Source organism: Chelativorans sp. ZYF759 (genome assembly GCF_012911015.1).
In the GTDB taxonomy this organism is placed as follows: domain Bacteria; phylum Pseudomonadota; class Alphaproteobacteria; order Rhizobiales; family Rhizobiaceae; genus ZYF759.
Genome location: NZ_WVVV01000018.1, coordinates 1 through 82,361 on the forward strand (window position 1 = coordinate 1; position 82,361 = coordinate 82,361).

Below are 82,361 nucleotides of genomic sequence, written 5' to 3' on the forward strand. Positions count from 1 at the left end.
CGCGCGCCAGAGCAGGCGGGGGAGGGTCGCGCGGAGCTCTACCTCCCCCTTGTGGGGAGGTCGACGCGAAGCGTCGGGTGGGGGTTGCGACCTCAAGGTCACCCCCTCCCGCGACTGCGTCGCGACCTCCCCCATCAAGGGGGAGGTGAGAGGTTGCGCCAGCCCGGCCATCTCGACCAGCATGGCGACGATGCGGATGAGTGCCTGCCGGTTCGCCTCGATTGCCGCAGTTCCGTCCATTGCCGCCTCCGTTGGTTGGGCGGGTGGAGTATGGGGGCGATGGTTGGGGGTGTGGATAGATGGCGTCAAAAAAAAGAGGGGGCGGAGAAATAGCTGGCTTGGCTGGCCCTCGCCCTTCGAGGCTCCGCTGCGCTCTGCACCTCAGGATGAGGGTTGGAGGTTGCGCACCTCAGGATGAGGGCGGAGATGTGGGCGCCGGGCTTTTGGGCTCGCTCAGACGCTAGCCAGGGGAGCTACAGCCGAAGCGGGCCGCGCCGGCAGCCCTCATGGTGAGGTGCGAAGCCGCAGCGAAGCGGAGGCGCAGCCTCGAACCACGAGGGCGGAATGGATGGCGCAGACCCCTCATCCGACCTCCTGCCTCGCCGTTCGCCATGCTCACGGCTCGTTGTCGGCCACCTTCTCCCACAAGGGGAGAAGGGAGTCGCGCTGCGTCAGCGCCTGTTGAAAATCGCCGATGTCGGCGATTGGCGGAACTGTCGATGCGGGCGTCCCCTTCTCCCCTTGTGGGAGAAGGTGGATCGGTGCGTCAGCGCCGAGACGGATGAGGGGTAAGCCGCGCGCGGCATGTGCCGTTCAGGCATGGATCCCAGGGTCTGCGCGACGGCCTTCGGCCTGCTTCGCCCTAGGATGACGAAGACGGGGGGCGCGCGATCCATCGACCATCCGGGTCCGGATCCCGGGTTCGCTTCGCGCCCCGGGATTGTTTGAGCCGAACAGGGTACTGTTGACCGAGGCGGCGGGCGACAACCGCCGAGCGATCGAATTCCCCAACCCATGGAAACGCCCCCGGGCAGCCTCCCTTCCTTGACTCTCCCGCCTTTCCCGGCTATGTGCCCGACCGTGCCGGCGTGGGGAGGACTCCGCGCCGGCTCGTCTTTGGCCGCCATGCGCGCCGGGACATGAGCTGACAACCGCAACGACTGACAAGAAGACGACCCCGGCGCAGCTGCGCCAAGAGGTCGGACGAACAGCGAAAGGCAAAAAAATGTTCGCAGTCATCAAGACCGGAGGCAAGCAGTACCGCGTTGCCGCCGAAGACGTTCTGAAGATCGACCGCATCGCGGGCGAAGTGGGCGACATCGTGCAGCTCGGCGAAGTGCTGGCGCATGGCGAAGGCGACAAGGTGTCGATCGGCGCCCCGCTGGTCGATGGCGCATCGGTCGCCGTCGAGGTGGTGGAACAGGGCCGTGGCCCCAAGGTCATCGCCTTCAAGAAGCGCCGCCGCCAGAATTCGCGCCGCAAGCGCGGCCACCGGCAGCTTTTGACCACGGTGCGGATCTCCGAGATCCTGCTCGACGGTGCCAAGCCTTCCAAGAAGGCCGCCGCCAAGCCGGCGCCGAAGAAGAAGGCCAAGGACGAGGCCGCCGAGACCAAGGGCGCCGATACCGAGAGCAAGGCGACCGAGGCCAAGAGCGAGGCCAAGGCAGCGCCGAAGAAGGCCGACAAGAAGGCCGGCGACGACCTGACCGCGATCAAGGGCATCGGCCCGAAGGCCGCCGAGCAGCTCGCCGAACAGGGCATCGGCTCCTATGCCGACATGGCAAAGCTGACCGACAAGAAGATCGGCGAACTGGCCGAGGCCATCCCCTTCTCGGCCGAGCAGATCACCGAGTGGCGCGACCAGGCCAAGGAACTGAAGTAAACGGGATCGTCGGCGGGCCCAGGCCCGCCGCCTCAGGGGCTTGACCCGAAGCCTCTGGCAGGAGTTGGCGACAGGATTCGCTTTTCGGGTGGAAGTCGGGCGCGACAGCACCCATAATAGCTGAGATTCGAGCGCCAGAAGAGCGCAAAGGAGTTTTGAGATGGCACACAAGAAAGCAGGCGGTTCTTCGCGCAACGGTCGCGATTCCGAATCCAAGCGCCTTGGCGTCAAGAAGTTCGGCGGCGAGCAGGTCATCGCCGGCAACATCATTATTCGTCAGCGCGGGACCAAATGGCACCCGGGCGCCAATGTCGGCATGGGCAAGGATCATACCCTGTTCGCGCTCGGCAATGGCACCGTGTCCTTCGCCCGCAAGGCGAACGGCCGAACCTACGTATCGGTCGCGGCCATGGCCGAAGCAGCGGAGTAGCCGGTTCCGCGAGACAACACCGGCGACCCATCTCGGGGACCGGTGTCTGGCAAGCCAGGAAAAACATCAGGGGAGATGGGCCGCCATCTCCCCTTTTTCGTTTGCCTGGAGAGGAAGACACCATGGTTCTGGAGAGTGAAGACACGGAGGAGGACTGTCGGCTCCTCATCGATTGTCCGGTGCTGGTCACCGAAAGGCTGGTGCTGCGCCCGCCACATGTGGACGACAAATCCGACCTGATTGAACTGGCCGGCAACCGCCGGGTGGCCGAGATGCTGGCGCGCATGCCGCATCCCTATGGCGAGGCGGAAGCCGATGCCTTCATCTCCGGCAAGGTCGCCCAGAACGGCGAATGCCAATATGCGGTGACGCTGGCCGACAATGGCGCATTCGTGGGCGCCGCCGGCCTGATGCCCTCGCGCGCCGGTGCCGGCACGCTGGAGGTCGGATACTGGATCGGCGAGCCGCATTGGGGCAACGGATACGCCACCGAGGCGGCCCATGCGCTGGTCGACCTCGCCTTCCGCGCCACGGAGATCGACGTGCTGCATGCGGGCTGCCGGCCCATCAATGCCGCCTCGCGCCGCGTCATCCAGAAATGCGGCTTCCAGCATTCGGGACAGGGCCTGCTGGATACGCTGATCGCAGGACGGGTCGCCGTGGAGCGCTACACGCTCGACCGGCGCACCTGGGTCAGCCTCAAGAGCTGGGCGCGCAGCGCCTGAGCCGCCAAGAGCCCACGGCGCGCTGCCCAAAAGGCAGCGCGCCGTGCCCAATTTGGTGCTTTTCGCAGAGCGCGGCCGTGACCTAACTGGCGGGACGATACCGCAATGAAGGGCACGAGATGGGCAAGCCGTTTTTCTGGAACGAGATGAACACCTACGATTTCGAGGACATCTCGCCCGACACCACCATCGCCATCCTGCCCATCGCCTCCACCGAACAGCACGGACCGCATCTGCCGCTCGCCACCGACGTGGCGATCGCCAATGGCATGATGGCGGAGGTGCGGCGACAACTGCCCGACGAACTCTCGGTGCTGGTGCTGCCGACGCAGGAGATCGGCAAGGCCAACGAGCATGTCTTCGGGCCGGGGACGCTGTCGTTCGAGGCCGATATGCTGATCCGCGCCTGGACGGCGATCGGCGCCAAGGTGGCCGAGGCCGGCCTGCGCAAGATGGTGATCGTCAATTCGCATGGCGGCAATGTCGACATCATGAGCATCGTGGCGCGCGAATTGCGCGTCCGCCACGCCATGATGGTGGTCTCCACGCAGTGGGGCCGCTTCGGCGTCCCCGACGGCCTGCTGGACGAGCGCGAGCGCATGTTCGGCATCCATGGCGGCGACGGCGAGACCTCGCTGATGCTGCATTTCCGCCCCGAGCTGGTGCGCATGGACAAGGCGCGCGACTTCACCTCGCATGCCGAATGCATCAAGGGCGAATACCGCCACATCTTCCCCACCGGGCCGCATGCGCTGGCCTGGATCGCGCACGACCTCAACCCGCATGGGGTGATGGGCGACGCCAGCCGGGCGACCGCGGCGAAGGGCCGGCTCATGGCCGAGCACAATGCCTGGGGCTTCATCGAGCTCCTGCGCGAGGTCGAACGCTACCCGCTCGCCAACCTCTATACCGGCTGAAGCCCGGCCGGCTCCGGCACGGGCCGGATCTGCCAGCCGGCCGCGCTCAACTCCTCGATCGTCTCGTTGAGACGGGCAAGCAGATATTCCACGAACTGGCTGGTCGCCGTGTCGAGCGCCGAGGTGACGCGCGAGACCAGCTTCAGCGGCTGGTTGCGCACATGGGTGTCCGACAAGGGCAGGAAGGCGAGGTCGCCCTCCTGCATGTCGGTCAGGATGTCGAGCGGGTTCATGAAGGAGATGCCGGTGCCGTTCCTGACCAGCTTCTTCAACATCTCCATCGAATTGGTCTCCACCAGCGGCTCGATGGGCAGGCCGAGCGGCGCCAGCGCCAGATCGATCATGTCGCGCAGGCTGCTGCCGCTTTGCGCCAGCACCAGCGGCGCGCCCATCAGGTCGGCGAGCTTGGCCGTCTTCTGGCGCGCCAGGGGATGCCGGGCCGCCACCACCGCGCCGAGCGGCAGTTCGAAACTCGCCATGGTGCGCAGGCCGGGCGTGGCCGGCAGGTTGAAGCCGAGGCCGATATCCACCTCGCCCGATTGCAGCGCCGCCGGCACGGTGGCCGGCCCGTCATTGCGAAGCCGGACATGGATGCGCGGATGCTCGTCGACGAAACGTGACAGGATGCCCGCCAGCGGCCCGGCCGCAAGCCCGACCGTCGTCACCAGCGTGACCTTGCCGGCCTGCGGCGTCTTCAGGCCGCGCAGGCGCGCTTCCAGCTTGCCATAGGCCTTCAGCACCTCGCGTATGTGCTCGACATAGAGCTCGCCGGCCGCCGTCAGCCTCAGCCCGCGCGGCAGGCGCTCGAAGATCGGCGCGCCGATCTCCTCCTCCAGCGCGATGATCTGCCGGTTGACGGCCGAGGAGGCGACGTTGAGCCGCGCGGCGGCTTTGCGGATCGAGCCGCAGCGCGCGATCTCGTCGATGTAGCGAAGTTTCCGGGAATGCAGCATGGCGCTCGCTTGATGAAATTGCGTGCATGGGAAGCAGGTGCACATAAAACATACATCGATGCCTTGAAGGCAGCAATACGTGCGAAATTTGGTGCTTTTCGGGACGCGTCCGCAAGGCTCAATATCAGGGCCAAGGCAGCTCCGGCATCCCGGCTGCGACCTTCAAGGGGAACGTCAAATGAGCCAACAGCTACGCATCCACGCAACCATCGCCGCCCTGGCCTTGTCGGCCACCGCGCTGTCCAGCCTGCCCGCCCTGGCACTCGACGCAGTCACCTACGGCACGAACTGGCGCGCCCAGGCCGAGCATGGCGGTTTCTATCAGGCCGTCGCCGACGGCACCTATGAGGAATACGGCCTCGACGTGACAATCGTGCAGGGCGGGCCGCAATCGCCCAACCGCCAGCTGCTGGCCACCGGCCGCATCGATTTCTACATGGGCGGCACGATGGACGCCTTCGACGCCGTCAAGCAGGGCATCCCGACCATTAATGTCGCGGCCATCTTCCAGAAGAACCCGCAGATCCTGCTTGCCCATCCCGACCAGGGCATCGAGGAGTTCGACGATCTCGCCGAGCTCGAGACCATCTTCATGGGCGCCGACGGCTTCATCACCTATTTCGAGTGGATGAAGGCGCGCGACGTCGGCTTCCGCGACGAGCAGTACAAGCCCTACCAGTTCAACCCCGGCCCCTTCCTGGCCGACACCAACTCAGCCCAGCAGGGCTACCTGACGTCGGAACCCTATGCGATCGAGCAGCAGACGGGCTGGGCGCCGACCGTCTTCCTGCTCGATGACGAGGGCTATTCCTCCTATTCGACGATGATCACCACCCAGGTCTCGCTGGTCGAGGAGAATCCCGACCTCGTGCAGCGTTTCGTCGATGCTTCGATCGTGGGCTGGTACAATTATCTCTATGGCGACAATGCCGCCGCCAACGAGCTGATCAAGGCCGACAATCCCGAAATGACCGATGGCCAGCTGGCCTACTCGCTGGAGAAGCTGAAGGAATTCGGCATCATCGAATCCGGCGAGGCGCTGGAAGCGGGCATCGGCTGCCAGGTCGACGAGCGCTACAAGCAGTTCTTCGACACCATGGTCGGGATCGGCGTGCTCGAAGCCTCTCTCGACTACACCCAGGCCTTCACCACCGATTTTGTGTGCAAGGGCGTCGGCATGGATCTGAAGCCGGAGCAAGGCTGAGCCGCTGGCCTCGCGCACCGAAAGGGCGGGGGACACACCCAGAAGGTTCCGGCGGCCTCCGCCGGAACCGCCACATGAAGGAAGCCACATGACCGCCGCCATGGCCACGGTCCGCGAGCAGGACCCGATCTACGACCAGCAACCGGGCAAGGGCCGCCTCGTCGTCAAGATGCGCTCGGTCACCAAGGTCTTCTCCAACGGCACGCTGGCGCTCTCCAACATGTCGATGGACATCGGCGCGGGCGAATTCGTCAGCCTGCTCGGGCCGTCGGGCTGCGGCAAGTCCACCGCATTGCGCATCATCGCGGGGCTCGGCCGCCCGTCCTCCGGAACGATCGACTGGCCGAGTTCACGCATCAATTCGCGCGGCCTGCCGGAAGGCGATGTCGGCTTCGTCTTCCAGGAACCGACGCTGATGCCGTGGCAGACCGTGTTCGGCAACGTGTTCCTGCCGCTCAGGCTTCAGGGCAAGACCAAGGCAGGCTCGCGCGAGCGGATCATGGAGACGCTGGCCATGGTCGGCCTGGCCGATTTCGCCAATGCCTATCCGCGCGAACTGTCGGGTGGCATGAAGATGCGCGTCTCCATAGCCCGCGCGCTCATCACCGGCCCCAAACTGCTCCTGATGGACGAGCCTTTCGCCGCCCTCGACGAGATCACCCGCCAGAAGCTCAATGACGATGTGCGCCGCCTGTGGCAGCGTTCCGGCGTCACGGTCATCTTCGTCACGCACTCGGTCTACGAGGCCACCTATCTGTCGAATCGCATCGTCGTCATGCGTGCCCGCCCGGGCGAGGTCTACCGCGATCTCGCCATGCCGGAAGCCGAGGAACGCGACGTGCACTTTCGCTCGTCGGAGGAATTCCAGGCCTCAAGTGCGCTGGTCTCGCGCACGCTTCTCGAGGCCATCTCTGTCGGAGGCGCGGACCATGAATGACCTCAGCCGCATCGAAAAGGGAACGCCGGTCGCCTCGAGTGAAGCCGGCACCGACAGCGCGGTCGCCGTGCTCATCCCGCGCACCAGCCTGTCCGAGAAGCTCCTGCGCATCGTGATGCCATTCGCCGTGCTCGGCACGGTGGTCGCCATCTGGCACGCCATCGTGGTGATCAACAACCTGCCCCCCTACATCCTGCCCAGCCCGCCAAGGGTGATCCAGGCGCTCATCGAGGACTGGGGCACTTTGTGGCCGGCCATGATGATCACGACCAAGATCACCTTCATGGCGCTCGCTTTGGCGCTGATCGGCGGGGTCGGCTTCGCGATCTTCCTTGTCCAGTCGAAATGGGTGGAGCTCGCCTTCTATCCGATCGCGGTCATCCTGCAGGTCACCCCGATCATCGCCATTGCGCCGCTGATCCTGATCTACGCACCCAGCACGCAGGCCGCGCTTCTCATCTGCGCTTTCCTGGTCGCGTTTTTCCCGATCCTGTCCAACATGGTTCAGGGGCTGAAGAGCGTCGACCACAATCTGCTCAACCTGTTCGAGCTCTACGGCGCGTCGCGCTGGCAGACCCTGCTCTATCTCAAGCTGCCCGCCTCCCAGCCCTATTTCATGGCCGGCCTCCGCATCGGCGGCGGTCTCGCGCTGATCGCTGCCGTGGTGGCGGAGTTCGCCGCAGGGTCGGCCGGTGCCGAATCCGGCCTTGCCTTCCGCCTGCTGGAATCCCAGTTCCGGCTCAACATTCCGCGCCTCTTCGCCGCGCTCATCCTGTTGTCTCTGCTCGGCATTGCGATCTTCGCGGTCACCACCCTGATTTCCTGGCTCGCGCTGCATCGCTGGCACGAGAGCAGCGTGCGCCGAGAGAACTAGACCGGACAACCATGATCGCCTCATTCATCGACCCGCCGCAGACCGAGACATTCTGCCTGCGTAATGCAACCCTGCCGGCGATCTGCGTGCCGGGCATTTCCGGGCCCTCCCGTGAAGGGCTGGTGCGGGCCGACATCGTCATCTCGGACGGGCGGATCGCGATGGTGGCGACACCCGGCGCGGCCTCGCCCGAGATCGAGGCCGTCGACCTGAAGGGCGCGCAGGTCTGGCCCGCTTTCACCGACATGCACACCCATCTCGACAAGGGTCATATCTGGGGCCGCCGCCCCAACCCCGATGGCAGTTTCGAGGGCGCGCTGGAGGCGGTGCGGGGCGACCGCGACAGGCACTGGAGCGCCGAGGACGTGCGCGCGCGCATGGATTTCTCGCTGCGCTGCGCCTATGCGCACGGCACGCGGCTGATCCGCACGCATCTCGATTCGCTTGGGCCCCAGCACCGCATCTCCTGGCCCGTTTTCGCCGAGATGCGGGAAGCGTGGAAGGGCCGTATCGACCTGCAGGCGGCTGCCCTCATTCCGTTGGATGCCACCGCAGACAAGGCCTGGTTCGACGAGCTGGTGGGCCTCATCGTGGAATGTGGCGGCTTGCTCGGCGGCCTGACGCGCATGGGCCCGAACCTCGAGGCCGAGCTCGACCTGCTGTTTAGGACGGCAATCGACAACGGGCTCGACATCGACCTGCATGTCGACGAGACAGCGGATGCCGAAGTGCGCACGCTTGCCGCCATTGCCGAGGCGGCTCTGCGCCACAAATACGAAGGGCAGGTGGTTGTGGGCCATTGCTGCTCGCTGGCGCGCCAGGATGCCGATACCGCTGCCCGCACCATCGACAAGGTGGCGGAAGCCGGCCTCGCCGTCGTCTCGCTGCCGATGTGCAACATGTATCTGCAGGACCGAAATGGCGGCACGCCATCCTGGCGGGGGGTGACCCTGTTCAAGGAACTGGCGGCGGCGGGTGTCGCCACGGCGGTTTCCTCCGACAATACCCGCGATCCCTTCTACGCCTATGGCGACCTCGACCCGGCGGAAGTCTTCCGCGAGGCGGTGCGCATCCTGCATCTCGACCATCCGCTCGACGAGGCCGCGCGCGTCGTCACCCGCACGCCGGCATTGATCCTGCGGCGCCCCGAACTGGGCGTGATCGAGGCGGATGGGCCAGCCGACCTCGTCATCTTCCGCGCGCGCGACTGGTCCGAACTCCTGTCGCGGCCGCAATCCGACCGCGTCGTGCTGCGCGACGGACGCGCCATCGACCGCACGCTGCCCGACTACTCAGAACTCGACCACCTGCTGGAGTGCCCGAAATGACCGACTATGCGCAGATCAAGAAGGAACTCGACGGCATCTCGGTCGAGGACAACCCGAAGCTGGTGCAGGCCAAGAGCCGGGATTTCTACTGGTATTCGCCGATCCTGAAGGCGCAGCTCGACCAGGTGACGGGCGATCTCATCGTCTCGCCCACGAGCGAGGAGCAGGTGATCCGGACGCTGAAGGTGGCCTTCGCCCATGGCGTGCCGGTGACGGCGCGCGGTGCCGGTACCGGCAATTACGGGCAGGCCATGCCGCTTTCGGGCGGCATCGTGCTCAACATGGCGCGCATGAACAAGGTCAAGGAAATCCATCCCGGCCGTGTCGTGAGCGAGCCGGGCGCCATCATTGCAGAACTCGACCGCGAGACACGGGCCCATTCCGGCCAGGAGCTGCGCTTCCACCCCTCCACAGCCAACACCGCCACCATCGGCGGCTTTGTGGCCGGCGGGTCGGGCGGCGTCGGCTCGATCCACTGGGGCGGCCTGCGCGACATCGGCAACATATTGCGCCTGCGGGTCGTCACCATGGAGGCCGAGCCGCGCGTCATCGACCTGACCGGCTACGAGCTGCAGAAGGTCAACCACGCCTATGGCACCAACGGCATCATCACCGAGGTGGAGATGCCGCTGACGGCCGCCTATGACTGGGTCGACGTGCTGGTCGGCTATGACGACTACATGGACGCGGTGCGCTTCGCCGACGATCTCGCCCATGCCGGCGGCATCCTGACCAAGGAGATCGCCCCCATCGCAGCCCCCGTTCCCTACGAGTATTTCACCCGCCACAAGCCCTTCATCCGCGATGTCGGCCAGTCGGTCGTGGTGGTGATGGTGGCGCCGCACTCGATGGATCATTTCGCAGCCCTTGTGGCGCAGAAGAAGGGCCAGATGCTGTTCCGCTCCGACAAGGTGGAGAGCATGAAGGGCATTCCGCAGGCCTTCGAGCTGTGCTGGAACCACACCACGCTGCGCGCGCTGAAGATCGATCCGTCCTTCACCTATCTCCAGGTGCAGTATCCCGGCCCCGACCATGTCGAGCGCGTGCGCCAGATGACCGAGATCTTCGGCGACGAGGTGCCCGGACATCTGGAGTTCATCCGCTTTTCCGGCAAGGTACAGTGCTCCGGCCTGCCTTTGGTGCGCTACACGACGGCGGAACGGCTGGAAGAGATCATCCGCATTCACGAGGATCATGGCTGCCCGGTCTTCAACCCGCACCGCTACACGCTGGAAGAAGGCGGCATGAAGCAGACCGATGCCGTGCAGCTCGCCTTCAAGAAGGAAACCGATCCCAAGGGTCTCCTCAATCCTGGCAAGATGATCGCCTGGGACAACCCGGATTTCGATTTCCGCTCGGGCAAGAGCTACCTCTTCCCCGGCCTCGAAGCGCTGATGGACGCGTGATGCGCGTCCTCGTCCTTTTCTCCCACCCGGTCGAATCGAGCTACGGGGCGGCTCTTCACGCGAAGGTGCTGGAAAGCCTGGCGGCGGCCGGCCACGAGGTCGACGATTGCGATCTCTATGCCGAGGGGTTCGACCCTGTGCTCAGCCGCCACGACCGGCTGACCTATCACGACGTTCCCGACAACCGCACACTGGTGGAGCCCTATGTGCAGCGGCTCCTGAACGCGGAGGCGCTGGTCATCGTCTCGCCGGTGTGGAATTTCGGTTTCCCGGCCATGCTCAAGGGCTATTTCGACCGGGTCTGGCTGCCGGGCGTCACCTTCAAGATGGATGACGGCATTCTCACGCCCTCGCTCAACCACATCCGCAAGGTCGGCGCGGTGCTCACCTATGGCGCGATGCGCCACCGCGCCTGGATATTGGGCGACCCGCCACGGCGCATCGTCAAGCGCGTGATCCGCGGCCAGATACGGCCGCTGGCGCCGGTGATGTTCATGGCGCATTACGACATGAACCGTTCCACGGACAAGACGCGCACGCGTTTCCTCGACAAGGTCGGCACGGCGATGGCGCGCTTCTGAAGCCGGCTAATCGGGCAGGCGGGCCGCCGTCACCTCCACCTCTACCTCGAATTCCGGCCGCGTGAAGCCCGACACGATGATCAGCGTGGAGACCGGCAGCGGATCGCCGACATATCGGTCGCGCACGGCCATGTAGGGCGCGAAATGCTCGCGCTTCGTCACGAAGGCCGAGATGCGGATGATGTCGGAGAAATCCATGCCGCCTTCGGCCAGGATCGCGCCGATCGCCTCGAAACAGAGTTCGGCCTGCGCGCTCACATCCTGCGGGATCGTGTCGTCGGGGCGGATGCCGAGCTGGCCCGAGGTGACCAGCAGCCGCGCGCCTTCCGGCACCGCGAGCCCGTGGCTGTAATTGCCGAAGGGCGGTCGAAGCGAGGCGGGGGTGAGGGCGCGTTTCGTCATGGGCGGCTTCCAATCGGAGGGGGAGGAAGCCCGATGCTCGCACCCGGAATCGAGGCGGGCAAGCCGTGTATCCCGCCCATCCAGCGTTTTTGCCCCGGATAGTCGGATGGGGACCGCGATCACGATGTCGCGTTCAGCACCGATTTCGGCGGAACGACACACGCGAATTGGTGATTAGCGTGTGAACTTTTGCGCTTGATGGTCTTGGGCACGATGTATACATTATGTGTCCATTGTGGAGGTATCATTGATGTCGCTTCTTGGATTCCTGGACCGGTCCCGCCCTGCCGAAGAGGCAACGTCAGCAACGCTTTCGGATGCGCTGGAGGGCTTCTCCATCGAGGTTATGCCGCGCACCGCTGCCAAGATCGAATCCTTCGCCGATCTGCTGCCTCGCGGAACTCGTGTATACATAGCCCATATCGAGGGCACGTCGCTCGACGACATGGTGGCGACCGCCCGGCGGCTGACCGACGAGGGAATGGCGGTCATGCCGCATTTTCCCGCCCGCGGCATCAAGGACGCGGCCGAGCTCGAGGAGTGGATCCTGCGCTACCGCAACGAGGCGGGCGCCGAGCAGGCGCTGCTTCTGGCCGGCGGCATCGCCAAGACGGCCGGCACTTTGACCAGTTCCATGGACATGATGGAAACCGGGCTTTTCGACAAGCACGGTTTCAAGCGCCTGCATGTGGCCGGCCATCCGGAAGGCAACAAGGACATCGACGCCGACGGCTCGACCCGCCTGGTCGACGAGGCGCTGATCTGGAAGCAGGGCTTCTCCGAGAAGACCGATGCCGAAATGGCGATCGCCACCCAGTTCGTCTTCGAGGCGCAGCCGATCATCGACTGGGCCAACCGCATCCGCGCCGCCGGTGTCGAACTGCCGATCCATGTCGGCATCGCCGGCCCCGCCAAGCTGCAGACCATGATCAAGTTCGCCATGGCCTGCGGCGTCGGCCCCTCGCTCAAGGTGCTGCAGAAGCGCGCCATGGACCTGACCAAGCTGATGCTGCCCTATGAGCCGACCGAGGTCGCGCAAGGCCTGGCCGACCACATGGCGGCCAATCCCGACAGCCTCATCCAGAAGCTCCACATCTTCCCGCTGGGCGGCATCAAGGCCAGCGTCGACTGGGTCGACCGCCACACCGAGTGAGGCGAGACGCATCGATGGAACGAACGAAGCGGCCCGGAGGGCCGCTTTTTCGTTGGGGGGATGAACCGCCGGACGGCCCCGTCTGACTGGCGCCTGGCCTGAGAACGCGTCGGGTTCTCGGGTGCTTCCCGCACGGCAGCGCGAAGCGCTCGGGCATCGCGCCCCCTCCACCATGCTTCGCATGGTCCCCCTCCCCCGCTTCGCAGGGGAGGATTTACCGTCGCGGCCGGCCTCCACCGATGCGCTCGCTTCGCAGGGGAGGATACGGCGTCGCGGCCGCCTGCGCCCTCAATCCTCCCCCGTTTACGGGGGAGGGGGACCGCCGAAGGCGGTGGRGGGGGCGCGAGCTGTGGCCGGGCCGCTCGTGATGATCGCCTTGCGTCTCAGCCGGCGTAGTGGATCGTCTTGGTCTCGACATAGTTGTCGAGGCCTTCCGGGCCGCCCTCGCGGCCCATGCCCGACTGCTTGAAGCCGCCGAAAGGATGCTTGGGGTCGACGATCATGCCGTTGATGGTCATGCTGCCGGTGCGCACCTTGCGCGCCATCTGGTAGCCGCGCTCGGGGTCCTTCGTGTAGACCGCACCCGACAGCCCGAAGTCCGAATTGTTGGCCTTGCGCGCCGCCTCCTCCTCGTCGCGATAGGTGAGCACGGACACCACGGGGCCGAAGATTTCCTCCTGCACGATCTTCATGTGCGGGGTCACGTCGGTGAAGACGGTGGGTTCGATGAAGTAACCCTGGTTCATGCCCTGGGGGCGCCCGCCGCCGCAGGCAACCGTCGCGCCTTCGGCACGTCCGGCGGCTATATAGCCCTGCACGCGCTCCAGCTGCCTGGCCATGGTGAGCGGGCCCATCTGGGTCGCGGGATCGAACGGATCACCCACCTTGATGTTCTTCACTGCGCCGAGATACGCGTCGAGGAATTCCTTCTCGCGCGATTCCGGCACCAGGATGCGGGTCAGCGAGAAGCAGACCTGGCCGGTAATCGGCATGGAATAGACCATCAGGCTGGGCAGCGCGGCCGAAATGTCGGCATCGTCGAGCAGGATCGCCGCCGACTTGCCGCCGAGTTCGAGCGACACGCGCGCGAGACGGTCCGCGCAGGCCTTGGCGATGTGCTTGCCGGCCGCCGTCGAGCCGGTGAAGGCGACCTTGTCGATCTCCTTGTGGCGGATCAGGTAGTCGCCGCCCTCGCGCCCCGCCGGCACCAGGTTGAACACGCCTTCCGGCAGCCCCGCCTTCTCGATGCATTCGGCCAGGATATAGGCCTCGAGCGGGGTTTCGGGCGAGGGCTTGGAGACCATGGTGCAGCCCGCGGCGAGCGCCGCCGACACCTTGTAGGCCAGAAGCACCAGGGGCGCGTTCCACGGCGTGATCGCCGCGCAGACGCCGACCGGCTCCTTGACCACCCGCACCCGGCCGCCATCGTCGCGCTTGCGCTCGTCGACGAAGGGGTAGGTCTCGATCAGGTCGGCATAATAGTTGAAGAGCGTCGGGTTCTGCCCGACCAGCTTCTTGGTCAGCGAGATCGGCGCGCCGACCTGCAGCGTCCAGGCCTCGGCGATGTCGTCCAGACGTTCGGTCAGGAGGTCGGCCACCTTGCGCAGATATTTCGCGCGCTCGGCAGGCTCCATGCGCGGCCAGGGGCCGTTGTCGAAGGCGTCCCGCGCGGCGGCCACCGCCAGATCGATATCGGCGCGCCCTGCCTCGGGATAGGACAGGATCTCCTCCTCGGTGACGGGCGAGAAGATCTTCAGCCGGTCCTTCGAGATGGGCTCGCGCCACTTGCCGCCGATGAAGAACTTCTCCGGCGCCTTGGGCGCCGCCACGTTGCGTGCCACCATGTTCATCTGCTCACTCCCTGAACGCGCGCGACCCCGGCGAGGGGAAGCGACATGACCGCACCGCGCACCCTTGCGGACCCGCCGTGCATTTCCTCCGATTGGCCGTCAATATAGGCAGGCCAGGGCACCGCGTCACTTTCGTTTCCCGGCCCGCTTCATAATCGACACGGTCAGCCGGCGAGGCGCTCGGCCGCGAGCACACGGCCGCGTCGCCGCAGCAGTGTGATGAAGCCGATCGCGCCGATGCCGAGGCTGGCGATGAAGAGCGCGGCCACCGGCCAGCCGGCGCGCTCGGCGATGAAGGCCATGACGGGCGGGCCGGTGAACTGGCCAAGGGTGGAGCCCTGCATGAAGAGCCCGATCATCGCGCCGACATGGCCCATGTCGCGGGCGATGGTGGGCGCGCTCGACATGACGCTGGCGGGCACCAGGCCGGATATGCCCATGGCGATGCAGGCCACGATCATCACCGGCACCGCGCCGCCCAGCCCCACGAAGATCAGCGTCGAGGCGACGACGGCCGCCCCGAACGCCCAGGCGATGATGCGGTCGAAGGCAAACCCGCGCCGCAGAAGATAGCCGGCCGTCAGATTGCCGGCGCCGTTGCAGAAGATGACGGCCGCCGTCAATGGCGCGATCGCGGCGGTGGAAAGCCCGTACTGGTCGATCAGGAACACCGGCAGCAGGCCCGTCACCGCGAAATAGAGATTGCCGTAGAGAAAGAAGGTGCCGGCCACCAGGAACGGGCGGCCGTCCTCGGCGAAGGTGCGGATCGTGGCGGCAAATCCGTACTGGTGCAGCGTGGACTTCTCGACCCTGGGATCGGCGGGCAGCAGGAAGAACGTGGCCGCCATCCAACCGAACGCGATGGCTGCGTTCACGAGCCAGATCGCCCGCCAGCCCGTGGCGTCGATGAAGATGCCGGCCAGGATCATCGCGCCCATGCCGATCGGCATGTATACGCCCCACAGCGCGAAGGCAGGTGCCCGGTTCTCGTCCGATGTCAGTCGGGTCAGGAGTGCCGGCGCCGAAGTCGCCACAAGGATGAAGCCCATGCCCTCGATGGTGCGCGTGGCCAGCAGCAGCGGAAAGGACCCGGCCATCGCGCCGGCAAGGCTTCCAAGACCCAGAAGCATCAGGCCAAACGCGAGGCAGCGTCGCGCCCCGAAACGCGGGGCGGCCAGTCCCGCCGGCATGGCCATCAGCGCCCCGAATATCGCAAAAAGCGACAGAAGCATGCTCGTCTGGACCAGCGTCAGCCCGAGTTCCTGCTGGATCAGCGGAATGGCGATGACGGCCTTGCCGATCTGAAGCGCAGCCACGATGCCTGCGCCGATGGTGAAGGCAACGCGGATCATGCGCGCAATTCCCGTTCGGACGCCGCAGAGCCGGGGTGGGGATGGGTGTAGACAAGCATCATGGGAAGCATCGAGATTACTGGGGCAAGAAGAAACCGGGAAGGGACAGAAGCCCGGATGGTGCTTCTACACCGACGACCGGGCGGTCGATACGGGCCGATCCTCCAGATTATGCCCCGGCACCGATTTCGAAAGTGACATTGCGATGCCGCAGCCGTCAATGTACAGACTGTATACATCTTCATTGCGCAGGAAAAGGACGTTGTTCGTCGCTCCTGCGTTTCATCGCGCCGGCGCCTGCCGGCCGGTTTGTATTGTCAGGGAGGTCAAGACATGGCGCCGAGGAATCTCGAGGAACTGTTGAAGGAAAAGGGCGACACGGTCTCCCATCTGCGCAACTCCAAGATCGGGATGTATGTCTATCCCGTGGTGGCGCCGGAATTCACGAACTGGCGCGACGAGCAGCGCGCCTGGCGCCACTCGGCGGTCCTCTTCGACCAGACCCACCACATGGACGAACTCATCGTCGAGGGTCCGCAGGCGGCCGAATTCCTGAGCCATGTCGGCATCAATTCCTTCGCCAATTTCGACCAGAACCGGGCCAAGCACTTCGTTCCGGTGACGCCGTCCGGCCATGTCATCGGCGACATGATCATCTTCCGCGAGCGCGAGGACAAATTCGTGCTCGTCGGCCGCGCCCCGACCGCCAACTGGGTCCAGTTCCAGCAGGCCTTCGGCAAGTGGAACGTACGCACCCACCGCGACCCGCGCTCCGACTCGCGTCCCGACGGCAAGGCCATCTACCGCACCCATTACCGCTTCCAGATCCAGGGCCCCGATGCCGACAAGGTGCTGGCAAAGATGAATGGCGGGCCGGTGCAGGAGATCAAGTTCTTCCATGTCGACTGGATCAATGTGGGCTCCAAGAAGGTGCGGGCGCTGCGCCACGGCATGGCCGGCGCGCCGGGCCTCGAGATCTGGGGTCCCTATGAGGACAAGGCCTATATCCAGTCGGTCATCCTGCAGGCCGGTCTCGACGCCGGTGTCGATCTGCGCCGGGTGGGCAGCCGCGCCTATTCCACCAACACGCTGGAATCGGGCTGGATTCCCTCGCCGCTGCCGGCGATCTATTCCGGCGACGGGATGATGTCGGAATACCGCCAATGGCTCGGCACCGATTCCTACGAGGCCGGTGGCTCGATCGGCGGCAGCTTCGTGTCCCGCAATATCGAGGACTATTACACCACCCCGTTCGAGCTCGGTTACGGCTTCTATATCGGCTGGAAGAAAGACGGCTTCATCGGCAAGGACGCGCTCGTCGCCATGAAGGACAAGCCGGCCCGCAAGAAGGTCACCTTCGAGTGGAACGACGAGGATCTGATGAAGATCATCCACTCCTCCTTCAAGCCCGGCGGCGAGAACTACAAGTGGATCGACCTGCCGCAGCCCAACTACGCCTCGTCGAGCTTCGACAAGGTGATGATGGGCGACAAGCATGTCGGCCTGTCCATGTTCAACGGCTATTCCTTCAACGAACGCTGCATGCTGTCGCTGGGCGTGGTCGATGCCGACGTGAACGAGGGTGACGTGCTGACGCTCGTCTGGGGCGAGCCGGATGGCGGCACGGAGAAGACCTCCACGGAGCGTCACAAGCAGGCGGAGATCAGGGTCCGCGTCTCGCCGACGCCCTATGCGAGCGAAGCACGCGAGAACTACGCCGACAGCTGGCGCACCCGCAAGAGCTGACCTGGCGCCGGGATGTCCCGTCCGGCCATCATCTGCCGGACGGGCGACCTGCCACGGGGCATCGCGCCCCCGCGGCCATTGATCTTTGCACTTCACCCTGCCCGGCGTAGAAGGAAGGCATGACCGCCTATCCCAATTTGCGCCATATCCGGCTTCTCAAGCACGCGATCGCGCTCAACTCCCTGTCCAAGGCAGCGGAAATGGTCGGCATTTCGCAACCGGCCGCTTCCCAGGCCATCGCGGGGCTGGAGGAACAGTTCGGCGGCCAGCTCTTCGAGCGCCGGCCGGGGGGGATATTCGTCACGCCGCGCGGTCACATCACGGCCGCCCGCGCCGACCGGGTGCTCGACCTCCTGCGCGAGGCAGCGGCCGGGCTTGCCGCCCAGCGGCGGCCGGGCAAGGGAGGCGGGCCCGAACTTCTGGAAACCCACGCGACCATCGCCCATCTGCGCGCGCTGACGGCCTTCGCCCGCACCGGCAGCTTCGCGGCCGCCGCACGCGTGCTGGACCAGGCGGAGCCTTCGGTCCAGAGGGCGGCGCGCGAGATCGAGCGCATTGCGGGCATGAGCCTCTTCGAGGGGCGGCCGCGCACCGTGCGCCTGACCCAGGCCGGCCTCGGCCTGGCCGCATCCGCCAGCCTGGCGCTGAAGGAACTCGAGAGCGCGCACCAGGAAGTCGCCGAACTCGACGGCCGCTTCGACGGTCATGTCGCGATCGGCATCCTGCCGCTGGTGCGGACCCGCGTCATCCCGGCGACGCTTGCCACCTGGTGCCGGCGCCGGCCGCAGGCCTCGATCGAGATGATCGACGGCTCCTACGACGTGCTCATCCATGCGCTGGCGCTGGGCGAGATCGACATGCTGGTGGGCGCCCTGCGCGAGAGCCCCGGTCCGCGCGGCTTCGAGCAGGAGACGCTGTTCGAGGACGGACTGGCGATCGTCGCGCGGTCGGGCCATCCGCTGCTTGCCAAGGGCGACGTGAGGCCGGCCGATCTGGCCGGCTATCCCTGGGTCCTGCCGCGCAAGGGTACGCCGACACGCACCATCTTCGACAGCTTCGCCGCAGAGGTCGGGCTGGCGCAGCCCTTCGGCCTGATCGAGACCGGATCGCTCGTGGCCATTCGCGGCATCCTGATGGAGAGCGACCGGCTGACGGTGCTCTCCCCCGGCCAGATCGCCTATGAGCGCGGCGCCGGTCATCTCGACATGCTGCCGGTCGCCCTGCCGGGTGCAAGACGCCCGATCGGCGTGACCACGCGCCAGGGATGGAAGCCGACCGCGCTGCAGGCCGAATTCCTGGACGACCTGCGCGCCGCCTGCCGGGCCGTCGGCGGCAGCCTCCGCTAGCGCCCCATCATCGTCTGCGGCAGCAGCAGCGCGATGTCCGGGAACATGATCAAGAGCAGCACGCAGACCGCCATGGCCAGCCAGAACGGCATGATGCCGGCATAGATGCGCCCGAGCGGCACGTGCTGCGCCACGCCCTTGACGATGAACACGTTGATGCCGACGGGCGGGCTGATCAGGCCCATCTCCAGCACGATCACCATGATGATGCCGAACCAGATCGGATCGTAGCCGAGCGTCATGATGATGGGCAGCACGATCGGCACGGTCAGCACCATCATGGCGAAGCCTTCCATGAAGGTGCCGAGCACGATGTAGCCCGCCAGGATCACAAGCAGGATGACGAGGGCCGGAACCGCCATGTCGCCCACCATCGCCGCGAGTTCCACCGGGATGCGCGTCAGCGCCAGGAACGGGGCGAAGAAATGCGCCCCGATCAGGATGAGGAACACCATGGAGGTGGTCCGCACCGTGTCGAGCAGCGCTCCGAAGAGCGTATGCGCATTGAGCCGCCCGCGACGCAGCGCGTCGAGGAAGGTCAGGAAGGCGCCGACCGCTGCCGCCTCGGTGACGGTGAAGACGCCGAGATAGATGCCGCCGAGCACGATCGTGACGATGAAGAGCAGGGCGCCTGAATGAAGCAGCACCTTGAAGCGTTCGGCCAGCGGCGGCTTTTCTCCGGGCGGGCCGGCATCCGGCCGCAGGATGGCGATGATGAAGACGGTGATGACGAAGAGCAGCGTCAGAAGAACGCCCGGCAGGAAGCCGGCGAGAAACAGCCGGCCGACCGACTGCTCGGTCAGAAGCGCATAGACGATCAGCACGGTCGAGGGCGGGATGAGGATGCCGAGCGTGCCGCCGGCGGCGATCGAGCCGGTGGCCAGCCTGTCGTCGTATTTGTAGCGCTCCATCTCCGGCAGGGCGACCTTGCCCATGGTCGCGGCGGCGGCGATGGAGGAGCCCGACAGCGCGGCAAAGCCCGCGCAGGCCAGGATGGTGGCCGCCGCCAGCCCGCCTCGTCGATGCCCGATCCAGGTATAGGCGGTGCGGTAGAGATCCGTGCCCATGCCCGAGATGCTGGCGAAGGAGCCCATCAGGACGAAGAGCGGGATGACGCTGAGCGTGAAGACGGCGGAATAGGAATAGGGGAACTGCCCCATCACGTTCATCGCCGCGGCGGGGGAATTCAGCACCGCGATGCCGGCCGCGCCCACGGCCATCATGGCAAGCCCGATGGGCATGCGCAGCGCAAGCAGCACGAAGAGGGCCACGAGGCCGACCAGCCCCGCCATGGTCGGTGTCATTGGCTTTCCTGCTCGGTTTCAAGCTTGGGGCGCAGTGCCTTGGCCGCCTCGAGCAGCAGCACGAGCGCGAAAAGACCCGCCGAGATGGCGACGGCGAACTGGAAGGGATATTTCGGGATGCGCATCATGTTGGTCATGTCGCCGAAGCGCATGCCGGCGAGCGCATGCAACCCGCTCCGCCAGGCCACGAAGGCCAGCAGACCCGCGCCCAGAAGATGGATCAGCACGGTGAGCCAGCGCCAGGCCGGCCGGTCCAGCCACCGCGACAGGAGGTCGACCGAGACATGGCCGCCCGAGATGGCCGTGTAGGGCAGGCCGAAGGCCACGATGGTGGCCATGATCAATTCCGTGATTTCGAAGCCGCCCCGGAAGGGGCGGCCGTAGAAATAGCGCATGAACACTTCGTAGACGATGAGGAACATGAGCCCGATGAGCACCAGGCCACCCGCATAAGCGAGGTAGCGCAGTGCCCGTTCGAACCAGAATTCGATGCGCTCGAGCATCAGGTCCTACTCGTCGGGATTGAAGCCGGCAACGGCGAGCAATTCGCGCCCGTCGATGCCCTGGGCCTCCATCTCGGCCAGCCACTCGTCGTAGATGGGACGCAGCGCCTCGGCGATCCGGTCCTGCTCTTCCTGGGACAGCTCGATGACTTCCTTGCCGTCCATGTTGCGCACATACTCGATCGCCTCGTCGGCGCGGTCGAGATAGGCCTGCGTGGCGCGGTTGCTCATCTCGATGCCGGTGGTGTTGTCGATCACCGCCTGAAGCTCGGGCGACAGGTTGTCGTAGCTCGCCTGGTTCATCACGACCGTGAACTGCGAGCGGCCGAAGACCGGACCGGACACCGTGAAATAGTTGGCGACCTCGTACATCGAGAAGTCGAGGATGGTCGTGAACGGCACCATGGCACCGTCGATGACGCCACGCTCCAGCTGCGGGTAGAGCTCCGTGATGGCCATGGCGACGGGCGTCGCGCCCATCTTCTCGAGCTGGGCTGCCTGGCCGGCCGAAGGCGAGCGCAGGATCATGCCCTGAACGTCGTCGAGGCCGCGGATCGGCGTGTCGCGCGTGTAGAGACCGGCGTCGTCGGCCGCCCACAGAGCCAGGATCTTGAGGTTGTCGTATTCGGGCTCGAGATGCCCGCCTTCGATGAGGTCCCACATCACGCGGGTAGCCGCGATGCCGTCTTCGGCAAGGCCGGGCAGTTCGAGCATCTGGGTGCGCGGGAACTGGGCCGAGGTGTAGCCCGGCAGCGAGAACGCCATGTCCCACGTGCCGGCCTGTGTGCCACGGATGAGTTCCGGCGCGCCGCCGCCCAACTGCATCGAGGGGTAGAGCGTGATCGTCAGTTCGCCGCCGCTCTCTTCTTCAACCTGCGCCTTCCAGGGCTCCAGGATCTCGCGGAAGATGATGTGGCCGGGACCGACGAATGTGTGCAGGCGCAGTTCGGTCTGCGCGTCGGCCGTGGCCGGCATGAACACCGAACCCGCGAGCGCACCGATGGCGGCGGCAAGCACGCCCTTCTTCCAAGCTGAATTCTTAGACATGTAACTTCCTCCCTGAAGCGTTGCCCTTGTCGAGCAGGTCGCACCTCACCGAAACCTAGAGCACGGGACGGATGGGTGCAACGGATTGCATAGACCAGCGCTCCGAAAGCGCCCTTATTCGAAATTCGCGACCCGACATAAGAAATCTCGCGCCTCAGGCGGGAAATGTCCTGTTGCCCCGTTGCGTGGCGCACGGGTCTGTTGCTATGAGAAGCGCATCGACAGGGGTGCTCCGAATTGCCGGGGCTGAGATGCGAGGCGCCATGCCTCCGGACCCTAAAGCTGATCTGGGTAATGCCAGCGGAGCGAGGTGACGATGTTTTCAGGCGCACAGATTTCCCTATATCCGATGTCCGATCGGTTCGTGGACATCATCCTTGGCTCGCTCTCGGCGCTCGATCCCTACCGGGACGAGTTCCGCATCGAGACCGACGATGTCTCGACGCTGATCGTCGGGCCTCCCGAGAAGCTCTTTCCGGCCATGCGCGACCTCTTCGTCGCGGCCGCCGCCAGCGGCGCCCACTGCGTCCTGTCGGCCGCCGTCTCGCGCGGCTGTCCCGGTGAGCCCGACGATCCCATCTGTACGCCGATCGCCGGCAGCGTCCATTCAGGCAGCCTTCAAGACAGGATCGCGGCGGCAAGAGACGCCGTCGCCAAGGCGCAGTCGACGGGCCAGGAAGTGGTCGCCCAGTTCTCGCTCTATCCGCTGGGCGCGGACCATCACATGGACGAGATCTACGGCTGCATCGACTTCCTGAAATCCTCGGGCGTCTTCGACAAATCGAAGAATTTCTGCACCAAGCTCAGGGGCGATGCCGGTCCGGTCTTCGCCACGCTGGGCGAGGCCTTCCTGCGTTTCGGCGCGCCCCAGGGGCACGTCGCTCTCGACCTCACGGTCTCGGCCAACAGCCCGACCCCGCGCAGCTAATGCGTTTCTCAGGCGGCGCCGCTGGGCGACCGTCCCCTTCATCTCCGGGAAAGCCATCATGGACATTCAATACAAGTGGACTCTGCGTGAAATTCTCATCTGCGCGGTTCTGGGCGCCGTCTTCGGCGTGCTCTACCTGGCCTGGGTGCAGGTCTGGCTGATCGCCCAGGCGATCTTCGGCGCCGTCACGATGGACGTGGTGATGGGCTTCTGGTTCATCGTCTCCATCATCGCCGCCGCCATCATCCGCAAGCCGGGCGCCGCGCTCTTTTCGGAGGTGCTGGCCGCCGCGATCCAAGTCATGCTGGGCAGTCCGGCGGGACTGCTTCTGCTGGTCAGCGGCCTCGTCCAGGGCGCCGGCGCGGAGGCCGTGTTCGCGGCGCGCAAATGGCGCGATTACCGCCTGCCGGTTCTCATGGCGGCAGGAGTCGGGGCGGCTGTCTTCTCCTTCATCTACACCTGGATCCGCTTCGACTACGGCGCGCTCGCGCCCGGTCTGCTGATCGCGATGTTCGTCCTGCGCTGCCTGAGCGGCGCGCTGCTGGGCGGACTGCTCGGCCACTGGGTGACGGAAGCGCTCTACAAGACCGGCGTCCTGTCCGGCCTGCCCATCGACCGGGCGCGGCGCGGCGCCCATGCCTGAGGGGAAGGCCGCCGCCGCCTGGCAGGACACAAGCATAAAATACCCCTACCAGGACAAGGCGGCGGCCGGGCCTCTTTCGCTGGCGCTGGAGGCGGGCGAGCGCCTGCTTCTGCTCGGACCATCGGGCTGCGGCAAGTCGACCCTGCTCAACACGCTGACCGGGCTGATTCCCGGCACGATTCCGGCGGAGGTGACCGGCGAGGTCCAGCTTTTCGGCGAGAAGGTCAAAAGCCGGCCGCCGGCCGAATGGTCGCGCCAGGTGGCGCAGCTCTTCCAGGATGCCGACCAGACATTGTGCGGCATGACGGTGGCCGACGAGGTCGCCTTCGCGCTCGAGAATCTCGGCCTGCCGGAGGGAGAGATCCTCCAGCGCACGGCGGCGGCGATCGACAGGGTCGGGCTCGAACCGGCATTCGGCGTCAGGCGCACGATGCGGCTTTCGGGCGGCGAGAAGCAACTGGTTGCCATGGCCGCCGCGCTGGCGCAGGGCGCGCCGCTTTTCGTGGCCGACGAGCCGACGGCCCATCTCGCGCCCCGGGCCGCCGAAAGGCTGCGGGCGCTGCTTCTGGAGCCGGGCCGCTCGACCAGCGTCCTGATCATCGACCACCGGCTGGACGGGCTGATCGACAGGGTCGACCGGGTCGCGGTGATGGGCCCCGACGGCACGCTGGTCGCTCAGGGTCCGCCCGCGGCGCTCTTCCGCGAGCATGGCGAATTGCTGGCGCGGTTCGGGATCTGGCAGCCATTGGCAAGCCTTCTGGATGCGGAGCTCGCAAGCGCCAATCTGGCCGCTTCCGACCCGCCGCTTCATCTCTCCGACGTCCTGACCCATATCGACCGCCTGCCGCCGGACGCCCGTCGTCTGGCAACCGGCATCGCCCGCGCCTTCGTCGGGCGGCGCGTGCGGCCCGCGATCGATGCCGGCGCGACCCTGTCTGCGCTGAAGGGTGCCGATTGCGCGCCATTGTTCGGGCCGGTCGTGTTGCGCGACGTCTCGGTCGAACTGCGTGCGGGCGAGGTACTCGGCATTCTCGGCGGCAACGGCGCCGGCAAGTCGACGCTGGGGGCAAGCCTTGCCGGCCTGCTCCGTCTGAAGGGCGGGCGGCGGTCCGGGCCCCCGGGTGGCATGGCGTTCCAGAATCCGGAAAACCAGTTCGTCACCGGCTCGCTCCGCGAGGAGATCGAGAGTGCCACCGACGCGATCCTGACCGCCCCGGAGCGCGAGCAGCGTGTGGCGACGATGCTGCGCCGCTGGCGTCTCGAGGGGCTGGAAAACAGCCATCCCTACGAGCTTTCCCAGGGCCAGAAGCGACGGCTGGCGCTGGCGACCCTGACGGCTTCGGGCCGCTGGCCCTTCCTGGTGCTCGACGAGCCGACGGCCGGCCTCGACGCCGCGGGCGCCGCGGCCGTCGCCGCGCAGGTCGCCAACCTGGCCGATATCGGCCATGGCGTGGCCGTCATCACCCACGACATGGATTTTGCGCTGGCCGTCTGTCATCGCGTCGTCCTGGTGGGCGAGGGCGGGCTGATCGGCGAAGGCCGTCCCGGCGAGTTGATGCGCGACCACGCTCTGATGGCGCGCGCCGGACTGGAGCCCCCGACGATCCTGCCGGCACTCGAATGGTTGGAGAGGGTACCCACATGCTGAGCCGCATCCACCCGCTTGCCAAGCTGGTCGTCTGCCTGATCTGGATCGCGGTCTCCATCTTCGTCTTCGATGCCTGGCTGCAGATATTCATCATCGCCATGGCCGCACTCGCCCTGATCGTTCTGGAGCGGCGATCCGTGCTGCTGGTGCTGGCGCTGATGGTGCCGTTCGCCCTGTTCGGTTTCGGCTTCCTGACGACGAGCGTGCTGTTCCGCCAGGAAAGCGATTTCGCGCTTCAGATGGCGCGCGAGACCCCGCTTGGCTCGGAAGCCTTCTCGGCCGGCATCGTCCTTTTCCTCCGGGCCATCGCCTGCGGCATGGTCTCGGCCGTCTTCGCGCTGACCACCGACCCCGGCGGATTGATCAAGGCCCTGATGGCGAACTGGCGCCTGCCGCCGAGCATCGGCTTCTCGCTGTTCGCGGCTCTGCAACTCGTGCCCGACATCGCTTCGGAAGCCCAGCAGATCCGGCTTGCACGGGCGATGAAGAAGGGTCGGCCGCCGCGCCGCATCCCCGGGCCTCTGGAGACGGCCTCGCTGGTCATCCCGCTGCTCGCCTTTGCCATCCGCCGCGCCACGCGGACCGCGATCGCGCTGGAAGCGCGCGGGCTGTCGCCCGATCGACCCCGCACGATCGTGGGTGCACCGCCATTCCGGCGTGGCGACATCACCTTTGCCGTGCTGTCGCTCGCGCTGGCCGCGGCCGCGATCTGGGTCGTGATCGGCACCGGTTCCGGTTGACGCAACCCCGTGCCGGGCCTAGTCCGGTGGGGCATGAAGCCTGGCATTCCGCCCACGCCCCTGATCGATCCGCGCGCCGGCGACGTCGAGGACGACGTTTCCAGCCTGAAGGACCGTTCGCTGATCATGGTGGCCAGCACCATGCTGGTCGAGGTCAGTCTGCCCAAGCTCGTGATCTCCATCCTGTTCATGATCCTGCTTCCGGCCCTGCTGCTCGGGCTGGCGCCGTTGCTGGTGACTGCCTGGTTCTCCGTGCTACCGCGCGAAACCGCCGCCATCCTCGGCGGCACCGGCACGCTGGTACTGGTCGTGGTCGCGCCGGTGGTCGCCTGGTGGGGTGGGCCGTCGCTCTACCGCGCCTCGGAGCGCAGCTTCTGGTCGCTCAATTCGCTGGTGGTCCAGCCGGGCTATGCCATCGTGCGCGAGGCGCTGCGGCACCTGGCAGAGCGCTCGCTGACGCCGAATGCCGGGCCGCGCCGCCGCGCGCGGCTGCGCACCCTGGCGACGGCCGGGGCGGGGCTGGTGCTGTGCTGCCTGGCGGCCTGGATCGTGGCGGCCGCCTGGCCCAGCACGCGCTGGCTTGGGGTTCTGGCGGACATCGCCAATCCCCAGCGCCTTATCCTGCCCGCACTCGCCAACACGGCGGTGGTCATCGCCCTCTTCCTGGCGGGCGCCTCCGTGGTCTGGGCGATCGCGGATTCGACCATGGACCAGCCGCGCGATCTCGAGGCCTACGACACGCCCGAGGACGGCGCGCAGCGCTGGCGCGTGGCGCATCTCTCCGACCTGCACGCGGTTGGTGGCGCCTATGAGTTTCGGGTGGAGAGCGGACGGGCCGGGCCCCGCGGCAACGGCCGCATCGCCGAGGTGCTGGACGGGCTGGCCGCGCTCCATGAGGCCGAACCGCTCGATCTCGTCATCGTCAGCGGCGATTTGACCGATGCCGGGCGCTCGACCGAATGGGCGCAGATCATGGATGCGTTCGCGCGGCACCCCGCGCTGGTCGAACGCATGCTCATCCTGCCCGGCAACCACGATCTCAACGTCGTGGACCGCACCAATCCCGCGCGGCTCGAGATCCCCAACAGCGTCGGCAAGCGGCTGCGCCAGATGCGGATGCTGTCGGCCATGGAAGCGGTGCAGGGCAACCGCGTCCGGGTGATGGATCGCGCGCGGGGGCGGCCGGGCCAGACGCTGAGCGAGATGCTGGCCCCGCACCGCGAGATCATTCGCGAATTCGCCGATCGCGGCAGCCAGCGCCTTTCATGGCGGCTGGCGGAACTCTGGGACGACTGCTTTCCCATGGTCCTGCCGCCGCAGGTGCCGGGCGGCATGGGCGTCATCCTGCTCAATTCGAACGCCGAGACGCATTTCTCCTTCACCAACGCGCTCGGCCTGGTGCCCGCCATGCAGATCAACGATCTCAAGGATGCCGTGCGCCACTACCCCAAATCGCGCTGGATCGTGGCGCTGCACCACCATTTGGTCGAGTACCCGACGCCCGTGAAGAAATTCTCCGCACGCATCGGCACCGCGCTGATCAACGGCAGTTCATTCGTGCGGCTTTTGCAGCGTTTCGGCGGGCGCATGGTGGTCATGCATGGCCACCGCCACGTGGACTGGGTGGGGGAATCGGGCCGGGTGCGCATCGTCTCCGCGCCCTCGCCGGTCATGTCGCCGCCGGGGGCCGCCTGCTTCTACATCCACACGCTGGCGATGGGGCCGCGCAACCGGCTGGAGCTGGCGCGGCCGGAGCGCATCATCCTGCCGCGGGCATGACGCCCAGCTTGTATGACGGATCCAGGCATCTGATGGTAGAAGAGTGCCGTCTTTTCTAGAAAGGTACCGTCGTGAGCCTCAACATCAAGGATCCGGAAGCACATCGCCTGGCCAGCGCCATCGCGCGTGCAACGGGGCAGAGCATGACGCGGGTGGTGACCGAGGCGTTGCGTGAGCGTCTCGCACGCATCGAAGGCCGCAAACGCAAGGCAAGCGTGGAAGAATTGCTGGCAATCGCCGACCGTTCGGCCGCGCTCGTGAAGCGGCCCTATGTCGATCACGCTGAACTTCTCTACGACGAGAATGGTCTGCCGAAGTGATCATCGACACATCGGCAATGGTGGCGATCCTCTATCGCGAAGCCGAGGCCACCGCGTTTGCAAAGCTCATTCATGATGCCGACGAGTGCCGCATGAGCGTGGCGAATTACGTGGAGCTTTCGATGGTGATCGAGGGGCAGCTCGGGCACGACGGCACGCGCCAGGCCGAAGCCTTTTTCCGTCGGGCCGGAATCACCATCGAGCAGGTGACTGTCGAGCAGGGCGAACTGGCGCGCCAAGCCTTTCTCGATTTTGGCAAGGGCAGGCATGAAACGGGGCTGAACTTCGGCGACTGCTTTTCGTATGCGCTCGCCAAGGCCACCGGCGAACCCTTGTTGTTCAAGGGCAACGATTTCGCCCTGACCGACATAGTTCCAGCCGCCTGAGAGCAGTCGTTCAGGCGTCGGTGCGGCCGGCGAGGCCGTCGATGATGGGGCATTCCGGGCGGTCGTCGCCGTGGCAGCTGGCCACGAGGTGGGAGAGGGTCTTGCGCAGCCCCTTCAGCTCCTCGATCTTGCGGTCGATCTCGGTGAGTTTGGCCGAGGCCAGCGCCTTGACGTCGGAACTCTCGCGGCCGGAATTGCCGTAGAGCGAAAGGAGCTGCCGGCACTCCTCGACCGAAAAGCCGAGCCCGCGGGCGCGCTGCACGAAGCGCAGGCGGTGGACGTCCTCGCCGGAATAGTCGCGATAGCCGTTTTGCGCGCGGTCGGCCTTCAGGAGCCCGATTTCCTCGTAGTAGCGGATCGTCTTGGGAGGCAGGCCCGAGTGCCGGGCGGCGGCGCCGATGTTCATCTTCTTCGCTCCTGACGTAAACTGCACATATAGGTAAGCCTTCCAGTTACTGGAAGCTCAAGAGGGAATGCGGCCTTGACCTTCCAGTGACTGGAATCCCTATCTCTGCGGTCAAGTGCAACGGAAAGCGAGAGATCATGAACGCGCACAGCAAGATCCAGGACAAGGAGCGCTCCCTGCGTCTGCCCATCGAGGGCATGAGCTGCGCCTCATGCGTTCGCCGCGTGGAGACCGCCATCGCCGATGCCCCCGGTGTCACCTCGGCCTCGGTCAACCTCGCCACCGGCGCCGCGACGGTCGAACTGTCGCCCGGCGGCGAGCCGGCGGCGGTGATCGGCGCCATCCGCAAGGCCGGCTACGAAGTGCCGCTGCAGCGCTTCGAGCTGGGCATCGACGGCATGACCTGCGCCTCGTGCGTGGGGCGGGTCGAGCGCGCCATTGCCGCCGTGCCGGGTGTGGTCCGGGCGAATGTCAATCTGGCCACCGAACGCGCCTCTGTGGAGGCAATTTCAGGCGCCGAATTGGTGGGCGCCGTCGAGGCCGCGATCCGGTCGGCCGGCTACGAGCCGCGCCGCACAGACGCGGTCGCCGACGGGACGGACGCCCACCAGGACGCCAAGGATCGCGAACTCTCGGGCCTGAAGCGCGACCTCACCATCGCCGCCATCTTCACCCTGCCGCTTTTCGTGCTGGAGATGGGCTCGCATCTTTATGCGCCCATGCATCACTGGCTGATGAACGCGGTCGGCCACCAGACGCTCTACATCCTCTATTTCGGGCTTGCGACGGTGGTCCAGTTCGGCCCCGGCCTGCGCTTCTACCGCAAGGGTATTCCCACGCTCCTGCGCGGGGCGCCCGACATGAACGCACTGGTGCTGATCGGCACGAGCGCGGCCTGGTCCTATTCGGTCGTGGCGACCTTCCTGCCCGGCATCCTGCCGGCCGGCACGGCCAATGTCTATTTCGAGGCTTCCGCCGTCATCATCACGCTGGTGCTTCTCGGCCGCTACCTGGAAGCGCGCGCCAAGGGGCGCACCAGCGAGGCGATCAAGCGCCTGATCGGCCTCCAGCCCAAGACCGCGCGCGTCAGGCGCGGCGAGGAATGGGCCGATGTCGACATCGCGGCGGTTGTCGCCGGCGACGTCATCCAGGTGCGGCCGGGCGAAAGGCTGCCGGTCGATGGCGCGGTTCTGTCGGGCTCTTCCTATGTCGACGAGGCCATGATCTCGGGCGAGCCCGTCCCCGTCGCCAAGGGCGAGGGCGACGAGGTGGTGGGCGGCACGATCAACAAGACAGGCAGCTTCACCTACCGCGCCACCAAGATCGGCGCCGACACGCTGCTTGCCCGGATCATCCGCATGGTGGAGGAGGCACAGGGCTCCAAGCTGCCGATCCAGGCCATGGTCGACAAGGTGACCGCCTGGTTCGTGCCGGCCGTCATCGGTGCGGCGATCCTCACCTTCCTCGTCTGGCTCATCTTCGGGCCCGAGCCGGCGCTCACCTTCGGGCTGGTCAATGCGGTGGCCGTGCTCATCATCGCCTGCCCCTGCGCGATGGGGCTCGCCACCCCGACCTCGATCATGGTCGGCACCGGCCGCGCAGCCGAGATGGGCGTGCTGTTTCGCCATGGCGCCGCCCTGCAGACATTGCGCTCGGCCAGCGTCGTCGCCTTCGACAAGACCGGTACCTTGACCGAGGGGCGGCCCGAATTAACGGATATGGAACTGGCCGACGGTTTTGACCGCCAGACGGTTCTTGGCCTGGTCGCTTCGGCGGAAGCCCCGTCCGAACATCCCGTGGCAGAGGCCATCGTGCACGCCGCCGGGGCCGAAGGCCTGTCTCTCGCCGAGGCAGCCGATTTCCAGTCGATCACCGGGCACGGCGTGGAGGCAACGGTCGAGGGGCGCCGGGTCGCCGTCGGCGCAGACCGCCACATGGCCAGGCTCGGCATCGACGTGTCGGTCTTCGCCGACAGCGCGAGACGGCTGGGCGAGGAGGCCAAGACCCCTCTCTACGCGGCGATCGACGGCAGGCTTGCCGCCATCATCGCGGTTGCCGATCCGGTCAAGCCAGGTGCGGCGCAAGCTGTCCGTGCGCTGCATGATCTTGGCCTGCGCGTGGCCATGGTGACGGGCGACAATGCCCGCACCGCGCACGCCATCGCGCGGACACTCGGTATCGACGAGGTCGAGGCGGAGGTGTTGCCGGAGGGCAAGCTGGAAGCCGTGCGCCGGCTGAAGGACGGCGGGCGAACGGTCGCCTTCGTAGGTGACGGCATCAACGATGCGCCCGCCCTGTCGGAGGCCGATATCGGCATCGCCATCGGCACCGGCACCGATATCGCTATCGAGAGCGCCGACGTGGTGCTGATGTCGGGCGATGTAGCGGGCGTGATCAGGGCGGTCGCGATCTCCCGCGCCACCATCCGCAACATCAGGCAGAACCTGTTCTGGGCCTTCGCCTACAACACCGCGCTGATACCGGTCGCCGCCGGGCTGCTCTGGCCCGCTTTCGGCATCCTCCTGTCACCCATGCTGGCGGCCGGCGCCATGGCGATGTCGAGCGTGTTCGTGGTCGGCAACGCGTTGCGGCTGAGGAGCGTGCGGGTGGGSGGGGRGGGGCCTGAGGTGAGGGAAAAGGCGGCGCCGGCGGAGTGATTGTTGGGCGGCGCGTGGGTCGCTCGTCTCGGTAAGATGCGCCCTATCAGAGACGCCCCCTCCACCGCCTTCGGCGGTCCCCCTCCCCCGCTTCGCAGGGGAGGATATGCCGTCCCGGCCGTCTGCGCCCTCACTCCTCCCCCGTTTACGGGGGAGGGGGACCGCCGAAGGCGGTGGAGGGGGCGCTTGTGGGGGGACTACCTGCGCCGCTACCACATGGTCTTTTCCGCCCGCGCCGGCCATTCGGCGTCATAGGCCGCGCCGTCGATCTTCAGCTGGCTGGTCGCCGACAGGATCTGGCCCGGGGTCGGCAGGTTCGCCGGGTCGGTCCAGCTTTCCGGCTCCCACAGCCGGGCACGCCTGATGGCGCGCGCGCACTGGAAATAGACCTGCGTGACGGTGACGATCATCACCGATCGCGCCGGCTTGCCCTCGACCGCCATTGCCTCGCAGAGGCTCTTGTCGACCGAGAGATAGGCGATGCCGTTGACCCTGAGCGTCGTGCCCGAACCGGGCAGCAGGAAAAGAAGCCCCACGCGCCCGTCAAGCACCACATTGCGCAGCGAGTCGGCGCGGTTGTTGCCGTGACGGTCCGGGATCATCAGCGTGCGCTCGTCACGGATGCGCACGAACCCGGCCAGATCGCCGCGCGGCGAGCAGTCGAGCCCGTCCGGTCCCGAGGTGGCGAGCGCAAGGAAGGTCGAGGCCTCGATCAGCGCGGCATATTCGGGAATGATCCGGTCCGTCTCCTTGACCAGGGCGGCTTCGCCGGGCTGGCCGTAGAGCGCTTCCAACTCGGCTATGGTGGTGATGGTCGTCATCGTGTTCGGCCTCTCGCATCCCGGCGCCATCCATCCTGCCGGCCGCACGACAATGCCACCTCGCCGCGACCCGCAAAAGACCGGAATTGGCTTTACCTGCCTATCACCTCTGCCTATGGTCCTGCGCCTCGCAGAGACGGATGTGAAGAGCCTCTGCCGGTTCAAGAACAGGTTCATGGGAGTGAGACGAAGATGATGCAATTCAAGATGGCACCTGCGCGCTGGATGGTCGCCTCGGCGGTCGCCGTATCGCTGATGGGCTCGGCAAGCGCATTGGCGCAGACCGAGGTCAAGCTTGGCTACGCGCTGTCGGAAACCTCGCATTACGGCGTCGCCGCCGCCAAGTGGCAGGAAGAGGTCGAGGCCAACACGGATGGCCGCTTCGTGTTCCGCCATTTCCCGAATTCCGGCCTGGGCGGCGAGCGCGAAGTCGTTGAAGGCGTGCAGATCGGCACCGTCGAGGCGACGATCGTCTCGTCCGGCACGCTGTCGAATTTCGTGCCCGAGGCCGGTGTTGCCGACATCCCCTTCCTGTTCCGCAATCTGGAGCATGCCCGCAACGTGATGGACGGCGAAGTCGGCCAGGAAATCCTGGCCAAGTTCGACGATGTCGGCCTGGTCGCGCTGGCCTGGGGCGAGCAGGGCTTCCGCCACATCACCAACAATCGCGGCCCGATCGACGAGCCGGGCGACATGGCGGGCCTGAAGCTGCGCACCATGGAAAATCCCGTCCACATCACCGCCTTCGAGACGCTGGGCGCGGCACCGACGCCGATGGCCTGGCCGGAAGTGATCGGCGCGCTGCAGCAGGGCACGATCGACGGGCAGGAGAACCCGCTCTCGGTCATCACCTCGGCCAATCTGGCCGAAGTCCAGCGTCACCTCACGCTGTCGGGTCACGTCTATTCCCCGGCCATGCTGCTCGTGTCCCGCCAGCTCTGGGACGGCATGTCGGAAGAAGACCAGCAGATATTCTCCGATGCGGCGGCCGAGGCCGTCATTGCCATGCGCGCCTTCGTCGACGATGTCGAACAGCGCGGCGTGGACCAGCTGCGCGAGGCCGGCATGGAGGTCGGCGAACTTTCCGACGAGCAAAAGGCCGTCTTCCAGGAGGCGCTCGCCTCTGCCTACGAGCAGTATTACGGCCAGTATGGCCAGGACCTGATCGAGCAGATCATCGCCACCGAATAGGCGGCGCTTCATCGCGATCGGCCGGCGCGGCGGAGACCGCGCCGGCCGATCGGGAACTCCATTAAGCGGGTGAAGCCGTGCAGACCTTCGAACGCTGGTTCGTCGAGGCCAACAAATGGGCGCTGATCCTGCTTCTGAGCGGGATGTCGGTGGTCGTCTTCACCAATGTCAGCCTGCGCTATCTGACCAATTTCTCCATCACCTGGGCCGAGGAAGTCGCGCGCTACTCGATGATCTGGATGACCTTCCTGGGGGCGGGGCTGGCGCTGCGCTATGGCGGCCACGTCGCCATCACGAACCTGCAGGACATGCTGACCGGACGGGCGGCCATCGCCCTGCGCGCGGCCATCATGCTTCTCATCCTGGTCTTCTGCGCGATCATGGTGTGGATCGGCTACGACTACATGCAGCGCATGCGCTTCCAGCTGACGCCCGCCACGCGCCTGCCCTTCAGCTACATCTACGCGGCCATTCCCGTGGGTTTCATGCTGCTGATCGTCCATCTGCTCCTGATCCTGCGCAGCTTCGTGATGCGTGGCGAGTATCGCGATGCCGATGCGCTCGACGATCGCGCGACTCTGTCGGGCTGAGCCATGGTCGCGATCCTCTTCGTCTCCTTTTTCGTGCTTCTCTTCATCGGCGTGCCGGTCGCCTTCTCGCTCGCGATCTCGGCCTGGCTGTCGGTGGTGCTTGGCTCCAGCTATCCGCAGCTGGTCGTGGTCAAGGAGATGTTTTCGGGCCTCGACAGCTTTCCGCTGATGGCGGTGCCGTTCTTCATCCTGGCCGCCGAACTGATGACGGGCGGCGCGCTGACCCATGTGCTTCTGCGTTTCGCCTCGCAATTCGTCGGCCATCTGCGCGGCGGGCTGGGCTACGCCAATGTGCTGTCTTCGACCATGTTCGCCGGCATTTCCGGCTCCGCGCTGGCCGATGCGGCGGGGCCGGGCCAGATGATGGTCCGCATGATGGAGAAGGGCGGCTACGACCGCGCCTATGCCGGCGCGCTGACGGCCTCGGCGGCGGTGATCGGCCCGATCATCCCGCCCTCCATCATCATGATCCTTTATGCCATGCAGGACGACCGGGTATCGGTCGGCCAGCTCTTCATGGCCGGCATCATCCCGGGCCTCATCATCGGCAGCGCCATGGCGGCTACCAACTGGTACGTCTCGCGCAAGCGCAACTATCGCAGCGACGAGGCCCSCCCGCCCGCCCGCGAGATGCTGCGCAACACGGTGCACGCCATTCCCGCGCTGATGCTGCTGGTCATCATCATCGGCGGCATCCGCAGCGGGGTGTTCACCCCGACGGAGGCCTCCGTCGTGGCGGTCTTCTACGCGCTTGTCTGCGGCATGGCGGTCTACCGCACGCTGAAGCTGCGCGACCTGCCCGGCATCATCCTGCGCGCCGCCCTCGTCAGCACGGCGGTGCTGCTGATCCTGGGCGCGGCACGGGCCTTTGCCTGGATCCTGATCATCGAGGGCGTGCCGCAGATGCTGGCCGGCACCGTGGCGGGCTGGAATCTGAGCCCGATCGTCTTCCTGCTGTCCATCAACGTGCTCCTGCTGGTCTTCGGCCTGTTCATGGACCCGCTGCCCGGCGTCATGATCCTCGTGCCGATCCTTGCGCCCATCGCCGTGGCCCTCGGTATCGACCCGATCCATTTCGCCATCGTGGTCATCGTCAATCTGACCATTGGCCTGATCACCCCACCCGTCGGCAGCCTGCTTTTCGTGGTCTCCTCGGTGGTCAAGCTGAGGGTGTCGGAACTGACGCGCGAGATGCCCCCCTTCTTCCTCGCGCATGTTCTCGTGCTCCTGCTCCTGACCTTCGTGCCGGCGCTGTCGACCTGGCTGCCGCGCGCCAGCGGCTTCTGACCGCCGGATGGAGACGAGGGACATCGTCCTCGTGGGTGGCGGGCATGCCCATGTCCATGTCATGCGCGCGCTGGCCGGCGAGCTGCCGCCCGGCTGGCGCGTCACGCTGGTCTCGCCGGGCCGCCTGACGCCCTATTCCGGCATGCTGCCGGGCTTCATCGCGGGCATCTATTCGCTGGACGACGCCCATATCGATCTCGAATGGCTGGCGGACGAAACCGGCACGCGGTTTCGCCAGGCGCGCGCGGCAGGCATCGACCGCGACAAGCGCCTCCTCATCACCGATGACGGCGAGAAACTGCCCTATGATCTCCTGTCGCTCGATGTCGGCATCACCCCGGCCCTCGATGCCATTCCGGGCGCGGCGGAGCACGGGATTGCGGTCAAGCCGATCGGAGATTTCGTGCGCAAATACGATGCGTTGCTGGCGGCAGCCCTGCGCGCCGACGGTCCGCGGCGCATCGCCGTGGTGGGCGGTGGCGCGGGCGGGGTGGAACTGCTTCTGTCGCTGCATGGCCGGCTTGCCCGCATGGCGAAGGGGGCAGGGCTCGCGCCGGCGCGTTTTTCCTTTGCGCTGGTCACGTCGGGCAAGCTGCTCGCCACCCATAATGGGCGCGTGCAGGACGCCTTCCGCCGCGACCTGGCGGGCAAGGGCATCGCGCTACACGAGGACGCGCGCGTCACGGCCATCGAGGCGGACGGACTTCGCCTGGGCGAAGGCGCTTTCGTGGCAGCAGACGCGGTGCTGGTAACGACGCAGGCTCGGGCGCCGGACTGGTTCGCCGCAACGGGACTGGCGCTGGACGAGAAGGGTTTTCTCGCCGTCGGCCCGACCTTGCAGAGCCTGAACGACGCCCGCATTTTCGCCGCCGGCGACTGTGCCGCGCTGGTCGAGACCCCGCGCGAGAAGGCCGGCGTCTATGCGGTGCGTGCGGGCCCGCCGCTGGCGCATAACCTGATCGCCGTGGCGGGTGGAAAGGCGCCGCAGCCCTGGCATCCGCAGAAACGGCATCTGGCGCTGATTTCGACCGGCGAGAAATACGCCGTCGCCTCGCGCGGCGCCTTCAAGGCCGAAGGTGGGTGGCTGTGGCGCCTGAAGGACTGGATCGACCGGCGCTGGATGGACCGCTACCGCAAAGCGGGCCGATGAAAGGTCGAGGCTGGACTCGGGCGAGAGATTGAATTCTGCTGCCGCATGAAATGCAAATCAGGATTCCGACCATGACCGCCGACACCTCCCCGAAAGCCCAGGCCCGCCTCAAGCGCATGATCGACCAGGGCGCCGGCAAGGAGCCCGCCGACCTGGTGCTGAAAGGCGGGCGCTTCTTCGACCTGATCTCGGGCGAGATCGTGGCAAGCGACATCGCCATCTGCGAGGACCGCATCGTCGGCACGCGCGAGGAATATCGCGGCCAACGCGAGATCGACATTTCGGGCGCGATCGTCGTGCCCGGCTTCATCGACACGCATCTGCACATCGAATCCTCGCTGGTCACCCCGCATGAATTCGACCGCTGCGTTCTGCCGCGCGGCATCACCACCGCGATCTGCGATCCGCACGAGATCTCCAACGTGATCGGCGCCGAGGGCATACGGTACTTCCTCGACAGCGCGGCCGAGACCATCATGGACATCCGCGTCAATCTGTCGAGCTGCGTGCCGGCGACCGAGCTCGAGACGGCGGGCGCCCGGCTCGACATCGACGACCTGCTGCCGTTTGCCGACCATGAGAGGGTGATCGGGCTGGCCGAGTTCATGAATTTCCCCGGCGTGCTGGCCGGCGATCCGGTGTGCCTCGCCAAGCTCGCCGCCTTCCAGGGACGCCATATCGACGGCCACGTGCCGCTCTTGCGTGGACTGGGCCTCAACGGCTATCTCGCCGCCGGCATCTCGACCGATCACGAGACGACGAGCGCCGACGAGGCGCTGGAGAAACTCGCCAAGGGCATGCACATCCTGGTGCGCGAGGGTTCGGTGTCGAAGGATCTGGAGGCGCTGATCCCGATCATCACCGAGCGCAACTCGCCCTTCATCGCGCTGTGCACCGACGACCGCAACCCGCTCGACATCGCCGAATACGGCCATCTCGACCACATGATCCGCACCGCCATCGCGCGCGGGGTCGAGCCGCTGGCGGTCTATCGCGCGGCGAGCGTGTCGGCGGCCCGCATCTTCGGGCTTGCCGATCGCGGGCTGGTGGCGCCCGGCAAGCGGGCCGACCTCGTGGTGCTGGATTCGCTGGAATCCTGCCGCGCGCAGAGGGTGTTTTCCGCCGGCCGCGAGGTGACGGACGAGCTATTCGCCACCCGCCGAGACGTGGCGCCGGTCGGGCGCAACAGCGTCAAGGCGCCGAAGGTGGAGGCGGGAAGTTTCACCGTGCGCGCCGGCAATGACGAGGCCCATGTGATCGGCGTCGTGCCCGGCCGCATCATCACCGAGCATCTGCGTCACGCGCTGCCCGTCGCGGACGGTCAGTTCAAGCCGGATCTCGACGCCGACATCATCAAGGTGGCGGTCGTCGAGCGGCACGGCAAGAACGGCAACATCGCGACCGGCTTCGTGAAGGGGTTCGGGCTGAAGCGCGGGGCGATCGCCTCGACCGTCGGCCATGACAGCCACAATATCTGCTGCGTGGGCACCGGCGAGGCCGACATGGCGGTGGCCGTCAACCGGCTGGGCGAGATCGAGGGCGGTTTCGTGGTGGCGCAAGGCGGCAAGGTGGTGGCGGAACTGCCCCTGCCGGTGGCCGGGCTGATCAGCCTGGAGAGCTACGAGGGCGTGCGCGACCGGCTGACGGAATTGCGCAAGGCGGCCTTCGCGCTGGGCGCGACGCTGGAAGAGCCCTTTCTCCAGATCGCCTTCCTGCCGCTGCCGGTGATCCCGCATCTGAAGATCTCCGACAAGGGCATGGTCGACGTCGACCGCTTTGAGATCATCGAGACGTAGGGGAGGCGCGCCCTCCATCTCGCCTATTGCTCTTTCTTGAGCTCCGAAATCCCGCCATTCCTAGCCGACCATTCGAGCGGGGAATTGAGGAAGGCCTCGACCTCGGCCAGCGTCTCGGGCGAGAAGCGCTGATCCTTCTTGCAGACCGCCAGCACGTCCCACCAGGTGGCCAGATGATGGAGCCGCATGCCGGCATCGAGCAGCCGCTGCGGGGCGTCGGGGAAGATGTCGTAGTAGAAGACGGCGAAGGTGTCGGTCACCTCGGCGCCCGCCGCGCGGATGGCTTCGGCGAACTTGATCTTGCTGCCGCCATCGGTGGTCAGGTCCTCGACCAGAAGCACGCGCGCGCCTTCCTTCAACTCGCCCTCGATCTGCGCGTTGCGCCCGAAACCTTTTGGCTTCTTGCGCACATAGAGCATGGGCAGCGCCATCTTGTCGGACAGCCAGGCCGCGAATGGGATGCCGGCCGTCTCGCCGCCGGCCACCGCGTCGAACTGCTCGAAGCCGACCTTGCGGAAGATCACGGAGGCCGCGAAATCCATCAGCGCGGAGCGGATGCGCGGATAGGAGATGAGCTTGCGGCAGTCGATATAGACCGGGCTCGCGAGGCCGGAGGTGAAGGTATAGGGCTCGTCGGAGCGGAAATGCACGGCCTCGATCTCGAGCAGCATGCGCGCCACGGTTTCGGAGATAACCGCTCGGTCCGGAAAGGTGTTGGAAAACATTGGCTCGTCCGCTCCTTGCGCCATCCTGAGATGTCATGCCCTAGCAGCATGCAAACAGCAGAGAAAGAAGCCGGGCCCACAATCCGGTGGAACACCGGGCGATTGTGGCGGCGAAACGCTCAGCGGCCGCGACGGAAGAACTCGGTGCGTTCGTAGAGCTCTTCCATCCTTGTGAGGCGGGTGCGCGTCTCCTCCCAGTTGCGGCTCTGCACCGCCGCCAGAAGCGCCTCCACCACGAAGAGCAGCGAGACGTTGGAATCCCACGCCGACGGCACCTCGATATGGCAGGGGACGAGATGGTTCGCGTGGGCCGCAGCCGGCGAGATCCACCGGTCGGTGATCAGAACCACTTCCGCGCCGCGCTCGCGGGCAAGCTCGGCGACCGTCAGCACGGAGGTCTCGTAGCGGCGGATGTCGAAGATCACGACCACGTCGCCCCTGCCCATGTTGAGCAGCGCCGGCGGCCAGGCGTTGGACATGTCGGACAAAAGCGAGACGCCCTCGCGCATCACGGTCAGCACCGAGCAGAAATAGTCGGCCATGGCATGGGTGATGCGCCCGCCCATCATGTAGATGCGGCGGTTCGGGTCGGCCAGCAGATCGGCGACCGCATCGAAGCCGGCATGGTCGAGCTGGCCGAGCGTGGCTTCCAGATTGTCCACGACGGTTGCCGCAAACCGGTTGAGGATGTGCTCGTCGGGCGCGCTGGCGGCCCATTTGTCGCGCTTGGCGAGCGGCGAAGCGAGCTTTTCGCCCACCTCCTCGCGTACCAGCGCCTGGAATTCGGGATAGCCGCTGAAGCCGAGCTTCTGGATCAGCCGCACGACCGTGGGACCGGAGACGCCGGCTGCGCGCGCCAGCGCGGTCAGCGACCCCAGCACGGCCACCGGAAAGGCGTTCAGCATGTGCGCGGCAAGCTGGCGCTCGGCCCGCGTCAGATCGGGCAGGGCCGCGCGAATGCGGTCTTCCGTGGTGGCGGGCGGTCGCCGCGACCGCTGACCCTTTCCTGCCACGCGATGTTCCTCCTGAGGCTTCTGTCGGATTTGTAACAGAAGTTTTCACTCTGGAAAATTCTTGACAACTTCCCGTACGACATTGAGGCTGTAGGCCTTCGGATTTCCATGAGGATGCCCTCGTCCATGAGCGTTATCGCTCCGCAACCGAAAGCGCATACTCGTATCGAGGAGCCCTGCCGCTGGCCAGGCATCGTCGAGCGTTGGGACGGCGAGGGGACACCGGTTCGCGGCACCAGGAGCGGGTCCACGGGCGCGGGCGTGGTGCTCGTCTGCGAGCATGCCTCAAACAGCCTGTCGGGTCCCTGGAGCGATCTCGGTCTCGACGCCGGTGCCATGCAGGCCCACATCGCCTGGGACCCCGGCGCGCTCGGGCTGGCGCGCGGCCTGGCTGAGCGCATGGCCGGACCCTGTGGCGGCACGTTGCTCGTCCATGCGCCCCTTTCGCGCCTGATCTACGATCTCAACCGCGCGCCCGACCTGCCCGGCGCCATGCCCGAGCGCTCCGAAATCCACGAAATTCCTGGCAATGCCCGCCTCGGCGCGGCGGCGCGCGCGGCCCGCACGAGCGCGCTCTATGCGCCCTTCCACGCCACATTGATGTCGGAACTGGCGACCCAGATGGCGCTCGGCCGCAGGCCGGCCGTCATTACCGTGCATTCCTTCACGCCGGTTTATGCGGGGATGCGCCGCGAGGTCGAGTTCGGCGTCATCCACGATGCCGACGCCACACTGGCACGCGCAATTGTCGACGGAGCGGGCGACAGCACGCTGGTCACAAGGCTGAACGAACCCTATTCGGCGGCCGACCACGTGACCCACACGCTGCGCCTCCATGCCACGCCCTACGGCCTGCCCAATGCCATGCTGGAGATTCGCAACGACCTGATCGCCGACGATGCGGCGCAGGCGGCGATGGCCTCCCGCCTGGCGCCGATTCTGGTCGGTGCGATCGAGAAGACGGAGGCCGCGTCATGCCCCGCTTCCTGATCGCCTATGTCCGCTTCGTGGAGCGGGTGAACTATCTCTTTGGCCGGCTGGCCATGTTCCTGCTCTTTGCGCTGATGGGCGTGCTCCTGTGGGGCGCAATCGCGCGCGCCGGCTGGCACCCGCAGGTCTGGACCGACGAGATGGCCCAGTTCATCGTCATGGGCTATTTCATGATCGGCGGCGCCTATGCCATGCAGATGGGCTCGGCGGTGCGCATGGACCTGCTCTACAGCCGCTGGTCCGACACGACCAAGGCCGCCGTCGACGCCATCACCATCTTCGCGCTGATCTTCTACCTCGTCGTGCTTCTGTGGGGCGGTATCGATTCGACGGCCTATGCGCTCGAATATGGCGAACGCCGGCGCGGGCTCTGGCGCCCCTACATGGCGCCGATCAAGATCGTCATGTGCGTGGGCATCACGCTGATGATCCTGCAATGCACAGCCTTCCTCATCCGTGACATCGCCAAGCTGAGAGGCCGGGAAATCTGATGGGCTACGAGTATATCGCGCTGCTCATGTTCGGCTCGATGATGGCCATGATGCTGACCGGGCAGCGCATGTTCGGGGTGATCGGCTTTGTCGCGGTCGTGGCGGCGCTGCTCCTGTGGGGCGAGCGCGGCGGCTACGACCTCGCCTTCGCCCAGACCATCAAGCTGATGAACTGGTTCCCGCTGATGACGCTGCCGATGTTCATCTTCATGGGCTACGTGCTGTCGGAAAGCCGGCTCGCCGACGATCTCTACCGCATGTTCCATGTCTGGTTCGGGGGGGTGCCCGGTGGCCTGGCCATCGGCACGATCCTGCTCATGGTGCTGATCTCGGCCATGAACGGCCTGTCGGTGGCCGGCATGGCGATCGGCGCCACCATCGCGCTGCCGGAACTGCTCAAACGCAACTACGACAAACGCATGGTCACGGGCGTGATCCAGGCCGGCTCGTCGCTGGGCATCCTGGTCCCGCCTTCGGTGGTGATGGTGCTCTACGCGATGATCGCGCGCCAGCCCGTGGGCCAGCTGTGGCTGGCCGGCATCCTGCCCGGCCTCATGCTGGCGGGGCTCTTCATCGTCTATATCTGGATCCGCTGCCGCATCAATCCGGCACTCGGCCCGACCCTTTCGCGCGAAGAGCTCTCGCAGGTCACCCGCAGCGAGAAGCTGAAACTGCTCGGCGCCGGACTGATGCCGCTGGGCATCTTCCTGGTGATGATGGTGCCTTTCATCATGGGCTACACGCGCCTGGTCGAAAGCTCGGTCATCGGCGCGCTGGCCGCTTTCGGGGCTTCCGTCATCAAGGGCCGCATGACGTGGAAAGTATTCGAGGAGTGCACCAAGCGCACGCTCGCCATCACCTGCATGTTCATGTGGATCATCCTGGCCGCGCTAGCCTTCGGCGCGGTGTTCGACGGGCTGAGGGCGGTGGATTTCGTCCGCGCGCTGTTCATCGAGGATATGGGGCTGAACCGCTGGCACATCCTGATCCTGATGCAGATCTCCTTCATCGTGATGGGCACCTTCATGGACGACACGGCCATGCTGGTGATCGTGGCGCCGCTGTATGTGCCGATCGTCGCTATGCTGGAGTTCAACCTGATCTGGTACGGCGTGCTCTACACGATCACCTGCCAGATCGCCTACATGACCCCGCCCTTCGGCTACAATCTGTTCCTGATGCGGGCCATGGCCCCGCCCGAGGTTTCGCTCTGGGACATCTACCGCTCGATCGTGCCGTTCGTGGCGGTGATGATATTGGGGCTCTCGCTGGTGATGATCTTCCCGCAGATCGCGCTCTGGCTGCCCCAGACGCTCTATCGATGACAGAAGGCGCGGCCAACGCGCCCGATGACTGAACCGTTCGGAAACCGGAACACAGGAGAACAGACGATGAAGACGACACGACGCAAGTTTCTCACCGCCGGCGCCGCTGCCGCCGGCGCGACCGCGCTGGCGGCTCCCGCCGTCCACGCCCAGTCACCGATCCGCTGGCGCCTCCAGACCTATGCCGGCGCGTCCCTCGGCGCCCAGGTGGCCCAGCCCGCCGTCGACATGTTCAACGCGATCGCCGGCGACGAGATGCAGATCGACCTCTATTTCGCCGACCAGCTGGTGCCGACGGAGGAACTGTTCCAGGCCATGCAGCGCGGCACGATCGACGCCGTGCAGTCCGACGACGATTCCATGATGTCGCCAACCGAAGTGACCGTCTTCGGCGGCTACTTCCCCTTTGCCAGCCGCTACTCGCTCGACGTGCCGGCCCTCTTCAACGACTGGGGCCTCAACGAGATCTGGGACGAGGAATATTCCGCCGTCGGGGTGAAGCATATTTCGGCCGGCGCCTGGGATCCGTGCCACTTCATCACCACGCGCGCCATCAACAGCCTCGAGGATCTGCAGGGCATCCGGGTCTTCACCTTCCCGACCGCCGGCCGCTTCCTGGCCCAGTTCGGCGTCGTCCCGGTCACCGTGCCCTGGGAGGATGTCGAGATCGCCATGCAGACGGGCGAGATCGACGGCGTTGCCTGGTGCGGCATCACGGAGGCCTACGAGGTGGGCTGGGCCGACATCTGCAGCCACTTCCTGACCAACAACATCTCCGGCGCCTGGATCGGCCACTTCTTCGCCAATGAAGAGCGCTGGGAAGAGCTTCCCGACCACCTCAAGGAACTGATGAAGGTCTGTTTCGAGCAGTCGCATTATTATCGCCAGCACTGGTACTGGGCCGGCGAAGCACGCCTGCGCACCGAGGGCGACAAGCTCGAGCTGACCTCGATCCCGGATGCCGAGTGGGCTGAGGTCGAGACGGCCGCGCGCGATTTCTGGCAGGAAATCGCCGACGAGTCCGAGACCAAGGCCAAGGTCGTCCAGATCTTCCGCGACTACAACGCGGCCATGGACCGGGCCGGCCGGCCCTACCGCTACGGCTGAGGCCCCACCATCCTTGCCGCCCCGGTCGCTGACGGCCGGGGCGGTCTGCCGCCGACCCCATGCGAGACCAAAAAAATGCCCGCCAACCTGACGCTCGAAACCCTGTCCGAAGCCTTCGCAGCCGGCGAGATCGACACCGTGATCGTCGCCGCCATCGACATGCAGGGCCGTCTCATGGGCAAGCGCTTCCATGCCGCCCATTTCCTGAATGGCGGCTGGGAGGAGACCCATTGCTGCAACTATCTGCTGGCCACCGACATGGAGATGATCACCGTGCCGGGCTATGCCGCCAGCAGCTGGGAAAAGGGCTATGGCGACTATGTGATGAAGCCCGACCTCGAGACACTGCGCCGCGTGCCGTGGCTCGAGGGAACGGCGCTCGTGCTGTGCGACCTTCTCGACCACCACACGCATGAGGACGTGCCGCATTCGCCGCGCGCGGTCCTGAAGCGCCAGGTCGAGCGCGCCCGCAAGCTGGGCTTTTCCGCCATGATGGCGACCGAACTCGAGTTCTTCGTCTTCGACAACAGCTACGAGGAACTGCGCGATTCAGGATTTCGAGATCCGCGGCCGATCTCCGCCTACAACGAGGACTACCACATCTTCCAGACCACCAAGGAAGAGAAGCTGATGCGTGCCTTGCGCAACGGGCTCTACGGCGCGGGCATCCCGGTGGAGAACACCAAGGGCGAGGCGGAGGCCGGCCAGGCCGAGATCAACATCCGCTACGCCGCGGCCCTGGAGACCGCCGACGGTCACGTGATCGCCAAGGCGGCCACCCGAGAGATCGCCCATGCGCAGGGCAAGTCGGTCACCTTCATGGCGAAATACGACCACAACCGCGCCGGCTCTTCGAGCCACGTGCACCAGTCGCTGTGGACTCTCGACGGCGAGCCGGCTTTCGTCGACAAGGACGATGAGCACGGCATGTCGGCACTGATGAAGCATTACATGGCGGGGCAGCTGGCGCATGCGCGCGATATCACGATTTTCCTCGCGCCTTATGTGAACAGCTACAAGCGCTTCTGCGTCGGCATGTTCGCGCCGACCAAGGCGGTGTGGAGCGCCGACAACCGCACCGCCGGCTTCCGCGTCTGCGGCGAGGGCACCAAGGGTGTGCGTGTCGAATGCCGCATCGGCGGCGCCGACCTCAACCCCTATCTCGCCTGTGCCGCGTTGCTGGCAGCCGGGCTCGACGGCATCGAGAACAAGCTCGAACTGGAGCCCGAACTGCGCGGCGACATGTATGGCGCCCAAGGCGTGCGCGAGATTCCGAAAACCCTGCGCGAGGCGGCGGAGCTGGCGGCGGGTTCGGACTTCCTGCGCACTGCCTTCGGCGCGGACGTCGTCGAGCACTACGTCCACGCGGCGCGCTGGGAGATTTCCGAGCACGACCGCGTGGTCACCGATTGGGAGGTCCAGCGGGGGCTGGAGCGGGCCTGAGCCCGCCGCGCACTACACGTTCAGGAGCAGATATTCGCGTTCCCAGGGGCTGATGACCTCCATGAAGGTCTCGAACTCGGCCTTCTTGATCGCCGCATAAGTTGTCACGAATGCGCTGCCGAGGATTTCGCGCAGCGCCTCGTCGGCCTCGAAGAGTTCGACCGCTTCGAGCAGGCCGCGGGGCAGCTCGATCTCGTCCTCGTTGACCGCGGCGCCGGTCGGATTGTCGGCCGGTACCTTTTCGACCATGCCGACCAGCCCGCAGGCCAGCGACGCGGCGAGCGCCAGATAGGGATTGGCGTCGGATGAGGGAATGCGGTTCTCCACGCGCCTGGCCTGAGCGTCGGAACGCGGGATGCGGAACGCGGTCGTGCGGTTGTCGTAACCCCAGCGCGTGTTGACCGGGGCCGAGGCGCTCCGGGTCAGGCGACGATAGGAATTCACATAGGGCGCCAGCATCACCAGCGCATTGGGAATGTGGCGCTGCATGCCGCCGATGAAATGGCGGAACGCTTCCGTCTCGGCGCCGTCCGGGGCGGAAAACACGTTCTGGCCCGTGGTCGCATCGACCACCGACTGGTGGATATGCATGGCCGATCCCGGCTGGCCCTGGATCGGCTTGGCCATGAAGGTGGCGTAGATGTCGTGCTTGAGCGCCGCCTCGCGGATGGTGCGCTTGAACATGAACACCTGATCGGCGAGCTCGACGGGATCGCCGTGGCGCAGATTGATCTCGAGCTGGCCCGCGCCCTCCTCGTGGATGAGCGTGTCGATCTCCAGCCCCTGCCGCTCGGAGAAATCGTAGACGTCGTCGATCAGTTCGTCGAACTCGTTGACGCCGGCGATCGAATAGCTCTGCCCCCCCGCGATCGACCGGCCCGAGCGGCCGATCGGCGGCTCGAGCTGATAGTCGGGATCGGGATTTTTCTTGACGAGATAGAACTCGATCTCGGGCGCCACGATCGGCTTCAGACCGCGCATGTGATAGGCCGCGACCACGCGCTTGAGGACGTTGCGCGGCGTGAACTCCGCCGCCTGGCCGTCCTGGGTGACCAGATCGCAGATGACCTGCGCCGTGGGGTCGCTTTCCCACGGCACGACCGTCAGCGTCGAGAGATCCGGCAGCAGCTTGAGATCGCCATCCGCCTCCGGATAGGTGAAATCGCCGCTATCCTCGGGGTAACGCCCGGAGATCGTGGTCATGAACACGGCGGAGGGCAGGGCCAGCGATGTGTTGGACGTGAATTTCTTGGAAGGCATCATCTTGCCGCGTGCCACGCCGGCCTGATCGGGCGCGATACACTCGATATCCTCGATGCCGCGCCACTCGAGCCATGAAGACGCTTCCTTCCAGTTCTTCACGCCGCGCAGGTTCTTGATGAAGGCGGGCAGACGGGTGCGCTCGGCGGCGCCGGGACGGGCTTCCTTTTTGGAGGCAGGCATCAATCACCAGAAAAATGTTTCGCAAGCAGGACTATAGCCGCTCCGCCGCCGGTTCGGAAAGGGGTCAGGTCCTGCCGCAGGCCACGACCCTTTGCCGGATATCGTAAAGCAGCGGGTAAAGCGTGTCCGAGGCCACCGGCTTGGCGAGAACGGCGTGGCAATGCGGCGAATTCCTGCCCGCTTCGAGCAGAGCTCTGCCGGTGGCGAGCAGAATCACCTGTGGTCGCTGCAGGGGGCGGCCAGGCGGGGACGGCGCTGCACGCTGCGCGACACGTTCCGCAAGGGGCAATTCGTCGTCGAGGATCACGGCTCCCAGACGAGGTTCCCGCAGCGCCTCGTCGAACCCGCCAGGCTCGGTCGTCAGGCACTTCAATCCCGCCATGCGCACGATGCGCGAAACGACGATGGTTGTGATCCGGGTGTTGCTGACCACCAGAACGGTGTCGCGCGGAAGCGGTGCTTCCCCCGTGCCATAGACAAAAGATTCGCCCTCGGGTTCTCCGAGACCGGGATGCAGCTCGCCCATATCAAGCCCCCAGTTGCTCGCGCCAAAGCGCGCTATTGCAACCAGAAGGATAGTTGCTGATATCGGACGTGTGTCAAGTTGATATTTTTCGTGTTCAAAAAAAATAGTGTTGTTCTTGGTAAACGATTAGGCCGGACAAGTCCGACCTAATCGTTTTACTCAATCAGACTTCCGATTTCAGATTTGTCACCACGACCGGAATGAGCAGGTCGCCCCAGTTGCCGGTCCCGCCATGATGGCGTGCGGAGCGCACGAGCTCAACGGAGACGCCGGCATCCACCGCCTTCATGACGGACTGGTTGAGTCTGTGCAGATCGTTGGCGAGCATGCGGATGGCCGCCTGCTGGTCGCCGGACATGGCGGAGGACTGTTCCTCTGCCCTTTCCTTGACGCGTGTGACGGGTGTCATGGTCTTGCTCCTTGGGTTGAATGCTGACGCGTTCTATTCGGCGGCCGGACGGAACTGCTCGGTCTCGGTCGATTCCTTCATGGCGGTCGTCGAGGACTGGCCACCGGTGATGGCAAGCGACACCGCGTCGAAATAGCCGGTGCCGACCTCGCGCTGGTGCTTCGTCGCGGTATAGCCATTGGCCTCGGCCGCGAACTCGGCTTCCTGCAGCTCGGAATAGGCCGCCATCTGGCGGTCCTTGTAGCCGCGCGCCAGCTCGAACATGCCGAAGTTCAGCTGGTGGAAGCCGGCCAGCGTGATGAACTGGAACTTGTAGCCCATGGCGCCCAGTTCGCGCTGGAACTTTGCGATCGTGGCGTCGTCCAGATTCTTCTTCCAGTTGAAGGAAGGCGAGCAGTTATAGGCCAGCATCTTGCCGGGATGCTCTTTGTGAACGGCCTCGGCGAACTTCCTGGCCTGTTCGAGATCCGGCTTGCCGGTCTCCATCCAGATCAGGTCGCAATGCGGTGCATAGGCAATGGCGCGCGCGATGCAGGGCTCGATGCCGTTCCTGACATTGTAGAAACCTTCGACGGTGCGACCGGCATCATAGTCGACGAAGGGCTGGTCGCGCTCGTCAATGTCCGATGTCAGAAGCTTCGCGGCTTCGGCGTCAGTGCGGGCGACGATCAAGGTCGCGGTACCCATCACATCGGCGGCGAGCCGCGCCGCATTGAGATTGCGGATGTGGGCCGCGGTCGGGATGAGCACCTTGCCGCCCAGATGGCCGCACTTCTTTTCGGACGCGAGCTGGTCCTCGAAATGGACGCCGGCGGCACCCGCTTCGATGAAGGCCTTCATGATCTCGAACGCGTTGAGCGGGCCGCCGAAACCAGCCTCGGCGTCGGCAACGATCGGCGCGAACCAGGTCTCGACCGACAGGCCCTTGCCTTCAGAGACCTCGATCTGGTCTGCACGCTGCAGCGTGCGGTTGATGCGCTTGACCAGCTCGGGCGCGGCGTTGGCCGGATAGAGAGACTGGTCGGGATACATGGCCGACGCCGTGTTCGCGTCAGCCGCCACCTGCCAGCCGGAGAGGTAGATCGCCTTCAGTCCGGCGCGGACCTGCTGCATGGCCTGGTTGCCCGACATGGCGCCGAGCGCGTTGACAAAGTCTTCCTGGTGGATGAGCTGCCAGAGGCGGTTCGCACCGTTCTCGGCGAGCGTGTGGCGAATCTGGACGGAGCCGCGGAGCCGCTTCACGTCTTCCGCGGAGTAGGGGCGCTCGATGCCGTCATAGCGACCTTGCGGTGCGGAGGGAACGAGGTTGTAAAAATCGGTCATGCTGAAGTCTCCATCGATCTTTGACAGGTTGCGACCGGTTTCCGGGAGGAACGATCTCGTTTGACGGATTTACATTGCGCTGCCGAAGAGAACGAGGAAATAGCGGTTTTCGTTCGTCTAATTCGGGTCACGCTGTCTTGCCTTTGACCGGTTAGGCATGTAAATTTGTCAAACTTGTCAAAGAAGCCGCCTTGTCAAATCTGGTAAACCCGCATGGCAGAGCAGAAGATTTTTGCGGGCCCCCGCATCAGGCGCATCCGCAAGGCGAAGGGTCTGACCCAGACGGCGATGGCCGATGGGCTGGGCATTTCGCCGTCCTATCTCAACCTCATCGAGCGCAACCAGCGGCCGCTGACCGTGCAGCTGATCCTCAAGCTCTCCGCTGTCTACAAGGTGGACGCCGAGGAGTTACAGGGCGGGACCGGCCAGTCGATCGCCGCGCTGCGCGAGGTCTTCGCCGATCCGCTGCTGTCCGGCGAACTGCCCGGCGAGCAGGAGCTGGTCGAATTGTCGGAAGGCGCGCCGAACGCCGCCGCCGCCATGGTCAAGCTGCACCGGGCCTATCGCGAACAGGCAGACCGGCTTTCCGACCTCTCCGAGATGCTGGCACGGGAAGGGCACGCCACGCAGCTGTCGGCTGCGCGGCTGCCCGTCGACGAAGTGCGCGAGACCTTCGAGCGCCGCCCGAACCATTTCCTGGCGATAGAGGAGGAGGCGGAGGCCTTCGTGGCCCTCCTCCAGCCCGCCGACGACCTGGCTGGCGCGCTCAAGAACTGGCTGAAGCGCGAGCACGGCATTGCGGTGCGGGCCCTGCCCGTGGCCACCATGCCCAACTGGCGCCGCCGCTATGATCGGCATTCCCAGCGCCTCTTCCTGTCGGAACGGTTGTCGCCCCATGACCAGACGCGCGAAATCGCCATGGAGGCCGCCCTCCTGCGCATGCAGGTGGTGATCGCCGCCGAACTCAAGGCGCTGCAGCTGTCGTCCGACGAGGCGCGACGGCTGGCCCGTTTCGAACTGGCCCGCTATGCCGCCCATGCCTTGATGATGCCCTACCAGCCCTTCCTGGCCGCTGCCCAGCGCGCGCGTTACGACATCGACGTGCTGCGCGCCCGCTTCGCGGTTTCCTTCGAGCAGGCGGCCAATCGGCTCACCATGCTGGGGCGCTCGGGCCAGGCGGGCGTGCCCTTCTTCATGATGGAGATCGATAGCGCCGGCCATCGGTTCCGCCGCGCCGGGGCGGAAGGTTTCCCTGTCAGCCGCTTCGGCGGCGGCTGCCCGAAACTGCCCGTCCACGCCGCCTTCTCGTTGCCGGGGCAACTGTTCGTGGAAGCGGTCGAAATGCCGGACGGCGCGGAGTTCCTGACCATTGCCCGGACGCTGGAGGGCCCGCAGGGCGCCTTCAACGAACGGCCACGGCGCACCGCGATCCTGATCGGCTGCGACATCGGGTTTCGCGACGAGGTGGTCTATGAAGCGGCGCTGCCCGCGGGCTCTCCCCCGACGCCGGTCGGCCCGACCTGCCGCCTCTGCGAGCGCGCCGGCTGCCTCGCCCGCGCCGAACCGCCGGTCACAAGGCCGCTCGGGCTGGACGAGATGGTGACGGGGCTGAGCGCGTTCGATTTCCAGTGAGGCATCAACCACCTTTCGGATCGAGCTGTCGCAGCAGCGCAGCGACATCCCTGCGTCCGTCAAGGACCGCCGTCACGATCACCCGGCCGGCCAGTTGCTCGTGGCGATAAAGAACGAGATGGTTGCGCACGACCAGTATGCGATATCGGTTGTCATATGCGCGACCTGACAGGGGAAAGTGTCGCAACCGATCGCTGGCGGCGATGATTTCTTCGACACAGATTTTCGCGGCTTTGGGATTGTCGGCGCGGATGTAGTCAAAAATAGCCTCGAGTTGAGTCAAAGCGCGTTTGCGCCAGATGAGCTCAGCCGTCATACCGGGCTCTCATTCGAGCCACGACCTCCTCATGCGGAATCTCGCCACCTTCCGCCTCGGCGGCCGCCAGCTTGGCGTCGATGCGCTTTCTGGCGGCCATGGCCAGCAGCGCCTGCGCCAGTTCCTCCTGCTCGGCTTCCGGCAAGGCCTCGACTTCCCTGATGGCGTCTTTCAGCGTCTGGTTCATGGCGGGGGCTCCGAGAAGTTCAGCAGCATAGCACGGGATACGCAGCTGGAAAATCGCGGCATTAGCCTTCGCCGACCGGCCGCTCCCCGCCAAACAGCGCGGCATGGGCCGTTACCAGCGCCACCATCCGGTCGATGACGGTCCGCACGTCGGGGCGGTGGCGGTCGTCATTGTGCATGACCAGCCACTGCCATTCACGCAGCTCGGCGATCTCCGCGCCGGCGCGTTCCAGATCCGCATCGCGGTCGCCTGCAAAACACGGCAGCACGCCCTTGCCGACGCCGGCGCGGATCAGGTCATGAAGGGTGCGCGGCGTGTTTGCCCAGGCGGCCATGACGACGTCGCTTCTCCCGGAGAGCCAGCGGGCCGAGCGGGTGGTGGCGTCTTCGGGCGAAATGGCCACCCATTCATCGCGCCGGGCAGGAACCAGGCTGCGGGCGCGGAAAGGCGCATGGGCGACCTCCACCGTGCGCCGTGCCGCAAGGTTCGGACTGTCGGGCTGGGCGTTGCGCACGCCGATCTCGACCTCGCGATGGGCGATGTCGAGCCGCGCTTCGGTGGTCTTGAAAGCGATGCGGAACGGGTCGTCGGGCCGCCAGAGCCGGGCGAAATTGGCGGCCAGGAAATTGGCTGTCCAGGTGCCGGCCGAAATCCGAACCACCGATCGCTGGCCCTCGGCTTCGAGCCAGTCGGCAATGGTGCGCGCCCCGAGTTCCATGGCCTGGGCGCGGGCCAGCAGGTTGCGCCCGTCATCGGTCAGTTCGTAGCCCGTCTGCCGGCGCATGAACAATGGTCGGCCGATTGCCCGTTCGAGAGCCAGCATGCGGCGTCCCACCGTCGCCGCACTCGATGCCTGCTCCCGGGCCGCGCCGGTCAGGCCTCCATGCCGTGCCACGGCCAGGAAAAGGCGCAAATCATCCCAGTCGACGTTTTTCATTTCTGAAACATGAAACGCATTCAGGGCGGTTTCAAGCCCGGATTGAACCCTCCTAAGATGCAGTATCGCAAAAAGGAGATGGCCGATGGATTTCATGCTGGGCTGGACGATGGTCCATTATCACAATGTGCGGGCGGGACGGAGGGCCAAGCCCCTGCGGCCAGCGCAGATGTCACTCGGCAGGCTCGAAACGATGCGCCGCCGGCTCCGGCGGGCGTGGCGCCCCCCTGCCTGGAGCCAAGAAGCGACCGGGCAGGAGCTCAGCTCAGGTCGAGCACCACATTGCCGATGATGTCGCCCTTCTCCACCGCCTCGTGCGCGGCGGCGATGTCGTCGAGCGGGAAACTTGCGCCGACGGCGTGAACGAGCGCGTCCTGCTCCAGCAGGCGAGTGAGCTCGGCCAGCGCCGCCTGACGTTGTGCCGGCGTCAGTTCGTAGACGAGGAAAAGCTGCAGGGTCAGACTGCCCCACAGCATCGCGGCAAAGGAGACGGGGATGTCGGCCGGCACATTGGAGCCGTAGCACACGATCTTGCCATGCGGCGCCAGCACGCCCTGGGGCAGAAGCGCCGCGGTGGACGACAGATCCATGTCGATGATGCCGTCGACCCCCTTGCCGCCCGTCAGTTCCCTGGCCCGTTCGGCGACGTTGTCGCCCCTGTAGTCGATGATCTCGGACGCCCCCGCCGCACGGGCATGCGCGCTGCGTCGTGGCGATGCGGTGGCGATGACGCGCGCGCCGCGCCGGGCGGCGATCTGGCAGATATAGTGCCCGACAGAGGCCGCACCGCCGGTGACAAGCAGCGTCTTGCCGGAGACGTCGCCCTGGTGTGCGACCGCCTGAAGGGCAGTCAGAGCCGGGATGCCGAGACAGGCGCCGGCATCGAATGCCACATTGTCGGGAAGCCGCACGGCCTGCTCCTGGGGGAGCGCGATATATTCGGCGGCCGTGCCGAAGGGGCGTTTCCATTGCCCGTTCCAGATCCACACACGCTCGCCGATGCGCGAACGATCGACGCCTTCGCCGACAGCTTCGACGACGCCCGCGCCGTCGGAATGGGGGACGATGCGCGGCGCGATCAGGGGCCGGCCCGCGCGGCTCTTCACGTCGGAAGGATTGACCCCGCTCACCGCCAGCCGGACCAGGACCTCGCCCGCGCCAGGTGCCGGGGTGCCCATCTCGCCCACGACGAGAACCTCGCGCGCAGATCCGTTCTTCTCGTACCAGCCAGCCTTCATGGGTAAAAACTCCCGCGCCAAAACCTATCTTCACCTAACGTCGCCCCGGCCTGCGGTCCAGTCGAACGAAACGCGGTCATCCGCGTTACTACGCAGCGCGGCGGTGACGATCAGGAGCAGAGCCAATGTCTACCAACGAACGGACCATCGAAGCCATCGTTACCGGCCAGGTGCAGGGCGTGCATTTTCGCAGGTGGGCCAGCGAACAGGCGCACAGCCTCGGCCTCTCCGGGTGGGTGAAGAATGAAAAAAACGGGTCCGTGCGCGCTCACTTTTCCGGTGCGGCCGAGGCCGTGGGTATGATGATCGAACGCCTGCGCCGCGGCCCGCCCGCCTCGACGGTCGATGATCTGGAGATCGAGGAGAGCGAACCGGACTCTGACAATGACGGTTTTCGTATCCTCGAGTAGAGCGCGCTGAGCCAAGCGGGCGACGCATCTGGCACAGCGCGTCGCCCCCGGCTTTGGCATAACGAACGTCAAGGCCCTCCTGCTTGCGCCGTACCCATGTCACAAAGTCTTCGTGCCCCGCCGCCCATCCTGCCAGTCCTGCCGGGCCCAGCCCTCCGCGAGGAGCGGCTCGGCATGCTGCTGGTTTTCGTGGCGGCGGTGGCCTGGAGCCTTGGCGGAACGATCGCCCGCTTCATCTCGATTTCCGATCCGTGGACGGTGATCTTCTGGCGCTCGATCTGGGCAGCTCTCTTCCTCATCGGCTTCATGCTGTGGCGCGACGGGCTGCGCGGCATGGTCGCCATGTTCCGCGCCATGGGGATGGCTGGCGTGGCCGTCGGCCTGTGCTTCGCGCTCGCTTCCACCACCTTCATCCTGGCACTTGGCCACACGACGGTCGCCAACATTCTCCTGATCTATGCCGCCGCGCCGCTCTTCGCCGCGCTGTTTGCCCGGCTGCTTTTTGGTGAACGCGTCTCGGCCTCGACCTGGGCCGCCATCGCCGCCGTCTTCTTCGGCATCGGCGTCATGATGTCGGAATCGCTCGATCCGGACGTCTCGCCGGTCGGCGGTCTCCTGGCCCTGGTCGGGCCGATCTGCTTCGCGCTCGCCGCCGTGCTGACACGACGGCACGCCCATGTGCGCATGACGCCCGCCACCATGCTGGGCACGCTGTTTGCGGGCACATTCGCCGCGACCCAGGCAAGCGGCTTCCTGGTCGGCCAGACCGACATGGCGCTGCTGTTTGCCTTCGGCGCCATCAATCTCGGCCTGGGCCTTGCCTGTTTCGCCACCGGCGCGCGCCTGATCCCGGCCGCGCTCGCGGCGCTGCTGGCCACCTTCGAGACCCTTCTCGGACCGGTCTGGGTCTGGCTGATCCATGCCGAGATCCCGTCGGTGCGCACCATCATCGGCGGCTCGATCGTGTTCGCGGCCCTGATCCTGCACATCCTGCTGGAATTCCGACGTCACCGGCGCCGCATGCGACCCGGAGAGCTGCCGGTCCCCCATTGACTCGGTGAGGAGGCGCGGGGCAGGCTGGCGCATCTTCAATCAAATGACAGGCGTATCTTGCGAAACAGGCCGTCCGGTATCGTCAAAGCCGGCAAGATTCCTTCCGCCCCACGGCGCCCCCTTCCCGTGGCTCCCGTTCCGACACTGCCCAGCTCCGGCGAATACGTGACCCCCGATCACGAACGCGAATACCGCGCCTTCGTCGAAAAACACCCCGATCTGGAGGCCGTCGAGTTCCTGATGGTGGACCCGAACGGCGTCATGCGCGGCAAATGGGCGCCGGCCGATGCGCTCAAGAAGGCCTTCCAGGAAGGCGTGAACTTTCCCATGTCGCTGCACGGGCTGGATGTCTGGGGCCGCGAGGTGGCCGAGACCGGCCTGCACATCGAATCGGGCGACAAGGACGGCTATTGCCGTGCCACGCGCGGCTCGCTCTCGATCGTGCCCTGGGCCAAGCGCAAGACGGCCCAGGTTCTCCTGCAGACCTTCACGCCGGAGGGCGATCCCTTCCTCGCCGATCCGCGCCAGGTGCTGAAGAAGAAGGTGGCCGAGGTCAATGCGCGCGGGCTTTTTCCCGTCGTCGCCTTCGAACTGGAATTCTACCTCCTGGAGCCCGGCACCGACTGGGATGACGGCATGCCCGCCCCGGTCGGCGCCATGAAGGGACCCGACCGGCTGCGCATGTACGGGCTCGACGATCTGGCCGAACATGCCGCCCTGTTCGACATGATCCGTGACGCCGCCGACGAGCAGGACCTGCCGATCGACACCATCATCAAGGAAGCCGCGCCCGGCCAGTTCGAGGTCAATCTCAAGCACCGCGCCGATCCGCTGCGCGCCGCCGACGACGTCATCATGCTCAAGCGCCTGGTCATCGGCTGTGCCCGCGCACACGGTCTGACGGCCACCTTCATGGCCAAGCCCTTCCTCGAATATGCCGGCAACGGCATGCATGTGCATGCCTCCGTGCTGGACGACAATGGCGACAACATCTTCGCGGGCGAGGGTGGGCGCAAGAAGCTGGAGACGGCGGTGGCCGGCCTGCTGAAGGCGATGCCCGTCTCGCTGCTCCTGTTCATCAACACCTGGAACGGGTTCAGGCGCATCACGCCGGGCTCCTACGCGCCCACGCGCGCGGTCTGGGCGGAGAACAACCGTTCGGTGGCGTTGCGCATTCCGGTCTCCAGCGACCAGAACCGCCGCGTCGAGCATCGCATCGCGGGCGCCGACGCCAACCCCTATCTCGTGCTGGCGGCCGTCATCCAGGGCATGGTCGAAGGCATCGACGCGGGCGATCCGCCACCACCGGCCGTCGAAGGCAATGCCTATGACGACACGGACGGGCTGGAACTGCCCGACGACATGGACGACGCGCTGCAACTGATGGAAAAGAGCGGCTTCGCCGACCGGGCGCTGGGGCCGCTCCTTTCCAAGGTCTATCGCGATCTGAAGCGCGCGGAGATCATGGCCTTCTGGAGCGAGATCACCCCGCTCGAGCGCACGACCTATCTCTGAGCCGCAATCAGCGCAGGGTCAGCGACACCTCGCCCAGTCCCGACATCGAGGCCTCGATGCGAGCAGGACCTGCAACCGGTCGGATCGGCGCATGCGTGCCGCACAATACGCACTGGCCGGCTTCGAGCGACAGGCCGCGGGAGACGAGGTGGTTGGCAAGCCAGGTCACGGCTTCCAGCGGATCCTGGGGCGCGGCGCCGGTCACGTCCAGCTCCGGCTGGCCATCGATGGTCACCACGGTCCGCACCTCGGCGGGTTTCAGTTCCGACGGGGCGATACCAGGACCACCGATCACGATGCCCGCATTGGAGATGTTCTGCGCGACGGCCTCGATGATGCCGATCTTCGGCATTTCGGCGCCGCGCAATTCGAGAATCTCGAAGCCGGGCACGAACCGCGCGATGGCCGCCGCGACGTCTTCCTTGCTGTAGGGTGCGCCTGAGGCCGGCAGGTCGGCGCCCATGATCGCGGTGATCTCCGGCTCATAGGCGAACTGCCGGAAGGAGCCCGCCTGCAACTCGCCCGGCGAGGCGAGAACCTGGTCGCCGAAGACAGGGCCGGAGGCCGGTTCGGTCAGCGAGAAATGCTGCATCGCGCCCTTGGAATTTGCCGCCAGCTTGTAGCCCGCGACCGCCTTTCGCGACCCGTCGGCCACGAGTTTCTCGGCCACCTTGTCCTGCACGGCATAGGCCTCGGCCAGATTTCCCGCGCCCGAATGCGGCTCGAATTCGGCGGCCTCGACGATGTCGCGCACGATCGCCTCGACGGCCTGCTGGTTGACTGCATTCATTCCATCATCTCCCTGAAATCCTTCATCCAGCCGAGCCCGGCCAATGTCTCTCCCTTCGGCCGGTATTCGGCCGAAACCGCGCCGTGATAGCCGGTTTCCTTCAGGGCCGCCATGGCCGCGGCGAAGTCGATCGTCCCGGTACCGGGTTCATGGCGCCCGGGCGTGTCGGCGAACTGGACATGGCCGATGCACGGCCCCGCGCGCCGAATGGCCGCGACGAGATCGGGCTCGGTGATCGCCATGTGGTAGAAATCGAACTGCAGGAAGAGGTTCGGGTGGGCAGCGCGTTCCAGCGCCTCCAGTGCCTCGTCGAGGCTGGTCAGGAAGAAGCCCGGCACGTCGACCGGATTGACCGGCTCGACCATCACCTTGACGTCGATCGCGCCGAACAGGTCGCCCGCGCGGCGCAGATTGTCGGTGAGGCAGGCCAGGCAGGTTTCGCGATCGGCACCGGCTTGTGGCCGGCCGGAAAGGATGTTGGTCTTCGCGACGCGCAGTGTCCTGGCCTGTGCCGCGCATGTCTCCATGGCGGCGCGGAAATCATCCTGTCGCCCGGGCAGGGCAGCCATGCCCACCTCGTCGCCGACGCCGCGCGGGACGTTGATCAGCGTCACCGGCAGGTCCAGTTCCGCGCTGGCGCGGGCAAGCGCAGGCACCGTCGCGTCTTCGGGAAACTGGATCTCGACCGAGGCGAAGCCGGCCTCGCCGGCAAGGGCCAGACGCTCGACCATCGGCACTTCGAAAAACATCATGGACAGATTGGCGCTGAGGTGCATTTCTCCGGCTCCTGTGTCTGGGCCGTTGACAGGGCCGTTGATATACGAAACAAATTTCAAGCTTAAAAGATACTGGGGGAAAACAGTTCATGGGTGGAAGTGGCAAGGCGAAACTGAGGTCGAGCATCACCAAGGAGGGGCTGGACCGGACGCCGCACCGCGCCTTCATGCGGGCCATGGGACTGGACGACGAGGCGATCGCCAAGCCGATGGTCGGCGTCGTCAGCCAGAAGGGCGAAACCACCCCCTGCAACATGACCCACATCTCCCAGGTCGAGGATGCCAAGCAGGGCGTGCACGCCGCCGGCGGCACCCCGCGCGAGTTCACCACCATATCCGTCTCCGACGGCGTCGGCATGAACCACGAGGGCATGAAGTTCTCGCTGGTCTCGCGCGAGCTGATCGCCGACAGCATCGAGGCGGTGGTCCACGGCCATGCCTATGACGGCCTGATCGGCTTCGGCGGCTGCGACAAGACCTTGCCCGGCGTGATGATGGGCATGGTGCGCGTCAACGTGCCTTCGGTCTTCGTCTATGGCGGCTCGGCGCTGCCCGGCCGTTTCCGCGGCAGGGACGTCTCCGTGCTCGACGCCTATGAGGGCATCGGCGCGGTACAGACCGGCGCCATGGAAGAGACCGAGCTGCGCATGCTGGAAATGGCCTGCAAGCCCACCATCGGCGCCTGTGCCGGCCAGTTCACCGCCAACACGATGGCGATGGTCTCTGAAGCGCTGGGGCTCACGGTGCCCAATTGCAGCATGGTTCCGGGCGTCTATTCCGAGCGCAAGGCGATCTGCCGCCGCGCCGGCCGCATCGTCATGGACATTATCGAGAATGACGGTCCGCGCCCGCGCGACATCGTCACCCGAAAGGCGCTGGAGAATGCCTGCGCCATCGTCGCGGCCACCGGCGGTTCGACGAATGCCGCGCTCCATATCCCGGCCATCGCGCATGAGGCGGGCATCCGCTTCACCATGGAAGATGTCGCCGAAGTGCTGCAGCGCACGCCCTTCATCGGCAATCTGCGCCCCGGCGGCCAGTATCACGCCAAGGATGTCTACGAGATCGGCGGCACCCACGTCTTCATCAAGGAACTGATCGCGGGTGGCTTCATGCATGGCGACACGCTGACGGTCACCGGCCGGACGCTCGCCGAGGAAGTGGCGGATGCGCCCGCTCCCGATGGCGAGGTCGTGCGCCCGGTCTCCAACGCCATCATGGCGACCGGCGGCGTGGTGGTGCTGAAGGGCAATCTGTGCCCGGATGGCTCGCTGCTCAAGGTCGCCGGCATGAAACAGCTGACCTTCACCGGCAAGGCGCGTGTCTTCGAGAGCGAGGACGAGGCGGTCAAGGCGGTCAACGCCCGCGCCTATGAGGAGGGCGATGTCCTCATCGTGCGCAACGAGGGGCCGCGCGGCGGTCCCGGCATGCGCGAGATGCTGGGACTCACCGCGCTGATCTACGGCCACCAGATGGGCGAGAAGGTCGCGCTTCTGACCGACGGCCGCTTCTCCGGCGCCACGCGGGGCATGTGCATCGGCTACGCCTCGCCCGAAGCCGCGATCGGCGGCCCGCTGGCGCTGGTGAAGGACGGCGACACGATCCATATCGATGCCAACCTCGCCACCATCACGCTCGACGTTCCCGAAGCGGAACTGGATGCCCGTCGCAAGGCATGGAAGGCGCCCGAAACGCTGCACAAGGCGGGCCTGCTGGCCAAATATGCCGCCACGGTCGGCCAGGCGCATGAGGGTGCGGTCACCCATGCCGGCAACGCGCAATGGCCGGAAGGACGGCGCACGTGAGCGCGGACAAGCCACCGGTCGGCTTCATCGGCACCGGCCTCATGGGCCTGCCTATGTCGCGCCGCCTGCTCATGGCAGGTTATGGCCTGACGGTCTGGAACCGGACGCTCGCCAAGGCCGAGCCGTTGGTGGCCGATGGCGCGAAACTGGCCGAGAGCGCGGCGGGCGTGGCCGCGGCCTCCGATATCGTCTTTGCCTGCCTGACCGACACCAAGGCGATGGAAGCCACCGTGTTCGGCGAGAACGGTATCGCGAGCGGCGCGCGCAAGGGCTCGGTGCTGGTCGATTTTTCGTCCATCGCACCGGATGCCACACGCGCCATGGCCAGGCGGCTCGAGGACGAGACCGGCATGATCTGGATCGATGCGCCCGTCTCGGGCGGCGTGCCGGGGGCCGAGGAAGGCTCGCTCGCCATCATGGCCGGTGGGCCGGAAGCCGCCTTCGAGCGGGTCAAGCCGGTGGTGCTGGCGATGGCGGCGCGCTTCACCCTGATGGGGCCGAGCGGCGCGGGCCAGACCACCAAGCTGTGCAACCAGGTCATTGTCGGCTGCACCATGGCGGTGCTGGCCGAAGCCACCCGGCTGGCCACCAATGCCGGCGTCGATGCCGAGAAACTGCCCGAGGCGCTGGCCGGCGGTTTCGCCGATTCGAAACCGCTTCAGCTCTTCGTGCCGCGTATGGCCAAGGCCATCCACGATCCGCCGCTCGGCCACGCCTACACCATGCTGAAAGACCTCGACTCCGTCCGGGCGCTGGCGCAATCTGTCGTCTCGCCGGTTCCCTTCACCTCGCTTGCGGCCGAGCAGTTCCGTCTGCTGACGTCGCGCGGCGGCAACGAGGCCGAGGCCCTGGAGATCTACAAGTTGACGGCGCCGAAGCCCCTCTAAGAGGGCTGGGGCCGCAGGAACGACCATTGGGAATAACCGGCAACACGAATGGGAGCATGACATGAAGCATTTCGGAAAACTTGCCGCGGCGAGCGCGCTGGGCGCCGCGATATCGCTGACCGCCATCACGACCGCCAAGGCCGAGGACGTGGTCCTGCGCGTCGGCAACTGGCTGCCGATGCACCATCTGATCGTCTCGGGCATCATCAAGCCCTGGGCCGACGCCATCGAGGCCGAGACCAACGGCTCGCTGCGCTTCGAGATCATGACCTCGCCGCTCGGACCGCCGCCGGCGCAGTTCGACCTGCTGCTCGACCAGGCCTTCGATGTCGGCTACGGCGTCAGCGGCCACAATCCGGGCCGCTTCACCCTGACCCAGGTCATGGACCTGCCCTTCATGTCACCGGACCCCTGGTCGGGCTCGGCAGCCTCATGGGCGGCCTACGAGCGCTGGGGCGGGGAGTATGGCGAGCATGACGGCGCTCACATCATCGGGCTCTTCACGCATTCCAACCCCAACATCAACATGGCCAATGGCCGCGTCGAGACGATCGCCGACCTCGAGGGCAAGACGATCCGCGTCGGGGGCAACGTGACCGGCCGCATCATGAGCCAGCTCGGGGCCACTCCGGTCCAGCTGCCGCCCACCGAGGCGCAGACGGCCATGTCGCGCGGCGTCGCGGACGGCATCACCTTCCCGTCGGAATCGATCGACTTCTTCGGCATCACGCCTGTCATCACCTCGATCACGCAGATCCCCGGCGGCCTCTACACCGACACCTTCTGGGTGGCCATGAACGAGGACAGCTGGAACGATCTCTCCGACGAGCACAAGGCCGCGGTCGAAAAGCACAGCGGGATGGCGATCGCGCTTCTCGCCGGCTGGGCCTGGACCAATGGCGACAGCCTGGGCGAGGAGAAGCTCAACGAACAGGGCGTGGAATTCATCACGCTGCCCGACGAAGAGGTCGACATCGCCCGGGAGCGCCTGGCCGAGCTGGAGACCGAATGGCTGGCAGAGGCCGAATCGCGGGGCTTCGATGGCGAGGAAATCATCGAATATGCCCGCTCGATGGTGAGGTTCTACGACGCCGCCAAGGTCGTGAACGTTCCCAACCAGTAAGGCTCGCCAAGCGCGAACCACAATGGCGGGACGCCGATCGCGTCCCGCCGCCTCCAGCGAATGAGCGGTAATGACCGGCCTTGGGCAAATGACGGTGCTGTGGTTCGACCGGCTGGCGCGGCTTCTGGTCTGGATATCGGCGGCGATGGCTACCGTGATGATGCTGACCATCTTCACCAATGTGGTCATGCGCTATGTCTTCCGCAGCCCGCCGCGCGGCGCCTTCGAGATCATCGAGATCACGATGGGCCTGCTCGTCTTCTTCGCGCTGCCGCTGATGATCCGGCAGAGCGGCAACATCCGCGTCACCATCCTCTTCGACCGTTTCGCCGAACCCGTGCGCCGCTGGGCGACTTTCGCCACGGAGCTGCTGGGCACCGCCATCTGCACCTTCATCGCCTGGCGCATGTGGATCTATGGCGAGCGCATCCTGCGTTATGGCGAGGTGACGATGGAACTGCGCATCCCGCGCGGCGCCATCGCCCAGTCCATGTCGGTGCTTCTCGTCGTGGCCGCCGTCGCCTTCCTGATCTGCGCCGTCGAAGGTCTTCGCCGCGCGCCTCCACCGCAACTCGGGACAAGCTGATCCATGGGTGTCTGGGAAGCTTCCGGCCTCGCCTTCGCGGCCGTCTTCGGGTTGATGATGGTCGGCATGCCGATCGCCTTCGCCATGCTCATCGTGGGCCTCGGCGGCATCTGGCTGGCGATCTCCGACCGCACCGCCATGGGCATGATCGGGCAGCTGCCCTTCAGCGCCACCATGTCCTACGAATTGTCGGTCATCCCGATGTTCATCCTGATGGGCGTGCTGGTGACCAAGGCGCGCATGTCGCAGGATCTCTACCGGCTCTGCCACGGCTTCATCGGTCACCGGCGCGGCGGCCTGGCCTCGGCCACGATCCTCGCCTGCGGCGGCTTCTCGGCATTGTCCGGCTCTTCCATCGCCACCGCCGCCACCATGGCCAAGGTCGCCGTGCCGGAGATGCGCCGCTATGGCTATTCGGACGGGCTGGCCGCCGCCACGGTGGCCGCCGGCGGCACCCTCGGCATCCTGATTCCGCCCTCCGTCATCCTCGTCCTCTACGGCATCTCGACCGGCACCGACATCGGCCAGCTTTTCATCGCGGGCATCATACCGGGCATGTTGGCGATCCTGCTCTATCTGGCCGCGATCTGGGTCGTGGCGCGCCTCGATCCGGCCTCCGCACCCGCTGCCCCCCGCGTTCCCTGGCGCGAGCGGCTGAGCTATTTCCGCACCGTCGGTCCGATCCTGCTGCTCTTCATCCTCATCATCGGCGGGCTCTATGTCGGCGCCTTCACGCCGACCGAGGCAGGCGGGGTAGGCGCGGCCGGGGCGCTGATCTTCGCGCTGTGGCGCCGAAGCCTCAGCTTCGGGATCTTCACCGAGGCACTCGTCGAGACCGTGACCACCACGGCCAGCCTGTTCCTGGTGCTGATCGGCGCGCTCGTCTTTTCCAACTTCATCAACCTGATCGGCCTGCCTCAGGCCCTGTCCGACCTGATCACCTCCATGGGGCTCTCGCCCATGATGGTGATCCTTCTCATCTTCGTGATCTACCTCGTGCTCGGCATGTTCATGGAGAGCCTGTCGATGATCCTGCTCACGATCCCGATCTTCTTTCCGATCGTCACCGGCCTCGGCTTCGATCCGATCTGGTTCGGCATCTTCGCGGTCATGCTGACGGAACTGTCGCTGGTCACGCCACCGGTCGGGCTCAACCTGTTCGTGATCCGCACCGTCATCGGCGATGTCAGCATCGGGGCCATCTATCGCGGCATCGTGCCCTTCGTCATCGCGGATATTCTGCGTATCCTGCTGATCGTCCTGTTCCCGGCGATCGTGCTGTTCCTGCCGATGACCGCGCGCTGACCAAACATATTGCATAAAATTCGAAGCATTAACTATTCCAAGACAACTGGGACTGTCGCCCCGTCGTCTTAACGTTACTTGAAATATTGGGCCTCAATGTCGCCACGTCATGGCAAAATGACGTAATAAACGGGCGGCAGTCAGATGGATGCAAGAACCGAGGCAGGGGCCGTTCCCCTGGCCGTGGACCTCGACGGAACCTTGATCGCGACGGACCTTCTCTGGGAAGGCCTGTTCCTGCTGTTGCGCCAGAAGCCGCACTGCCTGTTCCTGCTCCCGTTCTGGCTCGCCGGCGGCAAGGCGCGGCTGAAATGCGAGATCGCCAGCCGGGTCGCCTTCGATGCGACGGCGCTTCCCTATCGCCAGGAGGTGCTGGAGCGCCTCAGGGCCGAAAAGGCAAGCGGCCGCAAGCTGATCCTGGCCACGGCCTCGCCGCGTCTCTTCGCCGAGGCCATCGCGCGCCATCTCGGCCTCTTCGATGCGGTCATGTGCACCGATCCGGGCTCGAACCTTTCCTCCATCCGCAAGCGCGACGCGCTTCTGGCCGAATATGGCGATGCCGGCTTCGACTATGTCGGCAATTCGAAGGACGATCTGGCCGTCTTCGACGCCGCCCGCGCCTCGATCGTCGTGGCGCCCGACCGGCACGCCGCCCGATGGCAGCGTGAGCACGGGGCCGACCTTATCGAGGCCAGCAAGCCGACCCTCAAGACGCTGCTCAAGATGCTGCGCGTGCACCAGTGGCTGAAGAACAGCCTGATCGCGGTGCCGCTCATCCTGTCGCACCAATATCTGGAAGGCCCCGCCATCATTGCCTTCCTGCTGGCCTTCGTCTCCTTCAGCGCGGCGGCTTCGGCCATCTACATCCTCAACGACTTCATGGATCTGGCGCTCGACCGGCGTCATCCGACCAAGCGCAACCGGCCCTTCGCAAGCGGGGCGCTGTCGATCCCCTTCGGGCTTGGCGCCATGGTGCTGCTCCTGGGCGTCAGCTTCTCGGTGGCGCTGCTCCTGCCGCCGCTCTTCATGCTGGTGCTGGTCGGCTATCTGGTGGCCACGACCGCCTATTCGCTGTCGCTCAAGCGCATGCTCCTGATCGATGTCCTAACTCTGGCCGGTCTCTATGCCATGCGCATCCTGGCGGGTGGCGTCGCGACGCAGTCGGAATGGTCGTTCTGGCTGCTTGCCTTCTCGATCTTCTTCTTCCTCTCGCTGGCGCTGGTGAAGCGCTATGTGGAGCTGCGCGGCACCGAACTGCCGGCGGGCGAGCGCATTGCCGGCCGCGGCTATCGTGCCGAGGACCAGGAAATGATCGGCATGGCCGGCATGGCGGCCGCCTTCACCTCGGCGCTGGTGCTGGCGCTCTTCATCGATGCCGCCAGCCTGTCGGACGAATATACGCGGCCCTGGCTGATCTGGCCGCTGGCGCCGATCGTCCTCTACATCACCATGCGCGTGTGGATCCTGGCGCGCCGCGACGAGATGCATGACGATCCCATTGTCTTCATCATCCGCGACTGGCGCAGCCAGCTCGTGGCGGCATTCGGCGCGCTGCTGCTCATCGGCTCGGGGCTGTGACGATGGTGGCCTCCTATCAGAGCTTCGGGCGGGTCGTGCCGCCGACCGAACGCGCCATCCCCGCCGCCGAGGCGATCGTCCGGCTGCAGACGGGCGAGGCCGGCGACCGGTCGCTGGCCGCCTTCGGCAATGGCCGCTCCTATGGCGACAGCTGCCACAACCAGACCGGCACGCTCATCGACATGCGCACGATGAACCGGATCCTGGATTTCGATCCCGCGACGGGCGTGCTCAGGGCGGAAGCCGGGGTCCTGTTGTCCGACATCATCGACCGCGTCGTGCCGCATGGCTGGTTCCCGGCCGTCGTGCCGGGCACGCGCTTCGTCACGCTGGGCGGCGCCATCGCCAACGACATCCACGGCAAGAACCACCACCGGCGCGGCAGCTTCGGGTGCCATGTCACGGGGTTCAGCCTGCTGCGTTCGGACGGCGCGATCGTCAATTGCAGCCCGGAAGCCAATGGCGGCCTGTTTGCAGCCACTATCGGCGGGCTGGGGCTGACCGGGCTCATCCTGACCGCCACGATCCGGCTCATGAAGGTTGCCGCCGATGTGGTCGAGCGCGTCGAGCGCTTCGACAGGATAGGGGACTATTTCGACCGGGCGGAGGAAGCCGACGCGCAGAACGAATATGCCGTGGCCTGGATCGACCAGCTGGCCGGCGGTCGCGGGCTGCTGCTCACCGCCAACCATGCGGATGTCGCGGGCCAGACGAAAGCGGCGGGATCCCGGCTCGGCGTGCCGTTCCAGCCGCCTGTCAATCTCCTGTCGAAGCCCTTCCTGCGGCTCTTCAACATGGCCTATTTCCACGGCAAGGGACGCTCGGCGGCACCGCGAAGGAGCGGCTACCAGGGCTTCTTCTTCCCGCTTGACGGGGTTGGCAACTGGAACCGGCTCTACGGACCGAAAGGGCTCTTGCAGCACCAGAGCGTGATCCCCTTCGACACCGCGCGCGACGCCGTGCCGGGACTGCTGGCGGCGGCGACCCAATCGGGCCACGGCTCGTTCCTGACCGTGCTCAAGCGTTTCGGCAGCATTGCCTCGCCGGGCATGCTTTCCTTCCCGCGGCCCGGCTACACGCTGACGCTCGATTTTCCCAATGCGGGCGAAGCGACGCTGGCGCTGATGAACACGCTCGACCGGATCACGCTCGAGGCCGGCGGCGGCGTCAACGCCTACAAGGATGCGCGCATGCCGCCCGAGACCTTCGCGGCCTCCTATCCGCGCTGGGCGGAGCTGGAAGCGCTGCGCGATCCCGCTTTCATGACCGATTTCTGGCGCCGCACCGCCATGCGCCTGAGGCCCGGCATTCCCAATTTGCAGGCGGCCGAATAGCCGTCATGGAGACCAACCGATGAAATATCTCGCCTTCATCCTGTTCACAGTGGCGACCAACGCCGCCGCCCAGCTGATGCTGAAGCACGGCATGATGACGCTGGGCCCGCTTTCCTTCGCGGGCGTCAATCCCATCGTCAAGATCCTGCAGATCGTGTTCAGCCCGTGGATCTTCGCGGGGCTCTTCACCTTCGTCATCTCGATGGCATCGCATCTCTACGTGCTGTCGAAGGTGGAACTCTCCTTCGCCTATCCCTTCCTCAGCCTCGCCTATGTGGCGGTGCTCGTCTTCGCCTATTTCGTCTTCCGCGAGGACATCAACGCCTGGCGCATGGCCGGCGTCGCCTTCATCTGCGTCGGCACGGTCCTGATCGCCCAGAGCGGCAGCGGCCTGTCGCGCGACGCCATCACCGAAACCCCCATCCAGACCAGCGAGATCGCGAAATGAGACACATCATCTTCGGCGGTGACGGCTTCGTCGGCCGCCACCTCGTGCCCCTGCTCCTCGACGAAGGCCACGACGTGGTCGTCGCCGATATCCACAAGGGCGACTACCGCCACTATGCCAAGGCGCGCTTCGTCCCGTGCGACGTGACCGATGCGGCCGCCGTCGAGGCGGTCGGCATGCGGGCCGACGACATGGTCTACAATCTGTCGGCCAAGATGCTGTCGCCGATCCAGGTCCGGGCCAAGCGCCACGACTTCTTTTTCCCCGTGAACTTCCACGGCACGGAAAACATCATCCACGCCATGGACAAGGCCGGTGCGCCCAATCTGGTGCACTACACGACCGACATGATCTACGGCCACACGGTCACCTATCCGATGACCGAGGACCACCCGGTCAATCCGCTCGGCGAGTATGGCCTGTCCAAGCTCAAGACCGAGGAACTGGCCGCCGAGTGGCGAAAGCGCGGCATGAACATCTCGCTCTTCCGCCCGCGCCTCATCATCGGCCCCGGGCGGCTGGGCATCCTGGAAAAGCTGTTCAAGCTGATCGACATGAACCTTCCCGTGCCGATGATCGGCTCGGGCAGGAACCCCTACCAGTTCGTCTCCGTCTTCGACTGCGCTGCCGCTGCAAAGGCCGCCTGGAAGGCGGGCGTGCCCAACGAGGCCTATAATCTGGGCTCGCTAAACCCGCCGCCGGTCAAGAAGCTGCTGGGCGATCTGATCGCCCATGCGGGCTCGAAGTCGATCCTCGTGCCGACGCCCGGCTGGGCGGTGAAGCGCACGCTCGACCTGCTCGACCTGGTCAACATGCCGCTGATGGACCCCGAGCAATATCTGATCGCCGACGAGATGTGCGTGCTCGACGTCTCCAAGGGGGAGCGCGAACTCGGCTGGGTTCCGCAGTATCGCGACGAGGACATGCTGATCGCCGCCTACAAGGAATACCGCCAGAAAAAGGACCGGCCGTCGATCGCCGCTCCCGCCCAGATGCCCGCCGAATAGGAGAACGACATGAACGTGACCATGAAACCAGAGACGACGACGGCGCGCATCGAGGTGGAGGCCCCGGCACTCGTACCGGCCGCACCCAAGCCGAACCTGATGAGCGTCGAGGATGCCAAGGCGATGGACGTCGCCCGCATGACCGATCTCTTCAAGTCCCACATCAACCCCGGCCAGCTTCATTTCATGAAGCTGCTCGGCTTTCACAAGGTGAAGGTCGAGAGCGCGGAGGGCATGTACTACACCGACCAGAACGGCCGTAAGATCCTCGACTTCTTCGGCGGCTTCGGGTCGCTCGCCTTCGGCCACAACCACCCGCGCATCATCGAGGCGCGCAAGCGCTTCCAGGACGAGAACCGCCACGAGATCGCCATCGCCTTCATGTCGCAATATGCCTCAGCGCTGGCCTACAATCTCGCGCAATGCTCGCCGGGCGATCTCGACATGGTGTTCCTCGGCTCGTCCGGCTCGGAAGCCATGGAAGCCGCCATCAAGGTGGCCGAGCGCGCCGCCGGCCCGAAGCGGCCCAAGGTCGTCTATGCCGAGAACTCCTTCCACGGGAAGACGAAGGGCGTGCTGTCGATCACCGACGGCCCGCTCTATCGCGGCGAATTCCGGCTCGTCGACAACACGGTGCGCGTGCCCTTCGCCGACATCGAGGCGGTGGAGAACGCCTTCCGCTCCGATCCCGAAATCGGCGTCATCGTGCTGGAGACCATCCAGGGCGGCGGCGGCATCGTGTCGGCGCCTGCCGAATACTGGCAGAAGCTGCGCGAACTCTGCGACCGCTACGGCGTGTTGTGGGTGGCAGACGAGGTGCAGTGCGGCCTCGGGCGCACCGGCCATTTCTACGCCTTCGAGCAGTTTGGCGTCGTGCCGGACGTCACGGCGCTCGCCAAGTCGCTGGGTGGCGGCAAGGCAGCCGTCGGCGCGATGATCGCCCGCTCCTCGGTCTACATGAAGGCCTATGGCAGCCCCAAGACGGCGATGATCCATGCCCAGGCGACCTTCGGCGGCATGGGCGAGGCCTCCATTACCGCCATCGAGGCGCTCAACGTGCTCTATGACGAGCAGCTGATGGAGAACGCGGCCGCCACCGGCGCCTATCTGATCGAGAGACTGGAGGCGCTGAAGGCCAAACATCCGTCCATCATCAAGGATGTGCGCGGCCAGGGCTTCATGGTGGGCCTGGAATTCCAGGATTTCAGCCGCACGCTCCCGGCGGTGCTGAGGCCCATGGTCGGCATGCTCGACGACAAGCTGAAGGGTTCGCTGTCGGGCTTTGTCGGTGCCGAACTCCTGCGCGACCACGACGTGCTCGTCGCCTTCACCGAGTACAACCGCAACGTCATCCGTCTCGAGCCGCCGCTGATCTGCCGCCGCGAACATGTCGACCGCTTCGTGGAGGCACTCGACGCGGTGCTGTCGCGCGGCGTGGTGGCGATCGTGAAGGATTTCGTGAAGAGCCAGGTCCGGTAGGGTCAACCACCCACCGAAACGACAAGGGCCGGGCATCGCGCCCGGCCCTTGCTAAGATGTTGAAGCGACAGACGGTTGAATGCCGCCAGACCATTGCTTTACCCAATCATCCTGCCGGAGGTGCTTCGATAGGACCCTCCCATGCGAAGCTAAGTTTCCAGCAGTTTCCTGCGCACAGTTTGCCATACGTCCCTGTTCTGAGCGGCCAGCAGCCCAGGCCGCTGATCGGAGGGATCATAGCTGGAGCCATCAAGGCGAGCGACCCACCCCCCAGCCTCCGACAGCAGCAACGCTCCAGGGGCGTGATCCCACGGCAGCAGCCGCCAGAACATTACGAAGTTCTGCTTTCCGGTCGCAACGGCAGGATAGTCCACACCTGAGCATCTCGTGCCCGGCAGAATGGCAGAAAATCGCGACGCGTTCGCGGCCACTGTCTTTTTCAACGCGTCCGGCAGGAATCGGGTGAGGACCGCTCCCCGAGAAGATGCGACGTCTGGACATGACGATTCCGTATGCAAACGGATCCCGTCGACGAAGGCTCCGGCGCCAAGGGAAGCAACCGCGAGCCGATCGCTCACGGGTTCGAGGAGCCAGGCAGCGACAGTTTCCCCCCGGCGCAACAAGGCAACCATGACCGAAAACACAGGCGAGCCAGCAACGAAATTCGCCGTCCCGTCGATGGGATCAACGAGCCAGACATCGCCTTCATCCAGTTCGTCCATCAGGGCGGGAGTTTCTGCGGTCGCCTCTTCCCCAACCACCCGCGACCCGGGTAGGAGCGACATCAATCGCGGTGTAATGATCTGCTCTGCTTCACGATCTGCAATGGTAACCACCTCTCCTGGAGATTTCTCCTCAATCTGTCCTGCCTGCAGCTTCTGGAATCGCGGCAGGACCACATCGGCAGCGGCGTTTCGCAAGATGGCGGAAACCTCGTCGATCAGACCGGAGTTCATAGCCACCTCAATGCTTCCAACCTCACGCGAGCAGGATTGCTTGCAAGACGCGGTATGCGTCTAACTTCTGCGGCAAGAGAAACCCCATCAGCCATTGCGAGTTAAGAGGTTGGGCCGCGATCTCAATCAAAATGGGACATTCTGGTTGAAGGCCGGGCATCGCCCCGGCCTTTTTCATGCGCGCTTGGCGGCGCGTCAGTCGAGGCGGTCGGCGAGCCGGGGATGCACGAGAGCGTCGAAGCAGGGGGTGAGCTCGATCAGCCGGTGATCGGCCAGGCTTTCGCCGTAGATCTCGAAGAGATGCGCGTTGGCCGTCGTCAGCGGGCAGGTCGGCATCAGGGCGATGTCGACGTCGCGCACGGCGGCAAGGGCTTCCTCGTCCGGCGGCGGCACGGTGCGGCTCGGATCGGCGCCGATCGAGATGCGGCGTGGCGCGGAGCGGTCCATGAGCCAGGGAAACGGATTGACGAAGTTCACGTTCATCATCGTCTCGAAACGAAGCCCCGTGTTCGCCTCCAGTTCCTCAAGCGCGATCACCGCATCGCCGATGGCGCGCATGTGGATGATCTGGAAATCGAAATCCTGGTAGAGCATGGGCGAGGGCAGGTGCCCGCTTTCCACGATCCGCGCCGCGTAGTCCTTTTCCTCCGCATAGACCACCATCATGGTGTCGGCGCGGTCGGCAATCTCGGGTCGCATGTTGACGGTGCCGAGCGTCTTCAGACGGTCGTGCTGAAGGGTGACGTTCTTGAGCGCGCCGGCATAGGCACGCGCGGCGCGCTCGGTCGTGTTGACCAGGAGCGGCAGGAAGCAGGCCGCTGCCAGCGCCGCAATCGCCAGCGCGCGGGCCGGCGCATGCAGCATGGCCGGCAGCTTCATCAGGATGACCAGAAGCACCGGCCAGACCATGATCATCGCCTGGCTGCCCGTGTTCTGCGCCTCGAAGAAGATGCCGGCGAAGACCACCACGGCAAGCCACAGCGCCGGCCGGTCGAGAATGGCCTGCATCCCCGCCAGCCGTGACGTGCTCTGGCGCCAGAGTTTCGCGAGCTTGGGTCTTTCCTGCCACAGAAGCAGCAGGACCAGCGCGCCCGCCGGCGCCACCACGCCGAAGGTCAGCGAGACGGCCTGCACCATGCGCGGCGCGAGCGCATCGGTGTTGTCGGCCACGAGGGCATAGATGTCGCGCACATAGGCCGAGACCATGCCTGTCGTCAGTTCGAGAAGGCCGAGGGTGGCAAGGAAGGCGGCGGCCGCCGCCGCTGCCTGGCGAAATGTCAGCCGCGCGGCCGCGAAGGCATAGAGGCAGATCAGGCCGCCGGAGATGAAGCCGGTGATCTTGATCGTGAACAGCGCCAGCATGCAGGCGGTCACCAGCGTGACCAGGATGGCGCGGCCCTTCACGAACAGGAGCCCCGCCACAAGCAGATAGAGCACCTGCGTGACCTGCCGGTTGTAGATGCCGAAGCCGTCCGAGCCCGGATAGGGATAGAATTCGCGGTTGTTGAAGGGCAGAAGCGCAAAGACCAGAAATGGAATGAGCAGCGCGAAGGCGATGCCGCGCGAACGCTGCCCCACATCGGCCAGCACCAGCGCCATCAGCGGCGCGGTGACGGCAAGCAGGCTCCATTGCGACAGGAGCAGCGGCTGCGCGTCGGGAAAGAGCGCAATGCCCCAGGCGAAGAGATAGTATCCGAGCGGTCCGACCGGCGCGAAGAAGTCGACCGCCGGCATCTGCCCGTCGAAGATGCGGTTGGCGGCGTCGAAATAGATGAAGAGATCCCAGTACATGGGGCCGATCGGCACGGTCATGGGGATCAGGAGCAGAAGCGCGGCCGCCAGGACCGCCAGCGCCAGGAGCGCGATGGGACCGAAGGAAAGACCGGAGGCGCGGCCCCTGCGATGTGAGTCCGAAGCGATGGTCATCCCGGGTTCCTGCGCGGCAAAGTTGAGAAGGCTGGATCAATTCTAGCTTGAGCGGGTTAACAAGCGGCTTCCTCCTCCGGCGCCGAAAGCGCCGCAATCGGCAATCGACTATTCCCAATTGCAAACTAGATGATACGATTTGGAAAGGCCGCATGAACGGCAGAACCAACAGAGAGGTGAATCGCATGAAAGCACGGATCGGACTGACGGCACTCGCGCTGGTGATGTCTGGCCCGGCCTTCTCCCAGGAGGTCGTCAACGTTTTCAACTGGTCGGACTACATCGCCGCCGACACGATCGAGAAGTTCCAGGAAGAGACCGGCATCCGGGTCGTCTATGACGTCTACGATTCCAACGACGTGCTGGAAGCGCGCCTGCTGGCCGGTTCGTCCGGCTACGACGTGGTGGTTCCGACCTCGAGCTATCTGGCGCGCCAGATCCCGGCCGGCGCCTACCAGCCGCTCGACATGTCCAAGCTGCCCAATGCCGCCGGCCTCGACGAGAAACTGATGGAAGCCGTCGCCGCGCATGACCCCGGCAACGAGCATGCCGTGATCTACATGTGGGGCACCAACGGCATCGGCTACAATGTCGAGATGGTCGCCGAACGCCTGGGCGACGATGCGCCGACTGACAGCTGGTCGCTGGTCTTCGATCCCGAATATGCCAGCCAGCTTGCAGATTGCGGCATCAGCTTCCTCGATTCCTCCTCCGACATGTTTCCGGTCGCCTTGCAGTATCTCGGTCTCGACCCGCATTCGACCGACGAGGCCGACCTGGAGCGCGCCGCCGAATTGATGGAATCGGTGCGCCCGCATGTGCGCTACTTCCATTCCTCGCAGTACATTTCCGATCTCGCCAATGGCGAGACCTGCGTGGCCATCGGCTGGTCGGGCGACGTGCTGATCGCCATGGACCGTGCGGAAGAAGCCGGGCAGGGCGTCGAGCTCGCCTACACGATCCCCAAGGAAGGCACGATCGAGTGGTTCGACATGATGGCGATCCCCGCCGACGCGCCGAATGCCGACAACGCGCACGCCTTCATCAACTTCATCCTGCAGCCCGAGATCGTGGCCGACATCACCAACTACGTGTTCTACCCGAACGCCATCCCCGCCTCGCTTGAATATGTCGACCCGGAGATCTCCGAGGACGAGTCGATCTATCCCCCGGACGAGGTGATGGCCAACCTCTTCCCCTCGCCGGTCTATGATGCACGCACCGATCGCGTGCTGACCCGGCTCTGGACCCGCGTGCGCACGGGCCAGTAAGATCGTTGGCGGACGGGCGTTCGCGCCCGTCCGCGCTTCTCCCCCGCATTCGCCGATCCGGAGTTCGGCATGATCCAGAACGCCCACGCCGCTTCGTCCCGACCCTGGGTGGCCGAAACCGAGCCGCCCTTCCTGCGCATCCAGAAGGTCACCAAGAAATTCGGCGATTTCACCGCCGTCGATGAAGTCAGCCTCGACATCTATCGCGGCGAGCTGTTCTGCCTGCTCGGCGGCTCCGGCTGCGGCAAGTCCACGCTGCTGCGCATGCTGGCCGGTTTCGAGGCGCCAAGCGAGGGACGCATCGAGATCGACGGCCAGGACATGGCCGGCATCCCGCCCTATGAGCGGCCGACCAACATGATGTTCCAATCCTACGCGCTGTTCCCGCACATGACGGTGGAGCGCAACATCGCCTACGGCCTGTTGCGCGAGGGCGTGAAGCGCGACGAGGCGATGAGCCGCGTCGCCGACATTCTCAAGCTCGTGCAGATGACGCAGTTCGCGCGGCGCAAGCCGCACCAGCTTTCGGGCGGCCAGCGCCAGCGCGTCGCGCTCGCCCGCGCGCTGGTCAAGCGGCCGAAAGTGCTGCTGCTGGACGAGCCGCTCGGCGCGCTGGACAAGAAGCTGCGCGAGGAAACCCAGTTCGAGCTTCTGAAGATCCAGGAAACGCTCGGCATCACCTTCATTGTGGTCACCCACGACCAGGAGGAGGCGATGACCTTGTCGACACGCATCGGCGTGATGGACGAGGGCCAGATCGTCCAGGTCGGCGAGCCGGCCGAAATCTACGAGCACCCCTCGTCGCGCTTCGTCGCCGACTTCGTGGGGTCGGTGAATCTCTTCGAAGGCCGTATCAGCGTCGACGAAAAGGACAGGCTGGAAATCGACAGCGCGGAGATGGGCGGCACCATCCATGTCGGCCACAGCACGAGCTGCACGCTGGACCAGAAGGTCTGGTATGCGCTTCGCCCCGAGAAGGTGCGGCTCGATCGCGAGGAGCCCGTGGGCGAGGCCAACCGGGCGCGCGGCATGGTGGAGGAGGTGCTCTATCTGGGCGGCCAGTCGATCTACAAGATCAAGCTGGACAGCGGCAAGTCGGTGAAGGCGACCAAGCCCAATCTCCTGCGCCACGAGGACGACGCGATCAGCTGGGACGAGCCGGCCTGGATATCGTGGGGCGACACGGCAGGCGTGGTGCTGACGCGATGAGGTCGGGGACAGACCATTGGCGACCCTGATCGAACGCGTTCCCCCAATGCGCTGGACCGCGGGCCTTTTGCGGCGTCTGGGTCTCCATGGGCGCGGACTCGTGATCGCCGTGCCGTTTCTCTGGCTCCTGGTCTTCTTCCTGGTGCCGTTCCTGGTGGTGGGCAAAATCTCGGTTTCCGAGGCTTTGATCGCCCGCCCGCCTTACGCTCCGCTCCTGGAGTGGGATGGCTGGCGCCTCAACATCATCGTGAACATCGAGAATTTCCGCTATCTGTGGACCGACAGCCTCTACATCAACGCCTATTTCTTCTCCATCCAGGTCGCCTTCGTCTCGGCCGTCATCGCGTTGCTGATCGGCTATCCGATGGCCTATTTCATCGCCCGCAGCCCGGAGCCGCGCCGCACCTTTCTCCTGATGATGGTGATCCTGCCCTTCTGGACGAGCTTCCTGCTGCGCGTCTATGCCTGGCAGGGTTTCCTGCGCTCGAACGGGGTGATCAACAACACGCTGATCTCGATGGGCATCATCGACACGCCGATCCAGATGCTGCAGACCAATTTCGCGGTCTATCTGGGCATCGTCTACACCTACCTGCCCTTCATGATCCTGCCGCTCTACGCCAATCTGGTGAAGCTTGAGGAAAGCCTGCTCGAGGCCTCGGCCGATCTCGGCGGCCGGCCGATGGCGACCTTCTTCTACGTCACGCTGCCGCTGTCGCTGCCGGGCATCATCGGCGGCTTCATGCTGGTCTTCATTCCCGCGATCGGCGAGTTCGTCATTCCCGAGCTGCTGGGCGGTCCCGATACGCTGATGATCGGCCGCGTCTTGTGGAACGAGTTCTTCTCCAACCGCGACTGGCCGGTTGCCTCGGCCGTGGCGATTGCCATGCTGGTGGCGGTGGTGGTGCCGATCATGATCCTGCGCTCCCTCCAGGCACGTCTGACGGAGGAGAAATGATGCGCGGCGGATGGACGCTTCCGGTCCTGTGCGTGCTCGGCTTCGTGTTCCTGTACGCGCCGATCCTGTCGCTGGTGATCTTCTCCTTCAACGCCAGCCAGCTGGTCACCGTCTGGGGCGGGTTCTCGACCCGCTGGTATGGCGAACTGATGCGCGACACCCAGATCCTGGGCGCGGCCTGGATCAGCCTGCAGGTCGCCTTCTTCAGCGCCACCATCGCGGTCGCGCTGGGCACGTTGGCGGCCTTCGTGCTGATGCGCTTCGGCCGCTTCAGGACGCGTGCGCTCCTGACCGGCATGGTGACGGCGCCGCTGGTCATGCCGGAGGTCATCACCGGCCTGTCGCTGCTGCTGCTTTTCGTGTCCATGGAACAGCTGATCGGCTGGCCGGCCGGCCGCGGCATGACGACGGTGACCATCGCGCACGTGACCTTCTGCATGGCCTTCGTTGCGGTTGTGGTGCAGTCGCGGCTGGCCGGCATGGACAATTCGCTGGAGGAGGCCGCGATGGATCTGGGCGCGCGGCCGGTGCGCGTCTTCTTCGACATCACGCTGCCGGTCATCGCGCCGGCCCTGGTGGCGGGATGGCTTCTCGCCTTCACCCTGTCGCTCGACGACCTCGTTATCGCCAGCTTCGTCACCGGCCCAGGGGCCTCGACGCTGCCGATGGTGATCTTCTCCAAGGTGCGGCTGGGGGTCAGCCCGGTGGTCAACGCGCTCGCCACCCTCATCATCCTGGCGGTCGCCATCGGCGTGGCGATCGCCACCTGGCACATTCACCGGCGCATGAAGGAAGCCCGCAAGGATTGAGCCGCCACCGCTCGACCCGGTCGATGTCCGTGGGTCATTCGGCCGGCATGTGGGCGGGCTGGCCGCGCTTCAGCCTGCGGTCGCCGAGGCTCACGATCGCCTTGCCGACCGGCCGCTCGAAGAACCGGTCCGACAGGATGGACAGCGCGAAGACGACCAGTGCCGGCACGATGAGGAAGGCATAGAACAGGTTCGAAGAGACCAGCGGGTCGATCCACCAGCGCCAGACGATGGCCAGCAGCACGCTTTCGACAACCGGGTGGATGAGATAGATGCCAAGCGACACCTTTCCCAGCGGATGCAGCGGCGCGAGATAGGTGGTGGCCTCGGGCCGGTTGCGTTCCGCGATCGCCGCGAAATACATCGCGAGCGCGAGCAGCAGCACGATGACGTAGCTCTCCAGCCTGAACCCCATGGCGGCGAGCGCCACACCGAAGAGGATCCAGCCGGGTGCCTGGCTGGTGAGGCCTGACCGGCTGCGCGCCACGACGACGGCGACAAGCGCCCCGAGCACGAAATCGGCAAATGCGCGATAGGCGCCCCACGTATTCGCCTCGAGCCAGCTGTCGAAGGGAATAAGGCCGAGCGCGATCCCGATCTCCAGTGCCAGGATGGAGGCGAAGGCCAGCACGGCCAGCCCGCCAGCGCCCCCCATGCGGTAGGTGATGACGATGGCGGGCAGCAGCAGGTAGCAGAACCACTCCGCCGACAGTGACCACGAGACGTAGTTGAACGTCAGGTGTTCCGTGAAGCCCCAGGCCTGGATCAGGAGGATGTTGGCCGGCAGGGTCGACCAGTCGAAGCGTTGCGGGTTGTCGGTGGAAACGAGACCCTGGTCGATCGCGAGCGTGACAAGCAGGAAGAAACCGAGCGTCACCAGATAGAGCGGATAGATGCGCGCGATCCGGCGAAGGAGATATTTGCCGAAACCCTGATCGCCGCGCATCAGGACGTCGCCGTAGCGCTCCATGATCAGGTAGCCGGAGATCATGAAGAACATCTCCATCAGCGGCAGGAAGCGGTGCAGGAACGCACCCGCCTCCAGCGCTTCCGGCGGTCCGAAGCGCAGGAAGTGATAGATCATGATGGCGACGGCAGCCGCCAGACGCCATGTCTCGAAGATCCTGTAGTGCATTTACGTCCCCGAAGGATCGCCCCGCCTGCCGACGCAGCTGCATCCTGTATCCCCAGTGGAGCAAGTTTCCCCGATACTGGAGATGAAATCGAATGCTTCTTGTTCTCAGCGTTAACGAGACCGGGCCGGATCATGGACGAGGGGGGATTGCCGACGAGTTTCCCCCCGACAGGGCAGACTGATCGGTGACCATCCGAATGCCTAATTGATAGACTTCTTAGGCACATCGCTCACAGAATAGGCATTTGCCTATTATGCTGCCTATCCTCCTGTCAGGGGAAAGGTCTTGCCTCGGGGCCTCATCCTCGCTCCAACCTGCTCCAACGGCGGCAAATCCAGACAAACGCAAGAGAAACCCCAGTTATACATCGTCGAATTCCAGGCTGGCACGCTGGTTGCTTTGACTATTGCGGTGCAACAAAAACCTGTTTGGAGGTGTTCGAAATGAGGGGTTCCAATTTCACTCGGCGTGGCATTCTGGCTGCCGGCGCGCTTGCGGCCGGCCTGGCCTTCTCGCCCGTTGCGCAGGCCGAGGACGAGACGATCAAGGTCGGCATCCTGCATTCGCTGTCGGGAACGATGGCGATCTCGGAGACGACGTTGAAGGACGTCATGCTGATGCTCATCGAGGAGCAGAACAAGAAGGGCGGACTTCTGGGCAAGCAGCTCGAGGCCGTCGTCGTCGACCCGGCCTCCGACTGGCCGCTCTTCGCCGAGCGCGCCCGCGAACTGCTCGAGGTCAACGAGGTCGCCGCAGTGTTCGGCTGCTGGACCTCGGTCTCGCGCAAGGCCGTGCTGCCGGTCTTCGAGGAGCTGAACGGTCTGCTGTTCTATCCCGTCCAGTATGAGGGCGAGGAAAGCCAGCGCAACGTGTTCTACACCGGTGCCGCGCCCAACCAGCAGGCCATTCCCGCCGTCGAGTACCTGATGAACGAGGAAGGCGTGGAACGCTGGGTTCTGGCCGGCACCGACTATGTCTACCCGCAGACCACCAACCGCATCCTGGAAGCCTTCCTGAAGTCCCACGGCGTCGCCGATGAAGACATCATGATCAACTACACGCCGTTCGGCCATTCCGACTGGCAGACCATCGTGGCCGACATCGCCGCCTTCGGCTCGGCCGGCAAGAAGACCGCCGTCGTCTCCACCATCAATGGCGACGCCAACGTTCCGTTCTATCGCGAGCTGGGCAACCAGGGCATTTCCGCGGAAGACATCCCCGTCGTCGCCTTCTCGGTCGGCGAGGAGGAACTTGCCGGTCTCGACACCGGCCCGCTGGTCGGCCACCTGGCCGCCTGGAACTACTTCATGTCTGTCGACACGCCGGAGAATGCGGAGTTCATCGAGACCTGGCACGCCTTTATCGGCGACGAGAGCCGCGTCACCAATGACCCGATGGAGGCCCACTATATCGGCTTCAACATGTGGGTGAAGGCGGTCGAGGCAGCCGGCACCACCGATCCGGACGCGGTGATCGACGCCATCGTCGGCGTGGAAGTGCCGAACCTGACCGGCGGCATGTCCACCATGCTGGCCAACCACCACATCACCAAGCCGGTGCTGATCGGCGAGATCCAGGGCGACGGCCAGTTCGACGTCGTCTGGGAGACCGACGATCTCGTGGAGGGCGAGGCCTGGTCGCAGTTCATCCCCGAATCGGCTGTCCTGATCGCCGATTGGACGGACCCGATCAACTGCGGCAACTTCAATACCGAGACCGAGACCTGCGGCGGCTCCGAAGCCAACTGATCCGCTTGCACTGACATGCGGGGGCGGCACGCGCCGCCCCCGCACCCCCGATGCCTGGAAATCACGGTCTCGCCATGCAATTCATCGCCCGTCCGGTGCTGCTCGCCTTCATGGTGCTGCTGGTCGCTCTCTTTCCCGCCCGTGCCCAATCGGTCGAGGAACTGGTCAACCAGCTGCCCGAAGGTGGCTTTTCCGATCGCTCCGCAATCATCGCGCAACTGGCCGCGACCGGCGACACGCGTCTTGTCCCCGTCCTGGAAGCGCTTGGCGCCGGTGAACTGAACGTCGTTGCCGAAACCGGGCAGGTCGTCTTCGTGCGGCCGGCAGGCGGCAATGTCGCCATCACCGATGCGCTGACCGGTGAGGACGCCGGCGAGGTGGCATCGGGCGCGGTCGAGCGCATCCGCGTCAACAATTCGGTCAGGCGCGCCGTGCGCACCGCGATCGGACAGCTCACGCTTCTCAGCCCCAATGCGAATGTCAGGCTGTCGGCCGCGCGCGCCATGTTCCAGGCCGCCGACCCCGACAACCTGCCCCTGCTCGACGAGGCGATCGCCGCGGAGGAGAACGCCTCCGTGCTGCCGGTCATGCAGCAGGCCTGGGCGATCGCCATCCTGCGCACCGACGCCTCGCCCGCCGATTATGCCGAGGCCGTCGACATCATCGCCGCGCGCGGCGACCGCCATGCGCTCGGCATCCTCAACGCCGCTCTTGCCAATGCGCCCGACGAGGTCAGGCCGACGATTGAATCCGGCATCTCCGCCATCCAGAGCCATCTGCGCCTGCTCGATGTGGGCCAGAACGTCTGGTACGGCATCTCGCTGGGCTCGGTTCTGCTGCTCGCCGCCATCGGCCTTGCCATCACCTTCGGGGTGATGGGCGTCATCAACATGGCGCATGGCGAGATGGTCATGATCGGCGCCTACACGACCTTCATGGTGCAGAACATCATCCGCGCCTCCGCGCCCGAACTGTTCGACCTGTCGCTTGCCTTCGCCCTGCCGGCCGCCTTCCTGGTAACCGCGCTTATCGGCATCGGCATCGAGCGTGGCGTGATCCGCTGGCTCTATGGCCGGCCGCTGGAGACGCTGCTGGCCACGTGGGGCCTGTCGCTGATCATCCAGCAGGCGGTGCGGTCCATCTTCGGCGCCTCCAACCGCGAAGTCGGCAACCCGTCCTGGATGTCGGGTGCCTTCGATTTCTACGGCATCCTGATCACCTGGAACCGATTCTGGATCGTGCTGTTCGCGCTCGCCGTCTTCGCCACGCTGCTGTTCGTGCTCAAGCGCACCTCGCTCGGCCTGCAGATGCGCGCCGTGACCCAGAACCGCCGCATGGCGTCTTCCATGGGCATCCGCACCCCCTGGGTCGACGCGATGACCTTCGGGCTCGGCTCCGGCATCGCCGGGCTGGCGGGCGTCGCGCTCTCGCAGATCGACAACGTCTCGCCCAATCTCGGCCAGGGCTACATCATCGACAGTTTCATGGTCGTCGTGTTTGGCGGGGTCGGCAATCTCTGGGGCACGCTGGTGGGCGCCATGACGCTCGGCATCGTCAACAAGTTCCTGGAACCCTATACCGGGGCGGTGCTCGCCAAGATCGCGGTGCTGGTCGTCGTCATCCTGTTCATCCAGAAACGCCCGCGCGGCCTGTTCGCGCTCAAGGGCAGGGCGGTGGAAGCATGATCACCCGGTTCCTCCTCAACAGGCTGGACGGCAAGGTCTGGATCGTCGTCGGCATCCTCCTGGCGGTGGCGATCCTCGTGCCCGCTTCCAACCTGCTCCTGCCGGTCGGGCACCCGCTGCGCGTGCCCAACTACATGGTCGCGCTGATGGGCAAGTACCTGACCTATGCCATGCTGGCGCTGGCGCTCGATCTGGTGTGGGGCTATGTCGGTATCCTGTCGCTCGGCCACGGCGCCTTCTTCGCGCTCGGCGGCTATGCGATGGGCATGTATCTGATGCGCCAGATCGGCGATCGCGGCGTCTATTCGCACCCCGTCCTGCCCGATTTCATGGTCTTTTCCAACTGGACCGAACTGCCCTGGTACTGGTGGGGCTTCGACCAGTTCTGGTTCGCCATGCTGATGGTCATGGTCGTGCCGGGGCTGCTTGCCTTCGTCTTCGGCTGGCTCGCCTTCCGTTCGCGCGTCACCGGCGTCTATCTGTCCATCATCACCCAGGCCATGACCTATGCGCTGATGCTGGCCTTCTTCCGCAACGAGATGGGGTTTGGCGGCAATAACGGCCTGACCGATTTCCGCGACATTCTGGGCTTTCCCATCCAGGCGGCGACGACCCGGGCCTCGCTGTTTGCGGCCACCTGCATCATGCTGGCCATCACCTTCGTCATCTGCGCGGCGATCACCAAATCGAAGCTCGGCAAGGTGATGATCGCGGTGCGCGACGCCGAAAGCCGCACCCGCTTCATCGGCTACCGGCCCGAATATGTGAAGCTCTTCGCCTTCGTGGTGTCGGCCGTGATCGCCGGCATTGCCGGCGCGCTCTACGTGCCGCAGGTGGGCATCATCAATCCCGGCGAGTTCTCGCCCGCCAACTCGATCGAGGTCGTTGTGTGGGCCGCCGTCGGCGGGCGCGGCACGCTGATCGGGCCGATTATCGGCGCCGTCGTGGTCAACTACGCCAAGACCTGGTTCACCTCCGCCTATCCCGAATTGTGGCTGTTCGCGCTGGGCGGGCTGTTCGTGGCCGTCACGCTGCTCCTGCCCAAGGGCATCGTCGGCACCTGGAACCAGTTCTGGGCGAGCCGTCGCGACCACAAGGCGGCGCGCCTGGCCGAGGCGGCCGACGACGAGCCCCCGTCGGCGCCGCCACCGGCGCCCAGAGCCGCCCGCGAACCGGCCGA

General features: G+C 65.6%; 76 protein-coding genes, 1 pseudogene and 1 riboswitch. Of the genes and pseudogenes, 52 read left to right on the forward strand and 25 right to left on the reverse strand.

Annotation, left to right across the window (positions count from 1 at the left end; translation table 11 throughout):
• Nucleotides 1-240: pseudogene (locus GRZ55_RS20155) on the reverse strand (hypothetical protein); the annotation flags it as partial.
• A gap of 985 nt (nt 241-1,225) precedes the next feature.
• On the opposite strand from GRZ55_RS20155, the gene rplU reads away from it, so the two are divergent.
• The 4 genes from rplU (at nt 1,226) to GRZ55_RS20175 (ending at nt 3,954) form a co-directional block, all read left to right on the forward strand.
• Entirely contained in the window at nt 1,226-1,882 is a 657-nt protein-coding gene (gene rplU / locus GRZ55_RS20160; RefSeq protein WP_169288762.1) for a 50S ribosomal protein L21, read from the forward strand.
• 160 nt (nt 1,883-2,042) lie between these two features.
• Entirely contained in the window at nt 2,043-2,312 is a 270-nt protein-coding gene (rpmA, locus tag GRZ55_RS20165) for a 50S ribosomal protein L27 (RefSeq protein ID WP_169288763.1), read from the forward strand.
• 122 nt (nt 2,313-2,434) lie between these two features.
• A complete protein-coding gene (locus tag GRZ55_RS20170) occupies nt 2,435-3,037 on the forward strand; it encodes a GNAT family N-acetyltransferase (RefSeq protein WP_169288764.1) in 603 nt (200 codons plus the stop codon).
• 119 nt (nt 3,038-3,156) lie between these two features.
• Complete coding sequence (locus tag GRZ55_RS20175) at nt 3,157-3,954, forward strand: creatininase family protein (RefSeq protein WP_169288765.1); 798 nt, start codon at nt 3,157-3,159, stop codon at nt 3,952-3,954.
• On the opposite strand, the gene GRZ55_RS20180 is transcribed toward GRZ55_RS20175, so the two are convergent.
• On the reverse strand, nt 3,942-4,907 hold the full coding sequence (locus GRZ55_RS20180) for a LysR family transcriptional regulator (RefSeq protein ID WP_169288766.1): 966 nt from the start codon (nt 4,905-4,907) through the stop codon (nt 3,942-3,944). The two genes, GRZ55_RS20175 and GRZ55_RS20180, sit on opposite strands and share 13 nt — an antisense overlap.
• Nucleotides 4,908-5,085: 178 nt before the next feature.
• Here GRZ55_RS20180 and GRZ55_RS20185 point away from each other — a divergent pair, with 178 nt between their 5' ends.
• From GRZ55_RS20185 to GRZ55_RS20210, 6 genes are all read left to right on the forward strand, one after another.
• Nucleotides 5,086-6,111: an ABC transporter substrate-binding protein gene (locus GRZ55_RS20185; RefSeq protein ID WP_169288767.1), complete on the forward strand. Its 1,026-nt coding sequence runs from the start codon at nt 5,086-5,088 to the stop codon at nt 6,109-6,111.
• A gap of 100 nt (nt 6,112-6,211) precedes the next feature.
• Nucleotides 6,212-7,048 carry an ABC transporter ATP-binding protein gene (locus GRZ55_RS20190; RefSeq protein WP_246734902.1) on the forward strand — a complete coding sequence of 279 codons (837 nt, stop codon included), beginning with the start codon at nt 6,212-6,214 and terminating at the stop codon, nt 7,046-7,048.
• Complete coding sequence (locus tag GRZ55_RS20195) at nt 7,041-7,922, forward strand: ABC transporter permease (protein WP_169288768.1); 882 nt, start codon at nt 7,041-7,043, stop codon at nt 7,920-7,922. Before GRZ55_RS20190 ends, GRZ55_RS20195 begins: the two co-directional genes overlap by 8 nt.
• A gap of 11 nt (nt 7,923-7,933) precedes the next feature.
• Nucleotides 7,934-9,250: a cytosine deaminase gene (locus tag GRZ55_RS20200; RefSeq protein ID WP_169288769.1), complete on the forward strand. Its 1,317-nt coding sequence runs from the start codon at nt 7,934-7,936 to the stop codon at nt 9,248-9,250.
• Nucleotides 9,247-10,656 carry an FAD-binding oxidoreductase gene (locus tag GRZ55_RS20205; protein WP_169288770.1) on the forward strand — a complete coding sequence of 470 codons (1,410 nt, stop codon included), beginning with the start codon at nt 9,247-9,249 and terminating at the stop codon, nt 10,654-10,656. Before GRZ55_RS20200 ends, GRZ55_RS20205 begins: the two co-directional genes overlap by 4 nt.
• Complete coding sequence (locus GRZ55_RS20210; RefSeq protein ID WP_169288771.1) at nt 10,656-11,237, forward strand: NAD(P)H-dependent oxidoreductase; 582 nt, start codon at nt 10,656-10,658, stop codon at nt 11,235-11,237. The genes GRZ55_RS20205 and GRZ55_RS20210 overlap by 1 nt, the downstream gene beginning before the upstream one ends.
• A gap of 6 nt (nt 11,238-11,243) precedes the next feature.
• Here the strand turns inward: GRZ55_RS20210 and GRZ55_RS20215 are convergent, their stop codons facing one another.
• The gene (locus GRZ55_RS20215) at nt 11,244-11,639 is read right to left on the reverse strand and encodes a RidA family protein (RefSeq protein WP_169288772.1); all 396 of its coding nucleotides are present in this window, start codon (nt 11,637-11,639) and stop codon (nt 11,244-11,246) included.
• A 250-nt stretch (nt 11,640-11,889) separates the two neighbouring features.
• Here GRZ55_RS20215 and GRZ55_RS20220 point away from each other — a divergent pair, with 250 nt between their 5' ends.
• A complete protein-coding gene (locus GRZ55_RS20220; protein ID WP_246734900.1) occupies nt 11,890-12,792 on the forward strand; it encodes a methylenetetrahydrofolate reductase in 903 nt (300 codons plus the stop codon).
• A 383-nt stretch (nt 12,793-13,175) separates the two neighbouring features.
• Here GRZ55_RS20220 and GRZ55_RS20225 read toward each other — a convergent pair whose 3' ends face one another.
• Nucleotides 13,176-14,642 (reverse strand): aldehyde dehydrogenase, encoded by a 1,467-nt coding sequence (locus tag GRZ55_RS20225; protein WP_169288773.1) that lies wholly within the window; start codon nt 14,640-14,642, stop codon nt 13,176-13,178.
• 164 nt (nt 14,643-14,806) lie between these two features.
• Nucleotides 14,807-15,994 carry a CynX/NimT family MFS transporter gene (locus GRZ55_RS20230; RefSeq protein WP_169288774.1) on the reverse strand — a complete coding sequence of 396 codons (1,188 nt, stop codon included), beginning with the start codon at nt 15,992-15,994 and terminating at the stop codon, nt 14,807-14,809.
• Nucleotides 15,995-16,327: 333 nt separating this feature from the next.
• Here GRZ55_RS20230 and GRZ55_RS20235 point away from each other — a divergent pair, with 333 nt between their 5' ends.
• Nucleotides 16,328-17,740, forward strand: a complete 1,413-nt coding sequence (locus tag GRZ55_RS20235) for an aminomethyl transferase family protein (protein WP_169288775.1) — start codon at nt 16,328-16,330, stop codon at nt 17,738-17,740.
• 119 nt (nt 17,741-17,859) lie between these two features.
• Entirely contained in the window at nt 17,860-19,086 is a 1,227-nt protein-coding gene (locus tag GRZ55_RS20240) for a LysR substrate-binding domain-containing protein (protein WP_169288776.1), read from the forward strand.
• Here GRZ55_RS20240 and GRZ55_RS20245 read toward each other — a convergent pair.
• From GRZ55_RS20245 to GRZ55_RS20255, 3 genes are read right to left on the reverse strand one after another with little or no spacing between them, the layout of a single operon-like run.
• Entirely contained in the window at nt 19,083-20,390 is a 1,308-nt protein-coding gene (locus GRZ55_RS20245) for a TRAP transporter large permease (RefSeq protein ID WP_169288777.1), read from the reverse strand. The two genes, GRZ55_RS20240 and GRZ55_RS20245, sit on opposite strands and share 4 nt — an antisense overlap.
• Entirely contained in the window at nt 20,387-20,893 is a 507-nt protein-coding gene (locus tag GRZ55_RS20250; protein WP_169288778.1) for a TRAP transporter small permease, read from the reverse strand. The genes GRZ55_RS20245 and GRZ55_RS20250 overlap by 4 nt, the downstream gene beginning before the upstream one ends.
• A 6-nt stretch (nt 20,894-20,899) precedes the next feature.
• Complete coding sequence (locus GRZ55_RS20255; RefSeq protein ID WP_169288779.1) at nt 20,900-21,940, reverse strand: TRAP transporter substrate-binding protein; 1,041 nt, start codon at nt 21,938-21,940, stop codon at nt 20,900-20,902.
• A 213-nt stretch (nt 21,941-22,153) separates the two neighbouring features.
• Nucleotides 22,154-22,266: riboswitch (TPP riboswitch) on the forward strand.
• Here GRZ55_RS20255 and GRZ55_RS20260 point away from each other — a divergent pair.
• The 7 genes from GRZ55_RS20260 to GRZ55_RS20290 all read left to right on the forward strand — a co-directional run bounded on the left by GRZ55_RS20260 (nt 22,257) and on the right by GRZ55_RS20290 (nt 28,384).
• The gene (locus GRZ55_RS20260) at nt 22,257-22,868 is read left to right on the forward strand and encodes a YkoF family thiamine/hydroxymethylpyrimidine-binding protein (protein WP_169288780.1); all 612 of its coding nucleotides are present in this window, start codon (nt 22,257-22,259) and stop codon (nt 22,866-22,868) included. Its footprint overlaps the riboswitch before it by 10 nt.
• A 58-nt stretch (nt 22,869-22,926) precedes the next feature.
• Nucleotides 22,927-23,511, forward strand: coding sequence for an ECF transporter S component (locus tag GRZ55_RS20265; protein WP_210257443.1), 585 nt, complete (start codon nt 22,927-22,929; stop codon nt 23,509-23,511).
• Nucleotides 23,504-25,159 (forward strand): ABC transporter ATP-binding protein, encoded by a 1,656-nt coding sequence (locus tag GRZ55_RS20270; RefSeq protein WP_169288781.1) that lies wholly within the window; start codon nt 23,504-23,506, stop codon nt 25,157-25,159. The genes GRZ55_RS20265 and GRZ55_RS20270 overlap by 8 nt, the downstream gene beginning before the upstream one ends.
• A complete protein-coding gene (locus GRZ55_RS20275; protein ID WP_169288782.1) occupies nt 25,153-25,899 on the forward strand; it encodes an energy-coupling factor transporter transmembrane protein EcfT in 747 nt (248 codons plus the stop codon). Before GRZ55_RS20270 ends, GRZ55_RS20275 begins: the two co-directional genes overlap by 7 nt.
• 33 nt (nt 25,900-25,932) lie before the next feature.
• The gene (locus tag GRZ55_RS20280; RefSeq protein ID WP_169288783.1) at nt 25,933-27,678 is read left to right on the forward strand and encodes a metallophosphoesterase; all 1,746 of its coding nucleotides are present in this window, start codon (nt 25,933-25,935) and stop codon (nt 27,676-27,678) included.
• A gap of 71 nt (nt 27,679-27,749) precedes the next feature.
• A complete protein-coding gene (locus tag GRZ55_RS20285) occupies nt 27,750-27,998 on the forward strand; it encodes a type II toxin-antitoxin system VapB family antitoxin (protein ID WP_169288784.1) in 249 nt (82 codons plus the stop codon).
• Nucleotides 27,995-28,384: a type II toxin-antitoxin system VapC family toxin gene (locus GRZ55_RS20290; protein WP_169288785.1), complete on the forward strand. Its 390-nt coding sequence runs from the start codon at nt 27,995-27,997 to the stop codon at nt 28,382-28,384. The genes GRZ55_RS20285 and GRZ55_RS20290 overlap by 4 nt, the downstream gene beginning before the upstream one ends.
• A gap of 10 nt (nt 28,385-28,394) precedes the next feature.
• On the opposite strand, the gene cueR is transcribed toward GRZ55_RS20290, so the two are convergent.
• Nucleotides 28,395-28,790: a Cu(I)-responsive transcriptional regulator gene (gene cueR / locus GRZ55_RS20295; RefSeq protein WP_169288786.1), complete on the reverse strand. Its 396-nt coding sequence runs from the start codon at nt 28,788-28,790 to the stop codon at nt 28,395-28,397.
• 137 nt (nt 28,791-28,927) lie between these two features.
• Between cueR and GRZ55_RS20300 the strand changes: the two genes are divergently transcribed.
• Nucleotides 28,928-31,447: a heavy metal translocating P-type ATPase gene (locus GRZ55_RS20300; RefSeq protein WP_169288787.1), complete on the forward strand. Its 2,520-nt coding sequence runs from the start codon at nt 28,928-28,930 to the stop codon at nt 31,445-31,447.
• Nucleotides 31,448-31,656: 209 nt separating this feature from the next.
• Here GRZ55_RS20300 and GRZ55_RS20305 read toward each other — a convergent pair whose 3' ends face one another.
• Entirely contained in the window at nt 31,657-32,268 is a 612-nt protein-coding gene (locus GRZ55_RS20305; RefSeq protein ID WP_169288788.1) for a pyridoxamine 5'-phosphate oxidase family protein, read from the reverse strand.
• Nucleotides 32,269-32,460: 192 nt separating this feature from the next.
• Between GRZ55_RS20305 and GRZ55_RS20310 the strand changes: the two genes are divergently transcribed.
• The 5 genes from GRZ55_RS20310 to ade all read left to right on the forward strand — a co-directional run bounded on the left by GRZ55_RS20310 (nt 32,461) and on the right by ade (nt 38,282).
• The gene (locus tag GRZ55_RS20310) at nt 32,461-33,459 is read left to right on the forward strand and encodes a TRAP transporter substrate-binding protein (RefSeq protein WP_210257444.1); all 999 of its coding nucleotides are present in this window, start codon (nt 32,461-32,463) and stop codon (nt 33,457-33,459) included.
• Between the two features lie 77 nt (nt 33,460-33,536).
• A complete protein-coding gene (locus tag GRZ55_RS20315; RefSeq protein ID WP_169288789.1) occupies nt 33,537-34,049 on the forward strand; it encodes a TRAP transporter small permease in 513 nt (170 codons plus the stop codon).
• Between the two features lie 3 nt (nt 34,050-34,052).
• A complete protein-coding gene (locus GRZ55_RS20320) occupies nt 34,053-35,336 on the forward strand; it encodes a TRAP transporter large permease (protein ID WP_169288790.1) in 1,284 nt (427 codons plus the stop codon).
• Nucleotides 35,337-35,343: 7 nt separating this feature from the next.
• Nucleotides 35,344-36,486, forward strand: coding sequence for an FAD-dependent oxidoreductase (locus GRZ55_RS20325; protein WP_169288791.1), 1,143 nt, complete (start codon nt 35,344-35,346; stop codon nt 36,484-36,486).
• 71 nt (nt 36,487-36,557) lie between these two features.
• Nucleotides 36,558-38,282 (forward strand): adenine deaminase, encoded by a 1,725-nt coding sequence (gene ade, locus GRZ55_RS20330; protein WP_169288792.1) that lies wholly within the window; start codon nt 36,558-36,560, stop codon nt 38,280-38,282.
• 23 nt (nt 38,283-38,305) lie between these two features.
• Here ade and GRZ55_RS20335 read toward each other — a convergent pair whose 3' ends face one another.
• Nucleotides 38,306-39,007 carry an orotate phosphoribosyltransferase gene (locus GRZ55_RS20335; RefSeq protein WP_169288793.1) on the reverse strand — a complete coding sequence of 234 codons (702 nt, stop codon included), beginning with the start codon at nt 39,005-39,007 and terminating at the stop codon, nt 38,306-38,308.
• Between the two features lie 119 nt (nt 39,008-39,126).
• On the reverse strand, nt 39,127-39,966 hold the full coding sequence (locus GRZ55_RS20340) for a MurR/RpiR family transcriptional regulator (RefSeq protein ID WP_368856656.1): 840 nt from the start codon (nt 39,964-39,966) through the stop codon (nt 39,127-39,129).
• 180 nt (nt 39,967-40,146) lie between these two features.
• Here GRZ55_RS20340 and GRZ55_RS20345 point away from each other — a divergent pair, with 180 nt between their 5' ends.
• From GRZ55_RS20345 to GRZ55_RS20365, 5 genes are all read left to right on the forward strand, one after another.
• A complete protein-coding gene (locus tag GRZ55_RS20345; protein ID WP_169288794.1) occupies nt 40,147-41,010 on the forward strand; it encodes an N-formylglutamate amidohydrolase in 864 nt (287 codons plus the stop codon).
• Nucleotides 40,995-41,501, forward strand: coding sequence for a TRAP transporter small permease subunit (locus GRZ55_RS20350; protein ID WP_169288795.1), 507 nt, complete (start codon nt 40,995-40,997; stop codon nt 41,499-41,501). The genes GRZ55_RS20345 and GRZ55_RS20350 overlap by 16 nt, the downstream gene beginning before the upstream one ends.
• Nucleotides 41,501-42,826, forward strand: a complete 1,326-nt coding sequence (locus tag GRZ55_RS20355; RefSeq protein WP_169288796.1) for a TRAP transporter large permease subunit — start codon at nt 41,501-41,503, stop codon at nt 42,824-42,826. The genes GRZ55_RS20350 and GRZ55_RS20355 overlap by 1 nt, the downstream gene beginning before the upstream one ends.
• 66 nt (nt 42,827-42,892) lie before the next feature.
• A complete protein-coding gene (locus GRZ55_RS20360; RefSeq protein ID WP_169288797.1) occupies nt 42,893-43,933 on the forward strand; it encodes a TRAP transporter substrate-binding protein in 1,041 nt (346 codons plus the stop codon).
• 75 nt (nt 43,934-44,008) lie between these two features.
• Nucleotides 44,009-45,376, forward strand: a complete 1,368-nt coding sequence (locus tag GRZ55_RS20365) for a glutamine synthetase family protein (RefSeq protein ID WP_169288798.1) — start codon at nt 44,009-44,011, stop codon at nt 45,374-45,376.
• Between the two features lie 12 nt (nt 45,377-45,388).
• On the opposite strand, the gene GRZ55_RS20370 is transcribed toward GRZ55_RS20365, so the two are convergent.
• From GRZ55_RS20370 to aceA, 4 genes are all read right to left on the reverse strand, one after another.
• Nucleotides 45,389-46,819, reverse strand: a complete 1,431-nt coding sequence (locus GRZ55_RS20370; RefSeq protein ID WP_169288799.1) for a glutamine synthetase family protein — start codon at nt 46,817-46,819, stop codon at nt 45,389-45,391.
• Between the two features lie 64 nt (nt 46,820-46,883).
• Nucleotides 46,884-47,345: a hypothetical protein gene (locus tag GRZ55_RS20375; RefSeq protein WP_169288800.1), complete on the reverse strand. Its 462-nt coding sequence runs from the start codon at nt 47,343-47,345 to the stop codon at nt 46,884-46,886.
• Nucleotides 47,346-47,508: 163 nt separating this feature from the next.
• The gene (locus GRZ55_RS20380; RefSeq protein ID WP_169288801.1) at nt 47,509-47,754 is read right to left on the reverse strand and encodes a hypothetical protein; all 246 of its coding nucleotides are present in this window, start codon (nt 47,752-47,754) and stop codon (nt 47,509-47,511) included.
• Between the two features lie 33 nt (nt 47,755-47,787).
• Entirely contained in the window at nt 47,788-49,077 is a 1,290-nt protein-coding gene (aceA, locus tag GRZ55_RS20385) for an isocitrate lyase (RefSeq protein ID WP_169288802.1), read from the reverse strand.
• Nucleotides 49,078-49,290: 213 nt separating this feature from the next.
• On the opposite strand from aceA, the gene GRZ55_RS20390 reads away from it, so the two are divergent.
• A complete protein-coding gene (locus tag GRZ55_RS20390; protein WP_169288803.1) occupies nt 49,291-50,709 on the forward strand; it encodes a short-chain fatty acyl-CoA regulator family protein in 1,419 nt (472 codons plus the stop codon).
• Nucleotides 50,710-50,713: 4 nt separating this feature from the next.
• On the opposite strand, the gene GRZ55_RS20395 is transcribed toward GRZ55_RS20390, so the two are convergent.
• From GRZ55_RS20395 to GRZ55_RS20410, 4 genes are all read right to left on the reverse strand, one after another.
• On the reverse strand, nt 50,714-51,025 hold the full coding sequence (locus GRZ55_RS20395; RefSeq protein ID WP_169288804.1) for a type II toxin-antitoxin system RelE/ParE family toxin: 312 nt from the start codon (nt 51,023-51,025) through the stop codon (nt 50,714-50,716).
• Nucleotides 51,015-51,212 carry a hypothetical protein gene (locus tag GRZ55_RS20400; RefSeq protein ID WP_169288805.1) on the reverse strand — a complete coding sequence of 66 codons (198 nt, stop codon included), beginning with the start codon at nt 51,210-51,212 and terminating at the stop codon, nt 51,015-51,017. Before GRZ55_RS20400 ends, GRZ55_RS20395 begins: the two co-directional genes overlap by 11 nt.
• Nucleotides 51,213-51,273: 61 nt before the next feature.
• The gene (locus tag GRZ55_RS20405) at nt 51,274-52,149 is read right to left on the reverse strand and encodes a LysR family transcriptional regulator (protein ID WP_169288806.1); all 876 of its coding nucleotides are present in this window, start codon (nt 52,147-52,149) and stop codon (nt 51,274-51,276) included.
• Between the two features lie 260 nt (nt 52,150-52,409).
• Nucleotides 52,410-53,387 (reverse strand): NADPH:quinone reductase, encoded by a 978-nt coding sequence (locus tag GRZ55_RS20410; RefSeq protein WP_169288807.1) that lies wholly within the window; start codon nt 53,385-53,387, stop codon nt 52,410-52,412.
• Between the two features lie 125 nt (nt 53,388-53,512).
• On the opposite strand from GRZ55_RS20410, the gene GRZ55_RS20415 reads away from it, so the two are divergent.
• From GRZ55_RS20415 to GRZ55_RS20425, 3 genes are all read left to right on the forward strand, one after another.
• Nucleotides 53,513-53,797, forward strand: coding sequence for an acylphosphatase (locus GRZ55_RS20415; RefSeq protein WP_169288808.1), 285 nt, complete (start codon nt 53,513-53,515; stop codon nt 53,795-53,797).
• Nucleotides 53,798-53,971: 174 nt separating this feature from the next.
• Nucleotides 53,972-54,850 carry a DMT family transporter gene (locus GRZ55_RS20420; protein ID WP_169288809.1) on the forward strand — a complete coding sequence of 293 codons (879 nt, stop codon included), beginning with the start codon at nt 53,972-53,974 and terminating at the stop codon, nt 54,848-54,850.
• 165 nt (nt 54,851-55,015) lie between these two features.
• Nucleotides 55,016-56,365, forward strand: a complete 1,350-nt coding sequence (locus GRZ55_RS20425; protein ID WP_368856654.1) for a glutamine synthetase family protein — start codon at nt 55,016-55,018, stop codon at nt 56,363-56,365.
• A gap of 7 nt (nt 56,366-56,372) precedes the next feature.
• Here GRZ55_RS20425 and GRZ55_RS20430 read toward each other — a convergent pair whose 3' ends face one another.
• Entirely contained in the window at nt 56,373-57,155 is a 783-nt protein-coding gene (locus tag GRZ55_RS20430) for a 2-keto-4-pentenoate hydratase (RefSeq protein WP_169288811.1), read from the reverse strand.
• On the reverse strand, nt 57,152-57,931 hold the full coding sequence (locus GRZ55_RS20435) for a hydroxypyruvate isomerase family protein (protein ID WP_169288812.1): 780 nt from the start codon (nt 57,929-57,931) through the stop codon (nt 57,152-57,154). Before GRZ55_RS20435 ends, GRZ55_RS20430 begins: the two co-directional genes overlap by 4 nt.
• 89 nt (nt 57,932-58,020) lie before the next feature.
• On the opposite strand from GRZ55_RS20435, the gene ilvD reads away from it, so the two are divergent.
• From ilvD to GRZ55_RS20485, 10 genes are all read left to right on the forward strand, one after another.
• Nucleotides 58,021-59,736 (forward strand): dihydroxy-acid dehydratase, encoded by a 1,716-nt coding sequence (gene ilvD, locus GRZ55_RS20440; protein WP_169288813.1) that lies wholly within the window; start codon nt 58,021-58,023, stop codon nt 59,734-59,736.
• On the forward strand, nt 59,733-60,623 hold the full coding sequence (locus GRZ55_RS20445; RefSeq protein ID WP_368856655.1) for an NAD(P)-dependent oxidoreductase: 891 nt from the start codon (nt 59,733-59,735) through the stop codon (nt 60,621-60,623). The genes ilvD and GRZ55_RS20445 overlap by 4 nt, the downstream gene beginning before the upstream one ends.
• Before the next feature lie 61 nt (nt 60,624-60,684).
• Nucleotides 60,685-61,746, forward strand: coding sequence for a TRAP transporter substrate-binding protein (locus tag GRZ55_RS20450; protein ID WP_169288815.1), 1,062 nt, complete (start codon nt 60,685-60,687; stop codon nt 61,744-61,746).
• A gap of 70 nt (nt 61,747-61,816) precedes the next feature.
• The gene (locus tag GRZ55_RS20455) at nt 61,817-62,332 is read left to right on the forward strand and encodes a TRAP transporter small permease (RefSeq protein ID WP_169288816.1); all 516 of its coding nucleotides are present in this window, start codon (nt 61,817-61,819) and stop codon (nt 62,330-62,332) included.
• A 3-nt stretch (nt 62,333-62,335) separates the two neighbouring features.
• Nucleotides 62,336-63,637 carry a TRAP transporter large permease gene (locus GRZ55_RS20460; protein WP_169288817.1) on the forward strand — a complete coding sequence of 434 codons (1,302 nt, stop codon included), beginning with the start codon at nt 62,336-62,338 and terminating at the stop codon, nt 63,635-63,637.
• 144 nt (nt 63,638-63,781) lie between these two features.
• A complete protein-coding gene (locus GRZ55_RS20465) occupies nt 63,782-65,215 on the forward strand; it encodes a UbiA family prenyltransferase (RefSeq protein ID WP_169288818.1) in 1,434 nt (477 codons plus the stop codon).
• A 2-nt stretch (nt 65,216-65,217) separates the two neighbouring features.
• Nucleotides 65,218-66,549 carry an FAD-binding oxidoreductase gene (locus tag GRZ55_RS20470; protein ID WP_169288819.1) on the forward strand — a complete coding sequence of 444 codons (1,332 nt, stop codon included), beginning with the start codon at nt 65,218-65,220 and terminating at the stop codon, nt 66,547-66,549.
• 19 nt (nt 66,550-66,568) lie between these two features.
• Nucleotides 66,569-66,997, forward strand: a complete 429-nt coding sequence (locus GRZ55_RS20475; RefSeq protein ID WP_169288820.1) for an EamA family transporter — start codon at nt 66,569-66,571, stop codon at nt 66,995-66,997.
• Nucleotides 66,994-68,004, forward strand: a complete 1,011-nt coding sequence (locus GRZ55_RS20480; RefSeq protein ID WP_169288821.1) for an NAD(P)-dependent oxidoreductase — start codon at nt 66,994-66,996, stop codon at nt 68,002-68,004. Before GRZ55_RS20475 ends, GRZ55_RS20480 begins: the two co-directional genes overlap by 4 nt.
• 99 nt (nt 68,005-68,103) lie before the next feature.
• The gene (locus GRZ55_RS20485; protein WP_246734906.1) at nt 68,104-69,483 is read left to right on the forward strand and encodes an aspartate aminotransferase family protein; all 1,380 of its coding nucleotides are present in this window, start codon (nt 68,104-68,106) and stop codon (nt 69,481-69,483) included.
• A 149-nt stretch (nt 69,484-69,632) separates the two neighbouring features.
• Here the strand turns inward: GRZ55_RS20485 and GRZ55_RS20490 are convergent, their stop codons facing one another.
• Both GRZ55_RS20490 and GRZ55_RS20495 read right to left on the reverse strand, forming a co-directional pair.
• Nucleotides 69,633-70,439: an inositol monophosphatase gene (locus tag GRZ55_RS20490; RefSeq protein WP_169288823.1), complete on the reverse strand. Its 807-nt coding sequence runs from the start codon at nt 70,437-70,439 to the stop codon at nt 69,633-69,635.
• Nucleotides 70,440-70,634: 195 nt separating this feature from the next.
• Nucleotides 70,635-72,365 carry a hypothetical protein gene (locus tag GRZ55_RS20495; RefSeq protein ID WP_169288824.1) on the reverse strand — a complete coding sequence of 577 codons (1,731 nt, stop codon included), beginning with the start codon at nt 72,363-72,365 and terminating at the stop codon, nt 70,635-70,637.
• Nucleotides 72,366-72,550: 185 nt separating this feature from the next.
• On the opposite strand from GRZ55_RS20495, the gene GRZ55_RS20500 reads away from it, so the two are divergent.
• The 4 genes from GRZ55_RS20500 (at nt 72,551) to GRZ55_RS20515 (ending at nt 76,612) form a co-directional block, all read left to right on the forward strand.
• Nucleotides 72,551-73,636 carry a polyamine ABC transporter substrate-binding protein gene (locus GRZ55_RS20500; RefSeq protein WP_169288825.1) on the forward strand — a complete coding sequence of 362 codons (1,086 nt, stop codon included), beginning with the start codon at nt 72,551-72,553 and terminating at the stop codon, nt 73,634-73,636.
• Between the two features lie 69 nt (nt 73,637-73,705).
• Nucleotides 73,706-74,845 (forward strand): ABC transporter ATP-binding protein, encoded by a 1,140-nt coding sequence (locus GRZ55_RS20505; RefSeq protein WP_169288826.1) that lies wholly within the window; start codon nt 73,706-73,708, stop codon nt 74,843-74,845.
• Between the two features lie 16 nt (nt 74,846-74,861).
• On the forward strand, nt 74,862-75,803 hold the full coding sequence (locus tag GRZ55_RS20510; RefSeq protein WP_246734901.1) for an ABC transporter permease subunit: 942 nt from the start codon (nt 74,862-74,864) through the stop codon (nt 75,801-75,803).
• Entirely contained in the window at nt 75,803-76,612 is an 810-nt protein-coding gene (locus GRZ55_RS20515; protein ID WP_169288836.1) for an ABC transporter permease subunit, read from the forward strand. The genes GRZ55_RS20510 and GRZ55_RS20515 overlap by 1 nt, the downstream gene beginning before the upstream one ends.
• Before the next feature lie 34 nt (nt 76,613-76,646).
• Here GRZ55_RS20515 and GRZ55_RS20520 read toward each other — a convergent pair whose 3' ends face one another.
• Nucleotides 76,647-77,747 carry an acyltransferase gene (locus GRZ55_RS20520; protein ID WP_169288827.1) on the reverse strand — a complete coding sequence of 367 codons (1,101 nt, stop codon included), beginning with the start codon at nt 77,745-77,747 and terminating at the stop codon, nt 76,647-76,649.
• Between the two features lie 444 nt (nt 77,748-78,191).
• Here GRZ55_RS20520 and urtA point away from each other — a divergent pair, with 444 nt between their 5' ends.
• From urtA to urtC, 3 genes are all read left to right on the forward strand, one after another.
• A complete protein-coding gene (gene urtA / locus GRZ55_RS20525; RefSeq protein WP_169288828.1) occupies nt 78,192-79,496 on the forward strand; it encodes an urea ABC transporter substrate-binding protein in 1,305 nt (434 codons plus the stop codon).
• A gap of 74 nt (nt 79,497-79,570) precedes the next feature.
• A complete protein-coding gene (gene urtB / locus GRZ55_RS20530; protein WP_169288829.1) occupies nt 79,571-81,181 on the forward strand; it encodes an urea ABC transporter permease subunit UrtB in 1,611 nt (536 codons plus the stop codon).
• A partial coding sequence (gene urtC / locus GRZ55_RS20535; protein WP_169288830.1) for an urea ABC transporter permease subunit UrtC occupies nt 81,178-82,361 on the forward strand: 1,184 nt, incomplete at its 3' end. The genes urtB and urtC, both read left to right, overlap by 4 nt.

Coding starts and splice junctions, on each gene's coding strand:
- rplU (WP_169288762.1), top strand. CDS start 1,226: ATGTTCGCAGTCATCAAGACCGGAGGCAAGCAGTACCGCGTTGCCGCC.
- rpmA (WP_169288763.1), top strand. CDS start 2,043: ATGGCACACAAGAAAGCAGGCGGTTCTTCGCGCAACGGTCGCGATTCC.
- GRZ55_RS20170 (WP_169288764.1), top strand. CDS start 2,435: ATGGTTCTGGAGAGTGAAGACACGGAGGAGGACTGTCGGCTCCTCATC.
- GRZ55_RS20175 (WP_169288765.1), top strand. CDS start 3,157: ATGGGCAAGCCGTTTTTCTGGAACGAGATGAACACCTACGATTTCGAG.
- GRZ55_RS20180 (WP_169288766.1), bottom strand. CDS start 4,907: ATGCTGCATTCCCGGAAACTTCGCTACATCGACGAGATCGCGCGCTGC.
- GRZ55_RS20185 (WP_169288767.1), top strand. CDS start 5,086: ATGAGCCAACAGCTACGCATCCACGCAACCATCGCCGCCCTGGCCTTG.
- GRZ55_RS20190 (WP_246734902.1), top strand. CDS start 6,212: ATGGCCACGGTCCGCGAGCAGGACCCGATCTACGACCAGCAACCGGGC.
- GRZ55_RS20195 (WP_169288768.1), top strand. CDS start 7,041: ATGAATGACCTCAGCCGCATCGAAAAGGGAACGCCGGTCGCCTCGAGT.
- GRZ55_RS20200 (WP_169288769.1), top strand. CDS start 7,934: ATGATCGCCTCATTCATCGACCCGCCGCAGACCGAGACATTCTGCCTG.
- GRZ55_RS20205 (WP_169288770.1), top strand. CDS start 9,247: ATGACCGACTATGCGCAGATCAAGAAGGAACTCGACGGCATCTCGGTC.
- GRZ55_RS20210 (WP_169288771.1), top strand. CDS start 10,656: ATGCGCGTCCTCGTCCTTTTCTCCCACCCGGTCGAATCGAGCTACGGG.
- GRZ55_RS20215 (WP_169288772.1), bottom strand. CDS start 11,639: ATGACGAAACGCGCCCTCACCCCCGCCTCGCTTCGACCGCCCTTCGGC.
- GRZ55_RS20220 (WP_246734900.1), top strand. CDS start 11,890: ATGTCGCTTCTTGGATTCCTGGACCGGTCCCGCCCTGCCGAAGAGGCA.
- GRZ55_RS20225 (WP_169288773.1), bottom strand. CDS start 14,642: ATGAACATGGTGGCACGCAACGTGGCGGCGCCCAAGGCGCCGGAGAAG.
- GRZ55_RS20230 (WP_169288774.1), bottom strand. CDS start 15,994: ATGATCCGCGTTGCCTTCACCATCGGCGCAGGCATCGTGGCTGCGCTT.
- GRZ55_RS20235 (WP_169288775.1), top strand. CDS start 16,328: ATGGCGCCGAGGAATCTCGAGGAACTGTTGAAGGAAAAGGGCGACACG.
- GRZ55_RS20240 (WP_169288776.1), top strand. CDS start 17,860: ATGACCGCCTATCCCAATTTGCGCCATATCCGGCTTCTCAAGCACGCG.
- GRZ55_RS20245 (WP_169288777.1), bottom strand. CDS start 20,390: ATGACACCGACCATGGCGGGGCTGGTCGGCCTCGTGGCCCTCTTCGTG.
- GRZ55_RS20250 (WP_169288778.1), bottom strand. CDS start 20,893: ATGCTCGAGCGCATCGAATTCTGGTTCGAACGGGCACTGCGCTACCTC.
- GRZ55_RS20255 (WP_169288779.1), bottom strand. CDS start 21,940: ATGTCTAAGAATTCAGCTTGGAAGAAGGGCGTGCTTGCCGCCGCCATC.
- GRZ55_RS20260 (WP_169288780.1), top strand. CDS start 22,257: ATGTTTTCAGGCGCACAGATTTCCCTATATCCGATGTCCGATCGGTTC.
- GRZ55_RS20265 (WP_210257443.1), top strand. CDS start 22,927: ATGGACATTCAATACAAGTGGACTCTGCGTGAAATTCTCATCTGCGCG.
- GRZ55_RS20270 (WP_169288781.1), top strand. CDS start 23,504: ATGCCTGAGGGGAAGGCCGCCGCCGCCTGGCAGGACACAAGCATAAAA.
- GRZ55_RS20275 (WP_169288782.1), top strand. CDS start 25,153: ATGCTGAGCCGCATCCACCCGCTTGCCAAGCTGGTCGTCTGCCTGATC.
- GRZ55_RS20280 (WP_169288783.1), top strand. CDS start 25,933: ATGAAGCCTGGCATTCCGCCCACGCCCCTGATCGATCCGCGCGCCGGC.
- cueR (WP_169288786.1), bottom strand. CDS start 28,790: ATGAACATCGGCGCCGCCGCCCGGCACTCGGGCCTGCCTCCCAAGACG.
- GRZ55_RS20305 (WP_169288788.1), bottom strand. CDS start 32,268: ATGACGACCATCACCACCATAGCCGAGTTGGAAGCGCTCTACGGCCAG.
- GRZ55_RS20310 (WP_210257444.1), top strand. CDS start 32,461: ATGATGCAATTCAAGATGGCACCTGCGCGCTGGATGGTCGCCTCGGCG.
- GRZ55_RS20325 (WP_169288791.1), top strand. CDS start 35,344: ATGGAGACGAGGGACATCGTCCTCGTGGGTGGCGGGCATGCCCATGTC.
- ade (WP_169288792.1), top strand. CDS start 36,558: ATGACCGCCGACACCTCCCCGAAAGCCCAGGCCCGCCTCAAGCGCATG.
- GRZ55_RS20335 (WP_169288793.1), bottom strand. CDS start 39,007: ATGTTTTCCAACACCTTTCCGGACCGAGCGGTTATCTCCGAAACCGTG.
- GRZ55_RS20345 (WP_169288794.1), top strand. CDS start 40,147: ATGAGCGTTATCGCTCCGCAACCGAAAGCGCATACTCGTATCGAGGAG.
- GRZ55_RS20350 (WP_169288795.1), top strand. CDS start 40,995: ATGCCCCGCTTCCTGATCGCCTATGTCCGCTTCGTGGAGCGGGTGAAC.
- GRZ55_RS20355 (WP_169288796.1), top strand. CDS start 41,501: ATGGGCTACGAGTATATCGCGCTGCTCATGTTCGGCTCGATGATGGCC.
- GRZ55_RS20360 (WP_169288797.1), top strand. CDS start 42,893: ATGAAGACGACACGACGCAAGTTTCTCACCGCCGGCGCCGCTGCCGCC.
- GRZ55_RS20365 (WP_169288798.1), top strand. CDS start 44,009: ATGCCCGCCAACCTGACGCTCGAAACCCTGTCCGAAGCCTTCGCAGCC.
- GRZ55_RS20370 (WP_169288799.1), bottom strand. CDS start 46,819: ATGCCTGCCTCCAAAAAGGAAGCCCGTCCCGGCGCCGCCGAGCGCACC.
- GRZ55_RS20375 (WP_169288800.1), bottom strand. CDS start 47,345: ATGGGCGAGCTGCATCCCGGTCTCGGAGAACCCGAGGGCGAATCTTTT.
- GRZ55_RS20380 (WP_169288801.1), bottom strand. CDS start 47,754: ATGACACCCGTCACACGCGTCAAGGAAAGGGCAGAGGAACAGTCCTCC.
- aceA (WP_169288802.1), bottom strand. CDS start 49,077: ATGACCGATTTTTACAACCTCGTTCCCTCCGCACCGCAAGGTCGCTAT.
- GRZ55_RS20390 (WP_169288803.1), top strand. CDS start 49,291: ATGGCAGAGCAGAAGATTTTTGCGGGCCCCCGCATCAGGCGCATCCGC.
- GRZ55_RS20395 (WP_169288804.1), bottom strand. CDS start 51,025: ATGACGGCTGAGCTCATCTGGCGCAAACGCGCTTTGACTCAACTCGAG.
- GRZ55_RS20400 (WP_169288805.1), bottom strand. CDS start 51,212: ATGAACCAGACGCTGAAAGACGCCATCAGGGAAGTCGAGGCCTTGCCG.
- GRZ55_RS20405 (WP_169288806.1), bottom strand. CDS start 52,149: ATGAAAAACGTCGACTGGGATGATTTGCGCCTTTTCCTGGCCGTGGCA.
- GRZ55_RS20410 (WP_169288807.1), bottom strand. CDS start 53,387: ATGAAGGCTGGCTGGTACGAGAAGAACGGATCTGCGCGCGAGGTTCTC.
- GRZ55_RS20415 (WP_169288808.1), top strand. CDS start 53,513: ATGTCTACCAACGAACGGACCATCGAAGCCATCGTTACCGGCCAGGTG.
- GRZ55_RS20420 (WP_169288809.1), top strand. CDS start 53,972: ATGCTGCTGGTTTTCGTGGCGGCGGTGGCCTGGAGCCTTGGCGGAACG.
- GRZ55_RS20430 (WP_169288811.1), bottom strand. CDS start 57,155: ATGAATGCAGTCAACCAGCAGGCCGTCGAGGCGATCGTGCGCGACATC.
- GRZ55_RS20435 (WP_169288812.1), bottom strand. CDS start 57,931: ATGCACCTCAGCGCCAATCTGTCCATGATGTTTTTCGAAGTGCCGATG.
- ilvD (WP_169288813.1), top strand. CDS start 58,021: ATGGGTGGAAGTGGCAAGGCGAAACTGAGGTCGAGCATCACCAAGGAG.
- GRZ55_RS20450 (WP_169288815.1), top strand. CDS start 60,685: ATGAAGCATTTCGGAAAACTTGCCGCGGCGAGCGCGCTGGGCGCCGCG.
- GRZ55_RS20455 (WP_169288816.1), top strand. CDS start 61,817: ATGACCGGCCTTGGGCAAATGACGGTGCTGTGGTTCGACCGGCTGGCG.
- GRZ55_RS20460 (WP_169288817.1), top strand. CDS start 62,336: ATGGGTGTCTGGGAAGCTTCCGGCCTCGCCTTCGCGGCCGTCTTCGGG.
- GRZ55_RS20465 (WP_169288818.1), top strand. CDS start 63,782: ATGGATGCAAGAACCGAGGCAGGGGCCGTTCCCCTGGCCGTGGACCTC.
- GRZ55_RS20470 (WP_169288819.1), top strand. CDS start 65,218: ATGGTGGCCTCCTATCAGAGCTTCGGGCGGGTCGTGCCGCCGACCGAA.
- GRZ55_RS20475 (WP_169288820.1), top strand. CDS start 66,569: ATGAAATATCTCGCCTTCATCCTGTTCACAGTGGCGACCAACGCCGCC.
- GRZ55_RS20480 (WP_169288821.1), top strand. CDS start 66,994: ATGAGACACATCATCTTCGGCGGTGACGGCTTCGTCGGCCGCCACCTC.
- GRZ55_RS20485 (WP_246734906.1), top strand. CDS start 68,104: ATGAGCGTCGAGGATGCCAAGGCGATGGACGTCGCCCGCATGACCGAT.
- GRZ55_RS20490 (WP_169288823.1), bottom strand. CDS start 70,439: ATGAACTCCGGTCTGATCGACGAGGTTTCCGCCATCTTGCGAAACGCC.
- GRZ55_RS20495 (WP_169288824.1), bottom strand. CDS start 72,365: ATGACCATCGCTTCGGACTCACATCGCAGGGGCCGCGCCTCCGGTCTT.
- GRZ55_RS20500 (WP_169288825.1), top strand. CDS start 72,551: ATGAAAGCACGGATCGGACTGACGGCACTCGCGCTGGTGATGTCTGGC.
- GRZ55_RS20505 (WP_169288826.1), top strand. CDS start 73,706: ATGATCCAGAACGCCCACGCCGCTTCGTCCCGACCCTGGGTGGCCGAA.
- GRZ55_RS20515 (WP_169288836.1), top strand. CDS start 75,803: ATGCGCGGCGGATGGACGCTTCCGGTCCTGTGCGTGCTCGGCTTCGTG.
- GRZ55_RS20520 (WP_169288827.1), bottom strand. CDS start 77,747: ATGCACTACAGGATCTTCGAGACATGGCGTCTGGCGGCTGCCGTCGCC.
- urtA (WP_169288828.1), top strand. CDS start 78,192: ATGAGGGGTTCCAATTTCACTCGGCGTGGCATTCTGGCTGCCGGCGCG.
- urtB (WP_169288829.1), top strand. CDS start 79,571: ATGCAATTCATCGCCCGTCCGGTGCTGCTCGCCTTCATGGTGCTGCTG.